The 115,343-nt window shown below is 37.8% G+C and carries 85 protein-coding genes, 2 tRNA genes, 2 pseudogenes and 1 riboswitch (2 of these 90 running past the window's edge); of the genes and pseudogenes, 18 read left to right on the top strand and 71 right to left on the bottom strand.

All coding sequences use genetic code 11. The features are described 5' to 3' along the window. The 3 genes in view from BV60_RS0108865 to BV60_RS0108855 are tightly spaced (at most 40 nt apart) and all read right to left on the bottom strand, a layout consistent with a single transcriptional unit that may run on beyond the window. On the bottom strand, positions 1 to 596 hold the 5' portion of the coding sequence (locus BV60_RS0108865; protein ID WP_029321032.1) for a DUF4956 domain-containing protein. Its footprint begins 76 nt before the window's first position; 596 of the gene's 672 nt are visible here — the first part of the coding sequence; the start codon lies at positions 594 to 596; its stop codon lies beyond the left edge, outside the window. Positions 597 to 636: 40 nt separating this feature from the next. Next, entirely contained in the window at positions 637 to 1,332 is a 696-nt protein-coding gene (locus BV60_RS0108860; protein ID WP_029321030.1) for a polyphosphate polymerase domain-containing protein, read from the bottom strand. A 13-nt stretch (positions 1,333 to 1,345) separates the two neighbouring features. Further along, positions 1,346 to 2,341 carry a glycosyltransferase family 2 protein gene (locus tag BV60_RS0108855; RefSeq protein WP_051656614.1) on the bottom strand — a complete coding sequence of 332 codons (996 nt, stop codon included), beginning with the start codon at positions 2,339 to 2,341 and terminating at the stop codon, positions 1,346 to 1,348. A gap of 270 nt (positions 2,342 to 2,611) precedes the next feature. Here BV60_RS0108855 and BV60_RS0108850 point away from each other — a divergent pair, with 270 nt between their 5' ends. After that, entirely contained in the window at positions 2,612 to 3,589 is a 978-nt protein-coding gene (locus tag BV60_RS0108850; RefSeq protein WP_029321026.1) for a glycosyltransferase family 2 protein, read from the top strand. A gap of 1 nt (position 3,590) precedes the next feature. Here the strand turns inward: BV60_RS0108850 and BV60_RS0108845 are convergent, their stop codons facing one another. Then, positions 3,591 to 4,631, bottom strand: coding sequence for a stealth family protein (locus tag BV60_RS0108845; protein ID WP_029321024.1), 1,041 nt, complete (start codon positions 4,629 to 4,631; stop codon positions 3,591 to 3,593). Between the two features lie 239 nt (positions 4,632 to 4,870). Between BV60_RS0108845 and BV60_RS24515 the strand changes: the two genes are divergently transcribed. Then, positions 4,871 to 5,095: a cellulase family glycosylhydrolase gene (locus BV60_RS24515; RefSeq protein ID WP_156036052.1), complete on the top strand. Its 225-nt coding sequence runs from the start codon at positions 4,871 to 4,873 to the stop codon at positions 5,093 to 5,095. Positions 5,096 to 5,394: 299 nt separating this feature from the next. Here BV60_RS24515 and BV60_RS0108840 read toward each other — a convergent pair whose 3' ends face one another. The 22 genes from BV60_RS0108840 to pssD all read right to left on the bottom strand — a co-directional run bounded on the left by BV60_RS0108840 (position 5,395) and on the right by pssD (position 31,074). After that, positions 5,395 to 6,891 (bottom strand): hypothetical protein, encoded by a 1,497-nt coding sequence (locus BV60_RS0108840; RefSeq protein ID WP_029321022.1) that lies wholly within the window; start codon positions 6,889 to 6,891, stop codon positions 5,395 to 5,397. A gap of 32 nt (positions 6,892 to 6,923) precedes the next feature. Beyond that, positions 6,924 to 8,459, bottom strand: a complete 1,536-nt coding sequence (locus BV60_RS0108835) for a glycosyltransferase family 39 protein (RefSeq protein ID WP_029321020.1) — start codon at positions 8,457 to 8,459, stop codon at positions 6,924 to 6,926. A 38-nt stretch (positions 8,460 to 8,497) separates the two neighbouring features. Further along, positions 8,498 to 10,000, bottom strand: coding sequence for a glycosyltransferase family 39 protein (locus tag BV60_RS0108830; protein ID WP_029321018.1), 1,503 nt, complete (start codon positions 9,998 to 10,000; stop codon positions 8,498 to 8,500). Positions 10,001 to 10,003: 3 nt separating this feature from the next. Then, positions 10,004 to 11,098, bottom strand: a complete 1,095-nt coding sequence (locus tag BV60_RS0108825) for an acyltransferase family protein (RefSeq protein WP_029321016.1) — start codon at positions 11,096 to 11,098, stop codon at positions 10,004 to 10,006. Positions 11,099 to 11,110: 12 nt separating this feature from the next. Continuing rightward, entirely contained in the window at positions 11,111 to 12,112 is a 1,002-nt protein-coding gene (locus BV60_RS21865; protein WP_051656613.1) for a glycosyltransferase family 2 protein, read from the bottom strand. A gap of 19 nt (positions 12,113 to 12,131) precedes the next feature. After that, positions 12,132 to 12,941 (bottom strand): sensor histidine kinase, encoded by an 810-nt coding sequence (locus BV60_RS0108815; RefSeq protein ID WP_029321013.1) that lies wholly within the window; start codon positions 12,939 to 12,941, stop codon positions 12,132 to 12,134. Positions 12,942 to 12,960: 19 nt separating this feature from the next. Continuing rightward, positions 12,961 to 13,743, bottom strand: a complete 783-nt coding sequence (locus BV60_RS0108810; protein ID WP_029321012.1) for a response regulator transcription factor — start codon at positions 13,741 to 13,743, stop codon at positions 12,961 to 12,963. A 367-nt stretch (positions 13,744 to 14,110) separates the two neighbouring features. Beyond that, positions 14,111 to 15,100, bottom strand: coding sequence for a glycosyltransferase family 2 protein (locus BV60_RS0108805; RefSeq protein ID WP_051656612.1), 990 nt, complete (start codon positions 15,098 to 15,100; stop codon positions 14,111 to 14,113). Positions 15,101 to 15,184: 84 nt separating this feature from the next. After that, entirely contained in the window at positions 15,185 to 17,200 is a 2,016-nt protein-coding gene (locus BV60_RS21860) for a glycosyltransferase (RefSeq protein WP_051656611.1), read from the bottom strand. Further along, positions 17,193 to 18,680, bottom strand: coding sequence for a lipopolysaccharide biosynthesis protein (locus BV60_RS0108790; protein WP_197029546.1), 1,488 nt, complete (start codon positions 18,678 to 18,680; stop codon positions 17,193 to 17,195). The genes BV60_RS21860 and BV60_RS0108790 overlap by 8 nt, the downstream gene beginning before the upstream one ends. 178 nt (positions 18,681 to 18,858) lie before the next feature. Continuing rightward, on the bottom strand, positions 18,859 to 21,294 hold the full coding sequence (locus tag BV60_RS0108785) for a CotH kinase family protein (protein WP_029321008.1): 2,436 nt from the start codon (positions 21,292 to 21,294) through the stop codon (positions 18,859 to 18,861). After that, the gene (locus BV60_RS24510; protein WP_442856313.1) at positions 21,291 to 21,689 is read right to left on the bottom strand and encodes a VanZ family protein; all 399 of its coding nucleotides are present in this window, start codon (positions 21,687 to 21,689) and stop codon (positions 21,291 to 21,293) included. Before BV60_RS24510 ends, BV60_RS0108785 begins: the two co-directional genes overlap by 4 nt. A gap of 181 nt (positions 21,690 to 21,870) precedes the next feature. Then, the gene (locus BV60_RS21850) at positions 21,871 to 22,773 is read right to left on the bottom strand and encodes a glycosyltransferase family 32 protein (protein ID WP_051656609.1); all 903 of its coding nucleotides are present in this window, start codon (positions 22,771 to 22,773) and stop codon (positions 21,871 to 21,873) included. Continuing rightward, the gene (locus BV60_RS0108770; RefSeq protein ID WP_029321002.1) at positions 22,745 to 23,692 is read right to left on the bottom strand and encodes a capsular polysaccharide synthesis protein; all 948 of its coding nucleotides are present in this window, start codon (positions 23,690 to 23,692) and stop codon (positions 22,745 to 22,747) included. Before BV60_RS0108770 ends, BV60_RS21850 begins: the two co-directional genes overlap by 29 nt. Beyond that, on the bottom strand, positions 23,686 to 25,056 hold the full coding sequence (locus BV60_RS0108765; protein WP_029321000.1) for a hypothetical protein: 1,371 nt from the start codon (positions 25,054 to 25,056) through the stop codon (positions 23,686 to 23,688). Before BV60_RS0108765 ends, BV60_RS0108770 begins: the two co-directional genes overlap by 7 nt. Before the next feature lie 9 nt (positions 25,057 to 25,065). After that, positions 25,066 to 25,998, bottom strand: a complete 933-nt coding sequence (locus BV60_RS0108760) for a glycosyltransferase (protein WP_029320998.1) — start codon at positions 25,996 to 25,998, stop codon at positions 25,066 to 25,068. Next, positions 25,995 to 26,993 (bottom strand): glycosyltransferase family 2 protein, encoded by a 999-nt coding sequence (locus BV60_RS0108755; protein WP_029320997.1) that lies wholly within the window; start codon positions 26,991 to 26,993, stop codon positions 25,995 to 25,997. The genes BV60_RS0108760 and BV60_RS0108755 overlap by 4 nt, the downstream gene beginning before the upstream one ends. Then, positions 26,902 to 28,377, bottom strand: a complete 1,476-nt coding sequence (locus tag BV60_RS21845) for a polysaccharide biosynthesis tyrosine autokinase (RefSeq protein WP_051656608.1) — start codon at positions 28,375 to 28,377, stop codon at positions 26,902 to 26,904. Before BV60_RS21845 ends, BV60_RS0108755 begins: the two co-directional genes overlap by 92 nt. A gap of 30 nt (positions 28,378 to 28,407) precedes the next feature. Beyond that, positions 28,408 to 28,677: a PqqD family peptide modification chaperone gene (locus BV60_RS0108745; RefSeq protein WP_029320993.1), complete on the bottom strand. Its 270-nt coding sequence runs from the start codon at positions 28,675 to 28,677 to the stop codon at positions 28,408 to 28,410. A 4-nt stretch (positions 28,678 to 28,681) separates the two neighbouring features. Next, a complete protein-coding gene (locus BV60_RS0108740) occupies positions 28,682 to 30,085 on the bottom strand; it encodes a sugar transferase (protein WP_029320992.1) in 1,404 nt (467 codons plus the stop codon). Positions 30,086 to 30,097: 12 nt separating this feature from the next. Next, positions 30,098 to 30,580, bottom strand: coding sequence for a PssE/Cps14G family polysaccharide biosynthesis glycosyltransferase (gene pssE, locus BV60_RS0108735; protein WP_029320989.1), 483 nt, complete (start codon positions 30,578 to 30,580; stop codon positions 30,098 to 30,100). A 26-nt stretch (positions 30,581 to 30,606) separates the two neighbouring features. Beyond that, the gene (gene pssD / locus BV60_RS0108730; protein ID WP_029320987.1) at positions 30,607 to 31,074 is read right to left on the bottom strand and encodes a PssD/Cps14F family polysaccharide biosynthesis glycosyltransferase; all 468 of its coding nucleotides are present in this window, start codon (positions 31,072 to 31,074) and stop codon (positions 30,607 to 30,609) included. A 397-nt stretch (positions 31,075 to 31,471) separates the two neighbouring features. Between pssD and BV60_RS0108725 the strand changes: the two genes are divergently transcribed. After that, positions 31,472 to 32,662, top strand: a complete 1,191-nt coding sequence (locus tag BV60_RS0108725; RefSeq protein ID WP_029320985.1) for an IS630 family transposase — start codon at positions 31,472 to 31,474, stop codon at positions 32,660 to 32,662. 498 nt (positions 32,663 to 33,160) lie between these two features. On the opposite strand, the gene BV60_RS0108720 is transcribed toward BV60_RS0108725, so the two are convergent. Next, positions 33,161 to 33,234: transfer RNA gene (locus tag BV60_RS0108720), tRNA-Met, on the bottom strand. Between the two features lie 191 nt (positions 33,235 to 33,425). Between BV60_RS0108720 and BV60_RS21840 the strand changes: the two genes are divergently transcribed. Together BV60_RS21840 and BV60_RS0108710 are read left to right on the top strand one after the other, a co-directional pair. Beyond that, complete coding sequence (locus tag BV60_RS21840) at positions 33,426 to 34,562, top strand: GGDEF domain-containing protein (protein WP_051656606.1); 1,137 nt, start codon at positions 33,426 to 33,428, stop codon at positions 34,560 to 34,562. Between the two features lie 122 nt (positions 34,563 to 34,684). Further along, entirely contained in the window at positions 34,685 to 35,722 is a 1,038-nt protein-coding gene (locus tag BV60_RS0108710) for a M42 family metallopeptidase (protein ID WP_029320981.1), read from the top strand. Between the two features lie 151 nt (positions 35,723 to 35,873). Here BV60_RS0108710 and BV60_RS0108705 read toward each other — a convergent pair whose 3' ends face one another. The 7 genes and pseudogenes from BV60_RS0108705 to BV60_RS0108675 form a co-directional block, all read right to left on the bottom strand. Next, positions 35,874 to 36,725 (bottom strand): Uma2 family endonuclease, encoded by an 852-nt coding sequence (locus BV60_RS0108705; protein WP_029320979.1) that lies wholly within the window; start codon positions 36,723 to 36,725, stop codon positions 35,874 to 35,876. Between the two features lie 323 nt (positions 36,726 to 37,048). Further along, positions 37,049 to 37,503, bottom strand: a pseudogene (tnpA, locus tag BV60_RS21020) (IS200/IS605 family transposase). Positions 37,504 to 37,696: 193 nt separating this feature from the next. Beyond that, positions 37,697 to 39,394 (bottom strand): hypothetical protein, encoded by a 1,698-nt coding sequence (locus BV60_RS0108695; protein WP_029320977.1) that lies wholly within the window; start codon positions 39,392 to 39,394, stop codon positions 37,697 to 37,699. A 102-nt stretch (positions 39,395 to 39,496) separates the two neighbouring features. Next, positions 39,497 to 41,266, bottom strand: a complete 1,770-nt coding sequence (gene argS / locus BV60_RS0108690) for an arginine--tRNA ligase (protein ID WP_029320975.1) — start codon at positions 41,264 to 41,266, stop codon at positions 39,497 to 39,499. Positions 41,267 to 41,521: 255 nt separating this feature from the next. After that, positions 41,522 to 42,517 (bottom strand): carbohydrate kinase family protein, encoded by a 996-nt coding sequence (locus BV60_RS0108685; RefSeq protein WP_051656605.1) that lies wholly within the window; start codon positions 42,515 to 42,517, stop codon positions 41,522 to 41,524. Between the two features lie 17 nt (positions 42,518 to 42,534). Then, on the bottom strand, positions 42,535 to 43,395 hold the full coding sequence (locus BV60_RS0108680) for an MBL fold metallo-hydrolase (protein WP_029320971.1): 861 nt from the start codon (positions 43,393 to 43,395) through the stop codon (positions 42,535 to 42,537). Positions 43,396 to 43,476: 81 nt separating this feature from the next. Next, complete coding sequence (locus BV60_RS0108675; RefSeq protein WP_029320969.1) at positions 43,477 to 44,154, bottom strand: epoxyqueuosine reductase QueH; 678 nt, start codon at positions 44,152 to 44,154, stop codon at positions 43,477 to 43,479. Positions 44,155 to 44,470: 316 nt separating this feature from the next. On the opposite strand from BV60_RS0108675, the gene BV60_RS0108670 reads away from it, so the two are divergent. Next, on the top strand, positions 44,471 to 44,941 hold the full coding sequence (locus BV60_RS0108670) for a GNAT family N-acetyltransferase (RefSeq protein ID WP_029320967.1): 471 nt from the start codon (positions 44,471 to 44,473) through the stop codon (positions 44,939 to 44,941). Here the strand turns inward: BV60_RS0108670 and BV60_RS0108665 are convergent. From BV60_RS0108665 to BV60_RS0108610, 10 genes are all read right to left on the bottom strand, one after another. Continuing rightward, positions 44,936 to 45,466 (bottom strand): NUDIX hydrolase, encoded by a 531-nt coding sequence (locus BV60_RS0108665; protein ID WP_029320966.1) that lies wholly within the window; start codon positions 45,464 to 45,466, stop codon positions 44,936 to 44,938. The two genes, BV60_RS0108670 and BV60_RS0108665, sit on opposite strands and share 6 nt — an antisense overlap. Positions 45,467 to 45,508: 42 nt before the next feature. Next, a complete protein-coding gene (locus BV60_RS0108660) occupies positions 45,509 to 46,597 on the bottom strand; it encodes a hypothetical protein (RefSeq protein WP_156036044.1) in 1,089 nt (362 codons plus the stop codon). Further along, positions 46,590 to 47,336, bottom strand: a complete 747-nt coding sequence (locus BV60_RS0108655; protein ID WP_242840964.1) for an RNA polymerase sigma factor — start codon at positions 47,334 to 47,336, stop codon at positions 46,590 to 46,592. Before BV60_RS0108655 ends, BV60_RS0108660 begins: the two co-directional genes overlap by 8 nt. Positions 47,337 to 47,756: 420 nt before the next feature. Beyond that, positions 47,757 to 50,978 (bottom strand): DegV family protein, encoded by a 3,222-nt coding sequence (locus tag BV60_RS0108645; RefSeq protein WP_051656604.1) that lies wholly within the window; start codon positions 50,976 to 50,978, stop codon positions 47,757 to 47,759. Beyond that, positions 50,975 to 53,053, bottom strand: a complete 2,079-nt coding sequence (locus BV60_RS0108640; protein ID WP_029320958.1) for a hybrid sensor histidine kinase/response regulator — start codon at positions 53,051 to 53,053, stop codon at positions 50,975 to 50,977. The genes BV60_RS0108645 and BV60_RS0108640 overlap by 4 nt, the downstream gene beginning before the upstream one ends. Before the next feature lie 218 nt (positions 53,054 to 53,271). After that, complete coding sequence (gene carB, locus BV60_RS0108635; protein WP_029320956.1) at positions 53,272 to 56,568, bottom strand: carbamoyl-phosphate synthase large subunit; 3,297 nt, start codon at positions 56,566 to 56,568, stop codon at positions 53,272 to 53,274. A 58-nt stretch (positions 56,569 to 56,626) separates the two neighbouring features. Beyond that, positions 56,627 to 57,832 (bottom strand): carbamoyl phosphate synthase small subunit, encoded by a 1,206-nt coding sequence (locus tag BV60_RS0108630; RefSeq protein ID WP_029320954.1) that lies wholly within the window; start codon positions 57,830 to 57,832, stop codon positions 56,627 to 56,629. 710 nt (positions 57,833 to 58,542) lie between these two features. Beyond that, positions 58,543 to 62,418, bottom strand: coding sequence for a phosphoribosylformylglycinamidine synthase (locus BV60_RS0108620; RefSeq protein ID WP_029320950.1), 3,876 nt, complete (start codon positions 62,416 to 62,418; stop codon positions 58,543 to 58,545). Positions 62,419 to 62,588: 170 nt separating this feature from the next. Beyond that, positions 62,589 to 63,179: a TetR/AcrR family transcriptional regulator gene (locus BV60_RS0108615; protein ID WP_029320948.1), complete on the bottom strand. Its 591-nt coding sequence runs from the start codon at positions 63,177 to 63,179 to the stop codon at positions 62,589 to 62,591. A gap of 38 nt (positions 63,180 to 63,217) precedes the next feature. Beyond that, the gene (locus tag BV60_RS0108610; RefSeq protein ID WP_029320946.1) at positions 63,218 to 63,685 is read right to left on the bottom strand and encodes a hypothetical protein; all 468 of its coding nucleotides are present in this window, start codon (positions 63,683 to 63,685) and stop codon (positions 63,218 to 63,220) included. A 239-nt stretch (positions 63,686 to 63,924) separates the two neighbouring features. Between BV60_RS0108610 and BV60_RS0108605 the strand changes: the two genes are divergently transcribed. Then, on the top strand, positions 63,925 to 64,443 hold the full coding sequence (locus tag BV60_RS0108605) for a VanZ family protein (protein WP_242840963.1): 519 nt from the start codon (positions 63,925 to 63,927) through the stop codon (positions 64,441 to 64,443). 189 nt (positions 64,444 to 64,632) lie between these two features. Here the strand turns inward: BV60_RS0108605 and BV60_RS0108600 are convergent. Beyond that, positions 64,633 to 64,704 (bottom strand) — tRNA-Trp (locus BV60_RS0108600). 141 nt (positions 64,705 to 64,845) lie between these two features. On the opposite strand from BV60_RS0108600, the gene BV60_RS0108595 reads away from it, so the two are divergent. Together BV60_RS0108595 and BV60_RS0108590 are read left to right on the top strand one after the other, a co-directional pair. Then, positions 64,846 to 66,480 (top strand): alpha-amylase family glycosyl hydrolase, encoded by a 1,635-nt coding sequence (locus BV60_RS0108595; RefSeq protein ID WP_051656603.1) that lies wholly within the window; start codon positions 64,846 to 64,848, stop codon positions 66,478 to 66,480. 56 nt (positions 66,481 to 66,536) lie between these two features. Then, positions 66,537 to 67,391: an HAD family hydrolase gene (locus BV60_RS0108590; RefSeq protein ID WP_051656602.1), complete on the top strand. Its 855-nt coding sequence runs from the start codon at positions 66,537 to 66,539 to the stop codon at positions 67,389 to 67,391. A 10-nt stretch (positions 67,392 to 67,401) separates the two neighbouring features. Here the strand turns inward: BV60_RS0108590 and amrS are convergent, their stop codons facing one another. Both amrS and amrA read right to left on the bottom strand, forming a co-directional pair. Further along, the gene (amrS, locus tag BV60_RS0108585; RefSeq protein WP_029320938.1) at positions 67,402 to 68,235 is read right to left on the bottom strand and encodes an AmmeMemoRadiSam system radical SAM enzyme; all 834 of its coding nucleotides are present in this window, start codon (positions 68,233 to 68,235) and stop codon (positions 67,402 to 67,404) included. 37 nt (positions 68,236 to 68,272) lie between these two features. Then, complete coding sequence (gene amrA / locus BV60_RS0108580; RefSeq protein WP_029320937.1) at positions 68,273 to 69,745, bottom strand: AmmeMemoRadiSam system protein A; 1,473 nt, start codon at positions 69,743 to 69,745, stop codon at positions 68,273 to 68,275. Between the two features lie 88 nt (positions 69,746 to 69,833). Between amrA and BV60_RS22710 the strand changes: the two genes are divergently transcribed. From BV60_RS22710 to BV60_RS24500, 3 genes and pseudogenes are all read left to right on the top strand, one after another. Then, positions 69,834 to 70,397: a DUF4234 domain-containing protein gene (locus BV60_RS22710; RefSeq protein WP_081846629.1), complete on the top strand. Its 564-nt coding sequence runs from the start codon at positions 69,834 to 69,836 to the stop codon at positions 70,395 to 70,397. A gap of 40 nt (positions 70,398 to 70,437) precedes the next feature. Beyond that, positions 70,438 to 70,935 (top strand): annotated as a pseudogene (locus BV60_RS24505) (macro domain-containing protein); the annotation flags it as partial. Between the two features lie 90 nt (positions 70,936 to 71,025). Then, on the top strand, positions 71,026 to 71,766 hold the full coding sequence (locus tag BV60_RS24500; RefSeq protein ID WP_242841014.1) for an NADAR family protein: 741 nt from the start codon (positions 71,026 to 71,028) through the stop codon (positions 71,764 to 71,766). Here BV60_RS24500 and BV60_RS0108565 read toward each other — a convergent pair. Next, complete coding sequence (locus tag BV60_RS0108565; RefSeq protein WP_029320928.1) at positions 71,755 to 72,201, bottom strand: hypothetical protein; 447 nt, start codon at positions 72,199 to 72,201, stop codon at positions 71,755 to 71,757. The two genes, BV60_RS24500 and BV60_RS0108565, sit on opposite strands and share 12 nt — an antisense overlap. Before the next feature lie 322 nt (positions 72,202 to 72,523). Here BV60_RS0108565 and hflX point away from each other — a divergent pair, with 322 nt between their 5' ends. Beyond that, on the top strand, positions 72,524 to 73,846 hold the full coding sequence (gene hflX, locus BV60_RS0108560; RefSeq protein WP_051656601.1) for a GTPase HflX: 1,323 nt from the start codon (positions 72,524 to 72,526) through the stop codon (positions 73,844 to 73,846). A 192-nt stretch (positions 73,847 to 74,038) separates the two neighbouring features. Here the strand turns inward: hflX and malQ are convergent, their stop codons facing one another. Both malQ and BV60_RS0108550 read right to left on the bottom strand, forming a co-directional pair. Then, complete coding sequence (gene malQ, locus BV60_RS0108555; protein ID WP_035777189.1) at positions 74,039 to 75,583, bottom strand: 4-alpha-glucanotransferase; 1,545 nt, start codon at positions 75,581 to 75,583, stop codon at positions 74,039 to 74,041. 166 nt (positions 75,584 to 75,749) lie between these two features. Further along, the gene (locus BV60_RS0108550; RefSeq protein ID WP_029320918.1) at positions 75,750 to 77,402 is read right to left on the bottom strand and encodes an aminoacyl-histidine dipeptidase; all 1,653 of its coding nucleotides are present in this window, start codon (positions 77,400 to 77,402) and stop codon (positions 75,750 to 75,752) included. Between the two features lie 257 nt (positions 77,403 to 77,659). Here BV60_RS0108550 and BV60_RS0108545 point away from each other — a divergent pair, with 257 nt between their 5' ends. Then, on the top strand, positions 77,660 to 79,126 hold the full coding sequence (locus BV60_RS0108545) for a methyl-accepting chemotaxis protein (RefSeq protein ID WP_029320917.1): 1,467 nt from the start codon (positions 77,660 to 77,662) through the stop codon (positions 79,124 to 79,126). Between the two features lie 125 nt (positions 79,127 to 79,251). Here BV60_RS0108545 and BV60_RS0108540 read toward each other — a convergent pair whose 3' ends face one another. From BV60_RS0108540 to BV60_RS0108465, 16 genes are all read right to left on the bottom strand, one after another. Beyond that, positions 79,252 to 79,893 carry a sortase gene (locus tag BV60_RS0108540; protein WP_081846626.1) on the bottom strand — a complete coding sequence of 214 codons (642 nt, stop codon included), beginning with the start codon at positions 79,891 to 79,893 and terminating at the stop codon, positions 79,252 to 79,254. Positions 79,894 to 79,993: 100 nt separating this feature from the next. Further along, positions 79,994 to 81,193: a Cna B-type domain-containing protein gene (locus BV60_RS0108535; RefSeq protein WP_029320915.1), complete on the bottom strand. Its 1,200-nt coding sequence runs from the start codon at positions 81,191 to 81,193 to the stop codon at positions 79,994 to 79,996. 7 nt (positions 81,194 to 81,200) lie between these two features. Further along, a complete protein-coding gene (locus tag BV60_RS0108530; RefSeq protein ID WP_029320914.1) occupies positions 81,201 to 82,073 on the bottom strand; it encodes a class C sortase in 873 nt (290 codons plus the stop codon). A gap of 205 nt (positions 82,074 to 82,278) precedes the next feature. Continuing rightward, entirely contained in the window at positions 82,279 to 83,865 is a 1,587-nt protein-coding gene (locus tag BV60_RS0108525) for a SpaH/EbpB family LPXTG-anchored major pilin (RefSeq protein ID WP_029320912.1), read from the bottom strand. Positions 83,866 to 84,012: 147 nt separating this feature from the next. Further along, on the bottom strand, positions 84,013 to 89,493 hold the full coding sequence (locus tag BV60_RS0108520; RefSeq protein WP_156036041.1) for a Cna B-type domain-containing protein: 5,481 nt from the start codon (positions 89,491 to 89,493) through the stop codon (positions 84,013 to 84,015). Between the two features lie 37 nt (positions 89,494 to 89,530). Further along, on the bottom strand, positions 89,531 to 90,217 hold the full coding sequence (gene lepB, locus BV60_RS0108515; protein WP_242840962.1) for a signal peptidase I: 687 nt from the start codon (positions 90,215 to 90,217) through the stop codon (positions 89,531 to 89,533). A 155-nt stretch (positions 90,218 to 90,372) separates the two neighbouring features. Continuing rightward, complete coding sequence (locus BV60_RS0108510) at positions 90,373 to 91,506, bottom strand: hypothetical protein (protein WP_029320904.1); 1,134 nt, start codon at positions 91,504 to 91,506, stop codon at positions 90,373 to 90,375. 128 nt (positions 91,507 to 91,634) lie between these two features. Next, positions 91,635 to 97,739, bottom strand: a complete 6,105-nt coding sequence (locus tag BV60_RS0108505; RefSeq protein ID WP_029320902.1) for a Cna B-type domain-containing protein — start codon at positions 97,737 to 97,739, stop codon at positions 91,635 to 91,637. Between the two features lie 120 nt (positions 97,740 to 97,859). Next, positions 97,860 to 97,939: riboswitch (cyclic di-GMP riboswitch) on the bottom strand. Positions 97,940 to 98,419: 480 nt separating this feature from the next. Further along, positions 98,420 to 98,776, bottom strand: coding sequence for a 50S ribosomal protein L20 (gene rplT / locus BV60_RS0108500; protein WP_022760515.1), 357 nt, complete (start codon positions 98,774 to 98,776; stop codon positions 98,420 to 98,422). A gap of 49 nt (positions 98,777 to 98,825) precedes the next feature. Beyond that, positions 98,826 to 99,026 carry a 50S ribosomal protein L35 gene (gene rpmI / locus BV60_RS0108495; protein WP_022760514.1) on the bottom strand — a complete coding sequence of 67 codons (201 nt, stop codon included), beginning with the start codon at positions 99,024 to 99,026 and terminating at the stop codon, positions 98,826 to 98,828. Between the two features lie 131 nt (positions 99,027 to 99,157). Continuing rightward, on the bottom strand, positions 99,158 to 99,697 hold the full coding sequence (gene infC / locus BV60_RS0108490; protein WP_156036039.1) for a translation initiation factor IF-3: 540 nt from the start codon (positions 99,695 to 99,697) through the stop codon (positions 99,158 to 99,160). 237 nt (positions 99,698 to 99,934) lie between these two features. Next, complete coding sequence (locus BV60_RS0108485) at positions 99,935 to 100,549, bottom strand: HAD family hydrolase (protein ID WP_029320899.1); 615 nt, start codon at positions 100,547 to 100,549, stop codon at positions 99,935 to 99,937. Next, a complete protein-coding gene (locus tag BV60_RS21835; protein WP_051656599.1) occupies positions 100,549 to 100,854 on the bottom strand; it encodes a hypothetical protein in 306 nt (101 codons plus the stop codon). The genes BV60_RS0108485 and BV60_RS21835 overlap by 1 nt, the downstream gene beginning before the upstream one ends. 152 nt (positions 100,855 to 101,006) lie before the next feature. Beyond that, positions 101,007 to 102,293, bottom strand: coding sequence for an adenylosuccinate synthase (locus tag BV60_RS0108475; RefSeq protein WP_029320895.1), 1,287 nt, complete (start codon positions 102,291 to 102,293; stop codon positions 101,007 to 101,009). 222 nt (positions 102,294 to 102,515) lie between these two features. Continuing rightward, positions 102,516 to 104,231 (bottom strand): alpha-amylase family glycosyl hydrolase, encoded by a 1,716-nt coding sequence (locus BV60_RS0108470; RefSeq protein WP_029320893.1) that lies wholly within the window; start codon positions 104,229 to 104,231, stop codon positions 102,516 to 102,518. 319 nt (positions 104,232 to 104,550) lie between these two features. After that, the gene (locus BV60_RS0108465; protein WP_330376233.1) at positions 104,551 to 105,525 is read right to left on the bottom strand and encodes a hypothetical protein; all 975 of its coding nucleotides are present in this window, start codon (positions 105,523 to 105,525) and stop codon (positions 104,551 to 104,553) included. Positions 105,526 to 105,704: 179 nt separating this feature from the next. On the opposite strand from BV60_RS0108465, the gene BV60_RS0108460 reads away from it, so the two are divergent. The 4 genes from BV60_RS0108460 (at position 105,705) to BV60_RS0108445 (ending at position 110,523) form a co-directional block, all read left to right on the top strand. After that, the gene (locus BV60_RS0108460; protein WP_029320890.1) at positions 105,705 to 106,718 is read left to right on the top strand and encodes a LacI family DNA-binding transcriptional regulator; all 1,014 of its coding nucleotides are present in this window, start codon (positions 105,705 to 105,707) and stop codon (positions 106,716 to 106,718) included. A 392-nt stretch (positions 106,719 to 107,110) separates the two neighbouring features. Then, entirely contained in the window at positions 107,111 to 108,478 is a 1,368-nt protein-coding gene (locus BV60_RS0108455; RefSeq protein WP_029320888.1) for an ABC transporter substrate-binding protein, read from the top strand. A gap of 123 nt (positions 108,479 to 108,601) precedes the next feature. Then, entirely contained in the window at positions 108,602 to 109,654 is a 1,053-nt protein-coding gene (locus BV60_RS0108450; RefSeq protein WP_029320886.1) for a carbohydrate ABC transporter permease, read from the top strand. Then, positions 109,654 to 110,523 (top strand): carbohydrate ABC transporter permease, encoded by an 870-nt coding sequence (locus BV60_RS0108445; protein ID WP_029320885.1) that lies wholly within the window; start codon positions 109,654 to 109,656, stop codon positions 110,521 to 110,523. Before BV60_RS0108450 ends, BV60_RS0108445 begins: the two co-directional genes overlap by 1 nt. 122 nt (positions 110,524 to 110,645) lie before the next feature. Here BV60_RS0108445 and BV60_RS0108440 read toward each other — a convergent pair whose 3' ends face one another. The 5 genes from BV60_RS0108440 to BV60_RS0108420 form a co-directional block, all read right to left on the bottom strand. Continuing rightward, positions 110,646 to 111,149 carry a GAF domain-containing protein gene (locus BV60_RS0108440; protein WP_035777185.1) on the bottom strand — a complete coding sequence of 168 codons (504 nt, stop codon included), beginning with the start codon at positions 111,147 to 111,149 and terminating at the stop codon, positions 110,646 to 110,648. A 205-nt stretch (positions 111,150 to 111,354) separates the two neighbouring features. Beyond that, positions 111,355 to 111,987: an Ig-like domain-containing protein gene (locus tag BV60_RS0108435; RefSeq protein WP_029320881.1), complete on the bottom strand. Its 633-nt coding sequence runs from the start codon at positions 111,985 to 111,987 to the stop codon at positions 111,355 to 111,357. A 45-nt stretch (positions 111,988 to 112,032) separates the two neighbouring features. After that, the gene (locus BV60_RS0108430; protein WP_029320879.1) at positions 112,033 to 112,656 is read right to left on the bottom strand and encodes an Ig-like domain-containing protein; all 624 of its coding nucleotides are present in this window, start codon (positions 112,654 to 112,656) and stop codon (positions 112,033 to 112,035) included. 95 nt (positions 112,657 to 112,751) lie between these two features. Next, the gene (locus BV60_RS0108425; RefSeq protein ID WP_029320876.1) at positions 112,752 to 113,612 is read right to left on the bottom strand and encodes an Ig-like domain-containing protein; all 861 of its coding nucleotides are present in this window, start codon (positions 113,610 to 113,612) and stop codon (positions 112,752 to 112,754) included. Between the two features lie 263 nt (positions 113,613 to 113,875). Further along, positions 113,876 to 115,343: the 3' portion of a glycoside hydrolase family 3 protein gene (locus BV60_RS0108420; RefSeq protein ID WP_029320875.1), read on the bottom strand. It continues 1,340 nt past the right edge of the window; 1,468 of the gene's 2,808 nt are visible here — the last part of the coding sequence; the start codon falls outside the window, past its right edge — the gene reads right to left on this strand; its stop codon occupies positions 113,876 to 113,878.

The following is a 115,343-nucleotide window of genomic DNA, read 5'->3' as shown; positions in this document are numbered from 1 at the left end:
ATTTCTGAATCCATTCCCTTTTTGATAGAAACTTCATAGGTAATATCAAGTCCTGATGGACATAAATTCTTCATCTTTAAGTTTGACTTATTACAAAGCCTTTCAATGATATCAGTAATAGTATCAGCATCAACATGCTCATTAGCATGTACAATTACAAGATATGTAGTTTCATCAAAAATACCCTTACTCAACAAAAAAAGTATAAATGCAATAATAAAACTTCCAAGAATTGCAATCATGTAAATACCTGACCCGCATGCTATACCAACCGCTATCGTCCAAAATATAAATGCGCTATCCTTTGTATCCTTAACGGCAGTTCTGAATCTGATTATGGAAAGTGCACCCACCATACCTAGAGAAAGAGCCAGGTTACTGCCTATTATCATCATTACCATCGTAGTAATGATAGTTACAAGCAATAATGTAACATTAAAGTTTTTGGAATACATTACTCCTGTATAAGTTTTCTTATATACAAAGCAAATAAAAAATGCCAAAATCACTGACATAATTAGCCCAATCGCAATCTCTTCAATTGAGATATTCGTGTTGTTTTCAAGCAAATAATAAAGCAATTCTCGTTTATTCATTCTTAAATCAAATTTCCTTTTATAATTATTTTAATTTTAGCTAAGCTAATGTATCTCTCACCATGCAATATTTACTTATTGCGGAATGCTGAATAATAGTTGTGCTGATAGCTTGCTTAATAAATTCAGGAAATACACTATCATATTTAACTTCCATAACAAAAAGGGGTTCTCTAATTACCGGAACCATGCCAATATTTCCATCAAACAGTCGATCAGAAAAAGCTCCTCTTATAAACTTATCAAAGGTCACTCTAACATTATGCTCAGGATAAACATAAGCCTCTCTATCATAATCAACAATTACTTTTGGCTTATATACCTGTCTCACCATGATGTTATGAGCTTTTACTGCAACGCTATCAGAATATCTTTCAAGACATAAATAATTCCCTTTTATGACCGATTGCGCATCTTCCTTAGTAATTGTTAATGATTCCTTTTCTATATAATCACCATGACGGTTCTTTATTTCAAACTTTACATCATTATCGGTAACATCATAAATACGAAGTCGCAACTTTTTTCTTTCATCAATTCCGGAAAGCTTTGAATAATAATCAACGTTATCAACAGAATCAAAATACAGGCTTCTTACATAATACTGTCCTTTATCTCCCATATGAGAATCTGGCTTCATCATAGTCTGGATAAGCTGTTTAACATGATAGTATTCCGTGATACTGATATAAAATTTCTTTTCATTCCTAAATACATAGCTCAATTTACTATTCATATCTTCAATGTATTTACCCAAAATTGCGTTTTGCAAATCTTTTTGAGTGTTTTCTCTGAAAAATTGTATACCCTTTCAAAGATAATCTGAAAAGCAAAAATCTGAGTTTGTTTTTCATGCTAACATATGGCATCAATTCCTTCGCAAATCCACAATATATCTTGTAAAGTCTTCGTATTTCATTTTGGGAATCTTCATCCTTTAGAACACAATTAAAATATATTATAGATCTTGTACCTACCCCAAATTTAAAAACAGCAATATCATAATATTTTTTTTTGAGCAAATACTTAATCACCTCAGAAATTCCACTTGCATGGAACAAATTTTTAAGCCCATATTTACTTCTGGTAATGCTGTGAGATGAGAATACCTGATTGTATACCACTTTATCAGTAAAGTAAATTCTCTCACACGCTTCAATAAGTGAAGGTAAAACAAACTGATCTTCACTTTTTATTATTTCATCAGGGAACCTAACACCATCCCATATTTTTTTTCTATAGAGCTTTCCCCAGTTAACAACAAGTACATGTGTAAACTCAGAATAAAATAATAACTCACAAGTCTCACGGTTTGTAAGCAGTTTATTACAATATTTTTCCGGTATTTTGAAGGTTTTATCATAACTGCCATCATCCAGATACTCAGAATAATTCCCCAATACAAGATCCGCATCATTTTCTATTTGAAGTTTCATCAAAGTGTACAGCGAATCCTCAGGAAGATAATCATCATCATCTATAAAAAAAACAAAATCACCCTTGACGTTATCAAGACCAGTATTTCTGGCGACGCTAAGACCAGCATTTTTTTCATGAATCACTCTAATATTGTCATATTTAGATGCATATTCGTCGCAAATTTGGGGAGATGAATCAGTACTTCCGTCATCAATAATAATAATTTCAAAATTTACATTTTTCTGGGCAAGAATGCTATCTATACATCTTGACAAATAATTTTCTCTATTATAGACAGTAAGAATCACTGAAATCAAATTATTCATAAATAACTAATTTAATTCTCCATTATCATTTTAATAAATGTGAAGTTTTATATACATATGTATTATAATATTTTTATTCTTTACATTGATAGAAGATTATATTATTATTTTCAAGATTTAACAATTGTTTTTGTAATTATTTTTGTTCTCACATAATAAATACAAAACAAGATGATTTTTAAACTATTTTTGAAGAATTCGTTTTATTATTTATAGCACATGGTTATAATCGTATTTTAAAGTTAATAGAACATAAAAAGGGATAAAAAAATGAGTGAATCAAGCAATATAATTTCTGTAATCATTCCAGTTTATAATAGGGAAAAGTACATAAATAATTGTATAGAAAGTGTACTAAATCAAAAAGATGTTACCACAGAAATAATACTTGTTGATGATGGCAGCACTGATAATTCTCCTATATTATGTGATAACTATGCCAGCAAATATCCAAACATCGTTGTTTTACATACTGAAAATAATGGTGTAAGTCATGCCAGAAATCAGGGATTAAACATTGCTACCGGGAATTACGTAATGTTTCTTGATAGTGATGATAGATTAGCTCCCAAAGCTCTTTCTTTACTTTTAACTTCTATCAAAGAACATGATGCAAATTATGTCATCGGAAATTTTGACATATACTCAGATGGTGGAGATTATCTAGGCAGACCATATATTCCAGACTATTATCTCAACAAAAAGTTAAATAAATATGAAGTTTTAAGCATGATGGCTGAAGCTGACTGCAGACTTGTTATACAAGTTACTGCTAAACTATATGATATGCATTTATGGAAAACTCTTCGATTTAGAGAAGATATTAGAATAGCTGAGGATGATTGTACTCTTCCCTATCTATTGGATCAATCGAAGTCAATATATGTTATCAGTGAACCAGTTTACTATTTTACATGTTCAGAAAAAAGCCTTATGCGTAGTAATCCTTCAATGAAATTACTTGACGCAACATCAGTGAATATTCTTATAACTAACTATTGCTTGTCATTAAAAAACTATAAGGCAAGTCTCTTTAGGTTTGGCTTTGGAACGAGACTTCTTCTAGAAGCAAAGGATGCCCTTAGAAATAAGGATGCAAAAATAATAATCAACAATCAATATAAAGATTATTGCAAAATTGCTAAAGCACTTTTACCTTATGTAAGTAAAAAAAACAAAATAAGATTATTATTATTTAGAATAAATCTTACATTATATGGTTCCATTAGAAATCTTATAAATAACTGATTTAATATTTTTCATATGAACTTTTTTCAGGAAGTATTCTCTCAAATGCATCAACAAGTCTCTTTTGACAACGAAAAAATAATTGTTCATCTGTGCCATCAATCGTATCATTGATAACCAAAATAGGTTTTTCTTTCCTTACTATCTTATTACATATTTCATCTAAAGATTTTTCGTTCTGAAAACCTAAGTATTCACCTATCAAAGAAGTATTAATAGGTGTAAAGTTTCCAGTAACTAAATTCCAATACTTCATTAACCACGTGCTTATATCCATTGCAGTTCTATACCTGTTCATGCAAACCCTGTCAAGGTTTTCATTCTCTAATTCCCAGATACTTTGAAATACACTCTTCTTATGTGGAATTGCAAGATGCTGATCCTTAAAGCCTGTTATTCTTTTAAATGCTAGTTTATTTAGATTAGACAACATTATTTTTCGTCCATAAATAGGGCTTACCCACTTAAGGACAGCTTTTAACGGTCTTCGTTGTTCTCCGAAATGTTTATTAATAATTCCAAGATTATTAAAGACAATATGTTCAAACACACTAGTCAAATCATAATTAAACAAAATCTCACACTGTGGCATATCACATGGAAGATTATTTTTATAAAACATATCTTCAGTAGTCTGTGATATTACAAACACATCATCATTGAACAATATAAAGTTTTCAGAAAGATCTTCTATCCTATGCAGATTTAATTCAATAACATTAGAATTGTAAGTTGGCAAGTACTTATCAGGAATATAATCTTTGTGTTTTATAATTACAAGCTTCTCATGATCAATATTAAGCCAATCCGGCACATGCCCCCATGTCACAAAAAATATCTTATTGATAAATGGCATATTTTTTTCTATACCGCGAAACCAATACCGCATCAATCCCCAATCTCTGTATCTTTGATTTGAATTTATGCTATCATCAAGAAAGGGCATTTTTTCATCATATAATCTTTTTTCAGAAAGCCATAACGGATCACTTCCATCTACCCAAGGAATTACAATATCAATTTTTGAATTCTTTTTTTTCATATCATAGTCTCACTTTCAAAGAAAATATTCTTGACTTATTAGCCATGAAATAAATTCAAAACTATAAAACATTCATCAAAATAACACATAAAATTAAGCGTGGCAAATTACTATTTTTAAATTTATATACCTTGTTACGTATTCCGCTGTTTTGCTCTTCCCCCTCGCTGCCACTAGATTTATTGAAACCATAAATACTGGTTTGAATCCAAGCAACTCTCTTTACACCTATTACGGGGATGCAACAGATTATAGTAATCTGTCACACACGTACTTACCGTGATGAAACAGGCATAATATACATTCATCACGATAGTGAACCCATCCAAGCCGAAGTGAAGGAAGATAACTTCATACAAATAAAAAATAATGCAGCATCTCTATGGACTGAAATCTCGAATAAATTTAAATCCTATGACAACCATTTATTATTTGCATCATATAACGAAGTTGACAATTGTTAAAAATATTGGATTTTTGGAAAAAAGCTGCATCACAGATGGATGAACTTAATCAGCTATTTGTTGATACAGTAAGAGGCACCAATATAAAAAATACCGATAGGATATTAATAGTGCCTATTCTGCAACTCCGGGAAATACATATAAGAATGAAGTAAAGAATGGTAATCTTGCTGTTATAAATAACTTTTACTAAGACATATAAATGATGTTATTTCCCAGTCCTGTCTCTTCTTACTAAGACATATCACTTTGAGTAGCGTTCACAACAACGAGCAAATCTAATCCAAATGAATTATGAATCATTTTTTTACTAAATAATAATAATTCTTCCCATCATCATACAATAACTCTGCTTTTGTTGATTTTACTATCTTATCTCTATCATCTTCAAGATTAACAGCTAGTATATAATCCTCTTTCTGTGCATTCAAAATCTTTTGAAAATCATCTTTATCAGCAAAAACATAGCTATCAGCATTCTGAAGTAATACAAAATCATACAGAATTTTCCAATTCAAATCCACACATACTACTACAGTTTTCCCTTCAGCATTACTAATTGCAACCATTTGTTCCAGATTATTGTAATCCATAGGTATATAAAAGTCTCTCTTTGCAATATTCGCAAATGCAATGACACAAAATATTGCAACAACTGCAATATCTGCCATTTTTTTATTTTTGACAAAAAGCTTTATGAGATTCCAAACTACAATGAAAGCACATAAAATAAATATCCATGCAATCGGCATAATATATCTTGTTGTAACTATAGGGCATATTTTACCGACAACCAACATATAGAATATTCCACATAAGAAAATACAAACAGTATAATCAAATTGTAATTTTTTATCTTTTACTAATAGCACTACGTAAACTATTACTAAAATACAAAATAGCAGTATTAGTCCAGAAAAAGCTTCATCATTCAAAATAGATGCCATTCCTACAAATCCAGATATCAATCCTCCAAAGCTTGTTGCTTTACTAATTGCCTCCGCACCCCTGTAGCCATTAAAGATATGCGCTAGTATATGATACCAAGTTATACCATATAGGATTCCCGCTATACCTAAAGAGATTATATAATTTCTTATATCTGTTTTGTTCTTTGCAAGTATCAGTCTAATTCCATATATGAGACACATAAAGAAAGCAACAAAAAGGAAATAATAATGTGTCAGCATACCAAAAAATAATGTGATTCCAAGCTTGATCAAAAAATGTTTTTCCGGCTTCTTGTCCCAATTCTTTTTAAACAAATACATAATTAGAACAACAAAAAAAGTAAACTGTGCATACATTCTGATAAGAAGCATTGTATCTAAAAATATAACAGATGTTGCATATGCTATGGCAATACCCAAAGATGCCGAGATGCTACCTATCATTTCTTTTGCAAGCATGTAGAGAAGGGGCAAAATCAAAATCATCCAGAACATATTAAGGCCTATTCCATACCACTTGCTAAATGATCCCTTAAATATAGAGCAGATCGTATGTATGAGAATGTAATAAAATGGCGGATGAACATCTTTTGCCTGGTTTTCCCAAACGTTAGCGTAGTTAAACGCTTCTCCATCCTGTACTATAGTAAAGCTTTCAAAAGGTCCCATTCTGGTGTATGTTTCGCCAATCTCAAATTCAGGATTGATTCCTCCTATATTATTTGAAAGTCCATAAGTCCATATTTCATCACAATGATAATTGACTTTTCTTACGCCAAAGAAAACAATCATCAATGATGTAACTGCTATTATTACGAATAATAAACTCTTTTCAATCTTACTCATTTTTCCTAAAATACCTTTCAATTCATCAATAATTATTTTCTTTTATAAAGTCTGACAACATGGTTGTACTCTTCGTAATAAAATGATTTTTCATCTATCATCTCATAGCCAAAATCATCAAAGGAGACAACTTCTTTTTCGGCATTGCCTTCATAACTTGCAGCAACAATATCATAATCAGAAGAGTCGCAAAGCATTTTCTCGGAAATAATAAAATCCGGCTCCTGCTTATTTATATATCCATTCTGAAGATTCTTTAATTCACTACCACCTTGATTTAACTGAACAAATGCTCTCCACTTTGGCATCTGCCCATCTGCAAAGTAGTAGCCCTCATCAAGCACCCCATAATACAGCATTGAATAATTATCAATACCATAGCTCTTCATCTCTGAAGAAAATGCATATTGAGGCATTTCTGACTTCTTCTTAAGAAGATCATGTGTGTGAAGGCAAAATACATAAGCCCCAATCATCGCACAAACAACAATAATAATATTGATCAAAAAATTTCCGGTAAGTTTTTTTGTGTTTAATAATCCAATTATTGGACAAAAACCCAATCCACAGAAAACGAACAGTGGCAGATTACTATATTTTTGTGCTATTCCTGAATTAAGAATAATAAATGCAAACAAAAATGAAGCCAACAATCCAATAAATAACTCATATTTTTTCTGCATCAGCATCCATACAGATCCCAAAATTATTAATATCAGAGAAAAAGCATTTCTTGCCTTTAGAAGCAGCGAAAGAGCAAGCTTCATGTTTCCCCAAAAGCCCATATAAATAGTATCATTTTTTCTGTACAGAAAGATATTATTGTAAAAGTAATCCATAAAAAGATCCATAAGTGATCCATTAATAGCAAAGAAAAAAATAATTGGAAATGATATGATTATGCACCCAAGCACAAAATAGATTATCTTCTTCCAGAAACTACTCATCTCATGTCGAATTATTGAGTGAACAAGCATTATAAGTAATAAAGCGATATACAATGCACATAATGTATATTTAGTCCAAAATAATAAACCAGCATAAATCCCTAAGAAAATCATTTCTTTTACACTTGGAAGTAAATCCTTGGAAATATATCTTACTGCCAAATATAACATAAAAGAAAATAATGCCAGCGACATTTCTTCAGGGCCGCCACCATGTCTGTTTACATATGAGCCATAAACAGATGCAGCAAGAATAGCTGCGATTCCTAGCTCATAGCTTTTTACGCTATAAAAAAGACCTGCTATTCTAATTGAAAAAAATAAAAAGGTTGCGGCACAAATTATCTCTATAATAAAAATCCCTATAAAGCTTGATTTAGAAACAAGCTCACCAAGTGCATATACAAAGAATATTGCAGGCCCCTTCTGTTCAGCCATATCCCGATAAGGAACCAATCCTACAAGAATTCCTCTTCCCTGAACATAGTAGCAACCTGCATCCCCCCAGTTATTTAAGGGATAGAGAAATGAGCATTTTGAACATATCGAAAGAATCAAAAACGCTACTAAACAGCATAACATATAAATCTTAATTTTTTCTTTTTGTGATATTTCTTTCATTTCTTTCTTCCTAACAAATCATTTGATTATTTCGATAATTATTTTTTGTGATATAGTTTTAGCATGCTCCCATCGTTTGAATTAATAACAGCCTCAGAATCGACTAATTCATAGCTCTCATCCAATATATCTTTTATAATGGGTTCTTTTGAGTCACTGTACACAATCCATGCTGACTTATTTACAGTGTATTCCTCCAATAGATAGTTCCTAAATGACTCACTGAATTCTGCCTGCCAGTCCTGCATGACAAAAAATCTGTTAGCAGGGGTTATGTCCATATCCAGATAAAACCAGGGATTTGTTCCATATCCCACTACCTGATTTCTTTCCTCTTTAGGAATCAGATCTACAAAATCTAGCAATTGCTTATAAGGTGCAATTGCCTCCTCAGATGGAGATGAAGAATACTTGTCATAATAATATCTTAGTTTATTCATCTCCTTTCCTGTTCGTATAGCAGCTATTCCACAAGTTCCAATCAATATAGTTATAGATAAATATTGTAACCACACTATTCCATTTTCTCTTCCTTCGTCGAATTTCTTTTTTAATTCATAAATTGCAACAGGAAAAAGTGGGAATGTTATCATGGAATAATGACCAAAGTTCATAATATTCATAAGCAAAAACTCTGTTCCAATGCCAAGAGCCATGTACATTATTCCGTTAAAATATTCTTTTTTAATCAAGCACACAATTCCTGCAGCAACCACTGCATAGCTACCTATCTGCCCCATCGCACCTCTGATAATTGTGCTTATTCCACCAGTCGAATTAGATGCATAAGAAATGTTATATAAAAAAGTTCCGTACCAAAACTCATAAGTACTATCCTTTGTAGCAAAATAAAGCATAAACGGAACAACCAATAGAGCTGTCCCAAGTATAAAAGCAACTGCATTTTTTAGCAGATTCTCCCATGCCTTATTTACACAAAGATACAGCACGATAAATAACACAGCTATACAAACTGCAACAGCATTTGTCAGCCTGGACATAAAGCAAAATCCAAATGTTATACCATAGAAAAAAGCATATAATGGATTGTGATTCGAATTTTTTTTACTCTTATTTTCCATCCATTCTGTGACAAAGAGCAAGCTTGTCAATAGAAATGGATTCGCATATTCTTCACATAGATTTCCAAACTCATAATTACAGGAAAAGGAAAAAATAATGCAAACAGCAAATATGGCTGCATATATGTCCTTAAAGGATCTGGCAAAAATCTTATAGATTATACAAATTGAAATTGTCATTAAAACAATTTGTATAGTAAACACCCCATACTGGTTACCTGTTATCAGATATCCAATCATTTCAATCAAGAATAGAGCCGGACCTTTTTGATCATACAATTGTTTATAGGGAACATATCCTTCTGACCATCCCTTACCGATAACCTGAAATAATCCTGAATCCCATCCCTTATAATTAGGATATATCGGACTTGTAGTAGCAGAACAGATAAGTACAAATAAGAATGCAACTATCGAAAAAGCAATATAGTATAGTGGATTAATTTTTTTGTTCTTCATTTCTTAATTACACTTTCTTATAACAAAATACTTACGCCATAATACCGCAATGGCTATAGATATACAAAAAGCACTAAACAAAACTATAGGATTCTTTTTAAATGCTTCACCTACAAACATCGTCGCTGTAAACATACATATTTTTATTACAAGTTGATGAACGATAAATGTATATGAGCTCAAATCTCCTAAGAACACCAAAAATTTATGTGTTAATATCTTTGAAAGCACTCCTTTATTCAAGGCAAAAATGTAAATAATCATACAAGTAGGTATAGTCCATATCGTTGTTTTTCCGAACTGGAGCTTGTTAATAATGCTCGTATTATATATTGCTGAACTACATAAAAACAAAAATACAGATAAAAACTCCATTCCTATATAAAATGATAATCTCTTACCATCTGAATGTTTTTTACTAATAAATATATATCCTAAATTGCATCCTATAATAAAATCAACCAATCTGGAAATCGGGAAGATATATGAAAACCAAACACTGAACTTCCAACCACCAGTGCTCTGATAGAATGGCAAATAAGGCGTCAATGCTGACAACATAGCTTGAACAGCAAACAGAATAACACTTATTGTAATTGGTTCCTTAACCCCTTTGTACTTCCTAATGCTTTTAATCAGCCACGGAAACATAAAATAATGAAAAGCACAGGTACTCAAATACCAAACAACTCCATTTAGCGAATACACTATGTCCATATTGGGAATCCATGATTGTAACAAAAAAGAATTCAATACCAAGTTCACAAGAGTCATAGGAAAAAAAAATGTTTCCGAATACAATATGCTCTCATAATATCTAATAGGAACAGCTATAATCATAGCAACAATATGAAGAGGATAAAGTTTTCTAATCTTATTCCATGAAAACATGAGCCTATCAATTATTGAAGAATCATTTTTTCCATCAGATTTATAATATGAATAAACCATCAGAAAACCTGACAAAACAAAAAATAATGATACTCCAAAGTTTCCAAGCCTTTCAAGCACAGCAATATTACAATGCGACAAAAAAATACAAATAAAAGCAATCGCCCTTAATCCTTGTAATGACTCAATTTTTGTTCTAGAATTCACAACTATCTTCCTCTACCTACTTCTTCCTAAATAACTATACATTAATAAGATGCCTAGTTTATTCCTAGTCAGAACAAGCAATCTTATCATTCGTTTTTTTCTATCTATTTGTGTATTCTGCAAAGCCTCTTTAAAACATCCATTATCAAGTATATATGATATTCTTTCCAGCTTTTCCTGAATAGAAAACTGTTCTCTACAGCTTATCTGCTTTAGATTTGTAGTCACCAACCTAATATATAAATTTGCAAACTTATCTTTTATAACCTTGTTATCTTTATATAAGCTGCAATAATCCATTGCATTATTATAAAATTTCGTAACTGAATCATAATATCCATCTACATATTTTGTCAGAAGGCTGCCGGAGCTTCTAAGATAGTAAACATAATACTTATTAGGATTAACAACAATTTTTTTTGCAAACTGAAGTATTTTTGAAGCAAAAATGATATCCTCATAAATCGGATATTCAGGAAGAAATCTCAAATTGTTTTTCCTCAAAAAACTGGTTTTATATAGTTTATTCCATGGAGCATTAAAAATTTCGTGATCAATAGTATCACTTAATTTATCATAAAAAAAACTATTATTATTTCCAGAAAAGAAGCCTTTATATTCATTTTCTGTTCTTACATTTGTATCAAGGTTGTGATACCAGAAGCTATAGAAAACCACATCAGCATCATTATCCATAGCTAATTTAACATTATCTTCAACCAGGGAAGGCATTATGTCATCATCAACATCCACATAAACAAGATAAGATCCCGTCGCCATTTCAGTTCCAGAATTTCTCGCGGCACTTAGACCTCCGTTTTCCTGATGAATAACCTTTATTCTTGAATCCTTCTCCAAATAACTATCACATAATTCAGCAGTTTTATCCGTACTTCCATCATCGACTAGGACAATTTCCAAATTAGAATATGTCTGCATTAAAAGATTTTTAATACAATTATCTATGTACTTTTCACCATTATATATTGGAACTACAATACTAACTTTTTTCATCTTGTCTATTTTTTTCCAGTCATCCTATTTTGGGTAAATAAATAAAAATTGTACTACCCTCACCCAATTTACTCTTACATTCAACTTTTCCTTTATGCTGTTCAACAATACTTTTTACAATTGAAAGCCCAAGTCCGCTGCTTGTTTCCTCTTCTGGTGTCCTTGAATCAGATTCTCTATATGTTCTGTCAAATATATGTGGTATTGCCTTTTCTGATATACCTTGACCATTATCTTTAACATAAATACATATGTCTTTATCAACCTGATATACTCCAAGCGTAATTGTACATCCTACAACAGAATATTTTCTTGAATTATTAAACAGATTATCCAAAACTCTGCTTAATTTTGCAATATCGATTGCTACTACCTCTTTCATGTCTTCAGGAACATCTAAAACAAGTTCATAATCAGCATACTTTTCATCTATTTCTGCAGCAAAATAATATTCCTCTAAAAACTGTGCTATAGGTACTTTTTTAAATTTAAACTTTTCACTACCACTCTCAATACATGTCAGATAATATAAATCCTGAACCAATACCTCTAATGTCCTTGTACGCATATCAAGAAGCTTTAAAAAAGTACTTAAGTCCTCATCTGTAATGTCTTCTACATCACTTCTATTCTTTAAAGTCAGATAATCTACTGTACTTCTTATGGCTGTTAATGGTGCCCTTAAATCGTGAGATATATTCTCAATCATACTCCTTCGTTCATATTCTGCATGTTTAAGTTCACGATTAGCCTCTAATAATCTATTTGATAATTCCTCTACAGTTTTTAAATCAACTATAGGTTGCTCAAACTTCTTCTTATTACTCATAACCCCTCGCAAAAATGCATTAATGCTTGATTCTGACTAGCTTATAACCTTTTGCCCAAACTGTTTCTATCAAATTATCAACACCTGTCTGACGTTCAATTTTTTTTCTAAGTCTTGACATATTGACCATTACATTTCTTCTGTCAGTTTCAAAATAAGTTCCCCACAATTTTTTCCCGATTTCTTCAAAAGTAATTTCTTTCCCAACATTCTGTGCAAGAAACAAAATCAAATCATATTCCTTATTTGATAATGCAATCACTTCATTCCCAAATAGTAATTTATGATTTTCTATATCCACATAAAAAGGATCTAAATCGATAATCATATTATTAGTTTTGGGTGCATCAACCTTAGCATGCCTACGAATATTCCCCTGTATTCTTGCATACAATTCCCTAAGGCTATATGGTTTTTCTATGTAGTCATCTCCGCCTGTCTCAAATCCTTCTATTTTGTCATCCTCAGAAACCTTCCCGGATAGAAATAGTATTGGACAATCTGATATCTTCCTTATTTCTCTGCAAAGTGAAAAACCATCCAAATCAGGCATCATTACATCAAGTAATATGCAGTCAGGTTTAAAAATCTTTGCAAACTGTAATCCTTTATACGCAAATTCTGCAACCTCGACCTTACAATCCTTTTCCTCAAAATACTTCTTATTGATATTTAAGACTTCGATATCATCATCAATCATCAGAATCTTGATCATACTGCTTTCCCCCATTTTCTTATCAACAATCTGAATCTCTCTGTCACAATACTCCAATACAAGCACGTCCGCATCATATCCATGCATGTACGATCATCTTGCCATTTTCATCTTCCTTACAGCCAAGATATAATGTTGAATCAATCCCCTTTTCTACCATAAGTCTTTAATCTGTAAGTACTCTCACCAGACATTTGCTCACCCATTTTGTTATACAGCAAACCTGATTAACAGGATATGAGACCTTCTTAGCAAATCTATATTCATCAATTGGTGCATCTCCGGAGAACTCCTCTCCTGCAATTCTCCACTTGCCCTACAGCTTTGCTGTATTTTCGTGTAGTATTTGGTATATAAAACTGGCTGAAGGCAACCATACTTTTAGAGTTATTACATTAAGCTCATTATATCTAATAAATCTATATATTCTTCTTATTATGCTCATAATCCGAACCTATTTATTAACCAACTGATAGTATACCGTAAAACAATATCTAGCCAAAAAAATCTTAATCATATCAAAATTACACTCACCTTTTATTTTCTTGATTAATTCATCATATGCTTTATTATATGTTTTCCTAATTTTTTGCTCGGACTCTTTTCCAAATTGTTTTTTACTTTTAGCACATAAATTAGCGATTTTAACTAAAGTATATAAACGTAATCTATTGGAATAATCGGCATTTGAATTTTCAAGAACTTTTAGCGTATATAAAAAAGACTCGGCAGCTTCATTATTTATATCCTTGTTTCCTTTTGAAGTAATGCTTCCATCCCTCAATCTATAGGCATAAGATCTATCATTCAACCAGACAGCTTTATTAATGCTTTTTGAAACTTCAGCATTAAAAACCAAATCTTCGTATATATATTTCTTATAACGTGTTGTATTTATAACAGCTGCCTTAAAAAGCTTATTCCAGCTCCATCCTATTGGTCCTGTGAAATCATCCATAAAATGTTCTATATATTCATCATGATTTTCTATAATAATAGTGCCCTTATCTTCTATCTTCAAAACTATTTTCTCTTCATCGCATCCATCTTGAAATGCTATTTCATGGCATAATACAACATCTGCATCTTGTTCAACCAAAGTGCAAAGTAATCTTTCTATAAATAGCTCATGCACAAAATCATCAGAATCTACAAAAGCAATAAAATCGCCATTGCATACATCAAGAGCCTTGTTTCTTGTGTCCTGTACACCAAGGTTATTATTATTGCAAAGGTAAAGAATTCTCTTATCCTTTTTTGCCCATTCTTGACATATTACTCCTGTATTATCTGTAGAGCAGTCATTTATCAATATTATTTCTAAATTCCTATAACTCTGATCAACAATAGATTTTATTGATTTATTAATATACTTTTCCACATTGTGCATAGGCACAATTACGCTAACTAATCCATTCATTTCTTTAATCATTCTTTTAATCAAAGATTTTCTCTCATATCACAGACAGAAAAAACAGCAGGTACAATCATTTCAAATAAAAGAACACAAATTATTATAATGAATCCCTTAATCAAAAATGCTATTAGCAATTACTTCTATATCCCCAGATAAATCCAGTTTTCTCTCATCAATCTTACATTTCATCATGTCATGAATTATAACATTTAGATTTTCCAATGATTTAACATATTTAATATAACTACATGAAGCAAAAGTTTTATAGGTTTCATAAACTTTATGGTGATTATTTCCAATCACAATACATGGTGTTTCTGTTATTATTGAAAAAATCATTCCATGTAGTCTATCCGTAATCACCAATTGTGATTTTCCAAAAAGCTTAAATTTTTTCTCCAGTATTGTAAATCTTATTTTTGATTCAAAATCATATTGAACACAAGTATCAGTAACAAATACATTGTCAGAACATTGCTCACATATAGCAAGAATACTTAATTTATCTTTTGTGCATAGTGTACTTTCTTTATCCGACCTCAAGCATACTATTATTCCTTCTCTATTTGTTGCACCATAATTAGTAGCATCATATAATGAAACAACATCGTGAAGTTGTTCTATTCTGCAATCAAAATACCCTTTCATTAACTCATAGGATTTTGCATCCCTGGCAAATATTGTGATATTATTACAAGCATTAATAGTCTTTATATCTGCAACTAATTCTTTTTTACCTTGCTCATCATTTGAATAGAACAATGTTTGTGGCATAATTATTATTCTATTGTTTCTAAATTCATTTAAAACCTTACGTCTAAAGACTTCAGCAAATTCATAAAGATTGCCAAAGTTCCCACCTCCTTGACATACTATAACATCTCCGGCACGTATGCATTTTTTCAGTGAGTTTATAGCCCTGTCTGTGCCCCATCCATCAATAATAAATAATTGGTAATCGCTATGTTCTTTGCATTTTGATTCAATTATGTTTTCTGTTGCATATGCTATGGCATGATCTCCCAAGTTATCAAAACAAGGAAGTTCAAAATATATTATTCTCTTTGTTTTCCCCTTCGCTAAAGTAAAATCAAAAATGTTATTATAATGACAAAACTTTTTGCGAATTTTTCTTATATTTTTAACACAATTCAAATAAGCATTTTTGCTCTTAAAATATATCTTATAGGCAGTCTCATCCAACAAATAAATATTAACTAACCCTTTATCTTTTTCAGAAATTAGCTTGTTATTATAAAATTCATTCGCATTATTTTTTAAATATAATTTTGTTTCCTTAATATCATCCTCTGCAGAAACTATATATCCACTTCTTATATCAGAATAAAGGTATGGTAAAAGTTTTGACATAGAAAGCTCATATAAATCTTCATATCCTTTAGTTTTAAAGTATGATGCCCTTTCCTCCTGTCCTATACATGTTGCATGGCATCCTTTATGCCATGTAGCAGTTGAAGAATTAAAGGAAATTCCACCGTCCCTTATTAGGTAAAAATATAAATAATCAGGTATTTTAACAATTCTCTCTACCTTATCAAAAAGATAATAAGTAGTAGCTATGTCCTCATAGTTTCTACCGTCAGGGTATCTAACACCCTCGAATAATTCCGCCTTATATAACTTACCCCAAGCATAATTTTTTACTTCTTCGTCTTCAACAAGTTTTATCAAAGCGGTATGACTATCCCATATTTTCACCTCATCATACACTCTATCCTTTATTAAAAGCTTATCTTTAAATTCTTCATAATGAGAGCATATAGAAATCTGTGCATTATCTTTAATTGCAGCTTCATATAGCCTCTTGATCATATCAGGGTGAACATAATCATCACTATCAATACAGGTAACCCAACTGCCAGTAATCATATCAAGTGCAGCATTCCTGGCACTTGAAAGTCCACCATTAGTCTTATGAATTACCTTTATTCTGTTATCTTTTTTTGCATATTCATCGCAAATTATGCCACATTTATCAGGCGATTCATCATCAATAAGAATGATTTCAAGATTCCGATATGTTTGATCAACAATAGATTTCAGACATTTCTCTATGTAATTTTCAACATTATATATTGGTACTATTACACTAATTAATTCATTCATTTTCAATTTGTTTTTTTTGCCATTTCCAGATATATGTCTTAGCCTTCTTTATTAGGTTTTGAGCTCCATCAGTTCTATAATAGGCTGCAATATATATTATTATATTAATCGCTCCAATCAAAATTGCTTTAATAATAAGCATAGTCCAATTATTAGGCTTGAAATTATCGCAAATTAATTTCCCAAAAAATATTGCAGCTATAGTAAGAAAAATATTAGCAAAAATCTGTTTATAATATTTAATTGCGCTCTGGTTAAAATACTCTCTATACAAAAGCTTTGGCTCATACCAGCAATATGTAGTCAATCTTGCTATTGCTGAAGCAAATATTACACCTGCTATTCCCAGAATTCGTCCCAGTATTACTGATAGCACAATATTTTCTATTGTAGCAAGTAGCATAATATACTTAGTTTTTTGATATAGTCCTGTAGCATCTCTATATAGCCAAAGTGGCTGCAATATACATGAAAAAAAGGTGTTCAGTGTCACAGCTATAACAAGTATTTGAGGTAATTGATAATCTTCGCCAAGCCATACTCTTACAAAATCATCTGCTAAAAGGGAATAGGATACTACTATTATTCCACATAGTATAAAACTAATAGATTGTATAGTCTGAAACACACTATACTTTTTTTCATAATTTTCTTTAGCAATTACATTACCTATGCTAGCTGTCATAGCTGAAAATACTATTTGCTCAATTAAGAGAAGCTTCTGGCTAAGCATAAGATAATTGGAATATAGACCAACTGCAGCAGTACTTACAACAATCGATATGATAATATTGTCTGTAGCACTAAATACCGTAGTTGAAATTTTATAAATAAATACAGATTTCATATTCTCTATGATTCTGCTTTTAAGTACTCCATCAACTTCTTTATCAGCTTTTACATGTTTAATAAATGGGTATTCCTTTTCAGCTTTTTTTGATGTAATCAAATTATTTGTTATACCAATTGCTGTTCCTATTCCAAGATATAATATATAATTTTTAAATATAATGAGGCTTAACATTTGCAGAACGACCTTAATAAAAATAGAAATCATCCTGATATTTACTACCATATAGTCTTTCTGATCGGCCGTCAGTAGAGTAGTCTTATAAACAAAAAGGTAAGATGTCACCACTCCTGCTAATGAAAATAAATAGTATATTTCTAAATTGGGAATATTTTTTTCAGTATTTACAATAAGCCTTAAAAATGGTATACAACAAAGTCCCAAAATCGCAACAGCTGCAGCAATGATATTATATACTTTGTTATAAAATGCAACTAATGAAGCTATTTTTTCTTCATCACGATCTGCAAGTGGCTTATAGAAACTGTATGCCATGGCTGTAGAAAATCCCAAATCAGCCAAAGATAACAAAGTAAGGACATCACCAAATATACCATTTAACCCCAGATATTCATTTCCTAGAGTTCTTATAAATACGGTTCTTGAAAAAAAACTAAGAATCATATTCATAATCTGATACAAAAAACCAGTACTAATATTCTGCAATGTTCTTTTAGACCTGCTAACTCCCATACTAAATTTCACCTATCACCTAAAACCAAGATTTAGTCTATGGTATATGTCCAGTATCCTATTCTTAGAAGTAGCCATTATAAGTTCCCATGAATATACCCTGACTATTTTAATATTACTCATTTGTTTCATCACCTTCTTGAATTTCTTCTCCATTTGGTTCAGCTAAATCCGGGGCATCTGCTTCTTCCGTAGCATTCTGCATTTCTTCAATATTTGCATTATTATTTGTAATTTGCATAGTTTCCCCCTCTGCAGATTCTCCTTCTGCATTTTCTTCATCCATGGCTACAGCATCTATTGTATTCTGATCCATATTATTCTCGATATTCTGAAATTCTTCACCCTCCTGAAGAGTTTCGTCTTCATCTCCCTGAAATTCTTCATTATCCTCAATAGTGGATTTTTCTGCTTTTTTCTTTCTTTCCATTTCTGCATGTAATTCTCTTGCCAACTGAAGATTTCCACCATTCGCCGTAAACTCGTCAGTATACTTTTTTATATATTCCGTGCGTTCCTCAAAAAAAGCTCTTATATTATCAACCAAAACTGTATAAACTTTATCTGATGAGCCTCCATAAAATCTCGAGTATGATGCCAATGCAGGTTTTTTTACAAGCTTAACAACTTCATCAATACTGGCTGTACACTTTTCCTCTGTAAATATTTCAGAAATTATCTTGCTCATTCTGTCATTAAATTGTTTGCAGAATTCTTCATTCATAAGTAGTGATTGTAATAAAATATCTCCCCGTATACCTGACTGCAAATATGAATTAATTGTCGGTGTTTGCTTTGATGAAAGATACATAGTATTAGACATATCGCCACATATAAATCGCCATTTCCCATCTGCTTTTCCAGTTCCATTGTTATCAGCTGTTCGCCAGGCCGTTCCACCATATGAGCTGAACTCAGAATTTCCCACATAAATATTTAAGCCTACAAAATCAATATAATTATCTATATCCATCAAAGACTTGATATTCTCATAGTTTTCTGCCATAGATAAATCGGTATTCGTTGCATATGTATAAAAATCCCAAAAGTCATCTGTGTATCCTTGCGCATTATGAAAAAGTATTTCCTTTCCAGCAACACCAAAATTACGTACTATATACTTTTCATCAACGTATGCAGTGAGGTTATATAATCCCCAATACTCTCCATCAATGAATAAGACACACGGTTGACTATCAATAGTACCAATTTCCATGTCCTTAACTATAGATTTGAAAATATGATTTCTCACTTTTAGAACATTGTCATCATAATTCTGTTGAAGCTTCATCTTTCCTAATGATGAAATATAATTGATAACGCCTGATCCCTCAAAGTCTGAATAATCATTTTCTCCAAGGTCGAATTCCAAACCTTTTTGCTTGTCGTAACAGGAGGAATCAGCTAAAATGCTCATGTCCAAGTCAGATTCAAAGCTTTTTCCTTTATTAGCCTCATAAAACTCCACTTTTGCTCTCTTTTTTTCGCCAGAGAGATAGTTTCCATAACTTCCTGCCTTCAAATCCTGAATCAGTGCATCTTCCCTAGCTTTTCCTGCAATATATATACCATCTTCATAATCAAAAAGATTTTCCGGGTCTATAGTAACGGATATTATAGGCAAATTAAAATAATCCGTATCTTTCGTTAATCCAATAAAATATGATTGGCTTGCTTCCTTTGTGACCTTTCCTGTACCATCGACTGCAATTGCCCTAACAATCATTCCTGCATCGACAGTTCTTGGAGAATAGCCACTACTTAATCTGTTATATAGCCCTTCCTTTGCATATACATAATTTGATCCTGATTTATTACTGATTTTTATTTCTGAATCATAGACATCAGATTTATTTGTTGGTCTCGTCCCATCTACCGTATAATAAATGATTTCACCTTCATCTGCTCCAAGCTCCAAAGAAAAGCTTTCATCATAGAATCCTCCCGGTGCAGAAAAAGAAATACCATTATATTGAACAAACTTAAGCTCTTTAGCACTATTTATTTTTCCCTTTGATGGCGCAATATAGCCCCATTTATTAGTTTCATCATCTGCTAATCCATAGCTTTGTTCAGGTGTAAGTTTGGGAATGATAGTAGATATCAATTGTTTACCATCTTTATTATATATAGACAATACATTAGAAGAATCGCTTCCCGGATTAACGCTTATATCTACCGCAAAATAGGCATCTTTTTTTAATTCTATATCATCTTCTACTTTAGCAACACTTCTACCAGATACAAATATTTCAATACCTGACAAATTGATTTTTTCAGTTCCGGCATTATGAAGTTCAACCCATTTTTCTCCGCTAACTTCAGTAATCTTCAGAAACTCATCAGCTCCACTATTTTTACCTACTAATAATTCTTCAGCAGTTATATCCCTGTTCTTTTTAAGTGCCTCTGATAATAATCTATCGCGGTTTCTTGAAATAAGAATTATTAATAGTAAAAGTATTAGAGATATTGCGCTAATTATAATAATTATTAAATCTTTTTTATCTATTTTTTTATTATCATTACTTCCTTCTTCTTTTAAACTCATTTTATTTTTCTCTCTCTTTTCAAAATAACAATAAGAATATAACCTAATGTAGCTCCAACAGTTGTTCCCAGAATATTCATGATAATATCAGTCACTTCAAAAGAGCCTGTTCTTGTAATGCGCTGTAAAATTTCAATAAAAAAACTGCTTAGAAATCCTGTGAGCGAAGTCATTATCACTATTCTAAAAAAAAATTCCCTTTTTCTATACAAGCTAAGAATAATTCCCCAAGGAACAAACAGTAGTATATTGAATATGCAATAAATTATCTGATTTTCTGAATAAATAGCACTCCTCGAAAAACCAAGATTTAAATGCGTATATATTCTTTCAGACTTCGAACCAGGTTCCCTTCTAAAAATCGTGAACAATAGCATAATGCATGCAAAAACCATCGTAAAATATATAAGCACAATTCTTTTATACGGTACAGACTTCTTAACATATAAAACATATCCCGGAACAAGTACTATAAGAGCACATGCAAAAAGTATGATTAAGAAATCACTTATATATATACCCGTAGATTGTTCAATAAAAAGCCAACTAATTCGCTGAATAATGTCATCAAACATTTTATAACTCCGGTAAGGGTGTTCCATTCTTTTGAGCAAGTGAATACTCGTAAAACGGTATGCGCTTTTTCAACTTATCGTATCTATTTCTTCTGACTAAAATTTGAACAAAATCAAATGCTTTTTGATTACTCTTCAAAGCTTTTTTTATTCTGTTCTTCATACTCTTCGAATCATCCGCTTTGATTCTCCACTCTCCAGCACACAAATGTACTGCATAATGTTTTCCAAAAAGAGACCCTATTTCAAAATATTCCTTAGGATAGATAACAAAATCTCCTAAATCTTGAAATTTATTATTCAAAATAAAACTAGGATAGTGCTTTAAAATATAATAAGTATAGTAATAATTACTTGTAGCATAACCATGAACGTAAAGTTTTTCATCCTTCCATTCAAATATTTTTTTCTTATCTATAGATTTTTCTTTAACTATTACAGTCCTGTCGTACATATCCAGAAGCCCCTTTATAAGAGGATTTCCTTTTTGACTTCCAATAATTGCAGAACCTACTGAGCAATCAAAAATAAAATTCAAAAATAATTTATGTTTTAGTAATTCATCAAAGCTCCTGTTCACCTTAACATCTGTATCTAGGTAAATCCCGCCATATTCGTAAACTGCCTTAAGTCTGTAATAATCTCCAATAAATCCCAACTGCCTGTCCTTATATGTATTTCTAACAAAATCATTTTCAGCAAAACTGCAATTAGATTCATCCCATCGCATTATGGTATATCCCTCAAGCCTTTCCCATGATTCAAGACATTTTCTTAAATCCTCCGGCAAAGTTTTACCTCCAAACCAGCAATAATGGATTATTTTGGGAATATTATTACCACTCTCAACTTCTATATTTTTAATAATACTGATATCAGAAGTTTCCCTGATTGATGATGACATCGTAAAAAGTTCCTTTCCTTCTAAGTCTTTCCTGATCAAATTTTATACTCAGTTTATGTATTCCTGTCTTACGTGTTAACATTTTATATTTATATGGATCATAGTTATCATATATATATGTAGCTAAAATGTGAGCATCCACCTGGCTTATTATGGGCATTGCCTCGCATTCTTCTTTATAATAATCATTTGCTATGCTTCCTAATATATGGAGGAGATAGTAATTAGAAATATAGTTATGCTCCTTCCAATATGCATACATAAGTTGTTGTAATAAACAAAGCAAATTATTATTGGAAGTACTATGCATAAACCAACTGTTATATTCCATAATCTCAGGATTAAATCCAAAATAATAAAAGCTAAACATAAACAATGGTAAATTATCTATCTCACTTATCAGTTCTCCATCAGTCATAAAAACTGAAGCATCAATCCAGTATCCTCCATACTTATTTAAGAGTTCTAAGCGAACTAAATCTGAAAACATTGCATTTGTAATAATGCCTTTCTCTCTCTTTTGAATTATATAATCCGGTAGTGTTACATAATCATAAATATTATTTTCATCTATAATGATAAATTTCTTTTGAGCCATTGCCTTTTTTTGGCTTTCAACACATTTCTTCACAATATCTGGCGCATTATTTAATCCCTGCAGCCACATAATCCAAACAGTATTACTGTTTTGCTTTTTTTCTTTTTTCTCCCATATCCTTTCTTGTATACATTGATTGAGATATTTGTTCTTATATCTTTTATATAAAATCATCCTATGTTTTTGCCCGACCATAACACTGTACAAAAAATGTGTCTTTTCATCGTTGTACTTTACTTTAAGCATAACCTGGTCATATATAGTTCCAAGAAGCATACCATCTTTAATTCTATTTATCAGTTTATTGTCACTTTTTACCATAGTATAGATTTCCTATTATTATAATATTTTCCTTTTTCAGATGGGATATAGGGCTTCTTATCACAGCAAATATATATCGCAAATAATATGTATAAGTATTTAAGTGTTTGTAAAGAATCCGCTATCGTTAGATGATAGCAATATGACACCATTCCAACAAACATTGCTCTGACAATTGCCGAACGTGTTTTAAAAATATCAATCACCATTTTTATTCCCATATAAGCCAAATAAAATTGATATGAATACATACCTGGGTAAGCATATCTTACATATTCTGCTATGTAGAAGTTATCTATAGAAGCAACAACTTTTCCATCTACAAGGCTTGTGAAACTTCTTTTTCTTCCTATACCGAGAATTGGATTAAGCCATTGTACTTTGAATATTCTTTTTAATAGTTCTCTATACGCTTTACTTTGGATAAGTTGCTGATAATTTGCTCCATATTTTATTGAATATTGTGTCTCAAAAATCGAATCTACAAGGCTAGTTAATTGAAGTAAAATATACTTGCCTAAAGGAGTTGTTTGTGTAGCAAAAGTAACTGCAAAAAAAACAATCAATGAAACAGTTGTAATCAGTAAATTATTTTTTAAATACTTACGATCCGATAGAAAAAGCATAAGTGCAAGTTCTACAAACATAATGCCCAAGCTTGACCTTGATCCAGTATTAAAAATATTTACTATTATTCCAATAAGCAACAATGGTCTTCTGAAAATATTAAATTCATTTTTTTCAACATCATATCCAGCAAAAGGCATCATAGTCATCAGCATAAGTCCATAGCCTAGTGAATGACCACAGTTACTCATAATACGGTAATGCCCACCTCTGATATACCTACCTGTATATATTCCATCAATTGTAACAAGATATGAAAACGGTGATTCCTGGGTAAAAGATTCAACGAAACCAAGAATAATGATTAAATAAACAAATGCTATTATCAGTTTTACAGTTTTATCAACTCCTACAGAATCCTTTATTACATATATCAGCAAATACATTTCAAGAATCTCTATCAACGGATTTAATAGTGCATTAAAATCAACTCGTAAAACCATCGTGTAAAAAATAACTATCAGATAGGGTAGTAATATAGCTGACATTTTTTCATTAAATATCATATCTATAAAGGCATGCAGCCTGCCATAATCCAAAGCAATAAAAATAAGCAATATAATAATGCTAATTCTTACAATCGTAAGATCAAATATCGGATTTGGAACCCCAAAGTACTGAGGCATTACATAGAGAATAAAGATGTAAAGTATAGAACATCTATAAAAAACAACTTGTTCTCTTGGAGCCTTAATATATTTACTTGAATATTCCAGTTCACTATTTTTTGATATCATTATCAATCCTTACTTAATTGCCATTACAAGTTCTACGGGTATAGATCTCTTTTTGTGATAACAGTCTGTGTACCCTAATAAAGCTAAAACATTATGCACTTTCCTATTTTTTATAAGTTCAATTCTCAAGTTGGTAGCAAAAATATGTTTTTTTAAGAGCTTTACTTTATAGCTTTCATTTTCAAATTTATCCATTACAAATCTAAGTGTTTGCTCATGACTTTTCTTTAATTCAGTTAAATACTTTAATCTTTGCTCTCTTTTATGTTCTTTATGGAGAGTCACATTATCAGAATGAAGTCTTCTCCTAAGCGTAATTGTATGCAAAAAATAAAGCCCTTCCATAGAGAGAGCCAATTTCCATACATATTCATCATGTGCCCAACCCTCATACCAATATTTATCTATCTTATCAAGAAAACTTCTTTTCATAGCCATGGTACAACCCTGACAACCAATAAAAAGATTCTCGGAATTAAATTCAAGTTTCTCAATGCTGCCATCATTTCTGAATTTTGCAAGTTCCCACCGTGGAACATCCGGTGCATCTTCAGAACATTTAAATGGTTCAAACTCAGATCCTATCATCAATGCTTCAGGAGTTCTTTCCAATGCACTAATCATTTTCTCAACCCGGTCATAGAACCATATATCATCCTGATCACAGAAAAAAACATAATCACCTTTAGTTTCTCTTAGTGCTCCAATAAAGTTGGAAGCATATCCAAGATTTTTATCATTAACCTTGAAATCTATAGTTTTCTCCAGCTTGTTTTCAACAATAAACTGCTCTATTATCTTAGCTGTTCCATCCGATGAAATATCATCCCGGATAATAATTTCATCAACCGGAAGACTCTGATTTATAATTGACCTAAGTTGATCTAGTATATACTTTTCACCGTTGTAAGTAGCCATTGCTACAGAAATTCTTGGTTTCATCCCACCATAACCTTTGATAATATCTTTGCGTATATTCCACAATCAAATCTATTTACTGATTTAATATATGCACCAATCTTTCCATTAAAATATTTATTTTCCCTATAATCAGGAAACGACTTCTCTACAAAGTTAAATGTCTTACCATACAATTCATGTCGCAAAAAAGTATTACTAACTCTACCAATCCTGCTTAAGTTGCTGCAAAATGCAATCTTTACACAGAAATACTCAAGTTCATCCTTATACATTTCAAATAAGTTCTTTTTCTTATAAAACTGTATAACATCCTCAAAAACGTTAAAAATATCTCCCACTTTTGAATTAGTATTAGATGTCATTGTTGAATTTTGTCTTACACTGTAATAAACGAGCTTCTCATCAAGATACGCATGTTTTTGTATAAAAGGAATCAATTTAATATAAAAAGATGTATCTTCATATATCATCTTCTCCGGAAAAAGGACTTCCCCATTTACCAAAACTTCTTTCTTATACAGCTTATTCCAGGGTGAAACCTGCGGATCTATAAAAAGTTCTTTGACGTCCTTATGGGATGATATCTTGCCTCTTGTACCTATTTCTTTATAAACCGGTTCACCATCTGCATCTATATCACCGGTTTCCAGCATGCTATGGTAGTGGCATTCAACAAGATCTGCATTTTCTTTTTTAGCCAGTTTTAACATTTTTTCGAACATCGATTTGTCAACATAATCATCAGAATCTGCAAAGCCAATATATTCACCGCTTGCCATTTCTATTCCGAGATTCCTTGCAGAAGCCTGACCACCATTTTCTTTTGAATAGATTTTTATTAGTTTTGGATACTTTTCTTTATACTCTTCAAGAATCTCCAATGACCTATCAGTTGATCCGTCATTAACTGCTATTATCTCAAATTCATTCTTTGGCAGTGTTTGATTTGTCAGTGCTTCCAGACTTCTTCTTAAATATTTTTCTGTGTTGTACACCGGCATTACTACGCTTACCATAATCCCCACCATTTACATAATCTCTATGATTATAATCTTCAGAATTAACTGAAATTCCGTTATAAACAAAACCGCAAACATCAGCATCTACTGCTTCGAGTTTTCGTATGATCAGTTCTTCTCTTTCAAATCTGGTTGCCTGTTCTCTGATTACTACAACAAATGAAGTTGCAACATTTACAACCTCAAGGCCGTCTGATACTACGCCAATCGACGGTGTATCAATAATTATTACTTCATATAATGATTTAGCTTCATTTACAAGTTCCTTCCAATTATCTCGAATCAAAAGTTCTGTTGGATTTGGCGGATATACTCCTGTTGTAAGAACATCAAGATTCTCAATAACATCTTTGTTGATATTTAGTTCTTTTAGTCCAGCCAAACATTCACTTAATCCGCTATCAGCCTGAATATTTAATGCATTTGCAATATTACCATTACGTAAATCCGCATCAATAAGTAGTGTCTTTTTGCCCATCATTGCAAATGCTTTTGCAATATTAATACTTGTAGTAGTTTTACCTTCATCATAATCCGCCCCGGTAATAGCATAGACAGGACATTTTTCTCCTTTTCCAAGAAATAACAAATTAGCTCGTAGGTCATTATAAGCCTCCTTTAGTACAAAAGGGCTATCCTGTCGCAATATTACATCAGGCTCATCCGCCTCATTCCTATCCTCTATTTCAGGTACTACCCCGATAATTGGAATGTTAAACATATCCTGAACTTCATATAACCTTCGATAACGTGTATCTAAAAAACCTTGTATAATAAAAAACATCAACGCAAGAAATCCACCTGCAAATACTCCAATAGCAATAAAAATCAGTAATCTTGTAGATTGATAAGGTTGTGTTGGAAGTGTAGCTTCATCAAGTATCTCTATACCACCTGACTTGACTATACTGATTATCTTTTGTGGGGCAAGCTTTCCGATAGTATTCGCAATCAACATTGCGTTATATGGGTTTGTATCAACCACATATACTTTAAATACCGCAGTTCCACCTACCGAAGCAGACGATATCTCATCCCTTAATACTTCTTCATCGTAAAGCATAGGATCAAGTTCAGCTTCTTCTAATACACTTTTTAAAAAGCTGTCACTCATTAATATCTGCATATAACTATTTAGCAAAGTACTTGCAGATATAATATCTGCCGAAGAAAGGTTTATACCGTTATCTGTAATATAATCAGGACTTGAATACACATACATAGATATTTGTGCCTTATATGTTTCCTTCCTAATAATAAATCCCACGGAACCTGAAATAACCCCGCATATAAGACCTATAAGTATCATATACTTCAGTTTTGTTTTCAATATCCAGAAAACTTTTTCCAAATGAAAATTCTGAATTATAATTTTAAACACCGATTTTCCTCCACCATGAGCTTCATGCTATTAAATAAACTCATATTCTTTAAGTTTCTCCAAAAACTCAAACACTGACTTCTCACATTCCTCTTCCGAAACCTCAAATTCATTCAAAAGATTCTGAATAATCTCATCAACCGTAATCTCATCCTGAATCATATCCCAGATATCATTTCCGGATCCTTTTATCATGAAATACTTTCCAGAGTCGAAATCTATCATTACCTTTTCTCCGGAGATATCAGTTACTTTTAGTCTCTTTTTTAGTGAAATTTTTTCTTTTCTATCAATCCTCATAGTTTTAATATGCTCCCCTCCTGCTAATTAAAACTTTTACTGTTTTAAGAATAATCTTAAAGTCGAGCATAAGACTCCAATTGTCTATGTACTCTAGGTCAAGCTCAACAACCTTTTCAAAGCTTGTTATGTCATTTCGACCACTGACCTGCCACATGCCTGTGATACCGGGCTTGATGCTGATTCGGCGCCACTGGCTTCTTCTGTATTGCGAGACTTCATCGAGCGTCGGCGGTCTCGTACCAACTATACTCATATCCCCTTTTATAACATTAAAAAACTGTGGAAGCTCATCAATGCTTGTCCTTCTTATGAACTTACCGACTTTGGTTACTCGCGGATCGTTCTTAATACTGAACATGACCTCATCCATTTCATTTTTATCCATAAGGTCTTTCTTCAAACTTTCAGCATTCTCACACATGCTTCTGAATTTATATATAGAAAAGTTTCTTCCGTTCTGTCCCACTCTAGTCTGCCTAAACAATATTGGCCCCGGAGATTCAAGTTTTATCGCTATTGCTGTAATAAGCATGATTGGCAATGTTACAATGATTCCAAACAGACTGATCAAAACATCTGCCAGTCTTTTAATAAACTGCTCATAAGTATTAAGCGTAATTGTATGATACGTAATAAGCGGATACGTACCGACCGAACTGACATAACTGTTAGGTCTGTTCATCAGACGGCTTCCGTGTACATTCATTATCACCTTTACCGTAACGCCCATTTCAAGGCATATATCAATATAATCCTGTATGTTAGCGAGATTATCATTTTCATGAATCATGAAAAATATATTATCAATCTCATAATTACGAAGAATTTTCTCCAAATCAGACAGATTTCCGAGAACATTGAAAACCTTCTTCTCAAGCTCTCCTGATTTAAGTATGTATCCTACATTATCCAATCTGACACTTGTTTTATTAAGGTAATAATTGAATTTCTCATACTCTTCAAAAACACCGACAAATGCAGATTTCGGAGCCCTGTAATTAGATGTTGCTATCTGAAAGAACCTGCTAAAAAGCATATTTAGGCAAATAGTGACATAAGCCAGCAAAAGATAATGCAAATGGAACTTTCTGGCACCCGCTCCGGGATTATAAATATACATGAAAACAATTGTAGTGATTGATGCTAGAAGCCAAGATTTACTAAGAAGTTTCCAAAACCGATCCATGTAAAAGAATAGAGTGACGTCATATAGTCTGGCTTCTTTGTTAGCCAGGATATAGACTACCCCAAAAACTATAACAAGTGCAAAGCACTTTAAATATGTTGCTTCCCTGAGATAATCTCCAAATAAAGCTTTTTCAAAAACATAGACCAAATACACTAAAGCAATGTCTACGATCATCTGGGCAACATTTGTGTTCGCCCCCCTGTTACTACGATTCATTTCCCCTCAACCTTAGTCAAACATTTCCATAAAGTGCAAGATTTTCTCCTCCACATTCTCTCCCTTAACCTCGTAGGGCTGAAAATTAAATAACCTTGCCTTTTCAATATAATCTGCAAGCTCTTCAATATCGTGACAGTAAAGCACAGAACCTTTTTCTGAAAAAGCCTCTGCAATCTGAGTCTGATGGTCATCAACATGCTCGCCGAATTTGGCAAGTCTTGGAACCACAACTACAGGTTTATCGGCTTTTATACCTGTAATAATCGTGCCCACTCCCGCATGTGTAATAAGCAGGCTGCACTTTCTGATATTATCCGCATATTCTTCAGAATCCATATAACCAATATGCTTACAATATTTAGGTTTATATGTAGATGATCCGGACTGTATTAAGAATTCTTCCTTTATTACTCCGCTACCTGCCAGATCATCTACTGCCTTGATCAATCTGTTCATTTGAAATTTCTGAGTTCCCAGTGTTACAAAGATCAAGTTATATGCCTCCTTGATACGAACCATCAGAACATTTCACCACCAAGCATGGATTTGGGATAGTTTTCAAGCATATCTTCCCACTGTACCATAAAAAGGTCTGCCATATTGTAGACAAGCCTTCCAGTTAATGAAGGATTATTGACTCTTGCAAAGGACTCAATATAGATGACCTTAAATCCCAATAATTTTCCAACAACGCAAAACGGATATGCTATAAGCGCTCCTGTCGTTATTACAAACTCAGGCTTTTCCTTTGCCAGTATATGAATTGCTCTCATGAACAGCCAAATAAACTTAGGAAAAAACAAAACCTGTTTTCTGTCCATCTTAGGTACATAGTACTTCTTATCACAGAAATCCTTGATTTCAAATCCGCTTTTCTCCGTTATAAGAAAGCTATCATACTTTTTCTCAATCCCCTTCAGTTTGGATATCTCCTCAAGATGCCCACCTGATGATGCAACAAATGCTACTTTGTTCGTACCTTTCATTCAGTTTTCCCCCATAAGATATTGTATAAATTTCTTTTTACTCTCTTTATAGAAAGTTTATAATTCTAACAATATTGTAATAAATATACACCTTTACCAATGTAAAAATCTATTACACTAAATAAAAATAATACTTTTTGTCCTTTTTGCACAATCAGGCAATCATTAAACTAGTGTATTTACACAAAAGTTACAAAAAACATCGATATAACAAAACAAAGCCGGAAACGCTGATATTACAAAGGTTTTCCGACTTTGTTGTTGTCCAACAAATAACTACATTTAATTGTGTAAATCCCAAAACACTTCTAAATACTAGTATAAATGTTTTTAAATAACTCGACTGTATTAATGCCCCATGATATAATCTTTATATAGCTATTTGGAGGTTAATATCATGGGTAGAAAAGCAGAAGCAATAACACTTACAGCAGAGGAACGAGAATACTTAGAACTGCAAACACGTTCCAGAACCATTCAGGCGCAAACCGTTGGAAGAGCCCGAATTCTATTGCTTCGTGCTGACGCAACACCAATTGATGTAATAGCAGATAAAGTAGGCATCAATAGATGCAGCGTTTTATTATGCTTGAAAAAATTCAAAGAAGGTGGTGTTGAAAATGCCCTCTTCGATGCTCCTGGCCGCGGCAGGAATGCAGAGATTACAGATGATGAAAAAGCATGGATCATCAATCTTGCATGCCAAAAGCCTGTTGATTTAGGCTATGCAGCCGAGGTATGGACCAGAGCGCTGCTGACCAAGCACATCAACAAATATGCTGAGCAGGCTGGACATTTAAGGCTATCTACAATCAGCCAATCCAAGGTTCGTACAATACTTGAAGAAGCAGATATTAAGCCTAATAAGATCACATATTACTGCGAGAATCGTGATCCTGATTTTGAAAGTAAGATGCATAATGTACTTCTTGTATATAAGCAGCTTTCACTGCAGTTCGACGAGGATGGTAAACTAAAGCCATTTTCTGAGGATGGACAAGTTGTACATGTGCTTTCATATGATGAAAAGCCAGGTATTCAGGCCATTGCTACTACTTCTGATGATCTTGCACCAGATGATAAGCACAAAACAATCAGCAGAGACTACGAGTATAAAAGGCTTGGCACAGTTTCTTTGCTTGCAGGAATAGACCTGCAAACTGGCGAAGCAATCCCGTTAGTAAGGGAATCCCATAACAGCAAGGATTACATCGAGTTCCTAAAGCAGTTGGATATGAAGTACCCAAAAGGAGATAAGATTCGGTTGGTACTTGATAATCTGAAGGTTCACTCTTCCGAGGAAACAAGAAAATATCTTGCTACTGTCCCTGGAAGATTTGAATTTGTATTCACTCCCAAACATGGTTCTTGGCTCAATCTTGTAGAGGGATTCTTCAGTAAGCTTACTCGCCAAGCTTTAAAAGGAATACGAGTAAAAACCAAAGAAGAACTTGTAGCGCGAATCTATAAATATTTTGATGAGATCAACGAAAACCCTGTTGTTTATCATTGGAAATATAAGCTTGAAGAGATTGATCCCAGTGAAGAGGTTATAGTTGACACTTTGCTAGTTAAACAGTCGAGTTAATTAATAACGGTTATACTAGCTTATACTTTATTCAATTTTATCAAATTGTTTTCCGAATGAATATTGGCAATTCTATCAAAATTGAAATATTATTTTTTATAAATTTGTCTTTTGTGTAATAAATATTCATACCAGAGCTCAGAATGTCCCTTAGGGCACTGCATCCTGACTTTTAGTATTATATTTATCCGTGTCCAACAAATGTCCAACAAATTCCAACAAAATTGTTAGAATTTTAAAAATGCGCTTTTTCGCGGTATCTATGTGTTCGAATCCGTCTTTCGATATAAAAAAAAGAACTTAGAAAATTTCTAAGTTCTATTCTTTAGTAGCGAGAGGGGGATTCGATCTACGCTCCGCTTCGGTCCGCGCTAAGCGGCGGTCCCCCGGACCGCCAGCGCCCTCTCCACCGCGGGGACCCGCAATCTCTATGAGTCCTAATCCGCTTTCCGATATAAAAAAATAGAACTTAGAAAAATCTAAGTTCTATTTTTTTAGTAGCGAGAGGGGGATTCGAACCCTCGACACCGCGGGTATGAACCGCGTGCTCTAGCCAACTGAGCTATCTCGCCATCTCTATTTATTTGTTATCGTCTCTCGCCGACGACTTGATTAGTATATCTCGACAATGAATTTATGTCAACAACTTTTTAAAAATTTTTTTTAATAATTTTTTATCTTTATTTGTTGACTTGTTAATTATGTGATTTTAACATTAATTTGTACAATAAATAAATGTTTAATCGTAAGGAATTATATAATTATGATAAATATCGTTTCAGTTTTGTCCTCAAATATAGTAGGCTTTCTGCTAATGACTGTACTACTCTTTAGCAGAGGCTGGCGTATACAGACCAAGAATTCCGAAAGTCACATTATTCTGGTCATGATCCTGGCAGATATATGTGGCTGCTTTGTAGACCCTATAGCATTTTACTCAGATGGCAAGCCGGGGAAACTCTACTATTTTCTTGTGCTCTTTTCAAACACAATTCTCTTTGCCCTGAACGTCATACTCGGTCCTGCCTATATTACGCTAATCGTACGCCATATACATGAAAAGCTTTCTCAAAAACAGTTATTGATAATAAAGGCTCTTTGTAGCTGTGAGGTTATAATTCTTATTATAAACATCTTCAAACCGATTGTTTTTTATGTAGATGAAACAAGTACTTACCACAGACTATCCTTATATTGGTTCTTTATTTTAGTTGAGCTGTTTTTCCTGCTTTATGGACTTTATGTTTACCTTGTTGCGAAAAGGAAAGGCCATTTTCTCAGGTTTTTCCCTGCCTGGCAGTTTCTCGTTCCAATATTTACAGGAATGACTATTCAATCAATATTTTATGGGACATCTCTTATATGGCCCTGTGTCGGTGTGGCAATCTGCTGTATTACCGTATCACTTCAAAATGAAAGCATCTATTGTGATAAATTGACGGGCGCATTTAATCGTTATTACTTATCAGAGGTCTACGATTCAATCCGTAGAAGCGGAGGAAAATTCGGCGCTCTGATGCTTGATATGAATGGTTTCAAACAGATAAATGATGATTTTTCCCATGCCGAAGGCGATAATGCTTTGATTGCAATTGCTGAAATAATCAATAATGTAGTTGGAAATAAGGGTGTCATCATACGTTTTGCAGGTGATGAATTTATCATCATACTTGATTCACCCTCTTCACAATTTGTTGATTTAATAAAGGATCAGATCACACATGCGATTAGTGACTACAATCAATCTTCCGTTATGCCTTTTGAACTCTCTGCTTCTATCGGAGGCACAACATTTGATTTAAAAACGGACACTGAAGACACCTTTATCAGAAAAATTGATCAGTTAATGTATGAAGATAAGTCAAAGTACTACGCTGAACACAATCGCAGACGATCATGAAATCGCCTTGCCATTATTCGTCATTTTCATTATGATTATTATCAGGCCAAAATGTCATGCATGTAATCGCAAGGCTTTTGGCCTTATTTAATAAAATGCTTATAAAAGCGAGGTAAACAATAATGAGCTACGAACTTAATGAAAAAAGATTTCTTGATGAGCTTGAAAAAGAATTGTCAATCGATTCAGTCACAGGACAATATCATGAACTTCAGGATTATCTTGTAAAAGAAATTGAAGGTCTTGGATTTAAAACCACTACCCTTCGTAAAGGTGGCATTATAGCTGATATAGGTGGCGAAGGCAATCCTCTTCTGATAACAGCACACGGCGACACAATCGGCATGATGGTTCGTCATATAAATGAAGACGGCACAATTAAGGTCTGCAACGTAGGCGGTCTTTACGCTTTTCATACAGAACGTGAAAATGTTCGTATCCACACTCGTTCCGGAAAAGTTATAACCGGATGTGTTCAAAGAAGGAATGCTTCTGTCCATGTAACTGAGGACGAGCTCCGCAAGGAAGTTGCAAGCTTTGATACAAATTCATTTGTAGTTCTTGACGAGGACGTTAAGAACGCTGATGATGTCAGAAAGCTTGGAATTGAAATCGGTGACTATATTGCCATTGAACCCAGATTTACTTATGCCAATGGCTTTATCAAATCCCATTATATTGATGATAAAGCTCTGGTTGCAGTTCTTATGGAGCTTCTTCACGATATTAAAGATGGAAAAATCGAATTAAACCGCAAGGTGTATATATACATCTCTTTTTATGAAGAAATCGGCCACGGTGGAGCAAATGTTCCGGAAGACGTTGAGGATTATCTTGCTTTGGATATTGCCTGCATCGGACCCGAACAGACAAGTTCAGAGCGCAAGGTTTCAGTATTCTGCAAGGACAGCCGCTTCCCTTATAACATTGATATGACTAGAGAACTTGAAGAAGCAGGCAAAAAAGCAGGTGCTGATTATGTTCCCGATATCTTTACTCCCCACTATGGAACCGATGCGGATCCCGCACTTGTTGCAGGCTTTGATATCAGACATGCTGCCATCGGCCCCGGCACCAGAGCCAGTCATGGCTATGAAAGAACTCATATCGATGGTTTAAAAAATACATATAAACTTATGGCTAAATATGTTGCAATGTAAGCACACACGCTATTGCACCTTTCCATTTTCAGAGTGGGAAGGTGTATTTTTTTGTATTCAGAAATATCCAGCATCAACATAATTTTAAAACATAGACTATCATTATTATAGATAAAGAAATTGGTCCGATTATTTAATCAATAATTACTGATTATTCAGGGCACACCTTATTCAAATATTTGTCTATCTCAGCAAAGTTGATTTCAAGTTTTCCCTCATATATACCCATTGGTACTTTATCTGAAAATCCATAAATTGTTACTTCATCATTATCTGATATATTGTCAAACAAATAAACAAGTATAGTCTTTTGCAACGGATCAACAATCCAATACTCTTTTACTCCGGCATCCTTATATTTTTTTGATTTTATATATCTGTCCTTTCTGCCTGTTGAAGAAGACAAAACTTCCACGACAAGGTCTGGCTGTCCAAATATTCTCATTCGATTTCTTTTCGTAGGATCACAGACTATAAAAAAATCAGGTTGCAATATCGTCTTATCATCTTTGTCAAGTTGAACATCTGTCGGTGCAAGGTACGGAATACAATCGCCTTTATTCTCATCAATATATTTTCTTACAGCATAATATATCTCTGATGCTATGAGCTGATGCTCAGCACTCGGCGCACTCATCAGATAAAAACGTCCATCAATCAATTCCACCCTTATATCATCCGGGAGGAGCATATAATCTTCTATTGTATATTCCCCCTGTTTTTTTTCATTAAAATACTCCAGATTAATAGGTTCTTTTCCGTTGTAAAATGCAAAAGATTTTTCCAGATAATTATCATTTACATTTGCTTTTCTTCTATACACGTCATCTGAATTGTCTTTTAATACAGCTTCAAGTTTCCTCAATGTATCAAATCGTGGGCTTTTAGTTTCTCCATTAAAAATCTTTTGTACTGTACCAAGCGGAACACCTGAAAACTCAGCCAATTGCTTGAAGGAATATCCCAGCTCCTTCTTTCTTTTTTTCATGTCTTCTAAATTCATAAGAATGCTCCTTTTCTATAATGTATTCCAAATATGATTATATACCTCGTTTTACCGCAAATCAACCGTATCACAACCGCGTATCAACCGTTTGTAATCCTAATTCAATCGTTCAATCGTAGCAATTAACGAATCGTAGCAATTTCTGATATATCAATAAATATATTATCCTATAAAATCAGCACCACCCGTCCAACGGGTGGTTTGCTCGCCCCTATAAGGGGCTGTTACCGGACAGCGCCTAAAGACGCTGGCTTTCACTTTGTTCAAGCCCTAACGCCTTTGACTCGTCGCAGCCCTTGAAAGGGCGCTTGTAATACCGGCTACCCCTTGAAGGGGTCCTCATACTCTTTCACACTCAGTTTATCCATTGCTATATCATGTTTCTCTTGATCCTGAATGTACTTCTTTATTGTTGCCTCATTGAGGCCTACTGTACTACATAGTATCCTTCAGCCCAGAAATGTCTATTTCCAAACTTATACTTTAGATTTGCGTGCTGATCAAAAATCATCAATGCACTCTTTCCTTTTAGATATCCCATAAACTGCGATACTCTAAGCTTTGGAGGAATACTGACCAACATATGTACCTGGTCTGGCATTAAATGTCCTTCTATAATCTCTACTCCTTTGTATGCGCATAATTGCTTCAATATATCTCTTATACTCGCCTTATATTGATTATAGATTATTTTTCTCCTATACTTAGGTGTGAACACAATGTGGTACTTACACATCCATTTTGTGTGTGCTAAACTATATGACTTGTTTGCCATTAAAATCACCTTTCCTTTCGTTATAATTTAGGCTTGAACAACCACATTATAACGGAAAGGTGATTTTTTTGTATAACAAACACCGCGCACCCGCATAGCGGGTGGTTGATATTTCGCACGCTTTGCGCGCTCAACTGGGTCACGACCCATAATAAAAAGCCATCACTTTCGTGATAGCTCTTTTCTTAACATATTATTCAGATTGATTTTTACGAACAAATTGCCATACAGGATTTTGATCAATCTCTCCTACTTGAACAACATCTATATCCTCTCCATAAAATTTATGCATATACCGCAAAATAAACTGACAGTCATTTGATACATAATATGTATGATTACGCTCCAATAAAGCCTTCATGGGATTATCTATACCTGCATCTGACAAATTATTAATAAAATACTTCTGCCCATAAGCCCAAGTAGAAGTATCTACATTATGATTTAAAAATTCTTCTGATGGCAGCACTCCCAATCCCATATAATAAAATGCAATTTGATCACCCCACTCTTCCCAAATATAAAAATCATCACCTATACAGGTCTTCAAATGACGTTCATCAATTTGATTTGTTCTCGCTGTTAATGCATTATTTCTAACATCATCTTTGTTAATATTAAAGCAACTAATTATGATACCAAAAAGAGTTAGCCCTAAAAACATAGTACAAAAGACATAATAGAGTCCTTCATTATTTTTTTCATTGTTAATCTTTGATATTTGCAAAACAAGAATGAAAAGGATTGCATAAATTACCGAATACCAAACACGTAAAAAGGCTCTTCCAAGAATTGTAAAGAATAATATTATTACAAATCCTCCCAATACAGCAAATATACTTTCTATTTTTCTTACCAATGGCAGTTCGCCAAACAATATCTTAAAAAACAATATAGCGACCAGTGCACATACAACCCACACAACTTTAGATTGATAATAAACAAACTTAAACATAATGGTAATAGCAGTAAAAATACCAAATATATTTATCGGATATCTTGTAGTCGCAGCAACATCAGCCATTTTCGTTAGAGTATCTGGATTAAGACGGTCAGTATCTACCATAAACCATCCCAAAGCTGCTTCATAATCTAATTCGTCAATTCCTTCTAATTCTTTTTCAATGTCTTTCCATTCGTATACCGGAAAATCCTGAAGTACTTGTATTGCTTTATCATGTCTTAAACCATCTACATGTTCCGCAGAGTTCTCCACATAATTCTGACTAATAATCAAGGCAATAAATATTGCCACAAATATACTGAACTTTACCCAAAAGTTTTTTGTAGTTTCAGTGATTTCTCTATTCTCATATATATATGCTAATAATTCCAAAATTATAAACGGAATAAAAATCAGCGCTGATTGAATACGCCACATTGTTCCAAAAACAATAAAAGCCCCCGCTATAATACTATATATACAACTTTTGGTCTTACGATCACGTCCCAAAAATAATGTCAGCCATCCTGTAAATACAAATGATGCTGCTTGTACAGTAAAGTTCATACTATACATTCTTAAAACTATAGTTCCAAAAAGCACAAAACTTCCGCAAACCATCTTATGTATTTTATCTTTTTCAGATGTCATTGATAGATATAATAACCATGCAGTTTGTATCCATATAAGAATATGCGTAAGAAATAAATAAGCATCAGCAGTAGGAAAAAACATTGATATTACTTTTATCATTACGCATAAAATTGGATGTAAATACAAACAAAAATTTTCACTATCATATAAACAATTAGTTACTAATGATATTGTATAATTATCAACATCCTCATACAAAGGGTTTAGCATCAAAGCCATAACCCAGCTTAAACTTGCTAATATAATAGGTGCAATAATAGTTAATTTTTTTCCCCCCACTCTTGATAATTCCATACCTTATTCCTCTTATTTATTACATCATATGTATCATTAAAATACAAAAATTGTTTTTTATCAAAACGCCTTCGCTGCTAATAGCAACAAAGGCGTATATAATTACATCCTATCCGGTGCACTGAATCCAAGCAAATCAATACCGGTCTCAAGAACCTTAAGTGTTACATTAAGGAGTGCGATATAGCCACTCTTCTTATCCTCATCGGGTTCTGAAAGGATTTTTGTTGAATGATAAAAGCTGTTAAGTGCGTTTGAAAGCTCGTAGATATATGCACAGACTCTGTTAGGCATAAGATCTCTTGCAGCGCTTTCAACTGCATCGGCAAATCTTGTAAGCAGAAGCATAAGGTTCTTTTCATCTGCTGACTCTGCATTTCTAAGAAGCGCTTCCTTTACATTTCCGCCTTCCTTCTCATATTTTGAAAGGATGGACTTGATACGTACCATTGTGTAAAGGATGTACGGACCTGTATCTCCTTCGAATGAAGTAAATTTGTCGATGTCGAAGATATAGTCCTTTGAAGGCTGGTTGGAAAGATCGCCGTACTTGATTGCTGCAAGCGCAACCTTGTGTGCTGTATCCCTTGCCTCAGAGTCATCTATATCCTGGTTGCCTTCCTTGATACGGCTGTACATCTGCTCATCAATCTCAGCGATAAGTTTCTCAAGACGCATAACGCCGCCCTCTCTTGTTTTGAAAGGCTTGCCGTCTTTGCCGTTCATTGTTCCAAAGCCAACGAAGTGGAGTTCTGTCTCGGGAAGAACAAGTTTTGTCTTTCTTGCGCAGCGGAAAACCTGTGTGAAGTAGAGCTCTTGGCGCTTATCAACAACGTAGATAAGTCCTTCCGGCTTAAACTCTTCCATTCTTTGCTGAATTGTCGCAAGATCTGTTGTATTGTAAAGTGAAGCTCCGTCTGACTTAAGGATCATGCAGGGCGGAATTTCCTTAGTGTCTGTTTCCTCAGCAACGTCAACTACCAAAGCTCCCTGGCTTTCATGAGCATAACCGTGCTGTTTCATGTAATCAACCATTCCGGGGATTACGTCATGGACGTCTGACTCACCTCTCCAAAGGTCGAAATCCACGTTAAGGTTCTTATAATTTTTCTTAAGGTCATTAACAGATACGTTAAGGATATGGTGCCAAAGTGCGCGATAGCCCTTATCACCGTCCTGGAGAAGCTTTGTTGCCTCCATAGCCTCAGCCTTAAACGCCTCGTCCTCCTTGGATTTTGCGCTTGCTGCAGGATAGATTTCCTCGAGTTCACTTATTGTAAAAGGTGCTTCCTTCGGATACTGTCCCTTATGGTCTTTATCAAAATAGGGAAGATCAGGCTGGCGCTTCTTGAGCTCAGTAATAATGAGTCCCATCTGAAGTCCCCAGTCACCAAGATGAATGTCACCTGTAACCTTGTAGCCTGCATATTTAAGGATACGCTTCAAGCTCTCTCCGATTACTGCTGAGCGAAGGTGTCCTACATGAAGAGGCTTTGCAACGTTCGGTCCGCCGTAATCTATCATGAAATTAGGCGCATGCATGGGCATTGTAAGTCCAAAGTGATGCTCATGAAGCATTTTTACAATATAGCTTCTTACAAAATCCTCGCTGACCTTAAGGTTAAGGAAACCGGGCTTAACAGATTCAACAGATGAAAACATCTCGCTTCCCTGAAGCTTTTCCGCAACCGCATCTGCGATCATGAAAGGCGCCTTACCGTATTTCTTAGCTCCTGCCATAGCGCCGTTACACTGATATTCGCAAAGGTCAGGTCTGTTTGAAAGTGTAACCCTTCCAAGCTCTGCATCATAGCCGGCTGCCTCAAATGCAGCGGAAACTTCTTTTGATATAACTTCTAAGATTTTTTCCAAATTTATCTTCCTCCTAATAAAAGCATTTTATATCTGACTAACTATTGTAAGATGTCCTTTTTGTAATCTCGTCCAAAACATGCTGGTTAAAAAAACTCCTATAAACCAAACATTCTTAAATTTTCTCAAAAAATCAGGAATTGTATTGAACTAACTAAAAGTAAAAATAGTTACATATTAATAAATCAAATAGCATTCTATCATATTTAGTCAATATATGCTCGGAAATAATTTTTCCATATTTATATAATTCCCTTATATTCGTTCGGGAAGACATAAATCATCACAGTTCTTATTATAACCAGCTTTCATTTTTTCAAAACGCTGCAAGGGTTCTTCCAAGGACTTCACGCCTTCCGCCCCGCCGATATTTTCAACAACACATGAGGCAACAGCGCATCCAAAGAGTCCGCAGTCTTTAAGTGAAAATTTTTCCGACAGTCCATATAAAAAGCCTGCTGCGAAGCTGTCACCTGCTCCGGTGGTATCTATCACTTTGCAGTCAGAATACGCAGGAATTTCATAAAAGGCATCTGCCGTTTTTATAATGCATCCCTTTGCACCAAGCTTTATGACCGCGCATCCGACTCCTTCCTTTATCAGAAGTTCTGCATTTTCCCGGGGAACACTTTCTCCTGTAAGCATTGAAATCTCATCATTGTTTGCAAGAAAATAATCTATATATGGAAGGCACGATCGCAAATCTTGCAGTTTTTCCCCATTCTTAGGCTTTGTCATATCTGTGAGGATAATCCTGCGTTTCTTTATTTGTCGAAACAATCGCCCCAAATTCTCCGGTTTAAGAGGCGGGGAAACAAATATGCTGGCAAAGCTTACTATGTCGGCCATTTCATCAGTGGATTTAGCGATGTCATCTTCGAAAAGCTTTCTCTGACTGCTTGCAGGATCCGTGAGGAAAAATCTTTCTCCCTTCTTGTCCACCAGAACAATATTGGTTGAGCTTGCATACTCATCTGTCATGATTGTTTTATCATGACTTACGCCATTCTCATCCAAAAAAGCGCAAATTCGATTTCCTACTTCATCGTTTCCAAGTCTTGTTATAAGCTCTGTTTTTTTTCCAAGTCTCGATAAAACAACCGCTTCATTAAGTGCATCGCCTCCAAAGGATGTCCTAATGTAGTCCATAGGCATTGACCCGGTTTCAAAGACCTCAGGTCCCGCCGCTCCTGCAAGAACATCCAGCACAGCTCCACCTATTATAGAAATTTTCACATTTTCTTTATTCATAAAATATTCTTATCCATTCAAAAATCTATTTCATCCCCGCAGTGTATATATTCTATCTGCTCTCCCATAATTTTCCTCATCTCTTCATAGGGTTCCTCGCCGGTACAATGCATGGTATAAAATTTCGTTTTAAACTTCTTAAGCTCCTCTGCAGTATTTCTGATATATTCAAGGTCATCATCAGAATAGCCATTCTTTCTAAGTGTATGGAAACCGCTGAAAACCGCATCCGGATAGTCACCATATATCTCAAAATATCTCTGAAGAATATTCGTCACACCATGGTGAGCACAGCCTGAAAAGACATATCTTTTACCATCCTGCTTTATGACAAGACACTGCTCATGAGCAAAATCATCATTTATCAACTCCCCATCTTTCTCCACAAAAAGAGTTTTATTTGTAAGAGGTGCCGGCTTTGAATTTCCTATATTTGAGAAAATCTCCAGTTCCTCATCCGGTTTGCCTTCTAAAGCATTGTCAGATATCGCATCGGAGAGAGGCTTTTGATCCAATATAATAACCTGCTTTAAATTCATTATCTCCGGATCAAGTCCTATGTATCTTGGCTCGCCGCTCCTTGTTGTCGAATAGCACTTTGAAAACGCAAGCGGATGTATAAAAATTTTTGCTGTCTGATTCATCTTAGAAAAAGGAAGGATTCCTCCGCCGTGATCGTAATGCCCGTGGCTTAAGATTACCGTGTCAACTTCAGAAAGCTCCACCCCAAGCTTTTTTGCATTTTCAATCAAAAGATCGGAAGCCCCGGTATCCATAAGTAGTTTATGCTTCTTCGTTTCTATATAAAAACAAAGACCGTGCTCCGCTCTGCAGCCTGCATTTCCTTCTGTGTTTTCTACAAGATTTACTACTCGCATTTTCCCCTCTTCCTTTTACCTAATACATCGTTCGTGAAATAACTAGCCAAATTCGAAGTATGTTTGCCCTAGAGTACAGTTTCAAAGACATTTTGATGCTTCCCTCTCCTGTCTTGAAAACTCGCAGCCACAAAAGTCCTGTCTGTACAATCCGAATTTATGAGACAGTTCAATGGAACGTTTATACCCTTCCTTTTTCTTGAAATCGGATGGAAGAAAACTCACATTATGATTTTCACCCATTTCCTGTCCAATCCTGTTTAATCTCTCAGCATCCTTAAGCGGCGATATTGTAAGGGTTGTTGTAAAAAATTCAAATCCATTCTTTGCGGCAACTTTAGCAGATTCTTCAAGGCGCAGTTCAAAGCATTTGGTGCATCTGTCTCCGCCTTCAGGGCAGCTCTCAAATCCCTTTATGGCTTTCAGATAATCGCTGACTATATAGTCGCCTTCCAGTATCTCTATTTTTCTTGCATTCTCATCGGAATTCATACCATCAAAGCAGTGTTCCTCAACCTGCCTGTTATACTCGGCAATAAGTCTTTTTTCCTCATCCACACGCTTTCTGTATTCTGTTTCATTCATAATATTCGGATTATAAAAAAACACCGTAATGGCAAAGTATTGCCTTAAATACTCCAGACAATATGAAGAACAGGGTGCACAGCACGCATGCAAAAGGAGCTTCGGATATCTGTTTTCTTCACGGAATTTTAGAATTTTCTTTTCCAGCTCTTTTGCGTAATTTACCTTATTCATAGTACTCTTTTCTTAATAAATTGTTATAGATTCATGTTTTTCCTCAGAAAAAAATTGAATCGTATCAGCCAGCTCCTTGCTTTTAAGGAACACAGAATTCTTACGTACACTTTCGATTTTGTACACCAGAAATCATACTTCAGCATTTTTATCGAAATTTTTTATAGCTCACTTGGAATTACAATCCATACTGAGATATAATTCTCATGTTATCTTTTTGACAACACTTATAAATCGAGTTTTTGATGTATCAGCACAATAGTGCTTATCACAAATTAACAACATAAATATACCACAATTTACAGGAGGCTTTCCCATGAAATTCAGACGTGCCCTAGAAAAAGACATTCCTCAGATACATGAGCTGCTAAGACAGGTCAACCTTGTTCATCATATCGGAAGACCGGATCTTTTCAAAAAGGCAAACAAATACACCGATGACGAACTCGCCGTGATTTTAAAGGATGATACCCGTCCTATCTTTGCTGCGGTTGATGAAAATGATGTCATGCTCGGCTATTCATTTTGCGTTCATCAGGAGCACCCTGCAGATGATAATCTTATGATGCCAATCAAAACTCTTTATATTGATGATCTCTGCGTAGATGAAAATGCCAGAGGTCAGCATGTAGGAAAACAGCTCTACAATTATGTACTATCATGGGCAAAGGAAAAGGGCTACTACAACGTAACCCTTAATGTCTGGACCTGTAATGAAAGTGCCATGAAGTTCTATGAATCAGTCGGCATGACTCCCTACAAGATTGGCATGGAGCAAATTTTATAAGCTTATTTTCACCCCATCAAGTATCGCTTCTGTCAATACATCACCCTCATAGGTTAATTTTAATGAAAAGAAGGGCTGCTCCGGACTACTTATAAGATCAAGAAATATCAGATCGCCTTTCCACAAATTAAGTTCGGACAGCCTGTTTTTCGGTACCCATTCCAAGGTACCTTCATCGCAGTCTGCAAGCTCACCCTCAAAATCATCAGAAGTAAAAAGACACATATAGTCTGTTACATCCTTGCTCCATGGATCCTTTTCTTCCTCTGTATAAAGACCTTCACGTTCATCTCTTATCGCCTTGGAATAAAAGGTAACAATTCCCCTGAACTTTGCAGACTTTAGCCTTAATCCTGTTTCTTCCAGCACTTCTCTTTGAACGCAGTCATCGGGACTTTCGCCGTTCTCGCAATGTCCGCCGGGGGCTATCCATTTACCTTCGTTAATATCATTCTTTTTCTTTATTCGATGAAGCATCAGATATTTATTATCCTTTTCTATGTAGCATAGAGTTGTAATTTCCATTGCCTGAATCTCTCTTTCTCTATTTTTTCAGCCGGCATATTATCAATCAGTAAATAAGACTTGTAGTTCCTTTGTACTAATATCATAGGTTACAGTAAGTCCATAAAAGCAGTTATCCGCATTCCACACAACCGTCTTTCTATTATCATAGTCTGTGTATACAGCGGCCTTTGTTCCGGCAATTTCTATATCTTCATCTGACTCATAAGTATCCGGCAATAGAGCCATATTGTTAACAAACTCAGCATTGTCCGCAATATAAAAATATGCGGAGCCGTCTTCAAAGAAATATCGTATTTCACCGCCATTATCATATATATAATAGTCAGCTTCGTCCGTCATTTTTGAAAGACTGGTTAATTCCTTAAAACTAAAACCAAGGCTCTTTACAAATTCGTCTTTTGTTTTAATATACTTTCCTGTTTTCTGAGGTTTTGTAGTCTTCTGAGTTCCTACTTTTTCACTATCTGATATTAGAGAATTATTATTTCCGGCAACTGCTGCCATATCCTGCTTTTCAGTTTCTGCAATATTCTGATCGTCGGTTGCTGCCATATCCAGCCCTTCAGTTGCAGCCATTTCCTCAGATTTTTTGGAAGCATTCCCAGCCATTTCAGATGTCTCCTCCGTCACTGCGTGCTCCTCTGCTTCAGCAGATTCTTCTGCCGCTTCTGTCTCTGCAGCCTCCTCTGTTTCAGTTGCTTCTTCATCGTCCATAGTACTCTCATAAGATTCCTCTGCCATTCCGTCATAATCGGATAAATCTTCCGGTGCCATTGCGCTCTCTGTAGACTCGGCAGCATATTCATATGAACTTGAAGTGGAATCGGATGCACTTTTATTTAAACCTACTGTCTTAATAACTCCATAGGTTCCTACAACTATCAAAGCAAATATAGCCACTTTTGAACCATACAAATATATAAACTTCAGTATCTTATCCGAATCGTTCGTTATTTCTGTTGACTTATCTGCATCGCTTTTTACTTCAGCCACCTTAGCAGTGTCCTTATTTACGTCATCTTTACCGGAGTCATCGCCGGAAAATTCCTTATCAATATTCTCAAGGATTCTGCTGCGCATCTCATCGGTAATGACTATGTTTTTCATAACTTCATTATATTTACTCAAAGTCATACACCTCCTTAAGAATAGTTTTAAGCTGCTGCCTTCCGCGATTTAGATCTGACCGGACCGTCGATTCATTTCTTTTCAGAATTTCAGCTATTTCTTTTGTAGAATATCCCTCCTCATAAAAAAGGTGAATCACTTCACGAAACTTCTCCGGCAATTGTTTAACAGCATCCCAGACGAATGCAAGGTCCTCCTTGTTTTCTGCAACAAGTTCCTCCGAAAGCTCATCCGCCCTTCTGATACCAAGATATTCTATTTTGTTTTTACTTAAATTTGCTGCAACGGTAAGGAGCCACGCTTTCTCATGATGGTCATTTTCAAATACCGGTACTTTTTTCATGTACTGAATAAGCGTGTCCTGGAGAATATCCTCAGCATCACTCATGTTATGAAGGTAGGAATAGGCGCATCTTAAAATGCTGTTACCATATTTATCAAGTAGCTCACCTGCTTTTACTGTGGGATTATAATCCAAACGTCCAGCTTCGTTCTGAGGAGAAGTATTTGTGCGAATCTCTTTTTTGTCAAAAGCTTCAGCAGATAAAATTTCATAAAGTAAGCTCTCCTTAAAAAGACCTTTCATGGCTTTATAAGAAAAACACCATCCTTCCATTCTATTTTCAAACCGGATTATCAGTTTTTTCCAAAATTCCCTGACTAACGCACCATAACTCCAAACGTAGGTCAGACAATTTTCATTTAATTCATTTTCCCCATACAGTGCTAAATTATACATAGTTCCCCTATTAACGCTCTCAAAACACGATTCAAACCGGCATTGCTTGCCTGTTCATTTAGCAATTGTTATAGTTTTTTCACACTTGATAAGTATATCACAGTTTTCTGAATTTCCTCAGAAATTAAGAAATCATGCATTATCATGTTTTATTATTCTACTTTATATACAGATAAAATCCTGATAATGTTGCACTTTTAGGCAAAACAAATTCTTCAATCAAATTTGTTATCTTTTCGAGTTTGCACACCATTCCGTTTAATGAAAAAACCATGTAGGCATTTCGCCGCCATGGTTTTTCATTCAAAAGTTAGCTAATACAAGTAGTGAACTGTAGCCGGGACCATTAAACAATAATTCTTCGCATTCCAAGATTTTGCTTACCTACAAATTAACTATCACCTACAAATTATCTATCACCTATATATTATCTATCACTTCCAGATTCTTCTTATACTGAATATAGTGATCCATTACTTTTCCATGATTTTCTCTGATATATTCGATATCTCCTGCTTTTCCGGCTTTTTCAAGTTCAAAGGCTTCATCCGCCAGTTCATCTGCACCAATCAGTCTTGATGAACCTTTCAGCGCATGGATCTTAATAGTGTAATCCTTCCAATTTTCAGAGTTAAAAAATCTGTCAAGTTCCTCTGATTTTGCAGGAATTCCGTCACGATATATTTTGAGTACCATAAGGAGCGAGTCCTCTGTTTCGCAGTGATCAATTGCAGCTGCGCCGTCTATACCCTCTATATTCTCGTACCATTTTGGCTCTTCTAAAGCCTTATCGGTTGGCAGATCAGCTTTTTCAGCATTGTCGGCAGTCCGTTCTTGTGTTTCAGCAGTATTATCAATTACTTCCTCTGTCGAATTATCATTAGAAGCCTCTTCACCTATAACATAATCCTCTGTATATTCAGGCTTATTTTTCTTAATAAAATAGTTGTCAAAGCTAAAGCTCTGCTCACCCCTCGTCATATACAAAATTCCTACCGTCCCGGGACCGCAGTTAAGTGAAATCGCAGCTGATGCCTTTTGGACAATGATGTTTTTAAAATCGTATTTGCTGCTTATAAGGTCTTTTATCCACTCAATAGTATCCTCCGGCACATCTACATAGGTTATGAAAATGAGATCAAGATTAGGATCAGCGTTCTTCGGGAGTGCATAATTTATGTAATCTCTATAGCATTTTTGCATATCACCCAGCCATAAATTATCAAGACAAAACATGCTGTTTTTTATCTTAAGAGACATTTTTAGCCCGGCTGTCTGCATAAGTCTGTTTGTCCATTTGCCCACAAATCCGTTTTTCGTCATAAAATCGGTTTCGGCAAGAATGAAGCTGCAGTGAATTCTGCTTTTCAGTTTTTCTATTTCTTCCGCAATCTTCGCTACCGGTTCATTCTGCTTTGCCATGCTGTAAGCAGCAAGAACCATAAGTCCAAGGGCACTTGATAGGTATCCCGAATCCACGACGGTAACATTGTCAAACAGGCTTGCCGCCCTGCATGCCCTGTCGTATTCATCACTCATCTTTGCCGAGAATGACAGATAAATGATCTGATGAGCTTTCTTTAATTCTTTCGCAAAGAAGTATTCGAATTCCTCTACGGTAGGAGGTTCCGATCTGAACTCTCTTCCGTCCTCGTTTATGTAACGAATGAGTTCGTCAGCATCAGCCTCTATGCAGTCATAATAAGTTTTACCCTGAGACCTTATACTTACAGGAATAGTATCGATCTGCAGATCTTTAAGAAGTTTTGTCGGAAGGTCACTGATTGTGTTAGTAGTAATGAGAACAGGAATCTTTTTGCTGTAACCTTTGGAAGTATTCAGCTCCTCTCTGTTCATGCTTCTCATTTCAGTAGCTTCTACCTTTGTTTCAGGTAAAAATCCAAGAAGCATCTCCTCAAGCTGACTTCCGGACACAGGCTTTACAAGATATCCGTCAAAGCCACAGGAATTATACAGCTTTCTGTTTTCACTTCCGGCATTTGCGGTAAGCACTATCACAGGAGTAAAGTTATTTAAACCACCCGTCTGTCTTCTTATTCTCTCAAGACATTCTATTCCGTCCATCTCAGGCATCATATGATCCATGAGTATGGCATCATAAAAATTTTTAAAGGTCATATCAAGTGCTTCTTTACCACTATGGGCAATATCTATTACCATCTTTGTTTCAGCGAGCAGCTTTTTTTCAACCTCAAGATTCATAGCATCATCATCTACAATAAGTATTCTTGCCTTTGGTGCCAGAAATCCGCTTTCGTACTTGTAGAGCTGTCCCGCTTCACCATTACTTATTATGCTGATATCTCCAACCGGTTCTTTATTGGTTATTTTTTGCCATAGTGAAACAGTAAACGTTGCGCCTTGAGTATACACACTGTTCACCGCTATTTTTCCGTCCATAAGGTCAACAAGCTGTTTTACGATTGACAGTCCCAGTCCTGTACCCTCAATCTTGCGGTTTTTCTCCTCATCTACTCTTTTAAAGACATCAAAAAGATACGGAAGCGCATCCTGCTTTATTCCGATTCCTGTGTCTGATACAGAGTACATGAGCAGTACCTGGTCTTCTTTTTCCTCCTGACGTTCCATATGGAGCGTGACAGATCCTTCATTTGTGTATTTAACCGCATTGTTCAGAAGGTTTATTAAAATCTGTTTTATTCTAACTTCATCTCCGAAAAGCTCACTCGGAATTGAAGGGTCTATATCAACGTTAAGTCTTAGGCCCTTTTCCTCAGCCCTTAGCCAAACCATGTTTACGATTTCGGCTACAGCTTCCGAAACCTTGTAATTGACAGGAACTATATCCATTTTCCCCGCTTCTATCTTACTGAAATCCAGGATGTCATTTACAAGAGCAAGCAGCATTTTACCGGCTCCCTGTATATTCAGGGAGTCCCTTCTTATTTCCTCCGAAGAGTTTTCCTGTCTTAAAATAATCTCATTAAGTCCCAGAATTGTGTTTATCGGTGTTCTGATCTCATGGCTCATTTTTGAAAAGAAATTATTCTGGGATTTATTTAATTCTTCAGATTTCCTGGTTTCCTGTTTTGCCTTATAATTCTCCTCTTTTGATACAAGGATCTGAAACCATGCCATCAGGTAACATACAAATCCCACCTGAATGACTCCTAAGAGAGAATCCATCCAAAACATTTCCCTTGTATGCGGTATAACAAGCTCAGGATAATAATAACTAAGCCCATACATCAAAATTACCAAAAGGGTCATGAGAACCAGCATTGATGCTCTCCATATCCCCGACAGGACAAGACCTATATACAGGTAGGTGAATATAAGCCAGGGAACAGCACCTCCCTCAGTACCTCCACCAAAGAAAAAGATAATAGGCATGAGTATAAATGCTACTCCTATAACGAGAAACCTCATGGCGAATCTTGCCCTTTGCTTTTTTACACCAAAGTACGTAATAAGCGGGCCAAAGATTACTATTCCTACCAGCGCAATGATCTCAACAATATTCTCACCGCAGATAATGTCACCGATAAGTGCGATTACGGCTACAGCCACTGCCGAAATAGTAAGAAGTATGAAAATCCTTTCCCTTATACTTCTGTCTGAATCTTTAATCAGTTTTAAAAAGAAGCCTTTTAATCTCATACATGACCTCCTTCGTAACTAATCATCGACTCGGGCAGAACTTTTTTCATCGTTCTCTCAAAATCCTGTATCTCGATTGGTTTAGTGATAAATCCGTCAAAACCCTCCCTAAGCAGCATTTCTCTTGCACCGCTTATGGCATTGGCAGTAAGGGCAATAACACGCATGTCTTTACCCTTATTGGAAGCCTCGTTTTTGATGATTTTCATAGCCTCAACACCATCCATTTCAGGCATCATGTGATCCATGAAAATAACATCATAGTCTGATCGTTTGAATTTCTCAATTGCCTCCTTACCGCTTGTTGCAGTATCAGTCTTCATTTTATAGTTTTCGAACAGGCCTGTTGCCACTATAAGATTCATAGGCTCATCATCAACTATAAGCGCCCTTACTCCTGTGTATACCGGTTTAATCTTCGAAACTTCTTCCTCCGTATTACCGAATCCTGTTTTTCCGTTTAAGGCCTGTACAAGCTCATAAGCATACAAGGGCTTTGGCACAACAACAACTCTGCTACCTGCAGACGTCTTAAAGCCGGGTTGCGCAGAGACTATAACCTCTATATCACGCTTACTTAAGGAGTCAAAATATGCAGTGTTTTCGGAATATTCATCGGCCCCTGTGAAAACATGGGTAAATCTTCTCTTCTCCACACTACGTTTAAATTCCTCGAAATTATTTGCAGAGTACATATTAACTCTGAGACCTTCTGCCATATTCATAGCCATGGAGGTAATATATTCCCTGACTTCCGGAACCTTATACTTTTCCGAATTGACGTAAAACAGTATATTTTTATCCCGAGAATTATCAACAGACAGGCATGGTCTGCTGTCCACTATCTCCTGTGGTATGCTTACACGGATAGCAGTACCGCTTCCTTTTTCACTTTCAATCGTAACAAAGCCATCCATTTTGTGAGCAAAACCAAACACAATTCCAAGACCAAGGCCTCCCCTTCCCGCACTTTGATTGCTGTTTTCAAGCATCTCATAGAAGCCTTTAGACGCATTTGCCATTTCTTTTCTTGTCATACCTATACCGGTATCCTTGACTTCAATGACAAGGTTTACTCCGTAATCCCTTTTGATCGTATAGATTTTTATATAAATTCCGCCTCTGTTTGTAAATGCGACCGCGTTATCAATAAGTAGTCTTATGATCTTTGCAATCTTTTTCACATCACCCTTCATGGTTGTCGGAACCGACGGCGCAAGGTCGATTACTATTTCAAGATTGTTTTTTTCATTTTGCCCCGAAATATTTATAAATCCCTCGTTTATAAGTGAGGTTATCATATATTTATCAACCTCAATACTTACAGACTTTCTCTCTATCTCGGTGTAGTCCTGTATATCCTCAATCTGTCTTGCAAGTCTTATACCCGCATTTCGTATGGCTGTTACATCATCTCTTTTTTCCTTTTTCAAAATCAGCGTAGAAATTCCCGTTACTACATTTACCGGTGTACGAAGTTCATGCGATATTCTGGACAAAAAATCATCCATACCCATAAGTGCCTGTTCTTTATCTACCTTTACATTTTCAATATTCCTGATAAAGGCAATTCTGTTTTTTATTGATCTTTTGCAAACATGATACAGGCATATCATTGCCGATACATGGAGTGCTATTCTCGAAATATTCAGGGAATTAAACTCGATAGTAGCTCTTGAAAACGCTACGGCAGTGTGGACTGCCATCAGTATCAGATATTCAACTAAAATAATCTTCAAAGAAATGATTGAATCTATCTGTGAAAAGGTCGCCATTAAAAGTGAAAAAATAACGACCATGTCAAAGAAGCTGCTCTCATGAACCCCATGAAAGAGCGCAGCCAGCATGGAAAAGACAAGAAAGAAATTATTTCTGAATCGGACATTTGCATATTGAGTGATATGTAAAAACCATATGGCAATAACACCACCTACGATAAGCGGCGGAACCCAGTATTCCCATCCTTCAGTTATGCTCTCAACTATAAGCCCAAAGCATGCGATCGTGATTACCACTATTATCGATAAATGAACTTTGGTTTCATCAAGCTGTATTCCATCTCTTTTGTCGTTCATCAGTTGCCCCCATAATGTATTTCACAAATTATTTGACACTGTAAAAACGATTTTTAATATTACGACAAATACTTGCCCAAATATAATTATAAACTTGATGAAGAAAATGATTCTTAAGAAAGAATGCATATATAATAAAATTTTTCTTATCATGAATCAGAAACAAAAATCAGACTCCTCAGAGTCTGATTTTCGTATTCTTATTATGAAAGATTGTTTTATATCTTCGCAATATCTACAAGTTCAAGTGTATCTTCCTTGTAAGCATCTTCAAGACTGGTCACAAGAGCTCTTGCTGTATCAAGAGCAGTTATAACATTAACACCGGTCTCTATTGCAGTACGGCGGATAAGGAAGCCGTCTCTGCTCTTATCACGGCCTTGAGTAGGTGTATCTATTACAAGGTCAATTCTGTGTCCGAGGATAAGGTCGATGACAGTAGGTGATTCCTGACTGATTCTATTTACCTTTCTCGCCTTAACTCCGTTTTCATTTAGTGTATCAGCTGTTGAACGTGTAGCATAGATTATATATCCAAGCTTTTCAAAACGTCTGGCAATATCGATCACTTCGCCCTTATCAGAATCCTTAACAGTGATTATCATCTGCTTATGCTTGGGAAGTCTGATACCTGCTCCGAGGAATGCCTTATAAAGTGCCTCACTGTAGGATTTACTTATTCCTAGACATTCACCCGTACTCTTCATCTCAGGTCCAAGGCTGATCTCAGCTCCTCTGATCTTTTCAAAGGAGAATACAGGCATCTTGATGGCAATATGCTCTGCTTCCGGCTGAAGTCCCGGTTTATAACCAAGATCTACCAGCTTCTTGCCCATCATTACCTGTGCTGCGAGGTCAACTATCGGTATACCTGTTACCTTACTGATGTAAGGTACTGTTCTTGATGATCTGGGGTTTGCTTCTATGATGTAAACCTCATCACCTACAGCTATAAACTGAACATTTATCAGTCCGATTACATGAAGGGCTTTAGCAAGTCTCTCAGTATAATCTGCAATGGTCTGCTTTACTTTATCCGAAAGTGACTGTGCCGGATAAACTGAGATTGAGTCACCTGAGTGGATACCGGATCTCTCAATATGCTCCATGATACCGGGAATTACGATGTTTTCTCCGTCGCAAACCGCATCTACTTCAGTCTCAACACCCTGGAGATATTTATCTACCAGAATAGGATGGTCCTGTGCAATTCTGTTTATTATGTTGATGAATTCCTCTATCTCCTGGTCTGACAAGGCAATCTGCATACCCTGTCCTCCAAGCACATAGGAAGGTCTTACAAGTACTGGATAGCCAAGTCTATTTGCAACTTCCTTTGCCTCCTCAGCTGTATAAACAGTTGCACCTTCAGCACGCTTTATTCCGGTCTCTTCAAGAATTCTGTCAAAGATTTCTCTATCCTCAGCAGCATCAACATCCTCTGCCTTGGTTCCGTAAATCTTTACGCCCATTTTCATAAGGTCCTGTGTAAGCTTGATCGCTGTCTGTCCGCCAAACTGAACTACAGCTCCGTCAGGTTTTTCAAGTCTTACAATGTTCTCAACATCCTCCGGAGTAAGTGGCTCGAAGTAAAGCTTGTCAGCAATATCGAAGTCTGTTGATACCGTCTCAGGGTTATTGTTGATGATTATCGTTTCGTAGCCTTCTTTTTCGAATGCCCATGTTGCATGCACCGAACAATAATCGAATTCAATACCCTGACCGATTCTAATGGGACCGGAGCCAAGTACAAGAATTTTCTTTTTCTTTTCGCCTGATGCTTCATCCTTTTCAAGTGCTTCATTCTCCTCATCCGCATCGCTGTAAACGGAGTAATAATACGGTGTTTCGGCAGCGAATTCCGCAGCGCAGGTATCTACGAGCTTGTAAGCAGCTTTTATTCCGTAGAAATCTCTCAAAGCCTTTATTGTATCAACCGAGAATCTTGTAAGTCTGCTGATCACCTTGTCAGGATACTCGAGTCTCTTAGCCTTAAGAAGTGTGTCATAGCTTATAAGCTTCTTAGCTTCTTCAATCTCAGGAACATTTTCCTCTGAAACCTTGTGACGGGCTATTGTGCTCTTCTCACCGATCCTAAGAAGCTTAAGCTCCATCTTGATCAGCGTGTGAATCTTATCTATAAACCAGTGGTCGATCATGGTGATCGCATGGATCTCATCATGGCTCATACCGCGGCGAAGTGCTTCGGCGATTACCCAGATTCTCTGGTCATCAACAACTTCAAGACGGCTCCTTAGTTCATCATCATCAAGCTCTGAAAAATCATAGCTTGTAAGGCAGTCAACATGTTGTTCAAGTGAACGTATGGCTTTCATCATTGCACCTTCGAAGTTGGTGCAGATACTCATAACTTCACCTGTGGCCTTCATCTGAGTTGTGAGTGTACGTTTTGCCGTAATAAATTTATCAAAAGGCAGTCTGGGGAATTTTACTACGCAGTAATCAAGTGTAGGTTCAAAGCTTGCGTAGGTTTTTCCCGTGATAGCATTTTTAATCTCATCAAGTGTGTATCCAAGCGCAATCTTGGCAGCAACCTTGGCAATGGGATAGCCTGTTGCCTTTGATGCAAGTGCTGAAGAGCGGCTTACTCTGGGGTTAACCTCGATTACACAATACTCAAAGCTTGTGGGATGAAGGGCGAACTGTACGTTACATCCACCTGTAATCTGAAGCTCATCTATTATGTTAAGAGCAGCACTTCTAAGCATCTGATATTCTTTATCAGTAAGTGTCTGTGAAGGAGCAACTACTATACTGTCACCTGTATGAACTCCGACGGGATCGATGTTCTCCATGTTGCAGACAGTTATACAGTTTCCTGCGCTGTCACGCATTACTTCGTACTCGATTTCCTTCCATCCGGCTATGCAGCGTTCAACAAGTACTTCGTTTGCTCTTGAAAGACGAAGTCCGTTTTCAAGAATTTCTTCACATTCAATTCTGTTATGAGCAATTCCGCCGCCGCTTCCGCCAAGAGTAAAAGCAGGACGAAGGACTACGGGATATCCGATTTTTTCAGCAAAGTCAACACCATCATCAACGTTGTGTACAACAAGAGAAGCTGCACAGGGCTCACCGATTTTTTCCATGGTGTCCTTGAATTCCTGACGGTCCTCTGCCTTCTTGATAGTCTCGGCTGTTGTTCCAAGGAGCTTTACTCCGTGAGAAGCAAGGAAGCCTGACTCTGCAAGCTCCATACCAAGGTTAAGACCTGCCTGTCCTCCAAGTGTGGGAAGAACACTGTCAGGTTTTTCCTTTTCAATGATCTGCTCAAGTACCTTAACTGTAAGAGGTTCAATATAAACCTGATCCGCAATATCTTTATCTGTCATGATGGTGGCAGGGTTTGAGTTAACAAGGATTACTTCTATTCCCTCCTCCTTGAGTGACCTGCAAGCCTGAGTACCTGCATAGTCGAACTCAGCAGCCTGACCGATTACAATCGGGCCGGAACCTATGACCAGAACTTTTTTCACATCTTTATTTTTTGGCATTTTTATTCCTTCCTTAGATCTATCCACAGTTTTCATAAACGATTTGAAACTATCGCTTTTACTTATTCGTGCGCATCATTCCAATAAATCTATCGAATAAATATCCGCTGTCCTGAGGGCCGCAGCAGGCCTCGGGATGGAACTGAACCGTAAATATGTTTTTACCTACATATTTTAATCCTTCGTTTGTTCCATCGTTTACATTTACAAATGCAGGTACAGCAACATTTGGATCAAGCTTATCCGTATCAACTACATAGCCGTGATTCTGTGATGAAATGTAAACTCTTCCTGTTTCAAGATCCTTAACCGGGTGATTTCCACCGCGGTGTCCGTACTTCATCTTGTACGTATCAGCTCCTGTAGCAAGCGCCATGAGCTGATGTCCCAGACAGATGGCAAAAATCGGCACATCCGATGCATAAAGCTTTTTGATTTCCTCAATAACTCCGGTGCATTCCTTCGGATCCCCGGGGCCGTTACTTAACATGATTCCATCCGGGTTATCCTTAAGCATTTCCTCAGCTGTGGTATCAAAAGGATAAACTGTTACATCACAACCTCTTGCAGCAAGTGATGCGGCGATGTTATCCTTTGCTCCCACATCAAGAAGAGCAACCTTTAGTCCTTTGCCGTTAAGCTCCTTTACAATTGAGGGACGCTTTTCTCTCTTAGACAGATCTCCTTTCAGAGATGCTTCATAATCATTTTTATTGAAAACCGCACTTCCTGAAATCGGTCCGTTGTCAGCAAGTTCTTTACTGCCTGCGATGTTTTTCTTTTCCTTACAGGATACCTTTTCAACAACTTTTCCTGTGGTATAAGCCTTAAGTTTCGGTATGATTTCATCGAGATTGTAATTTTCATTGGTAGTTATCATGCCGTTCATTGTTCCTTTTTCACGAAGGATTCGAACCAGCTTTCTGGTATCTATTCTTTCAATTCCGGGAATGTCATATTCTTCAAGAAATTCCTGGATAGTCATGTCACAGCGGAAGTTGGATGCTACATCCGAAAGCTCTCTGACAATGACTCCGTCAAGCCAGATACGTTCAGATTCCATATCATCTCTGCAAACACCGTAATTACCTATAAGCGGATAAGTCATGCATACTGCCTGTCCCGCATATGACGGATCGGTGAACACCTCGGTATAGCCTGCCATGGAAGTATTAAAAACTATCTCGCTTATTACTTCCCTATTGGCTCCGATGGCATTTCCCTTGAAAACGGTGCCATCTTCCAAAATCAAAAATGCTTTCATTCGCTCCTCCTGTATATTTACCCCTCATCCGGCACTTCGTGCCACCTTCCCCCCACAGGGGGGAAGGCTTTGTTAGGGTTACTCTTCTTCTACTACCACCGGGGAAGGTTTTGTTAGGGTTACCCTACTTCTACTACCACCGGGGAAGGTTTTGTTAGGGTTACCCTACTTCTCCTACCACCGGGGAAGGCTTTGTTAGGGTTACCCTACTTCTACTACCACCGGGGAAGGTTTTGTTAGGGTTACCCTACTTCTACTACCACCGGGGAAGGTTTTGTTAGGGTTACCCTACTTCTACTACCACCGGGGAAGGTTTTGTTAGGGTTACCCTACTTCTCCTACCACCGGGGAAGGTTTTGTTAGGGTTACCCTACTTCTACTACCACCGGGGAAGGTTTTGTTAGGGTTACCCTACTTCTCCTACCACCGGGGAAGGCTTTGTTTTTTGCCGTCTCCATTTTGAGAAACATAGCTTTTTTTGCCTTCCCCCTTTTAGGGGGAAGGTGTCAGACGCAGTCTGACGGATGAGGGCTTTCTTTTTCCTTTTGTCCTTCCATTTGCGGAAGGCTATGCTTTTCCCCTTTGTATTCCTATTGATGAAGGTTGTGCTTTTTCCCTTTGTATTCCTATTGATGAAGGTGTGCTTTTTCCCCTCATCCGGCACTTCGTGCCACCTTCCCCCCCACAGGGTGGGAAGGCTTTTTGGGGAATTACTTAAAGTAGCTCACTCCACTCTCAAATATCTTCATATCCTGCTCACCGAAGATATTAACCGCAACACCGTCGCCTCTTCTCTCTGAATGGCACATCTTACCAAGGCATCTGCCATCGGGTGATGTAATACCCTCAACTGCCATGTAAGAACCATTGATGTTCCAAAGATTATCAAGATGTACCTCTCCGTTTGGATCACAATACTGTGTAACAACCTGTCCGTTTTCAAACAGTGCTTTAAGTACATCCGTAGGTGCTACAAAACGTCCCTCTCCGTGGGATGCGGGATTTACATATGTTCCGCCGAGTGTAGCTTTCTGCATCCAGGGTGACTTGTTACTTACAACCTTAAGATACGCCATTGTAGATATGTGACGTCCGATTGTGTTGAAAGTCAGTGTGGGGCTCTCGGGTGTCTGTCCTGTAATCTGTCCGTTAGGAACAAGTCCAAGCTTTATCATAGCCTGGAAACCATTACAGATACCAAGTGCAAGTCCGTCTCTCTTCTGAAGAAGATCATTTACAGCTTCCTTGATGCTCTCGTTCTGGAAAGCAGTTGCAAAGAACTTTGCGCTTCCGTCAGGCTCATCACCTGCTGAAAATCCGCCGGGGAACATGATGATCTGTGCCTGTTCGATTGACTTTTTAAACTCTGCAACAGATTCCACGATATCCTGTGCATTTCTGTTTCTGAAAATCTTAACTATTGTATCAGCGCCTGCTCTCTCAAATGCCTGTGCTGAATCGTACTCACAGTTACTTCCGGGGAATACCGGAATGAAAACTGTGGGCTTAGCTGTCTTGTTTTTACAAACATATATATCAGAAGCTTTATATTCTTTTGTTAATGCGCCATCCTCAAAGATGCTCTTCTTATCAGCGCCCTCTGTATCCTCCTCAGATACCGGTGCAACTGAAGGGAATACCTTCTCAAGCTTATTCTTCCAATTCTGCAGGGCCTCTGCCTCATCGATAACAACATTTCCGATAGTGAATTTGCCATCGTCTGTAACAACACCGATCTCTCTGGCCTCTCTGAGAGCAAGTACATCACCTGCCTTATCTGCAGGTACCTCTAAGAGGATATTTCCGATTCTGTTTGTGAAAAGATCTTCATGCTTTACACAACCTGCAATCTTAACACCAAAACCGTTACCAAATGCCATTCTGCTGATTGCAGCAGCAACACCGTAGCAGTCAATTGCGTAAGCAGCACATACATAGCCTCTCTGCATAAGGTCATGGATTTCATCATAACGAGCCATTACCTTTTCATAATCCGGAAGTCCGTACTGATCTCTGTCAATAGGAAGCTCTATAAGCATATCTCCCGCATTCTTGAGTTCAGGTGTTACAACATCCTTACCTTCTGCAACATCAACTGCAAAGGATACAAGCGTCGGAGGTACATTGATCTCGCCCGATGCTCTCTTTTCATCACCTTCGTAGAAGAAAGAGCCTGACATTGAATCCTTACCGCCGATTGAAGCGATCCCGTATCTCATCTGAGCTTCGAAGGATCCGAGGAGTGCTGTAAGAGGCTGACTCCATCTTGTCTTGTCAGCTGTCATTCTCTGGAAGTATTCCTGGAATGTAAGGTGAAGCTTTTTGTAATCACCGCCAGTCGCAACTATTCTTGCGATTGACTCTGTTACCGCATAAGCAGCTCCGTGGTAAGGACTCCAGGATGAAAGGTAGGGATCAAAGCCGTAAGCCATCATTGTTACTGTATCTGTCTTGCCGCCAAGAACAGGAAGCTTTGCAACCATTGCCTGTGTCTCTGTGAGCTGATATTTTCCACCGTAAGGCATTGTTACAGTACCTGCGCCGATTGATGAGTCAAACATCTCAACAAGTCCCTTCTGAGAACATACGTTGAGGTCTGACATCTCGGAAAGCCATGCCTTCTTTATATCATTCTCAGCAAGTGCTTCTCCTGCAGCCTTACAAGCATATTTATCAAAATAATTGTCCTCTGCCACAGGAATCTGAACTTCTACTTCAGTTTCCTGGTGAGCACCGTTTGTATCAAGGAATGAACGCTTGATATCTACAATCTTTTTACCTCTCCACTTAAGGACAAGTCTTGGTTCTTCGGTTACTACAGCAACCTTTACAGCCTCAAGATTCTCCTCAGCTGCGTATTCAAGGAATTTGTCTACCTGTGAAGGATCAACAACAACTGCCATTCTCTCCTGTGACTCTGAAATTGCAAGCTCTGTACCGTCAAGACCTGCATACTTCTTCGGAACCTTATCAAGATCAACATCAAGGCCGTCCGCAAGCTCACCAATAGCAACGGATACACCGCCTGCACCAAAGTCGTTACACTTCTTTATCAGTTCTGAAACCTCAGGTCTTCTGAAAAGTCTCTGCAGCTTACGCTCTGTAGGTGCATTACCCTTCTGAACTTCTGCTCCGCAGGTGAGGATTGAATCTGCTGTATGTGCCTTTGATGAACCTGTTGCGCCGCCGCAGCCGTCACGTCCTGTTCTACCGCCGAGAAGTACAATGATATCTCCCGGATCTGAGCTTTCTCTTATTACATGTTCCTGAGGAGCAGCACCCATAACAGCGCCTATTTCCATACGCTTTGCAGCATAATCGGGATGATATACTTCTTTAACATAGCCTGTTGCAAGACCGATTTGGTTACCATAGCTTGAGTAACCTGAAGCAGCACCTCTTACAAGCTTTTTCTGTGAAAGCTTTCCTTTAAGTGTGTCAGATACGGGAACTGTAGGATCAGCTGCACCTGTCACACGCATAGCCTGATATACATAACCTCTTCCTGAAAGCGGATCTCTTATGGCACCGCCAAGGCAGGTTGCCGCTCCACCGAAGGGTTCAATTTCTGTAGGATGGTTATGAGTCTCATTCTTGAAAAATACGAGCCAGTTTTCTTTAACAGGGCCGTTGCCGTAATCAACATCAACCGGAACAACAACTGTACATGCGTTATTTTCCTCAGACTCTTCCATATCTGTAAGCTTACCGTCTTTTTTAAGCTTCTTCATACCCATGAGGGCAATGTCCATAAGAGAGATGAATTTTTCCTCTCTCTTCTTGGGATCAGCGTAAACATCTTCTCTCGCCTCAAGGTATTTATCATAGGAAGCCTTGATGGGAGCAGCATAAAAGCCATCACCAAAGCTCACATTCTTAAGCTCTGTGCCAAAGGTTGTATGACGGCAATGGTCAGACCAGTAGGTATCAAGAACACGGATTTCTGTCATTGAAGGATCGCGATTTTCATCATCGTGGAAATACTGCTGGATCCATTTGAAATCATTAAAGGTCATGGCAAGTCCAAATGACTCATAAAGCTTTTTAAGCTCATCCTCAGCCATGTCCTTGAAGCCGTCCAGTATTTTTACATCCTCCGGTTCATCAAAATTATCAACAAGTGTCTCAGGCTTGTCCTCATCAGCGATTCTTGAATCAACAGGGTTCATGGTATATTCCTGAATCCTCTTAAGTTCATCCTCCGTAACATCACCGATAAGCATATATGTCACAGCTGTTCTGATAACAGGTTCCTCGTCTCCCTTTATAAAACGAACACACTGCACAGCAGAGTCAGCTCTCTGGTCAAATTGTCCGGGGAGTGCTTCAACGCTGTAAACTACGGCACCTTCCGGAATCTCGATTTTTTCGTGATATAAAATATCTACGGGTGGCTCTGAAAATACTGTTGTGCAAGCCTTTTCAAAAACCTCGTCAGAAATGTTCTCCACATCATAGCGGATAAACTCTCTTACCTTTGACACACTCGTAATTCCAAGATAACTTTTTATCTCTTTTCTGAGTTCCTTTGCCTTTCCGGCATAGGGTGCCTTTTTCTCAACGTAGACTCGTCTGACTTTGCTCATTTTTTCCTCCTATATCATTGCCGGTTTATATCCGGCTTACTTGGTTTGGATTCGAATATCTGCCTTACCTGATGTTCTGATGTAATTGATATCCTTCTCCTTTTGCGTTTCCATGTATGTTCTCACACATGCGCAAAAAAAAATCAGCATCTTAATAGAAAGAACACTGATTACTCCTCAGGGGGCACTAAGCCCTCCAATATATATAGCAATTCGCGGTCAACCGCGGCCTCGCTAACACCAATAGTTTTAGCGGATACTTTAAGACCCTCAACCACATACATCAGGTTGCGGGCACATCCGTAAGGATCAGCACAGAAGAACTCTCCTGACTGAACACCGTTTTCAATTAACGCCTGAACAATTGTAACTGCTGTATCAAACTGCTTACGAAGCGGATTATCCTGAGCCGGAACATCCACTGTTGAAAAATATTCATAGCAGGCACGCACAAGACTATTCTTCTTACGAAGAATTTCTTTTTTCTGCTCTTTCAGGAAAAGAGCAAGCATATCACCTGCAGTAGCATCATTATTCAGTGCATTTGCAATAGCTTCATCGTCATCATCATCTGATGAATCGGATAATACGGCAAGGAAGATTTCTTCAGTGGATGAGAAATAGAGATAAAGCCCTCCACGACTGATGTCACAAGCTTCAACAACATCCTTCATGGTGACGTCCTTAAATCCCTTTTCTGCAAAAACCTCACGGGCTTTTTCCAGAATGTATTTTCTTTTCTGAGCAGACTTCTCACTCATTTAAAAAAACTCCTGCAGAAAAAATTTATAGTTTCAAGTTAATATGACATTGTTCCCCAGAAATGAATAAGGTCATCCATTTTGTAAACAAGCTGATAGAGAACTCCGGTATAAACACCCTCTGCCCATACAGTACCCTTGGTCTGACCCTCAAGGATGTATTTGGAAAGGATTCCGGCGAGATCGTCCATATCCTTTATCTCAGCATCATTTATAAAAATGAGTTCATCCTTGTAGTTCGCAATGTGATTCCTGGTGTAAACGTAGGTGTAATTGCGATTCATCATATTGGTCTGCTGAGCCTGTTTAACAAAGCTTAAAAGCGTTGAATCATAAACAGGAAATGGTATTGATTTTGATAGTTCACTGTTGGAATAGCTCTCAGCGACCTGCTGTTTGGTGTGTTCCTTAAGCCAGTCTAAATATGGTGCCAGACTTGCCACATCATCTTTATATCTTGAGATGATATCCTCTACACTGTTTTCGCCGTCTCTACCTTCAAACATATGACTGCCCCCTCGCATTCATAAAGAACAATTTATCTCAATGAATTATAACATAAGAAGAAAAAATGTATAGATGGCAATTTGTTCAAATAAAACTTTTGAGTTATACTTGTTGCTAAATGATTTGTACATATGCGGAAACAGGCTTTGTAAGTATTGTTTCCAAACAGTTTTATACATTTAAATAATTAAGGTTGGTGATCATTATGAAATATTTTCTTCTATATATAAAGCAAACTTTGAGATTCGTTTTAAAGCCCATGTCATTTCTGCCTGCTATAGTAATGATGTGTCTTATTTTCAATTTTTCGGGACAGGATGCCGATACCAGCTCTGAGCTCAGTTATAAAGTTGGTGTGGAGGTTCTTACTGTTACAAATGATGTTTTTGACAGAGGCTGGAGTGCTGCACATATTTCAGAACTCAGTACAGTTTATCAGTTTTATATAAGAAAGCTTGCGCATTTTACAGAGTATCTTATCCTTGCGATAACCGTTGCTTTTCCACTCTATGTCTACGGTCTTCGCGGATTCCCACTTGTGATTGTCGCAGGCATCATCTGCGTATCCTATGCATGCCTGGATGAGTACCATCAGTCCTTCATTTCAGGACGTACTCCCCAGAAGCGTGATGTCATAATTGACAGCTGTGGTGCCCTGGTTGGAATAATTATCACCAGAATAACAGGCTGGACAGGAAGGATGACGATTTTCAGACCGCTTGCAAATGAACCGAAAAAAAAGAAGGTTCATTCATAATATGATGACAGTTGCCCCCAATTCATGTGCTTTTATGAGAAGCATCAGAACTTGGGGGCAATTGATAATATAAGTAAGTAGTATTTATATATTCCGAATGTTTTGAGACTTTTACAATGAAATAATTTGTACCATAAAAAAATGAAGCTATGAAGAAATAAATTCTTCACAACCTCTCTTATAACCTAGCAGGGGAAGCAGGATTCGAACCCGCATGAACGGTTTTGGAGACCGCAATACTAGCCATTGTATGATTCCCCTATCCGTGACGCTCATCGTCGCCAACGAAAGAAATTATAGCACACAGAAAAAATAATGTAAACAGTTTTTTTCATTAAAAAAAATTAGTACAATTCATGGTGTATATATTCGTATTTTTGCGTTTATTGATGAGGAGAAAAAATGAAAAAAGCCGTTGTTTCCTGCTTTTTAGCAGCTTCTTTACTAAGCTCTGCTCTTACAGGATGTGCAGAGAAAAAAGTCGAAGTTCCAAAAATCGATGATTTCTATCGTACCACCTATGAAATTTTTGTTTATTCGTTTTATGACAGTGACGGTGACGGAATCGGTGACCTGAAAGGTGTGACAAAAAAACTTGATTACATAAATGATGGTGATGATAAAACCACTGACGATCTTGGTTGTAACCAGATCTGGCTCATGCCAATCTGTCCTTCCACTACATACCACAAATATGATGTTACAGATTACTGTAACGTTGATCCTGAATACGGAACTATCGACGATTATAAAGAACTCGTCAAAGAGGCTCACAAAAGAGGTATCCGTGTAATCAACGATACAGTTATAAATCATACCTCCTCTCAGCATCCCTGGTTTCTTGAGGCGAAGAAATATCTCCTTGGACTTCCTAAAGGAAAAGCACCGGACTCTACAGAATGTCCATATATTAATTACTATCACTTTACGGACAAAGCAGAAGAAGGTTATGAGAAGCTTGAAGGAACAGACTATTACTATGAATGCAGGTTTTGGTCCCAAATGCCGGACCTTAATCTTGATAATGCAGCTGTCCAAAAAGAAATGGCTGATATGGCAAAATTCTGGCTGGATTTAGGTTGCGATGGTTTCAGAATGGATGCCGTAACACAGTTCACATCAGGCAACGTTTCTGAGAGTACTAAGGAACTTGGCACTTTCGTAAAATCCGTTCATGATATGGATCCCGATGCCTACATTGTAGGAGAAGCCTGGACCTCATCCGGTGGATATGCGCCTTATTACGAAAGCGGTATAGATTCCCTCTTCGACTTTGATTTTTCAGGAAGCGAAGGGCTTGTTGCAAAATGTGCCAAAGGAAAAATGACCCCTGCAAGATATGTCCAGGCTCAGATTGATGAAGATAAACTTTACTCTTCCTATAATGAAAAATATGTAAATGCTCCTTTTTATACTAATCATGATATGGCAAGAAGTGCAGGCTACTACACCGGTAAAACAGCAAAAGACGGTGCAAAACTGTCAGGAGCTCTAAATCTCCTTATGAGCGGCAATGCTTTTATTTACTACGGTGAAGAACTTGGAATGAAGGGCTCCGGCAAGGATGAAAACAAACGTGCTCCCATGCAGTGGGCAGCCGAAGGCACTGAAGGAATGACTAAAGGCCCCGACGGTATGGATAAGCTCAATATGAGCTATGGTACTCTTGAAGATCAGAAGGATGATCCGGATTCAATCTATAATTACTATAAGAAGGCTATCGGTATAAGAAATGCATACCCTGCAATCGCAAGAGGAAAATGCAGTATAATCGACAGTCTGTCCGGAGACAGAAATGTAGTCTGGATAAAGGATGCGTCTGATAAACTTGATGAAAAAATCAAGAATTCCAAAGTACTTATCGCTTTAAATAATGGTAGTGAAAGCATTGTGATTGACCTTGGCAAAGATAAATCTGCTGACGGATTCAGAGTTCTCTCCTTTTCTCTGACTACAGGCGGTGAGGAAGCTGTTCTTGATGGCGATAAGCTTACTCTTCCGTCTAACGGAATTGCTGTTTTAACTGATAACGAATAATTATGATGATAGGGTCACCGGCAAAGCAGAAACCTCATAATATAAATTAAGAAAGTATGGCACGTAATATGAAAAAGAATTCAATAAAAATTTATAACACATATATCTTTGATCTTTACGGAACACTTCTCGATATAAAAACAGATGAAAATAAATCTGAATTGTGGCAGTATATGGCGGGAATTTATGCTGCTTTCGGTGCAGATTACACACCCAAAGAACTCCACTCTGCATACATCGAATTATGTAAGGAGGAAGATATTCACCTTCGCAAGATTCTAAAGATATGGCATCCGGAAATAGATTTAAAATACCCTGAGATACTTCTTGAAAGAGTATTTGCAAGGCTTCTTGTGGAGGCAAAAAATCTCCATGAAACAGCTGCAAGAATCAACGGGAATCCGGTTAAGCTCATGTCTGTTGATGATCTTGCCCAGAGCGAGTGGTGTCACATGATAAGCAATACCTTCAGAATTATTTCACGCGAGCGTTTAAAGTGCTATCCAAATACTATCAGCACGTTGAAAGCACTAAGGGAAAAAGGCTGCAAGCTCTATCTTCTATCCAATGCCCAGGAAATCTTTACAAGAACAGAGCTTGAAATGACAGGTATTGTCTCCTGCCTTGACGGAATCTATATTTCTTCCGATAAGCAAATAAAAAAGCCACAGCCCGAGTTCATGGAGTGGCTTTTACAAGAATATAATATCGACAGAAAATCCGCTGTAATGGTCGGAAATGAGATGATGTGCGATATGGGTATTGCTGCCGCATGCGGTCTTCCCGGCATTTTCCTAAACACCTTTGAATGGACTGATGAAAAAATAGCAGAAGAAATGAAAAATACAGGTGTCACCACCGATACGATACAAATAGTAAAAGACGGAGACATAAAGCATCTTCTTCCTTAAGAAGTGTAAATCAGCAATTACCGGTATATACATATTTAAGTTTTTGCCTCGCCGTATCAGCAAGTAAGTATATCAGCTCCACATCTGTAGCAGGTACATCCGTCATCCTGAACCTCGGAAAATATCTGGTAATGTGGAGCGTGATATCGCCAAGTTCGGACAGCCAGGCTGCAAGGTCAGAGATTTCTTCCGGTGTATCATTGTATCCGGGAACGATCAGAGTTGTTACCTCCATATGACATGACTTTGATGATTTCTCAATAAAATCCATAACCATCTTTCTGTCTCCCTTAAGAACCTCCGAATAATATTTATCGGTAAAGCCCTTAAGGTCAATGTTCATAGCATCTATAAAAGGAAGTATCTCGTCACATACCTCCCCTGTAACATTCCCATTTGAAACAAGAACATTTTTAAGCCCGTTTTCATGACTAAGCCTTGCCGTGTCTCTTACAAATTCAAATCCCACAAGAGGCTCATTGTATGTAAATGCTATTCCGATGTTCTTATATTTCGGATTTTTATATTCCAGGGCAATGTTTACAAGCTGCTGTGGAGTTGTAACATCATACCCTACCCCTTCATCGGCAAAGCCATATGAAATAGAATAATTCTGGCAAAAAGGGCATCGCAGATTACAGCCATAACTGCCCACGGAAACTATATTAGATCCGGGAAAAAATCTGCTAAGCGGTTTTTTCTCAATCGGATCTAAGGCTATGGATGTAACATGACCGTAATTTGCGCAGAATATCCTCCCGTCTTTGCAGGTTCTGGCATGGCAAAGCCCAAAGCTTCCTTCCGCTATATTGCATCTGTGATGACATACGTTACATGTTGGCATAGAGTCTCCTCGTCCATAAACACATGTTTATGTTTTCTTACAAGTGTCTTACAACCTCAAATCTCTCCAGACTGATTTCCTCTCCCTTTGGTATTCCTGCCTTCTGACAAGCTATGTTAATCTGCTGTATCACACTATCAACGCCATCAAGGTTAGGAAGAAGCAATCCCCGCTTATGCCCGGAAGTTACAATTACACCGTACCGCTTAACATCAAGCTCATCGGGTGATGAAATGGGTTCCGGTTTATCAAGAACGTCAACACTTATTTCAAGCCATTGGAGCTCATCAGCGGTTATCATGGGGAATCTTGGATCATTTGTTCCTGCACTTATGGCATTTTGCAATATCTCCTCCGCAACACAGTCGCAGGTCGGAAGTATTGTTCCGATGCATCCGCGCAAAGCTCCGTTTTTATGAATTGAAACAAAGGCACCTGCTGATTGTTTTAGCATTTCCTCAGGTAGATTTTCGAAATCAGTTCCTTTTAAATCTTTTACATGAAAAGTTTTTCCCGCAGTCACATAACTTTCAAGTGAAAACCTTGCAAGCTGTACATAAGGATCCTCATCCTCCTGTCTGCGCCTAAGTTCAGAGAGTTTCTCTTTTCGCCACTGATCAAGGAAATGCCTGTTTTCATCGGGGCCTCCCACCTCAAAGCTGCATATTCCGTACCCAACGCCAAAGGTTGCTTCATGGACAAGAGCATTTGCCTTTACGGAAAGTCCGTCCAAGGCACCTGCCATCATGACAAAGGATCTATGTCCGCACTCTGCGGCCTTTTCACAAAAATTCTCATCAAATTCAAACAATCTTTTAAATTCGCCTTTTCCGCAAACATCCATGATTCGTTCATCATACTGCGGTCCTTCGGGAACAAAGCCGTAAGGTCCATCCTCTTTCATCTTATGGGAAAGATCACCGCTTGCCACATATACAATACGTCTGCCTGTTTCTTCCACAGCCTTCTGAATTATCTGTCCCATCTGATAATGCACAGCAAGCGGAAGTCCGGACAAGCCTATCCTCACAAGTTTAAAATCCGTATATTTTTGGCATATAAAATAAAGCGGTATAATTGTCCCGTGATCAAGTCGCGGTTCACGTTCACCAAGAGTTCCCGCAGGAAATTCATGAAGAGAGAGTCCTCCCTGTCCTTCTTTCCCGGAGGCATTATCTTCATTATAAAAATCAGGCCCGCCTTTTTCCGCAATACTACAGATTGCTGAAACGAGTTCTTCATCATATTCTGCATCAAAGCTTACTTCCTCTGCCTGAAATTTACCCATATCTCCCTGGGCACTGTTCCCCGGTGATATATGAAAATAGTCAGCATACATTATGCTGTGCGGACTCGAAATAACTATTGTTTCAGGCTTTAGAGCAGCAATTACATCAGCCACCGTTTCATAAGCGGCTGTAACGTTACTAATCTTCTTTTCCTCACCCCGACCTACTTCAGGAAGAATTATAGGCGGATGCGGTACCATGAAAGCTCCAAGAATCGGCATAATATTTTCCCCCTTTGAGAATAATTATACACTAAATTATGATATAATCAGATATGTATCAATTTATTTATTATGGAGGAGATGAAAAATGATTTGTCCAAATTGCGGAGCAGAAAATCCGGATTCAACTAATTTCTGTACTAATTGCGGAACAAGACTTGTACAGGATAGCAATCAGGGGCAGGCACCTCAGGATGGTCCTGTTGGTTTTAATCCCAACAATGGAAATGCCTATGGTAACAATCAGAATTTTAATTATCAGAACGGAAATCCAGGTAATTTCCAGCAGCCGCCTTACTTAGCTGCTGCAGGTATTACAGGCAGAAGTATCGCACTTGCTATTATTTTAAGTATTGTTACCTGTGGTATTTACAATATTTATTGGTTCATCGTTCTTACGGATGAAACCAATGTTTTATGTAATCGTCAGCATGAGACCTCAGGCGTACTGGCGTTTCTTCTGACAATAGTAACCTGTGGAATCTACGGTTGGTTCTGGGCATACAAACTTGGTGAAAAGGTTGACCAGATAAGGGGCGAACAGAGTGCAAGCAATTCCATTCTTTTCATTATCCTGCAGATTATCGGTCTTGGCATCGTTGCAGAGGCAATTGCTCAGGATACGGTCAACAAGGCTGTTAGATTTCAGTAATTCTTTTTAAAAATTTCATTAGTCACATAAGGGGGACAACATGATTCGCGTGATTCAGGGTGACATAACCAAGGTTACAGGTTTCGATGCAATAGTTAATCCGGCTAACAACAGTCTGCTGGGAGGCGGCGGTCTCGATGGTATTATCCACCGTGCTGCCGGTCCACAGCTTAAAACTGAGTGCCGAAGATTAAACGGGTGTGAAACCGGCGATTCCAAGCTTACTCTTGGTTACAATCTGCCCGTAGAATATGTCATTCATTCTGTTGGCCCCATCTGGATGGGTGGTATGGCAGGCGAGGCACAGCTTCTCGCCTCCTGCTATACCAGTGCCCTAAAAATTGCATCAGAAAACTATATCAAAAAAATCGCTTTTTCTTCCATTTCAACACATGAATACGGTTATCCTTTAGATAAGGCTGCTCCGCTCGCTGTAGCAACAGTCTCTGCTTTTATTGCCGAACACCCGGATGCATTTACAGATATTTGCTGGGTCGTTCCGGACGCACTGAGTTTTGAGGTTTATTCAAATGCTGTAAAAAATGCTACCCCTGTACAAAAAGAAGAGCCAAAGAAAAAGACTGCAAGAAAAAGCAAGAAAGCCGAAAAATCTTCTTTAGATCAGGCCTTGGAAGCAGAAGCAGAAGCTTTAACAGGTTCCTCAGGCGAATCTGAGATATCAGATAATTTAGAAGCTGGAACCAAAACTGATTCCGACTCTTTTTCCTCTGCTATCTCTTCTCTCTCTTTGCCTGTAACACCGCCGGATTTTCCTTTGGCGCTATACAACAAGTATCATATCGACTGGCTGATTGATGAGATTTCAGAGGGTAAAGATCATACTTATGTATCTTTCTGGCTTGCTGAAAAGAGCAATGAATTCTGCCAGTTTTCATTGTGGTATCAGGGAGAACCTGTCTTCATAAACGGAAGGAATTACCTATCCGCAGAACAGTATGTTGTATCTGAGAAGGCTCTTCTCTTTAATGATTTTGAAACCTATGCAAAGATAATGAATGAACCTGACCCTGCCATTTGCCAAAAGCTTGGCGGTGAGATAAAAAATTTTGATGATGCTATTTGGAAAAAATGCTACCGTGAAGTTATATTTAACGGAAACGTAGGAAAATTCTTATCGGATAAAGCATTTGCTGATGCTCTGATGTCTACCGGTGACTCCGTAATAATTCAGGCAAGCCCCAATGATGATATCTTTGGAGCAGGTTTATCTAAAGATGACCTTATTTCTTCAGATGGCACACTGAAAACTCCGCCTCAGAAATGGCACAAAGCTGACTCCGATTTCCAGGCGAGAAATGAAGTTGGTTTTATTCTGATGGCTGTCAGAGATTTCTTCTCAGCCCGATAAACTGTCAAGGCCATCCTTCATGGCTTTGTTTACTTTGTCATCCATTTCGGAATTAACCTGATTTGTGAGCATGTCCATTATCCTGCTACTACCCTTTGAGAAGGTCATAGCGGAATGGGCATTTTTCACATTGGTGTTCTTATAATCATCCCTGTGATTCATATCATAGCTCTGTCTCATGGTTGCATCCAGCGTTCGCATTGCCTGCAGAGAATCATATACTTCGTCAAATTCTTTTCCGAATTTACCCTTAAGCTCTTTTCCCCTACTGAGTGAGCTTGTAACTTTATCCATAAGGTCCTTTCGGTTTCCGCCGCCAAGAGACACCGTTCCATAATTTCCTGCGTTTAGTCCTGTCTGCCTTGCGGAAAGTCCTGCCTTATCAAGATAAAGATCTGTCATTCTATTCATTGAAGAAGATAAATCGTAACTCATAAATTAGCCTCTTACTCCATCTTATCTATAAGTGGATTTTACATAACGTTTTGTTTCCACTTTCCTCTCATGCACTGACATGATTTGCATTCTTATTATAATTATAAAAAAGTGAATTTACTAAACTCCAATTATATTATCGTCTAAAAAAATAAATACCTTAACTACATGTTACTTTCCTCTTGAACTCAAAGGTGTAAAGTCCTTCAAAATACAGATTTTCTGCTCAGTTTCTTAGAATTTAAACTTTTGCAATTCCACTAAACGAAGAATACGTTTATAATAGCATTTGATGAGTAATTAAAAGGATTTAAGGTAAAACATGAACAATACCACATTTGAAACTAACGAATACACAGATACTCCCAAGGCAATTCTTGTGGGGCTTTCTTATGATGACCGCGATGAAAGGGCATTTGAACGATCCATGAGTGAGCTTACTGCGCTCACAAAGGCTTGTGACCTTGAGCCTGCCATGACAATAACTCAGACTCTTCCGCACCCTGACCATGCGACCTTTATCGGAAGCGGAAAAGTTGAGGAACTGAAGAATCTTATAAGTATGCTCGATGCCAATATTATCATTTTCGGTGACACGCTCTCTCCCATTCAGCTGAGAAACCTTGAGAGAATTCTTGATACTGAAGTAATCGACAGAACCGGTCTTATTTTACAGATATTTGCAAAACGCGCCAGAACAAGAGAGGCACGCATGCAGGTTGAATATGCGCAGCTACAGTTTATGCTGCCAAGGCTTGCGGGAATGAGAACAGAACTCAGCCGTCAGGGCGGCGGTAGCGGCAGGCTTTCCAATAAAGGAGCCGGTGAGAAAAAGCTTGAGCTGGACAGACGACGCATTGAACACAGATGTGCTGAGCTCAGAAGAGATCTTGAGGCAATTGAACATGAACGTGATACCCAGAGAGCAAAGCGTATGAGTTCAGATATTCCCCGCATTTCACTGGTGGGCTACACAAACGCAGGTAAATCTACTCTTCTTAACGCTTTTCTTGATGCGAGCCACATCGAAGAAAAAGAGAACAAAAAGGTAATGCAAAAGGATATGCTTTTTGCTACTCTGGACACGACCGTAAGAAGAATAGATCTGCCGGGACACAGACCCTTTCTCTTATCAGATACAGTAGGTTTTATTAATGAACTTCCTACTACTCTGGTAAAAGCATTCAGATCAACTTTGTCCGAAGCGGTTTATGCTGACCTTCTTCTTGAGGTTATCGATTTTTCAGATCCTGATTATATGACTCATATTGAGGTCACCGAAAAAACACTTCGAGACATCGGTGCATCCCAAATACCGATTATTTATGTTTTTAATAAAGCAGATCTCGTCATAGAAGGTTCTGAGCATTCTGCCATGAAGATCCCTCATTTAAGAGATGACAGAATCTACATGTCCGCAGAGAACAGCATTGGCCTTAACGAACTCTCTTCTCTGATTGAACGCACTCTTGAGGGTGAAAAGATCGACTGCGAATTTGTTATTCCATACTCTGACGGTGCGGCACTTCATGATATAACTTCACGTGCAGAGGTTTCCGAGACCGAATACACAGAAAGTGGCACTCATCTTATTTTAAAATGCAGCAAAAAGATGGTTCAGAAATACCAGGCCTACACAATATAAAATTTAAAAAATTAAAAAGAATATTTGGACATAAAAACCGACCCTCAATCGTTAGATTTTAGTTCTAACTTTTGGGAGTCGGTATTTTTATAGGTTCTGCCCACAGGTAGTCTTTTTTGTCGGACAATATTTTCTAAACGAATATTTTTATCAAGTCCTGTTTTTGATTAACTGTGGCGGATTAAAAGACTTTTATTTTTTGTCTTTATCATCATCTAATTTATCATCTGTACTTTCTTCTTTGACCGGAAGCGGAACTCTACTGTAAGTCTCGGTAAGAAGTCTTATGCTGTTTGCAAGATCATCTGAAAGATAATTGGGAGTAAGTCTCCACTGCCAGTTACCCTCAGCTGTACCGGGAGTATTGATTCTGGCTTCTTTTCCTTTACACAGATAATCCTGAAGCGGCACTATGCAAAGATTGGCAACAGACCTGTAAGCCTCCCTGATGATATCCCATACAAATGCACCATAATCCGTGTTCAGGGAATTAACATAACGTCTTGTGAAATCCCTTTCGCCCGGAGATATCTCCTGTGCCCAGGCAAAGGTAGGTGTGTTGTCGTGTGTACCGGTATAAACTACGCAGTTGTTAATGTGTCTGTGATTTACGTACATACTATCCCAGCTAGTAAAGCCGTATTGCAACACTTTCATGCCAGGAAACCCTGAATCTTCGAGAAGCTTCATATTTTCTTCGGTTGTATTGCCAAGATCTTCAGCAATCATATTCAGCTTACCAAGCTTTTTCTCCAAAGCTTTAAACAGATCCATACCGGGACCTTTCATCTGTTTTCCGTTTCTGGCATTTTCATCACCGTAAGGCACTTCATAATACTCTGCAAAACCATGGAAGTGATCTATACGTATAACGTCAAACCATTCATAATTACGTTCTATACGTTTAATCCACCAGGAATAGCCATCCTTCCTTAGAGCATCCCAATCATAGACAGGATTTCCCCAAAGCTGTCCGTCTGCGGAAAAAGCATCCGGAGGGCATCCTGCAACTGCCTTAGGCATAAGATCCTTATCCATCTGAAATGCTTCAGGATGCGACCAGCTGTCGGCACTGTCCATTGCAACATAAAACGGCAGATCGCCAATTATCTTTACCTTATGCTTAGCCGCATATTTATGCAGTTTTTTCCACTGCTCATCAAATTTAAACTGCTCAAAGGAAATAAATTCTATCTCATCCTTAAATTCCTTTTTTGCTTTCTCAATAGCCTTGGGTTCACGCTTTCTAAGGTCATCCGGCCATTCAAGCCAGGATTTTCCATCCTGATCGGCTTTTATTGAAACGTAAAGGGCATAATCTTCAAGCCAGTATTTCTGTTCCTTCTGATATTCCCTGAATTCCTTAAGCTCTCCTTTTTCCAGGAAATTAGCAAACGCTTTTTTAAGAACGTCAATCCTATTCTCGTAAAGCTTACCATAGTCAACTTTCTCGATGTCGTTTCCGAAATCAACGCTGTTTACATCATCCCAGGTAAGGAGCTCTTCTTCTATCAGTGTTTCAAGGGATATATAATAAGGATTGCCTGCGAATGCTGAAATCGGCTGATAGGGTGAATTGCCAAATCCGGTCGGACCGATCGGAAGAATCTGCCAGTATCCCTGATATGATTTATCAAGAAAGTCCACAAATTCAAAAGCTTCTTTTGAAAAACAACCAATTCCAAACTTAGATGCCAGTGAAAATACCGGCATAAGAATTCCACTTTCTCTGTGCATAATTATTCCTCCCCACAAAACTTATATAACAATTATATCTCGTAATAAAAATGAGCGCCACTATAAAAGTGACGCCCAAATAAACGTACCAGTTTCTTATTTTTTGGGAGCGCAGACTGCGTATCGCAAGCTACTTGCATGCATTTCCGATTTTGCAGGCAAGAACTCATAGCTCTTTAAGTACTTCACACAGATATTCCCAGGTTCTCTTTGTTGATGCTACGCTCAGTTTTTCTTTTGCTGAATGGATATCCTGCATATCAGGGCCAATTGAAACACAATCAACATCCGCTATCTTCTCAGAGAAGAGTCCGCATTCAAGACCTGCATGAATAGCCTCTATTTTAATATCCTTGTTATATAGCTTCTTATACACCGCTGCCATCTTTTCACGAAGAGGTGATTCTTCACGGTAAGCCCATCCTGGATATTCGCCTGTTACCTCATGGATGCCACCAAAGCTTTCAAGAATAATCTCCATTTTACGGATCAGAGCTTCCTTAGCGGGTGCTACGGAACTTCTTACAGAATAATCAAGAAGGAATGCCTCATCCATTGTTCCGGCACTCTGGCTTGCTGCACCTTGTCCCTCAATAGCTCCTGACTTACTGCTTACTATTTTCAAAATTCCAAGATTAAGTGAAGTCTCCACGAGGCCATCAATTGATGCGCTCATGGTCTGAACTCCGTAAGGCATAGCGCATATACATCTTGCAAGTTCAATAACCTCAGCACAAGGGATGATTCCGGAAACAATTTCACGCTTTTCAAGAACCTCAGTATAGGCATCAACACTGGAATCAAGATTAACGGAAGCCATATTTGATACGTCCGTGCTTTCAGGCGGAAGACTGTGTTCAACAACTTCTTCAACAACTATGGAAAGTCCGGGATCCCTTGAGCCAAGCTCTGCCTTGATATCAGCCTCTACCTTATAAGCAATGGATGATAACTTACCAAATAATGAGAAGAATGAAACATCAGGACCTGTTATGTTTCCGTGCATCTGAGAAGAAAGTCCCATAAGCAGAAGTTCAGCTTCACAGTCAGATGCTATAGCATTATCAGCCACCCCACCTTTAAGGCTTATTAGTCCGATTTCAAGCGCATCGGTAATTTCCAGAAGAAGTCTTCCCATGATCACATTGGCATTTCCTCTGCCCTTTACAATCATCTCACCGGAATGGCCACCCTGTAGTCCCGTTATATGAATCTTTACTTTTATTCCACTCTTGTTTTCTCTTGTAAGAGGAAGATAGCCGTGGAAACGAGCGCCGCCTGCGCAGCTTACGATCATTGCTCCTTCCTCTTCATTATCGATATTTATAAATTTCTTACCGGTAATGTCTGAACAATTAAGTGCGACCGCACCATTCATTCCGACTTCCTCATCTGTAGTGATGATTACTTCAAGAGGGGGATGCGGTATATCCTTACTGTCAAGAAGTGCCAGCGCATAAGCAACGGCTATTCCGTCATCACCACCAAGACTTGTCGCCTTCGCCCAAACAAACTCTCCGTCAGTAGTAACGTCAAGTCCTTCCTTTTCCATATTTATCTTAGCACCTTTTTCTTTAACAGCGACCATATCCATATGTCCCTGTAAGATAACAGGCTCATGGTCCTCATAACCCATTGTGCCTGGCTTTTTTATAACAACATTCAGGGCTTTATCCTGTCTGACGTAAAGGCTTCTCTCCTTAGCGAATTTCACAAGGAAATTGCTGATTTTTTTCACATTTCCCGATCCATGAGGAATAGTGCAGATTTCCTCAAACCACTTAAATACCTCTGCAGGTTGTAAATTTTCCAATGCCATCTTAATAACCTCTCGCTTCTAGAAATATTTTTTTCATTTGATCTTTTTAAAAATTTTCATCAATTGAATTATTGGCTAATGTTTATTTTATCATATATTCAATACATATGTGAAACCTCTGCTGCTTGATACTTTAATCATTTTTTTATTATTTTTTTAACAGTATTTCAGAGTTTCTACAAGTGTCACATGTTAAAATCAAATTAGCTTTTAGTCTTTCGAATTATGTGCATTTTTTAATGCGGAAAGGACGGATTATGAATCCTCAACAGTATAGACTTGCGAATAAAGTCAGTTTCCTAGTTTGCAGTATCATCATCGGCTGTGGTGTCATGCTCACAATAGGTGATATAACAAGCAGAGGAATTACTTTAGGTAATGCATCTATTATAATCAGCGCTATTGTCGGAATGTTGATGCTTGTTGCAGGAAATTTCAGATTTCCTGAAGTAAAGCTGGGTTCTGTCCTTATCATGGGCGGTGCTACTATATTCTATTTTGTTCTACTCATAGCACAGGACAATATGGTTTATTTTGCTTTTGGTCTCCCAATACTGATCTCAAGTATCATATATCTTAACGTGCGTCTCTGCCGTGCCGGTATCGGAGCAATCTGTATCTCCTTTATTATCACAGCAATAAAAAGTATTGTTATAAGCGGAGAGTTTGATATTTCGCTCGTACCTGCGTTCATAACACTTGGACTTGCATTTATTACAAGTATAAATGTTGTTAGCCTTCTTACCAGATTTAATGATGAAAATAATGCCAAGATTAGCAAGAATGCGGAGAAGTCACTTAAAACAGGAAACAAAATGGCAGATATTGCCAATACCATATCCGATCTTTTCAACAATTCACAGGATAATCTTCAATCACTTCAGCATATTATTGAATCACAGCATTCAGGAATGCAGGATATTGCATCAAGTATGGAAAGTACAGCAGATGCCATCACCAGACAGGCACAAAAGGTTCAGGAAATTCAGGATGAGACTCTTACAACCGATGCCCATACCAAGGAAATGTCAAAGGCATCCCAGCAGACTCAGGATACTGTTCACGAAGGCGTAAAAGTTATCGGAGAGCTTAAGGCTAAGTCACAGGATGTTGCCAACACCAGCCAGGTTACCGTTGAAGCAACTCAGGCTGTTATTAACAAGGTTGAAGAGGTTCAAAAGATTGTCGGAGCTATCATGTCTATTTCCAAACAGACAAACCTTCTTGCTCTCAATGCAAGTATTGAGGCTGCAAGAGCAGGCGAAGCCGGAAAAGGCTTTGCGGTTGTAGCTAACGACGTACGAGATCTCGCAGGCGAAACCAACAATGCGTCAACAGAAATCACCAGAATTATTAACGAACTGACTGAAGATGTACAGAAAGCCATGGCAAGTATTGATGATACCGTTTCCTGTGTTGCCGAACAAAATGATATGATTGAGACAGTTGGTAACAACTTCGACAGCATTAACGAAAACGTAGCCGACATGCTTAGCCGATTCAGTGATATTCAGCGTGGTATGGAAACAATCTCCTCTTCCACAACCGAAATCAACGATGGTATTTCCAACCTGTCCGCAACAAGCCAGGAGGTTGCAGCACTTTCAAATGACGGTGCACGTTCTGCCGAACAGGCAGTTGATGAATTCGAGGAATTCAAAAAAATCCTGCACAACATATTCCAGCAGGCAAATAAACTTAAGGATATGCAGACAGATGATTAAACATTTTGATTTTTCCCTGTAAACAAATATTCCCCGGCTTGTTCAAAAACAAGTCGGGGATTCGCTTTTAACACATTATTCAATATAGTTAAATTTTTCAATCGTTAGCTGCTCAAAACCGGAAATCAATTCTCGAATACAGCCTTTTCAATTTCCTCTGTAACCGATTCTCCGGAACCGGGAGCCTCAACCTTAACAAAATCACATCTTACGGTTACACGGCTTGCACCACCTATCGTACAGGTAAATACGGTGAAGTCCCAATCCCCTTCATCCATGGCATCAACGTCATAGGTCCCTATTTCTTCAAAATAAGTTACCTCATAATAGTACTCTCGTCCGTCAACGTCAGTTACAATTATTGTATCTCCTGCAACAAGATTTTTCAGATTACCAAAGTGTCTCTGATAATTGTGTCCTGCCACAATGAGGTTATTCTCATAAACAGAGCCCTTATATCTGCAGGGTGATGTTTTTGCATTTACAGATGACCATTCTGTCTGAATGGGAAGTCTTATGTCAATTGCAGGAATGGTTATTATTCCTATAAAAGACTGTCCATTTACATCTACGGATTTCATCTCTCCTGTCGGATTCATTTCAAACGGCGCATTGGTTATCTGAGCCTCAACTCCTTCGAGAAGTCCTGCTGCGCTTACACCGGCTGCAAGATCCTCTTCCTGGTTATGTACAACTATGTTAGCTGCAATTCCAAAACAGAGGAAGCCGATCAAAATCATAATCCGACCTTTAGTAATAATTTTCATATAAAGCCCACTTTCATTTCGTATGACTACATAAACTATCAGTAAGCCCCCAACCAATTCCCCAATATGAACACCGGTCTAAATCGGTAAAACTAAATTTTTATTTTCTGTGTTTCTCACTTCTAAAGCCTAATATTACAAGAAGAATTCCAAGAATTACAAGTATAGGCACAGGCCACCAAAGCTGTCCTGTCTGGGGAAGTCTTCTCGCACCGAGAACTTCAGGAAGTTCACCGATAAAATCTCTTATTGCTCCAAGTACACCGGGATTCTCATCAGGCTCTACCGAATTATCGGGTTCTTCCGGAGGGTTATCCGTCTTGTCAGGTGTCTTCGGATTATCATGCTTCTGGGGTTTTTCCGGCTTTTCAGGTTTTTTAGGCTGCTCTGGCTGCTCAGGTTTTTTTGTATTTACAACCGTAAATGAGTTGTCAGTTCTAGAAACTGTTGCTGTATATTTATCTGAGCTAAGATCCTCTTCTACAATAAAGTTATGACCTTTTTCATATTCCCATGAATACTGCCAGTTATTTCCATTTGAGAGTGCAATGCTTTCATATAAAGAACCATCACAGTAAATATTTATTGTAATTGATTCCGGTCTGTCTTTACCATCATCAATCCACTGTTTATGTACTACAAACTGTTCAGGATCATCTTCAATTCTTGATGCTTCACGTTTCGGAACTGCGATTACATCATACTGTGCATTTTTCCAGGTACCGTCCCAAGCACTGTTGCCAATATTTTCAGTAAGATTGTTTGGTCCGGGAACTACTGAAAGGAAATCCCAGTATTTATACTGAATACCTTCCTTTTTTACAGGATCACTAACACCATAGTACAATCCTTTTTCAACTTTACCAAGTTTTGTAAAGCCTTCTGAATCGGATGTTCCTGTATAGCTGGGCTGAATGTTATTAGCCGCAATGCATTTGCTGGCCTCTGCAATAATATTATTCCACTTATCCTGATCAGCTATGGAATACATATCCTTGATATCAAGTCCAAGTGTATCGTATGGAGAAAGAACTGTGAATTCACCCTTCTCAGAAATGGAAGCCAATTTGTATACCCTGGTATTAACGCCCTCCATCTTACCATATTCGGGGATATCGCCATGGCCATCAAAATAATAATATACGGAAAGAGTAGCATCCTTGTTCATATCAATGAACCCAAGTCCGTTATTATCATTCGACTCTGCTCTCACGGCAGCACCCGGAAACATCAGAAGTGCCGACATACTGACAGCAGCAGCTCCCATTATCAATTTTTTCAGCTTTTTAAACATCTTCATAAGCACCTCAATGACGAAGTAAATCCTCTTTTGTTACTTTCTTCTTTCTAAAACGGTCTGATGTACTGATCAAAAACCAAATAAACAAGATAAATATTATCGGTCCGGCTATAAATGGTGCAACCATCAGATTGTTAATCTTACTGGCATCTGCCGGAACTATAAGTCTCGATTCTTCATTATAATCAACACGCCTGCCCCTTACGAGCATTCTGTGAGTGTTAACACCATAAGGTGTACACGTTACCAGCGTGACATATTCTTTGTCAGGATAAATTGTCAGGCTCTGCGTCTCTTCAGGAAGAACAATTGAGATATTATCAACCTGATATGCAAAGGTCTGATTCATTATATGCAGTAGAAATGTATCTCCCTCTATCATCTGATCAAGCTCTGAAAAAAGCTTGGCGGACGGCAGTCCTCTGTGTCCGGATAAAATCGCATGTGTCCCGGTAGTTCCTGTCGGAAGCGATGATCCCGGTATGTGTCCGATGCCGACCTGTAAAACAGATTCTGTTACATCGTGGTAGATTGGCAAATCAACACCAATCTTCTCAATCTCTATATGTCCCATTACTCCGGTTCCGGTGGGATCAAGTACCGAGTGATACTCGTTTAGTTCCTCATCCGAGAGGTTAAAATTCATACCTCTGGAAACAAGTTTCTCATTATATTCTTTTGCCGTGTTCCACAGCTTTGTGTAATCTTCTTCAGTAAAAGAAGACATGGCTTCTTCGTAATTCGATACTGCTCTACTCTGGTTCTTGGAATTTATGTAATTACTTACTGACGGATACAAAAAAATCCCAAGTCCAACAATAAAAATTACTGCAAATATGAGGTTTGGTAATTGCTTTGCAAATCCCTTACTCTTCGCCATTACATTCCGTCCATGATTAAATAATTAAAATTCTTCAAAAAAACTTACTAAAAACATTTAACCGCAGCCCCGGGCAGGCAGATGAGTCTGCCCGGGCGCCACAGAATGTTTCTATATCATGTCTACAGAAACAAGATTCAATATTCTAGTAATTATTTTTATGTTTCCCTCTACCAATTAAGGTAAAAGTGTTGCTTATTGTAAATTATTCAGCATCGCCTCTTCTGCGTACTACGAAAAATACTACAGCAGCTACGATAAGAAGTCCACCGATGATGTAGAAGATTGTTGTACCGATACCACCGGTTGAAGGAAGTGTAACACCTGATTCATTTATTACTTTCTCTTCGCCAACATACTGTGAATCAAATTCTGTCTGACCTGCCTGAGCTACATTTTCTAATTCAGGAGTCTTCGCATCTGCATCTTTTCCTACTACAGAAACCTTCTGAGGGTTAGCAAGTCTGTTATATCCTGTAGGTGCTTCAAACTCAACAAGATAGTATGTGCCATCCTTAAGTCCCTTAAATGTTGCTGCACCATTCTTATCAGTCGATACTTTTGTAATTGTTGTGGCATCAGCAATCTTCTTTGCCATTTCATCTGTAACCGATGTTGTCTCATCTGCTATAGTCACATCAGCAACATCAACCCACTCAACCTTCTTTGTTGTATCATTGTAGAAATAGAACTTATTTGTTTCGCCAGCATTTTCAGCCTTCTTTACAAGTGCAAATTTTGCATTCTCAAGTTTTACACCACTATTATTCTGCTTTGAAATAACAACATTGGAAGAATATAACTCTTCTTCTTTAGACTCAGTTGTTTCAAAAGGATTACGACCATACTTAAGTGTAACCTTATTCTTCTGCTGAGGCTTCTCTACTGCTTTCTCGTTTACTGTAGCAGTATATGTTATTTTAATTTCAGTACCAATCTTTGCCTGATACTTCATTACAGGAATATCAGCATCAAAACCATTTAAATCCTTATTGTTTTCATCAGTTGTAGCTATAGCAGCATCGGCAATCTCAGCGTTATCGATATAAACCTTAACAGATTCTTTATTAAAAGTAAGACCTTCATCCATTCTATCAGAGAGAATATACTTATAGTCTTCATATGAAGCAGTATTAGGAACCTTACCTGTAAGAGTATAAGTTACTGTCTGTCCAATTTCAGCTGAAATTACATCATCTGTCTTTTCAATCTGAGGCTTTGAAGCCTTTACGTTTACTATTGCATTAGGAGCAGTTGAAGTAATTGAAGCAATAGAACCGCTACTAAATGTATTCTGATCAGCAACATTCTCGGGAACCATGATATAGTATCCAAGCTCATTAACCTCAACGTCTGTTCCATTAGCTGCATCAGTTGCATCAGCTGTAAAGGATGCTTCTACAGTCTTATCGCTTACTGTTGCATATTTTGTTGCTGTATTTGTGAACTCAACAACATTTGCTTCTGTGATGTTAATGTACTTAGTAACGCCATCAACATTTATGGGATTAAGCTTACCGTCTTCAGTATTTTTATCAACAATATATGCCTTACCATCACCATTAAAAAATGCTGTCCAGTCTTTATTTATTGTGTAGGAAACACTTGTATATTCACCACTGCCATTATCGCCTGTTCCCTTTAAATCAAATACTCTGTAAAAATTATACTTTGTTCCTTCTTCTGCATGATTTACAGAAATCTTACCTGCTGCAGCAGAAACATTCAGGCTAGCACCCATAATCATGGTTGCTGCAAGAATTCCGGTTAATACTTTCTTAAATCCTTTCATTAATCCTCTCTCCTTTGTTTTGAATCTTGTCTGTTTTTGACGTTTTTTGTTACTTTTTTCCATATATGAGGTGCAAATGAGCACCTTTGTTAAAATGCCTATGGCATCTTAAGCCTTTGATTTGCAGAATTCTTATCTGCGGAAAGATTACTCTTCCTCTTTTCTCCTAAATAAGTACATAGCTATCATTGAACCAATTGCCATGCATGCTCCAAGAAGAATGATCGGCATAGTTCCTACTCCACCGGTAGAAGGAAGTGCATATGCATTAAATGCCTGGTTTGTAATAACTACATTTCCATAGTCTCTACCATTAGCTTTCATTGAATATCCGGGATTATATACCTCTTCCCCATCTACTGTTGTTGTATTGTCAAATTCACACTTATGTGCTTCTCCGCCATTATATGAATATGAAACAAAATATGATTTAGCTGTTTCACTTGGCTCCCATACACAATATTCATATTCATTTCCGTCTTCATCAGACAGCGGAAGCTCATCAACCGTATAGCTCCAATTATTTGTCTTGGTCAGCGGTATTATCATTGGCTTTTCAGCAGAGGGATATGTTTTCCACTCACTATAAGTGCCGTCTGCCTTTGACTTAGTTCTCTGCCAGAGGTGTAAATCCAATTGTACTGAGTGATTCTCTGAATCATCTTTTTCCGCAGTATCAAGCCATTTCTTTGATACTGTGAGCTTACCAAGCAGTGTGTTATTAAATGCAACCTTTAATACACCATCTTTTTCAGTATAAGTAGCTATAAACTCATTATTCGTGTAATTAACCGTATCCGGATTAGTACCTAAATGTAACTCGCACTCTGCCAATACGTTTTTGAAATCTATATCACTTGCATAAGTTACATCTGCACCAAGATAATAGAAATCCTCATCCTTCTGTGTGTATACTTCATTCTCGCCATATCCGGAATATTTCTTTGAATATTTATTCGGATCAGGATGTGTCATATTCTTATACTTGTAATCCTTCGTGAAGGTTGTCTTTTTCTTGGAAACAACAACCTTTACATAGATTTCTGTATCGTCATATTGCACTCCGTCAATTGCGGTTGTATACGGATTACCGTCTTTATCCAACTCAGTTATCTTGTAGTAATATGTGCCTTCATATCTGAATGGTATTGACTCAAACGATGCTATAGCAGTATATTTTCCGGTCTTTTCATCATAAGTAGCATTTGCACCGGTCAATGTCACAGTATCAGCAATCTGGGTTGAACCATATTTCTGAGGCATTGGCTGGGAATTCAATGAAATTCCGGCTCCTTCAGATGTATAAGCTGAATAACCTGCTGGTTCAATTTTGAAGGTAAATGCCATATCAGGCTTCCATTCACCTCTGGTGAAGTTCTTTGTTACCTGCAACGGTCCGATCGGTATGCTGTAATAGTTACATACCTGAACTGTCTGAACTTTTCCACCAACAACTACATTATCCGGAGGTAAATCATAGTGATTAGGAATATCTATCGAGTAAACTTTTCTGTAGTTGTTTCCACCTGCTTTAAAATGCCACTCTCCAGACTCTTCATCATCAACAGTAACATCATATTTAGTTACACGTGACATATTAGTGGACTCTATAGCTGAGCTAGTATTTGAAGCCGCATCGTAACCAAATGTATATCCGTCCGCAACCTCGTCAACAGTATAGGTTCCTGCATCAAGTCCAGATATTGTCCACTGGGCACTTCCGTTATAAGTTACATCATATTTTTTGATTTCTTTATGATTTGAATCATATTCTGTAGCCCAATTCTTCTCAGTTCTGCAATCACCGGTAAATCCGTGGAATACTATATAATTCTTGGAAGAATTATTCGTTATGCGGAATGTAACCGTATCAAGCAAAGCTGTGCCGGTATTGTCTCTTACAAATTTTGAGCCAAAGTCATTTACCACCATCTTGTGGATTCTGAGCAAGCCTTGTCCTTTATTGTAAAAAGCAACATCCGATGCATCTGCAATCTTGTTATCAGCAGTCTTGGTCTTGTCAGAAACTATACCATTAAATACATCATTACCATTGCCTGATTCAATTTTCTTAATATAGCCTGCTTCTGTAGAATCCTCTTTATCATATCTGAAATAATAAACATTATTTACAGAATTACCATCAGCATTCAGATCCACTCTGGCTATAATATAGTTTTCATCTTTCTCAACAGTTAAAGAATCTTTTGTATCATTGGTTATAGCATTTTCTGTAATAACTAAATACAGACGCTTATTATTTCCTGAATCAATCACTACATAATTGCCATCATAATTAAATGAGTAACTGATATCCTTACCAACGTTAGTCAGATTATTCGTAAGTGTATCCAGATAATACTCTGTATTATTACCATTATTACGCTTTTTAAGAGCTCTAACTGTAAATGTGTATTTGTGCTCTCCCGGATCCTCATTATTCAGATACTTGAATAACTTGATTCCGGCACTTCCTGCTGTTGTTTTATTATCAAAGGTAGGAAGCTGCTCATTTATAGGCTGTGTACATCCATAATCATAATAATAGGAAGGAGCACTTACCTTGTAATATACAGAAGCAGTAAAGTCATTCTGTTTTACACATGTAACAGTAACTTTTGCAAAATAATATCTTGAATCAGCTGTATAAGAATTACCCTCGCTATCAGTTGTTCCCATGGATTCTTTAATTACGTAAATGAAATCCTTGCTATCTCCAACTCCTAATGAAACATACTGATAATTCTTATTTCCGGAATAAGTTGCATTGCCACCATAAGTAATTCCGTTGAATATTACATCATGCGGTGCAGACACATCATTTGAAACAGTCTGTATATCAGTCCAGCTTCCGGATTCTTCCTGCTTAGATAATGTAAATCTGAACCCTGATACAGTAGCATCCTTACCATCTATTGTCTTATATGCCTGGAACTGAGCAGTACCACTAATCTGCTGCACTTCATCATATGTGTTATGAAACTCTCCCGCACCAATAACTACATTAGGAAATGCTATCCAACCGGCTGAAGTAGTGTCATTATAAAATGTTGCATTATCTTTTCCGGCAATAAACACACCTACAACACCTGTTGAACTATGAACTTCCGTGGCATTAGTAAAGTTCCAAATAATGCTTCTGGAAATACTACTGTAGTTTTCGCCACCCTTTTTACCTGCTAAAGTATCTGAATCTACAAAATTCGCTCCATCTCTTGATACCGCGAACTTATGCATATTCACTGCTTTTGAAGAATTGATATTAAATACTAATGTCTGATCATCCCTCTTAAATATCTGGAGAGCCGCCGCTTCTCTAAATATCTTACCGAGATAATCATCATTAATATTTACATAATACGTACCTGCAGGTCTGTCTAACAGATAAATCTTCCAATGGAATCTATCATCACTACTTTGGAACGGCCAAACTATCTGTCCTTTTCCGGGCGCTGTAAGATCCTTTGAGGCCGCTCTGATATAAGTGAACATATCATCAATAGTGTTTCCTATATCAGTATAACTATATGATGTATCAATCTTCAGGTGAGATGCTCCGGCTGTATGCTTAACTTTATTTGCATTATTTTCCGGAATAATAAAATATGCATCGTAACCTTTAATATGAAATTCTCCGTCTATGCTTCCTGCCATGTATGTCTGCTCAGCAGGATTTGTCATATCATTACCTGACTGTAAGGTAACATGTGCATTTTTAACTGCAAAATTTGTCTCTGACTCACCAATTGTGAGTTCATTTGCAATTATTCCAAAATTAACCGCATCACCAAGAACTGACTTGAAGTCGTCTGTTCCGGGATCATGCTTCTGATAAGATATAACAGCAAAAATTGAGAAATTATCTTCTGTGAATTCAACCTTCTCGTTATTATCCTCACCATTATCTACTTCAGCAGTTGCCTCAGTTAATGTCTTAACCTCAACATCCTCTGCCTTTATTTCTGTAGCATCCTCGGTGTTCTCGATTTCAGCTGTCTTCTTTACTTCTTCTTTTATAGGAAGATGTACTACTGTGATGTCTTCCTTTTTCTCTGCTAAAAGCTCCTCGGAAAGCTTATTGTCCTTGAACTCAATGCTGATATTTACAGAGCCTTCCTTAGGCTGAATTTCTTTTCCTTCATATATAAAAGCAATATCATAAAGGACTGTATTGTACTCGTTGTACTGTGTTGTCTCCTCAAGTCCGGCATCCTTTGCAATACATTCTGCATTTTCATTGAGGGCATTCATGTATGCATCGTAATTGTAATTCTGAGTATCGGTTGTCACTTCAGTAACCTTGAGTTCAATTCCTTCAGGGAATACTCTATCTGAAGCTGTCTGAGCCTTTACAACTACCTTCTCATCGCTATACTCGAAGCTTGTCTCAGAAGTTGCCTTTGCATATGTAAGAACAATTTCAGTATCTTCCTCAACAGTTGCTGCCTCGTTATCGCCATTGAAAAGCTTATACTCCTTAACGGTTACTTTATTTTCACCATCGGCAGCTGCTTCACTATTCTCGGTAAATATAGGAGTAATTTTTGTAATCTTCTGGTCGATATAAGCAGCTCCAAGATAGAAATAACCATCTACAGTCAGCTGTGCATCTGTTGCAAGCTCTGTCTCAGCTGTAAAGCAAAGGTCCTGAGCATCTTTTATTACTGTCCCATCTTTATCTACATATTTAGCTGTAAGCTTTATACCGCCTTCAACTACCACATCACGTGCATATGTAAGGACAACTGTTTTATTTTCTTTAACAACTACTGTTGTGTCATCTTCTTTATTTACTTCGTAATACTTAAATCCGTTATCATCCTGCTTAGCGAAGATTTTGGTGATAACATTGCCGTCGATTGCAGCCTGCTTGAATTCGTAACCTTCCTGCTTAGGAGCTTCGGTTGCAAAATCAAGGCTTTCTGAAAGACTGATTTCCTTTTCTTCCGCAATCGCATTATTCTCTTCATCTACATAAGCAACCTTAAGAACAACGTTTTCTGTAAGAACTGTTTCAGCGCTATCCGCAAGCTTGATTGTTTCAACGCTCTCTTCTGTTTTCTCTGTACCGTTCACATCTGACTTGTTCTCTTCTGTAGAAGAACCTTCCTCAGATGAAGCATTGCCTTCTTCTGTTGTGGCACTTTCTTCGGAAGCGTTTGTGCTTTCTTCTGTTGAAGCAGCATTCTCTTCAGCGGAGGTATTATTTTCTTCTATTTTTTCAGTTTCGCCGTTTTCAGAGTTATTTGCTGTTTCTTCTGTATTCTGCTCAGTTCCTGTTGTCTCTGTGCCCTGACTCTCAGCTGTTGTGCTTTCTGTAGAAGCAGAATCATTCGCATTGTTTTCCGAAGCTTCAGTTCCCTCTGTATTTACTTCTTCTACGGTCTGATTTGTATCATTTTCAGCTGAAGCAGTTTCTACTTCCGTATTCTCACTTTCTTCAGATGAAATTACCATTCCCACATCTTCCGCTGTTTCTTCGGATACGGCTGATGCTGATTTATTAAGCGCATACATTGTGCCTGTTGTTACAAGAATTGCAATGACAAGCATCACCGATACCCATTTCTTTAAGAAAATGTGCTTTTTTACAAATCCCTCAATGCGATTGTTTTCCAATTTCCTCATTATCTTTCTTCCCTTAATAACCTGTTCTCCGCCCAAATTACTGCAAGTCCGGCTCGTCCATTATCTCCTCACCGGTACTGACTTTACTCTTGATCCCCCCAAAATCTTTAAAAGGGTAAAGTCTGAAAAAAACACCACCGATCAATTGCTCCGCAGACACGCACCCAACTGTTAATGATCTGCTGTCAATTGATACCGATCTGTGGTCTCCCAGTACAAAGTACCTCTTGTCAGGCACCTGATACGGGAATGTGATTTTATCTCCCTCACCGACTGCATCAGCATACTGACTCAAATCGGAAACGTACGGTTCGTCAAGGGCTACGCCATTAACTGATACCTTTCCACTCTCGTCGATATTGATCCAATCTCCGGGAGAGCCCACGACTCTTTTAACCAGAACCCTGTTGTTATAGTAGAAAGCAATTAGTTCTCCGGTCTTAAGCTCTGCATAGTTATTGGCTATAACTATCTGCCCTGTCTCAAGTGTAGGTGTCATGCTATCGCCCGTAACCTTAAGCACTGTGATAAAAAAGCTTGAAACCAGTACCGAAAATGCTGCTACAACTATGATGACCACTATGGTATTCCTGAGCGTTCTCTTGTAATCATGCTTTCTGTACTCACGCTTCAGTTCCGCTCTTAATTCTTCTAGCGAAGGCTTATTTAATTGTTCTTCTGGAGTTTCATCCATGAATGGAATATTCTTTTCTTCCGTATTCATAACACCCCTTATTTTTTCGCCCTTTCACATGTAAATTAAAGCTAAGAATAAAATCTACTGCGAGTAGCTTTCATATTATAATCGACAGGTTGTACTTAAGGTTCACGAAACATGCACAATTTGTTGCATAATTCGTACTTGACACAAGATATAGTTTATGCTTGTAAACTTAAATCTACTACCTTAGTTTCCTTTTCAGATTCTTTTGTCACTTTTCTGACTCTTTTTCTTGTTGTTTTCTTTACCTCGTCTGTGTCAGAATCAGCATCTGATTCATCTTCTACTGCTTTTTTTGCAGCTGTTTTTCTGTTTGTAGTTTTTCTTGTTCTTTTCTTTACAGTTTCTTTTTCATCCAGAATTACTGCAACATCATCCGCTCCGGTATCTTCAGAAGCAACAGGCTCTGTTGTCTGACCTGTAGTTTTTTCCTCCATCACCCATGCAGCATCAGTATTGGCAGTATCGTTCTGCGCTATTTCGGCGCTTTCAGACAGATCATTCTCCTCATCTTTCCAAATAACATCGGGAATCTCATGTTTTTCAGGAATTTCGGTCTCCTGATCCTTAAAAGCCGATTTTGTTTTTTTACCAATACCAAATAACTGCTTAATTCTTTTAAGTTCTTCGGCCTCTCCTTTCTCTTCAGGTTTAAAGCCTCTGTCAGCCTCAGCCTGCTTAAGGGCTTCAACCTTTTTTAAAGTCTCTTCATATTGAGTTGCTGCATTTTGAGCAACTTCAAAAATGCCATTGATTGAAAGCACCGCTTCCGCAAGCGTTCCGGCTTTCTCAATCTGCTGAAGCTTCTTCTCTGTTTCCTCTAAAAGGGCCTTTCTCTCTCTGTCAAGCCTCGCCTGAAAACCTTTAAATTCTCTGTCATGTCTTGCACGAAGACCAATAATATCTTTCTGAAAATGTGCCTCTGCTTTCGCCTTCTGCTCATTGAATTTCTTTCGCATCTCGGCTTTTTCTTCATTGAAGCTGTTTAAGAGCTCTGCTCTCTCAAGAGCCGCCTGTTTGATATATGCAGCTTTTTCTCTGGTAAATCTTGCCTGAAGTTCCTCCTTCTGCTCTGCAAACTTACTACGCATTTCAGCCTTTTCATCATCAAATTTTGCAAGCAGATCTGCTCTTTCATCAGCCATCTGCTGTAAAAGCTGCTCACGTTCTTTATCGAACTGTTCTCTTAACTCCTTCTCATGAATTCTGACAGTTTCAGTTTCCTCTGAAAACTCTACAAGCATTTGGAGCAGCTCTTTTCTATTTAGCTTTCTTAATTCTTTCTGTGCCATAACGGTTCCTCTGAAAAAATAATCGTAAAAAAGCAGCCTATATATTTTATGTATAGGCCACATTTTTGCAAAAATGTGCCTATATCATAAAACTTTTACCAAGCAAAATCAATGATTCATTTAATATTTCATTTGTCATATTCATCATGTACTTGTCTGTGTTTCCACATATATCCAAATACTGCATAAATAAGCGCAATACCTATTAGTCCAAGGCCTCCCAATGCAAACGGCGTTGTTCCGATTGAACCGGAATTAGGAAGCACATAAGTATCCCGATTATTTGTAACCGTCAAAATGCATACAGGATAATTATTTCCGGAAACCCATGCATCATCCCATTTGGTCAGCTCGCTCTTTGTCTTATCCTTGAAGCCTCTGTTCCAGTCAACATCAGCTGTTGTTCTTGAAACGTTTCCGGTATTTATGCTTCCATATGTTATTGACGCACTCTCAGGAAGATCATTTCCATCCTTGTCACACTCAACCATCATATATACATATTGATATACATGTGCCTGTCCGGGCGCATTATCCTGTTTCCTGTCGAGAGCAAATTCAGCAGACCAGTCATGAGCAGCATCAAGAGTAATAACTCCGTTGTTCGGATTCACCAGGTCTCTGTCACCCTTTGTCAAAAGATCGGCTCCAACCTGAACATAGGTCTTGTTGGCACGGTAATTTCTGTAAAGCTTTACATAGACAGGTCCAAATCCAAGCTGGTTTGCTTCTTCGTTTGATATAAGGCTTCCGCTTGCTTTCCAATACTTTCTCAGCTGTATATAAGGTGTATTGTGAAGCTTAACGTTTACATTTCCCTTGTCATCAGCTTTGCTTGTTACATCCTCAAGCTTAAATCCGTTAACAGTTGCTCCGTTTAGGGTAACCTTTTGTTCTGTAGTACCGGTTGTAATCTCAGCCTCACCGAGCATCGTGTCACCGTACCACTCCTGCACCTTATATTTGTAATTTGCACTCAGATTTTTAAATTCTTTGGGCTTTGACTGGTATGTCCACTTTTCTTCGTAATCACCCATGTCTTCGACACTAAAGTCACTACCCGATGTTGTCTGATAGATTCGCGGAGCTTTTATTGTCTCTTCACCGGCAATATCCCATGATGCTCCGTCTTTGGATTTAAGAAGTTTCACCTTTACATCAAAGATACTGTCAGCAACCATCTTTTCATTTTTTGCCTGTCCTACAAGTTCATCCCAGTATTTAACAACGCTGATTGTAATTTTTCCTGTTGAGCTGTTGTAGAAAGCCGCTTTCTTATCAGTAACCTCGTACTTGTCTGTAAAAATCTCCGTGTAAAATTCAGCTATTTTTCCGTAATCTTCTATTATGTATTTAGAAATACTCTTATTGTAATTCCATTCAGGTACCTTATCACTCTTTTCGGACTCATCGATGCGGTAATAGTTCACCTTAATATCACTGTCTGAGTTATACGCCACTCTGGCTATGACAATACCTTTATCTGTATAGTTGAATTCTGTTTTGGTATTGTTTTCAGGCTCATGAATTCGGAAATAATAGTTATGACCTACCTGCATATTCCAAAGTGCCGGATCTATATCGTAAACAATTGTTCCATCAGACTCATTATAGAGTGTTATATCCTGTGTTGAACCCGCTGTATACCAATTATTGCCGACGGTTTCGCCTGTAAGCCTAAACATGAACTTGTACTTATTGGTAGCAAGTTTATTGTCCTCGTACTTATATAAAGTAAGTCTAAGGGAATTGGCGGTATTTATAACCGTTGCTGTTCCTCTGCGTGTTGAGCCGGTTTCTTCATTTACGTAGTTCTCATTTACATATTTGATTTCAGCTCGTTTGGTATCTGCAGCACTACTTGAAAATCCGGTAGGAATTGACGTCTCTGCCACAGTGTACCTGATCTCATTGTGGCTGCTGTCATATCTTGGAAGCTTTGTCCACTTGTATAGCCAGGCTGTATGCGCATTTGCAACATCTGTAGCTACTCCCTCCGTTACAGTAACAGGATATTTTGCAGCATCAACCGGCACGCCATCAGCATAAAGTGTAAATGCAACCTTCTTGCCCTCTTCGTTACTATCCTTTGAAGGTATTACATCAGCATTTCTTCCGTTAAGCACCCATGCCTTAGTCACTTCAAGATCAACTGTTTCCCCTGATACGTTGAAAAATGCAACCGTGTTATGAAGCTTATCAGTGCCGTTACTGCTTATCCTGTGCTGATCATTATACTCATTTGTCCTTGGATAGTTAGACATAAGATCAAGCTCAGCCTGAGTTACTCTGTAATACAAAATTTCAGGTTCATTATAATACTTTATTTTGATAAGAATTCCGGTCTTATCTTTTTCAAATCCTTCACCGGATATATCATTCTCGGTAAGTCTGAAGAAATAAGTGTGTTCAAGCTGATTAGCATTGTCATTCTTATCAATGACTCCACCATATTGCATACCGATAAGTCCGGGATGTATTGTGTAAGAAATCTCAGATGCATGATCCTGATCATCTGCTTTTTTGGTGTTTGTGATCTGATCAGTCAGAGTTATCCAGCCTCTTATCTTCTGGGGATCAAGAAGCTGTAATGTAAATTTAAATCTGCCTTCAAGATCAGCGGTTGCAGGTGCATCATTCACATATTTCTCAGCATTTATAACAAGTGTATTATCATCGTTAGATGCAGTATTGGTGATAGTAACATTCATTTCAAAGCTCTTGTATCTAAGAAGTGTCATCTTATGAATTTCACCGGTTGTGTGATACAGGTTCTTTGCAATGATTGCACCGTAATGCATTCTTTCTTTAACAGTTGCCTTAGGAGCAATAAGTGTTCCTATTCCATTGGTAATTTCCAATGTACCGGTATAAGGTTCATATCTGTCACCGTTTTTCTGCACCGGATTGATAATTACTCTGCTGCAAAGCTCATTCCAATCAAACTGGTCGGTTGTCTTACCGTTGATAAAGAAACCGCGGTCTCCAAGCTTGTATTCTCTGTAATTTGTAAGATCAAGATTTATTACAAGAAGCTTAGAACCTTCGACATTAAGAGCTGTTTTAATAGCATCATTCTGATCCGCCGAGCTCCCCGATGCCATTTTAAAATCCTGAAAATAATCTCCGGTGGTTGACTTAATATTTGCAACCTCTATATCATCCGTACAGATAACTTCCGCAAGCTGAGAAGAAAGTGCTGCTACATCATTCAGCATACTCGATACGTTTATAGGGAAGGATCCTGCTATTTCTTTTCTGTCAATCTTACTCCCATGTCTGGTTGCCTTTATATATCCATTGCCACCATTTTTCAAATAAACAGAGCAATTTTCTTCAAGCTTTAAAGCAAGTTCACTATCAGAAACATCAGCTCCCCAGCCTGTCACAAAGTTACTTCCGAGTATAGACAGAAGATCATTACCCTTTTCATTACTTCCAAAGCTTGTCTCAGCATAAGAAACTGTATAGAGTTCCTCACCCTGTTGGAATTCCTCACCGTCTTTTACTTTCTTCCATTTTTTATTGCCCTGGGCGTCATAGACTTCATAAACCTCATATACATACTCATGAAGTCTTCCGTTAGCAATTTTGTCCAGTGAAAACTCACCAATATATGAGCCCTGGCCATCACTTTTTGTTTCTATAGGAATTACATGTGTTGGCTGTGATTCTTCGCTGTCATCACTAAAAAGTCCTACATTAAATGTACCCGCTTTATTGGATTTTTTAATGATCTTAACTTTATACAACTCACGGTCCGAATAATTTATCTCATTTTTGTAGTTATACAGTGTATAGTTGGCAATATCATAGAGATTATTAACCGCTAAATTTGACTCGTAATCAATATTTCCTCCGCCATTAAAGCTGTCGGCAACAATTCCGAAATATGCCGCGTCTCCGAGCTGATCAACGATCCAGGCAGGGTTATTGTTTTCATTTAAGCCTTTTCCAACCCATGAATTGGTGGTCGGTGCAGTAAAAGCAAATATGCAGAAGGACTCTGTGTCAAATTCTATCTTGTCTGCATCATTTCCAAGTTCAACGTTACTCTCCTTCATGACATCAACAGTTATGTCCGAGGAACTGATCTGTGTTGCTTCGCTTGTAGAATCAACACTCTGTCTGATTTCATCAGATACAGGCATATGAATTACTGTAACGTCCTCAGAATTCTGAACACCAAAGTCCTCTGAAATCTGTTTTTCATTCATTTTAAAGGAGATAGATACAGTACCTTCAGCAGGCTGGTACTCCACACCATCAAGAACAAATGCAATGTCGTAAAGCATTGTATTATTCTCGTCATAGGTCTGAGCTTCACCACCATTGGCCTCTGCAATACTTTCAGCATTTTCATTCATTGCCTGAAGATATGCATCATAGTTGTATCCTTCAGTCTTTGCAGTAACCTCAGAAACCTTAAGCATGATTCCCTCAGGAAGACATTCAGGCTTGGAAAGTACAGCTATAACAGTAAATTTCTCTCCGGCTAAGGTAAAGGATGTTTCTTTATTAGCTCTATGATAAATGTACTGAAGGTCCGCATCCTCAGTAAGCTCAATAGTTTCACCATCTGCTGTGATAAGTTCGTATGCAGCATAAGTATTGTCGCTGCCCTCTTCAATTTTTATGCTTCCGTCATCGCCTTCGGTAACGTTGACAGTACGTCCACTCTTCTGAGTATCGTTCTCATTAGATGAATCACTGTCACTTGCAGCTTCATCTGTTTCCTGTGATTCCTGTGCTTTCTCTTCTTTAGTCTCATCTGTTACATTTTCATCAGATGTTTCTTTGGCATCAGAGTCTTTTGTATTTCCCTTCTCAATTGCCTCTTTTACCTTATCTTCTGTTATTTCTTTTTCTACCGCCTTAATGGCAACTATCTTTTTATCTTCATATTGAACTTTACTGAAAAAGCAATTTTCAAGCTTTTCCACGTTTTCTGAACTTGTAAGATCAAGAGTATCCGTAGTAGATACTTCTTTACTTGGAACAATCTCAGTTCCGTCAATATACTGATAATGCGCAGTTATCTTAACGTCACTTACAATAACAGTTTTTGTTTTTGTTTCACCTTCTCCTGAGTAAACAAAATCGATGTTTTTATCTTCTTTTATATCAAGGGTATTTCCATCTTCAAGCGTTACTACATAATATTTATATGATGAAGCTGTTTCTGTACTATCTGATTCAGTACTTTCTGTTTCAGTACTTTCAGTTTCGGTTGTATCTGAGTCGGTATTATTTTGCTCTGATTCCTCTGAGATTTCAGAATCTGAGTTTTCAGTTGCTTCATCACTGCCATTTGATGAGATATTTGAAGCATCTTCAGTCTTTACTTCAATTTTTGTAATTATTTCGCCTTCGAGTTTTGCTGCCTTAAAGGTATATCCCTCTATCTCCTTTACTTCTGAGTTTTCGGCAGAAAGATTGATGCTATCCTCAAGGCTGATCTTCTTCTGCTCAGCAAGTGGCTGACCATCTCCGTCAACAATAAGCTCACCATCCTCATTAACATAAGATACGGTAAGTACTACATCCTGTATATTTAAATTTGTTCCAAGACCTGAAGTTTTCTCTTTCTTCGCCTTTACTTCTTTTCCTGTTTTATCAGCCTTATCTTCGTCCTCTGTGTCTTCCTCATCGTCAGTTTTGGAAGTACCGTCCGCTATAGTGCCCTCGCCATTAGTTTCATCCATAGCTTCGCTTTCATTCTGAGAACCATTTTCAGAACTGTTTTCAGATTCAGATGTATTCTCAGCATCCTGATTTTCCGAAGATTCATCAGAATTGTTTTCGCTGCCGTTATCTGTATCTTCAGCTTCAGAATTGGCTTCTTCCGTTACTTCCTCAGTATTAGTTTCTTCTGTTGTTTCTTCCGTAGTATCCTCAGATTCTGATGGTTCAACATAATCCAGGCCATCTTCAGAGGTATCGTTTTCGGAAGAACCTTCTTCCGCAGTTTCTTCGGAATTATCTGCATTCAATCCATAACTTGCAAAATCCGAGCTATCTTCACCATCACCGGAAGCATCACCACTTAATACCATTCCAACTTCCTCAGCACCTTCTTCGGTCACTGCGGATGCCGCCTTATTCATAGCATATAACGTTCCTGTCGTAATGAGTAACGCAATAACCAGCATTACCGATATCCATCGTCTAAGGAAAGAATGCCTCTTTAAGTATTCCTGCCCTTTCTCGAAACCTTTGTTTTTCTTATCCATACTAAAGATCCCTCTACATCAGGCTTTTAGTATGGTGAAAAACCATAATAAAAGCCCTGTTTGAAACTGTTTCAAACAAGGCAAATCATCACAAATAATCTGCACTTACCATACGTAAGCACAGGCAGCTGGCTATCTGCCACTTGACAGACCCTATAGCTTTGCGTCACTACCTTGCGATAGCTTTGCCCTGAATTATAACCGTATTAAAGTAATCTCAAAAAGTCAACCGTAAAGGTTCAACCTCTTGATCATATTTGTAATTATATTTCACATCTAATTCTAGTTTTATGATAAAACATTTGATTATAAAAATCAACAGTTTTTATCATTTTTTAAAAATAAATTTCAATTCAAATTGTTTTTGTGATTGTGTGGGTGAATAGATGCCTGTACCCATGAAGAAAAAGCCCCTTCTCCCTCTACTTTGTACTTTAGCTACAAATGTACTTTATTACAAGTACTTACACATTTTTTTAATCAAGAATTAAGAGTGCTTTATAAAGTTTATACGCAGATAATTAAACTTTCAAAAAAGATTTTCGTAATTACAAAAAAAATACTTCCATCTCATTCCCCTTCCCCTTGCGGGAAGGCGGTACACCGTACCTGATGAGTAGGAAGTATTAAGAATATTTTTTTCAATTTGCTCAGCATCTTCTGCTCAGTATTCAAATATCTTACGCGATCTTCTGCTTAGCGATTTCTGTAAGAGTCTTGAATCCTTCAGGATCATTTACAGCCATCTCTGCAAGCATCTTGCGGTTGATCTCAACCTCTGCAAGCTTAAGGCCATGCATAAGGTTTGAATATGACATACCGTTAAGACGAGCTGCTGCGTTGATACGTGTGATCCAAAGAGATCTCATATCTCTCTTCTTCTGCTTACGTCCAGCAAATGCTGATGTAAGTGCTCTCATAACTGACTGCTTAGCAACTCTGTACTGTTTTGATCTAGCGCCTCTATAGCCCTTAGCGAGCTTTAAAACTCTTTTATGCTTTTTCTTGGCGTTCATGCCACCTTTAATTCTTGCCATTTCGGTTTCCTCCTAAATAAATTTCGAATAACTGGTACTGCTCTTAAGATTAAACGTAAGGCAGAATCTTCTTCATTGTCTTAACATTAGTAGCATCAACTACTGCTGCCTGTCTAAGATTTCTCTTTCTCTTTGTAGACTTCTTTGTAAGAATGTGACGCTTATACGCCTTGTTACGGATCAGCTTACCTGTGCCTGTTACCTTGAAACGCTTGGCAGCAGATCTGTTTGTTTTCATCTTGTGCTGCATAACTATATCCTCCTATGCTGTAAATACTAAATGCTCTGCTAATAAAGCAGTGTAATCATCCATCTGAAAGTTGTTTGAACAATTACTATATATGTAACTCTTCCATTATTATCCGAAGAGAAACAAACTAATTATTTCTTCTCAGTAAGAAACATAGTCATACTACGTCCCTCAACCTTAGGCTGTTTATCAATTACAGCCACATCACTAAGTGCCTCTGCAAAATCTGTAAGAATGTGTACGCTGGCACCCATGTGAGCCATCTCACGACCTCTGAATCTAAGGGTTACCTTAACTCTGTTACCTTTTTCAAGGAACTTCTTAGCGGAATTAACCTTAGTGTTAAGATCATTTGTATCTATATTTGGAGACAAACGAATTTCTTTGATTTCAACAGTCTTCTGTTTTTTACGAGCTTCCTTCTCCTTACGAAGCTGCTCATACTTGAACTTACCATAGTCTACGATACGACATACCGGCGGCTTTGCGTTAGGAGCAATCTTAACCAGATCAACACCTGCTTCGTCAGCAAGTCTTCTTGCTTCCTGTATAGACATAACACCAAGCTGCTCATTATCGGCCCCAATTACACGAACCTCTTTGTCTCTGATCTGTTCATTGATGAATAAATCGTTGTTGCTAATTGTTTTGTACCTCCATTTTGTGAACAAAAATTAACGATAAAAAAGTGGATTCGCAAGAGAATCCACTTAACAATCATCTATGCTCTGTATCTATACAGAAAAATCCATCTATTCAGGATATGCATCGAAACTGTATTAACACCTGGAGCTTATGCCACAGGGTGAGAGTGGAACCTCTGCTTTGTTTTCATACTGTAATAAAATAACACTATTATTTATATGTGTCAATGTTTTTTTCAAAAGATTTTAAAATCAGATCATAACTCAAAAAGCTGCTTCTACACCCAGTTCAGAAAGTTCAGCATCCACCTGATCATAATTCTTGAATACAATCCCATAAAACCCAAGCTTTCTAGCGGCATTGACATTTCTTTCGATATCATCTATAAATACACACTCATTTGCAACAAGTCCATATCTCTCCAATATAAGGTTAAAGATTGCATCGTCAGGCTTTATCACTTTATCCTTATAACTTAAGATTCCACCGTCAACTTCATCCAGGAATTCATTCATAAAAGGATTGGTTTCAAGTGCCTGTTTAGAAAAATTGGAAAGCACAAGGACTTTATAACCCGCTTTCTTTAATGCTTTTATCCAGGGTATCGTGCGTTCTCTTTTGTTTAAGAGGCCTGTAAGATCTGAAAAAGCACTTCTAAGTTCATTTTCTATAGAAGGATCGTTTTTCACAAATCCGTCAATGATACCTTCCGTATCCAAAACTCCCCTGTCAAATTCATCCCATTCGGAAGTTCTAACGCTGGCATCTCCCATTCTCTGAACCATCTCTTCGCTGTAGCCTTTATTTCTCAAAAAGTCTTCCCAGCAAAAATCAACAAGTACACCTCCGATATCAAAGATAACTGTTTTAATACTCATTACTTATTATCTCCCTTATCTGTATCTACCACATTTCTTCCATAGGGATCAGCAGATGCTACTGTTGTTTTGCCTGTAAGTGCGGTGTAAACCCAAAGAATAAGCCATAAAATTATCGGAATGGCTATAGTTGATGCTGCACATGCGGCAAAAGCACTTCCCGGGCCTGTCTGGCCAAAGAGAGCCTGTATAAAGAACACTACATACACTCCAAGAAGCAGTACTATGCCCAGAATAGCAAGTACACGTTTAAACATCGGTGTTTTTGTATTTTCATTATTATTGGTATTGTTTTCGTTTGTCATCTTTTTCCCTTTAATATAATTGCCAACAAGCTCAAATATGAAACGGGATCATGCACAAGCCATAATCCCGCTCAGTAGTCTGATATTTTTTTGTAACAGCTTCAGCGATCATTCAATATCAAATGTCGGATAAATCTGCCGTTAAACACAAATTACAGATTGCTCTTTCTGTAAATGATATCTTCTCTTGCAGGTCCGTTTGAAACCATTGTAATCGGATATCCGATTTCCTTCTCAATGAACTCGATATACTTACGGCAGTTCTCAGGAAGATCTTCATAATTCTTAATTCCGCGAATGTCAGTCTTCCATCCGGGAAGAGTCTCATAAACAGGCTTAGCCTTCTCAAGAAGGTGTGTCACAGGGAAGTCCTTGGTAACTTCGCCGTCGATCTCATATCCGACACATACAGGAATCTCGTCAAGATATCCAAGTACATCAAGAACTGTGAAAGCAACATCTGTTGCACCCTGAAGTCTGCAACCGTATTTACTTGCAACACAGTCATACCAGCCCATACGACGGGGACGTCCTGTTGTTGCACCGTACTCACCGCCGTCGCCGCCACGTCTTCTGAGTTCGTCTGCCTCATCGCCGAAAATCTCGGAAGTGAAAGCGCCTGCTCCTACAGCTGATGAATAAGCCTTGTTAACTACAACGATCTGTTTGATCTCATAAGGTGCAATACCTGCTCCGATAGCACCGTATGCTGCAAGTGTTGAAGAAGATGTAACCATAGGATAAATACCGTGGTCAGGATCCTTCATAGTTCCAAGCTGTCCCTCAAGAAGAATTGTCTTGTTATCCTTAATTGCTTTCTCAAGGAAAAGTGCTGTATCCGCAACATAAGGCTTAACCATGTCTCTCCACTCGTGAAGTGTATCAAGAAGCTCTGCGGGGCTGATTTCCGGCTTGTGATAAAGCTCTTTTAAAAGAATGTTCTTGGTAACAAGAACTCTTTCTACCTTTTCTTTAAGAAGCTCTTCATCAAAAAGCTCATTTACCTGGAAACCGATTTTTGCATATTTATCTGAATAGAATGGTGCAATACCTGATTTAGTAGAACCAAAGGATTTTCCACCAAGTCTCTCCTCTTCGTACTGATCGAACAGAATGTGATAAGGCATTACAATCTGACAACGATCTGAAATAAGAAGATTGGGTGTCGGAACATTCTGATCTGTTACAGTCTTAAGTTCTCCGATAAGAACAGGAATATTAAGTGCGACACCGTTACCGATAATGTTGGTAATGTTCTGATGAAAAACTCCTGAAGGAAGTGTATGCAACGCAAACTTTCCATATTGGTTAACAATGGTATGGCCTGCGTTCGCGCCTCCCTGAAAACGTACAACCACATCAGCCTGATCGGCCATCATGTCAGTGATCTTACCTTTTCCCTCGTCTCCCCAGTTTGCTCCAACTACTGCTTTTACCATGTTTTTTCTCCATTCTCGTTACATGGTTATGGATATGAACATAACTAAACGTTCATATCCATAACTAGAATTTACTAATTAACCAAGTGATAATATACTACAGAATAGCTCATAAGTAAAACATATTTCTTTAAAAAAACAAATAGGCTTCTCTATCATTGTTTTACAGATAGAAAAGCCTATATTTACATCTTTATATCAATAATATAGTTCCCTAAAAAATTACTGCTCTATCTCGTACTCACAAGTAGCAAAGTCAGCCTTTAAGGCTACTCTGTTACCATCTTTTTCCCAAATAAATTTAAGTACAGAGCCGTCCTGCTCAAGTGTAAGCTTTGAATCAAAACCAAAAGCAGGATTAGTGTTGCGAAGTCTTAAAAGCTCAAGCTGCTTCTGCACAACAGGCTTCTTCATCATCCCAGCAATATCATCGTTTGTCAGGTTAGTGCGGTTGATTTCTTTATGTCCGCCTGCGCCTGCTCTCTTTACCGCTTCATAATCATTTTCGCCTGCAAACAGATCTAGATACCATACCTGAGGTTTTCCGGGCATGAACATCTGGACTGCTCTCGCAAAGAGCATCTTTTTATCCTCTGCCCCAAGTGCACTGTAATAAGTAGAGTTTACCTGATAATACATGTTCTTCTGTCCGTGCAGGTTCTTAACAAGTCCGCCGCGTCCCACTACTACCTCGATGAGCTTTTCAATCTCATCATCGGGAATGAATCCCTTAAGATCAAGTACCGGTATACCATCGTGACATCCGAGCATGTTTACAACACGGATATTCTTATCCATGAGTTCCTTAGCCCAACGTGCAAGTACCTCACCGTTTTTCTTCTCCATTGCATAAATAAGAAGCCCCGGAAGGAAGAAGTCATAGGTCATGTATCCTTTATCTGCAACCTTCTCATAGATTCCTGCGCCATAGCTGTCATGAATCTCAGGAAGGAGTCTTAAGCTGTTCTTATCGGCAATAGCCTTAACCTTTTCAAGGACATCCCATGTATCGGGTTCATTAAGGAAGTTCTTCTTGCCGGGTTCCTTAGGCGCATAGGCAAAAGCATCAAGTCTTACAATTGCAGCACCATATCCGGAAAGAGTCTTAAGTGTATTCTCATAATGGTCCCACACAAGCTCCGACTTTATGTTAAGGTCCATCTGGCCGAGATATTTTCTTCCGTTTGCAAGAAAATCAAGCACTGCCTCTTTATATTCTTCATATTTACCAAATTCAATTTCTTCGGGTTTCTTTCCCTCATCAAGGCCATCGCAGACACACTTGGCAATTCTCTCTGCAGTCATGTACTGCATTCTTCCGCCACCCTGTTCATCAGTATTTGAAACTGTGCCGTTCTTTTCCTTGAAATCCTCTACTGCGGATATGATATCCTGCGCATCGGGTCTTCTGTACTGAACTTCCTGATAAAAAGTATTCCAATAAGGAATCTCTTTTCCGTCAGGCATGCGGACCATGAGAGTGGGAAGTCCCGGCTTTCTGAAAAACATATCCTTTATATATTTCTCGTCAGGCTGGATATAGCCTTCGGGAGTCATCTCCCCACAGCCTTCCCAGAACTTATTCCAGTTGATGAAAAAGTCTGCATACTTTGACTTTTCACCGTTTTTCAAAAGATCCTGAAACTGAGGTGACAGAACTGATGCATGGTTCAAAATAAAATCAAGTTTAAGGTCAATTCCGAGTGCGCGAAGTCTGTCAAGATCCTCTTTTGATCCAAGTTCTCTGTTAATGCCGTAGTCAATTACCGAAAAGCCTCTGTCAAGATCAGTGTTGTATATACTCGGAAGAATGTAAAAAGAGCTGAATGTATCCTTGAACTCATCCTTTTCAAGCATTGTTACTATGTCACCGAGTGTACCGCCGCAGCTGTCCGGGTAGGCATTCAGCATAGGTCCGTTATCTACAAATTTACTCATTAAAAATCCTTTCTTAACCCCTCATCCGTCAGCTTCGCTGACACCTTCCCCCCAAGGGGAAGGCTTTTATTTTTTATTGAAAACTTTCTTTTCTTTCTTCCCCAAGGAAAGGCTTTTTATTCCATTATTGAAATCTTTCTTTTCTTTCCCAAGGAAAGGCTTTTTATTCCATTATTGAAATCTTTCTTTTCTTTCCCAAGGAAAGGCTTTTTATTCCATTATTGAAAGCTTTCTATTTTTTGCCTTCCCCCACGGGGGAAGGCTTTTTTCTCCTTTTCCCAAGGGGAAGGTTCCCAAAGGGCGGATGAGGGCCCTATATTTAAATATTCATTAGTTTCTTAAATTCATCGTAGCTTATGATCTCGCCCTGCTTGCTTACGATGATCTTCGCTTTATGTGCCTGAGCAACAAGCTTATTCTGCTCAAGTTCAAGAACCATCATTGTGAAAGGACTGTCGACCTTACCGTCACGTGCACGGCTTCTTCTGTGCTCAAGCGTCTCCTGCGGAGTGCTGTTAAGAAGAACCGGAATATCCACTTCCTTCATGCAGTCTGTGTTACCGTGTGTCCACTCGATGATGAGCACCTGTTTGTTTGACATGTCTACTTCATCGTACCAGAGAGTTGTCTCATCTCTTCCCATTCTCTTAAGCCAGAGCTTGTCCGCTCCGTTTTTGAATGCTGCAAGGATTGTATCAACCTCTGCAAAATCTGTTTCATTGGGAGTTCCAAGGTAAGCATCAAGTCCCTTCTTACCTGCATCAAGGTAAGATGCAAACCAGGGATACTCTTTTACATGCTCAGCGTTAGCATCATCATTCTGCTCCTGGAAGCCCTTGACGATCTTATAGTTTTCCTCATTCATGGCGCCGCCATCCACCATTCCTCTGATGCCTGACTGTCTGAAAGTGTGAAGCCTCTCAGCATCATTATACATAGGAATGCGATGAGGATAGTTATCACCGGACATTGTGTAGCTGCCGATTCCGGACTGCTCAAGCATATATGAAAGAAGTGAAGCTATTTCAGACTTACCAACGCCTGAGCCACCGCATACTGTGATTACGGCTCTTCCGTAAGGATTAGCAGATGTTACTTTAGAAAGCTCCTCCAATAATAGAGGGAAGATTGTCTTTGCCTTAGCAATATGACTGTCTCCTATCTCAATCTTATCTCCGGGCATGTCTCCATGCGGGATTTCTGCGGGAATCTGAATATCCTTTTCACCAAGTGTCTTAACCATGTCTGCGGTAACCGCATTCATCGGATTGATTTTGCCATAAACTGTGTTCATTTCCGGTTCCTTTCAAATTAAAAAATTAAAAATTTTTGTTGTTTTCAACTTTAACGCAAAAGTTTCTTATATTATGTGCATTTTCTAATTTTTGACAGCGCATTTTCGCTGTGATATTTTTACACTATAATCATTTTTGAACTTTTGTAAAGTTAAATTTTTATGACGACGGTTTTTTTATGATCACAATAAAAGAAATTGCAAAGCAACTTAATATGAGTACGACTACGGTTTCCAACGTTATTCACGGAAAAACGGGCGAGGTATCTCCCGCTACAATAAAAATTGTAGAAGATTACCTGAAAAAGGTAGATTACGTTCCAAATATCAACGCAAGAAACCTGGCGCAGAATGAATCCAAAATTATCGGAGTAGCTCTTAAGGCAAGAGCCGATAAGTATGAGAATCTACTCATGGATCCCTTCGTATCAGAACTGATCGGCGGTATTGAGGAATCAATCAGAAATGCCGGTTATTTCATGATGCTGTACATCTCAAGCGATACAGCTGAAATAATGCGTCATGTATCAACCTGGAATGTGGATGGTCTTCTTTTGTTCGGTATGATAGATAATGACGGAATCCGTGTCAGCGAAAGGTATAAAAAGCCGATTGTCTGCATCGACACCTACAGTATTGAAGGTCTTAAGCACTTCATAAATGTAGGACTCAATGACAGGCAGGGGTGCTTTGATATGGTCAACTATATGATAAAACAGGGCCACAAAAAGATTGCCTTCCTCTCAGATAATATGAAGGGCGTTGACTATGAACGCTTCTCAGGATATAAATACGCTCTTGAAGGAAACGGCATACACTATGAAGATGACTGGTTCCTAAAGCTACGTCCCAGAAGGGATGAGATTGACGATTCTCTGGCAGAAATCTGTAAAAGAGCGCCGGAGTTTGATGCCATAATGTGTGTATCTGATTTGTATGCGGTTCAGGTAATGTGCGCTCTTGAGGATTTCGGTATGAGCATTCCCGATGACATCTCAATAGCAGGCTTTGATGACACACTCCTTGGCCAGCTCCACCGCCCTGCACTTACGACCGTGCATCAGGATGTAAAGCAAAAAGGAGTCGTTGCAACAGATATTCTTCTTAAGAGGATCAAGGGTGAAAAGACTCCTAAGCAGGTTCAGCTTCCCACAGAGCTGATCATCCGGGACACTGTAAGATCACTTATATAATAATTTTTGATAACAATAATAGAGTATTTCCCCTACCATATTCGGTAGAGAAAAGATATAAACACCTGTAAATTGTGCCATAAGCAGTTTACAGGTGTTTTTGTATACAACCTACACAACGAAATCAGGGTATTCAGCGAAAACGTTTGAGCATTTTGTATAGCACTTTACCAAAACCTTTTATGAAAATTTAAGAAATTAAATTATGTTACACAAAGCCAGTAATAATCAGCTTTTACGCATAAGGTGTTGATAAATCAACAAAAAATTTAAATTTAACTATTGTATTTTACCGTTCTTCGTGATATTTTAATTTCAGCATAAAACTTATGCGCAAAAGTAACCGCTAATCAAATTGCTTGGTTAGCAAAGTGCACAATAAGGAGGGTAACATGAAAAAGAAAGTATTATCCATGCTTCTTGCTGGAACAATGGTTCTTAGCATGACAGCTTGCGGTGGTTCAAATGCAGACACTACTGCTGACACTGCTGCTGACACAGCAGAATCAACTGCTGAGGCTTCAACAGAGGAGACTGCTGCAGAAGAGACAACTGAAGAGACAGCTACTGAGGCGTCATCTGACACAACAGCTGCTGCAGGAGCTATTCGTCTTCTCAATGGTAAGCCTGAAATCAACGATCAGCTTTTAGAGCTTGCTGAGCTTTACAAGTCTGAAACAGGTAACGAAGTTTCTATCGAGACAATCGGTGGTGACACAAGTGCCGGTGATGAGCTTAAGAAAATGTACCAGGCTGACAACATGCCTGACATCTTCGTTATCGAAGCAAACCAGGCAGCTACATGGGACGGCATGCTTGCTGACCTTGCTGGCGAAGAATGGACAGATAAGACAGGATTCGAGCTCGTTGATGCTAACATGGGCACAATCGGATTCCCTTACACAGTAGAAGCTACTGCTCTTGGTTATAACGCAGACGTACTTAAGGCTGCAGGTGTTGATCCCGCTTCTCTTACAAGCCCTGATGCTTGGAAGACAGCTTGCGAGACACTTGATTCCAAGAAGGATGAGCTTGGCATCACAGCTGTATTTGGTTGGTGCGCTGAGCCTGCAAACCTTGGATGGTCTTCAGGTACACACGTATTTGGTCAGTATCTTGATGCAGGTCTTAAGGCTGACGATACAACTTACATCGACATGCTTAATGACGGTGGTAAGATTGACACAGACAGAATGACAAAGTTCGCTGAGTTCATCGGCATGATGAATCAGTACTCAGATCCTAACCTTCTTGTAGACGGTACATATGATAATCAGGTTGCCGGCTTCAAGGATGGCAAATATGCATTCATCACACAGGGTAACTGGTGTGTAACATCTCCTGAAGATGTAAACTTCGAAGTAGGCTTCGCTCCTTACGCTTTCGAAGATGGCATCAACACAATCATTGCAGGACCTCCGTCATACTGGGTAGCTTATAAGGATGGTAACGTTGACGCTGCTAAGGCATTCTTCAACTGGTGCGCAGGCGATTCTGCACAGGATATCCTTGTAAACAAGGCTGGTCTTGTATCTCCTTTCGATGATTGCCAGTACGAAGCAACAAATCCTTTCTACAAGAGCATGAAGAGCTACATCGATGCAGGCAACTACAGCGGATGGCACACAATGCTTAAGAAGGACGGTCTTCAGAATGAGACATGTCAGGTATTCGCTGACTATGCTAAGGGAACAATTGCAGACGCTGCAGAGTTCACAGACAAGATTTCTAAGGTTATTACAGGTTATTACAACAACTAATACTAAAAATTTCAACCGGGGCAGGGCTAAATGCTCTGCCCCAATTTTTCACTAAATTTGGAATATAGCAAATAATTTTGAGGCAAAAGCAAAGGCTTTCTTCAATCTAAAGGAGATTAAGTTATGAAAACACCATCTGCTAGTAAGCAAGTTATGTCAATCCTATTCCTGATTGCCGGTGTTGCACTTGTTATTTGGTCTTTGGCGATGGATATCATGGGTTCAGGTGTGTCGTATCGCGGAGCCACTTTAGTGCTTGGGGCTGTCGGCATCATTGCAGGACTTTACTTCTATCCTACTATTAAGCATCATCGTACGATTATCAATATCATTTTCCTGTTCCCGCTTCTTTTTGCTTTTGCGGTAACAGTAATCATTCCTCTCGTTCTTGGTATCGGTTATTCCTTTACTGACTGGGACGGAATCAGAGTAAAAAACGCAGTTGGCGTTGCAAATTATACCAGAATGTTCACACAGGCAAGTTTCCTGTGGTCAATATTCATCACATTCCTTTTCGTAGTATTTAACATGATCCTTGTTAATCTGGTTGCATTTTTACTTGCTCTTCTTTGCACCTCCAGAATCAAGGGACTTGGCTTCTTCAGAGCCGCTTATTTCCTTCCGAACCTTATCGGAGGTATCGTACTTGGTTATATTTGGAACTTCATTTTCAGTAATGTTGTAACAGAGCTTTTAAATACCCAGTACTCTATGCTTGCGGATACAAAAACAGCATTCCTTGCTATTATCATCGTATATATCTGGCAGTATGCAGGTTATATAATGCTCATCTATATTACCGGTCTTAATACTATCCCCGGTGACGTTCTTGAGGCATCTGCCATCGACGGAGCTAATCCTTTACAGACTCTTTTCGAAATAAAGATTCCTATGATTGCTCCTACAATTACAATTTGTACATTCCTTACACTTACAAGTGCATTCAAACAGTTCGATGTTAACCTTGCATTAACAAACGGTACAGGTTCAGTTGATATCCTTGGTAACTACCTTACAAACGGTACCGAAATGCTCGCTCTTAACATTTACAACACAGCAGTTATCAAGAACGAATACGCATTTGGCGAAGCTAAGGCCGTTCTGTTCTTCATAATTCTTGCATGTGTATCAATTTTACAGGTTCGTATATCTAATAAGAAGGAGGTTGAATTATAATGCATACAAAAGAAAAAACTTCAAGCGTTGTAATAAGACTTGCAATTGCAATTATTATAGCTGCATATGTTCTGTTTCCCTTCTTCCTGGTTGTTGTAAACTCATTTAAGCAGTCAGCAGACATCACTTCAAATCCCATCGGATTTAACGGTGTTTCATTTGCTCAGTTCTCACAGAACATGAATGATGTTATTAACAACAAGAGCTTTACCTTCTGGCAGACATTTGGTTATTCAGCTCTCATCACCATCCTGTCTCTTGTACTTCTTGCAGTACTTGGTTCCATGGCAGCATGGGTTATCTGCCGTAACAAGACAGTTTGGTCAAATGTTATTTACTTTACATTCATCGCATCAATGATCATTCCTTTCCAGGTAGTTATGCTTCCTCTTATCTCTACTTTCAGAGATGTAGGAAAATTTGTAGGAATCCCGATGCTTAAGTCCGTTCCCGGTATCGTATTTGCATACCTCGGATTCGGTGGTGCTATGACAGTATTCATTCTTGTTGGATTTATTAAGGGAATTCCTTTTGATCTTGAAGAAGCTGCATCAATTGACGGTTGCTCACCCGAGCAGGTATTCTTCAAAGTAATCTTCCCTCTTCTCTCACCCGTTATTACTACAGTAACAATTCTTAACGGTATGTGGATTTGGAACGATTACCTTCTCCCTTCAATGATGCTTGGTCAGAATGGTCCGGTTAAGACACTTCCTGTTGCAGTTCAGGCTTTCGTTGGTTCATACGTAAAGCAGTGGAACCTTATCCTGGCAGCTGCACTCCTTGCAATCCTGCCTATGGTTATTCTCTTCCTTATCGCTCAGAAACAGATTATGGAAGGTATGATCGAGGGTGCTGTAAAGGGATGATGATTTCAGCTTACTAAACCCATTTCCATATAAAAAGAACTTGGCAGTTCGCCTCTGCCAAGTTCTTTTTTTGTCTTATGTAAATGCTACTGTTTATTCATAGTTTATCTATGAATACAGATTCACTCCAATATTTTTGAAATAATTTCAGCGCACTTCTCAAGGTCTGCCGTTTCTTCGTTAGCCTCTGAAAATCTTCCGAGTGTATTACTGTCTATATCAAGTACACCTATCACTCTTCCATCTTCACTTCGAAGCGGAATAACTATCTCCGATCTTGCTTCGCTGTCACATGCAATATATCCTGCAAATTCAGATACATCGGGAACTATGAGTGTCTTATCTTCAGCTGCAGAAACTCCACATACCCCGCGTCCCAAAGCTATATGTGTACAGGCCACCTTTCCCTGAAAGGGTCCGAGTATAAGTTCATTTTTTTCACTGTTTTCTCTATCTGTGTCAAAAAGCTTTTCCTTATCTGTTTCGCCTTTTTTTGCCAAAAGATAAAATCCAACCCAGCTTACATCAGGGAGCTGATCCCATATACATGCCGCTACATTAGACAAATTTGTTATATACCAATCCTTATCGTCTATTACAGCTTCAACATAATTATAAATTGCCATTTTAAATCTACTCCTCCATATTATCGATTGCAAAACCATGCTTTTGCTCATTATTTTGATTGTTTATATACAATTAAATTAGCAAAAATATAATAACACATAAATATTACTTCGACTATTGCAAGTGTATTTTTTCTAATAACAAGACCGCATCCCGATAATTGGAATGCGGTCCTTTGTATCCTATATTAAATTTTCAATTACATTATTTGTATACATGTACTCTTATAGCTGCTACCTGCTTATCCTTTGTAGCATAAACTACAGTTTCACCCTCGGACTCGCCCTTGATCACGCCGCGGCTTACAGAAACAACAGAGTCATTATCACTGTACCACTGTACATTATCAATTGTTGCAACGCCGGAAGGCTTTGAGAATACTTTCAGCTGCATTGAAGCGCCAACCTTGATGGATACAGCAGAATCGTTAAGCCACAGCTTGGTTACTGTTTTACCTGAGCCTGAGCTTGAACCCTTAACTGTTACATTGATTACTGCTTCGTAGCCACTGCTCTTATCTGTAATAGTAATTTCTGCGTCTCCACCCTTTTTGGCCGTAATGAGACCTTTCTTACTAACTGTAGCTACCGACTTGTCATCAGAGCTGTATCTTACCTTTGTCTTTGAAAGGGTCTTGCTTCCCTTCTTAACTTTAATCTGGAGCTTTTGTCCCTTAGACATAGTTACATCTTTTTCAGTTCCATCTTCAGTTACTTTTACCGTAACCTTCTTGGTTGCTGCCTGGATCTGATATGACGGAACCGCCATAATGCAAAGCATTGCAACCATCAACATTGATAATGCAACTGATAAGATTCTTTTTACTCTACTTCCCATGATAACCACACCCTTTCTAAATGAAACAATAATGCGCACCGATTATTAGTTTACATTTACCATAATACAAGCATCTTTTCCGCCCTTTTGTGCATGAACCCGTACTGAACCATGGCCAACTGCTCTGATATTTCCGTTCTGGTCAACGGTTGCTATATCAGCGTTTTCACTTGTCCACACAACACTGCCTCCGGTGCCTGTTTCTTTTATGTAAACTCTTGCTGTATATCCTTCTCCAACTTCAAGTGTAATTGACGGTACATTCAGCCAGATCTTCTGAACTGATACCTTCTTACCACTGCCACTGTTTCCACCATTTACTTCGACAGAAACGGTTGCTGTATAATCACTATTTTTGTCCTTAATCTCTATTTCAGCATCTCCGCCTTTTTTAGCTGTAATAAGGCCGCTCTTTGAAACTGAAATTACAGATTTTCCGCTAACCTTATAGGTTACTTTTGTCTTTCCGAGAGTCTTGCTGCCCTTTTTTACAACAAGCTGAATCTTCTGGCCATTTGACATACTTATGTCTTTTTCTCCGCCATCTTCGGTCACCTTAACTGTTACTTTCTTCACAGCAGCCTGTGCAGGAATTGCTATAATACATAGCATAGCAGCCATTGTAACCGCCAACATTGTTGCAAGTATTCTTTTAAATTTGCATCCCATAATGAACACCCCCTTTAGTGTATTTATATACATGGCCGATTTTCAGTCACGGCCATTGCAACCGATTCCCTCTATATTCCGGTCACACCCGGTACTTATTTCCTTATGCCAAGGCTTCTGATACGACTTGAGCTATAACTGCTATAGCTTGATTTTGATCTGTTGCTACTATAACTGCTCGAACTGCTACTGCTTGAGCTTTTGTAGCTTGAGCTACTACTTGAGCTTTTGTAACTTGAGCTACTGCTTGAACTTCTGTAGCCTGAGCTACTACTTGAACTACTACTTGAGCTACTACTGCTCTTTTTTTCAGCACCCTTTACATAAACCATGATGCAGGCATCTCTGCCATCCTTATTGGCGTGTATCCTGACATTTCCTTCTTTAAGAGCTTTGATAAGTCCGCCATTTACTGTAGCTATCTTACTATCCTGACTATTCCACCTCACATTATTAACAGTTGCGCTGCGATCCGGCCTTGAAAAAACTTTACATTGATGTGTCTGACCAACAGAAAGCGTTACTGAAGGAGCATCTAACCAAAGCTTGGAGGAATTTGTAGTTGTATTTGAATTTCCTCCTGTTTTCTTTACATACACATAGATGGTTGCGATATAATCACTTTCCTTATCCTCAATTTCAATTTCGCATTCGCCACCTTTTTTAGCAGTAATAACACCTTTTTTTGAGACAGATGCTACTGAGCTTTTAGTCGAACTATAGAATGCAGATGTCTTTGAAACAGTTGTTCCTGCTTTTCTAAGCCTGATCTGAGCTTTCTCCCCTTTTCTTAAGTTAACTTCATTTTCTCCGCCTATCTCCGTAAGCTTTACTGTAACCTTTTTGGTTGCAGCCTGAGCACGATATGAAGGAACAGCTATAAAAACCAACATTGCCGTCATCACTATCGCAATTAGTGCTGCAATGGTTTTCTTCAGATATCCCTTTTCCCCCATTTAAACTTTCTCCTTTCGTTTGCTATCATATGCGTACTATTTTTGCTATGTTTCTTTTAGATTATTATTATCATGTTTCAATATATTAGTAAACGAGTTGACTTAAACATTAACCAACATTTAAGAATTCCTTTATAGTTCCTTAAAACAAGCGATTTTTTAGTATATTATTTTTATAAAAAATGCGCCAAAGCATTAAAATCATGCATATAATTTCAAAAAGTTCAGCATGATAAAACTACTTTAGCGCATTGTCATTCTAATTACAGTTCTGACGGGCCTCTTTTAAATACCTCGTCCAGATTCTTAACCATTTTTAATTTTACGGACTTGATTTCCAGACCGCCCTGAGCAAAATAGAATTTCAGATAGAAGTTACTGTTAAATATTTCATTCATACTTATCGTAACCGTTTTGAAATCCTTATCCATTCCGGTGAGCGTAACTGTCTTTATCAGATTCTTGTCCTGGAATACAGAAACGGGAAGCTGGGCTACATCAGGCTGATTATCAGCTCGCAGTACAAGCTCCAGTTCTGCCATACATTTATGCTTTGAATTTATGATAAATGCTGTGGTTTCGCCCTTCTCAACCTTGATCTTCGATACATCAAGTTCTACCTCATCACGGTCAAAGGAAGCCTTAACCATATCCTGCAATTTTGAATCCTCTGCAGATACTGCTGCAGCCAGCTCCTTATCAAGTGCAGATTCCTCACCCAGCATATGTCTGTAAGCAGGTGTTTTTAAAAGGAAGTTGCAGATGTTTATTGCACTTCTGACAAGTTCGGCTCTTGTTAATCTTCCTTGCTTTAAAGCAACAGGAAGATCGTCACCATTAGAATTGTCTCCGGCGTTACCGTTAACCATGTTAAGGTCATTCTGAGCACGAACCTGAGCGGACACATTCTGATAGTTACCGGGAGCACCGGCCTCATCATTGCCCATAGCCCACCAGTCTGTCATAACAATTCCGTCATATTCCCACTCACCTCTGAGAATGGTTGTTAAAAGGTCATAACTACTTGCAGTCCAGATTCCGTTTACCGGTCCGTAGGTACTCATGATAGCTCGGGCACCTCCTTCACGAACGGCAATCTCAAAGCCCTTCAGATAGATTTCACGAAGTGCTCTTTCGGAAACTACATTATCGACATTATGTCTCTTAAATTCCTGGGTGTTACCGGCGAAATGCTTTATAACTCCGGTAACATCATATTTATGCATCCCCTTAAGCTGTGCTGAAACAAGCTTACCTGTAAGCAGCGGATCCTCTGAAAAATACTCGAAATTTCTACCATTAAGCGGATTTCTGTGGATGTTCATTCCTGGGCCAAGTAGCGCATCGATTTTATTTTTTCTAAGGTCCAATGCTTCCCATGAAAAGAGCTCTTCATTTATCTCTTCATTGAATGTACATGCAAGGCAGGTTCCGTTAGGTAGCGAAAATGCGTGAGTTCCACAGTCCATTCTTATTCCGCTGGGGCCATCAGAACATCCTCCTATCGGAATTCCAAAATCCGAAAGCTTCTCGGTAACCCCGCCGAAAGCACCTGCAATACCCGCAGTTACTTTAGGAGAGCACATTCCTTCACCGCGCATCATGGCACAAAGATCACTATCGGAAAGCTGTGCTATAAAGCCCTCCATAGAGACATTTTTTTCCTCTACATCCTTTAACTTAAATCCCTTATCACCTGTATAAGGAAGTGCCTTTGGAAGTCTTTCTTTC

The sequence above is a fragment of the Butyrivibrio sp. AE3004 genome (assembly GCF_000703165.1).
Classification (GTDB): Bacteria; Bacillota; Clostridia; order Lachnospirales; family Lachnospiraceae; genus Butyrivibrio.
This window is presented reverse-complemented; position numbering and strand designations above follow the sequence as displayed.

Bases quoted from the DNA above. Each gene is read 5' to 3' on its own strand.
- BV60_RS0108860 (WP_029321030.1), bottom strand. From the start codon at position 1,332: ATGAATAGTAAATTGAGCTATGTATTTAGGAATGAAAAGAAATTTTAT.
- BV60_RS0108855 (WP_051656614.1), bottom strand. From the start codon at position 2,341: ATGAATAATTTGATTTCAGTGATTCTTACTGTCTATAATAGAGAAAAT.
- BV60_RS0108850 (WP_029321026.1), top strand. From the start codon at position 2,612: ATGAGTGAATCAAGCAATATAATTTCTGTAATCATTCCAGTTTATAAT.
- BV60_RS0108845 (WP_029321024.1), bottom strand. From the start codon at position 4,631: ATGAAAAAAAAGAATTCAAAAATTGATATTGTAATTCCTTGGGTAGAT.
- BV60_RS24515 (WP_156036052.1), top strand. From the start codon at position 4,871: ATGCAACAGATTATAGTAATCTGTCACACACGTACTTACCGTGATGAA.
- BV60_RS0108840 (WP_029321022.1), bottom strand. From the start codon at position 6,891: ATGAGTAAGATTGAAAAGAGTTTATTATTCGTAATAATAGCAGTTACA.
- BV60_RS0108835 (WP_029321020.1), bottom strand. From the start codon at position 8,459: ATGAAAGAAATATCACAAAAAGAAAAAATTAAGATTTATATGTTATGC.
- BV60_RS0108830 (WP_029321018.1), bottom strand. From the start codon at position 10,000: ATGAAGAACAAAAAAATTAATCCACTATACTATATTGCTTTTTCGATA.
- BV60_RS21865 (WP_051656613.1), bottom strand. From the start codon at position 12,112: ATGAAAAAAGTTAGTATTGTAGTTCCAATATATAATGGTGAAAAGTAC.
- BV60_RS0108815 (WP_029321013.1), bottom strand. From the start codon at position 12,941: ATGAGTAATAAGAAGAAGTTTGAGCAACCTATAGTTGATTTAAAAACT.
- BV60_RS0108810 (WP_029321012.1), bottom strand. From the start codon at position 13,743: ATGCATGGATATGATGCGGACGTGCTTGTATTGGAGTATTGTGACAGA.
- BV60_RS21860 (WP_051656611.1), bottom strand. From the start codon at position 17,200: ATGAATGAATTAATTAGTGTAATAGTACCAATATATAATGTTGAAAAT.
- BV60_RS0108790 (WP_197029546.1), bottom strand. From the start codon at position 18,680: ATGAATATGATTCTTAGTTTTTTTTCAAGAACCGTATTTATAAGAACT.
- BV60_RS0108785 (WP_029321008.1), bottom strand. From the start codon at position 21,294: ATGAGTTTAAAAGAAGAAGGAAGTAATGATAATAAAAAAATAGATAAA.
- BV60_RS24510 (WP_442856313.1), bottom strand. From the start codon at position 21,689: ATGGTTTTTGCATGCATTATGCTATTGTTCACGATTTTTAGAAGGGAA.
- BV60_RS21850 (WP_051656609.1), bottom strand. From the start codon at position 22,773: ATGTCATCATCAATCAGGGAAACTTCTGATATCAGTATTATTAAAAAT.
- BV60_RS0108770 (WP_029321002.1), bottom strand. From the start codon at position 23,692: ATGGTAAAAAGTGACAATAAACTGATAAATAGAATTAAAGATGGTATG.
- BV60_RS0108765 (WP_029321000.1), bottom strand. From the start codon at position 25,056: ATGATATCAAAAAATAGTGAACTGGAATATTCAAGTAAATATATTAAG.
- BV60_RS0108760 (WP_029320998.1), bottom strand. From the start codon at position 25,998: ATGAAACCAAGAATTTCTGTAGCAATGGCTACTTACAACGGTGAAAAG.
- BV60_RS0108755 (WP_029320997.1), bottom strand. From the start codon at position 26,993: ATGGTAAGCGTAGTAATGCCGGTGTACAACACAGAAAAATATTTAAGA.
- BV60_RS0108745 (WP_029320993.1), bottom strand. From the start codon at position 28,677: ATGAGGATTGATAGAAAAGAAAAAATTTCACTAAAAAAGAGACTAAAA.
- BV60_RS0108740 (WP_029320992.1), bottom strand. From the start codon at position 30,085: ATGAATCGTAGTAACAGGGGGGCGAACACAAATGTTGCCCAGATGATC.
- pssD (WP_029320987.1), bottom strand. From the start codon at position 31,074: ATGAAAGGTACGAACAAAGTAGCATTTGTTGCATCATCAGGTGGGCAT.
- BV60_RS0108725 (WP_029320985.1), top strand. From the start codon at position 31,472: ATGGGTAGAAAAGCAGAAGCAATAACACTTACAGCAGAGGAACGAGAA.
- BV60_RS21840 (WP_051656606.1), top strand. From the start codon at position 33,426: ATGATAAATATCGTTTCAGTTTTGTCCTCAAATATAGTAGGCTTTCTG.
- BV60_RS0108710 (WP_029320981.1), top strand. From the start codon at position 34,685: ATGAGCTACGAACTTAATGAAAAAAGATTTCTTGATGAGCTTGAAAAA.
- BV60_RS0108705 (WP_029320979.1), bottom strand. From the start codon at position 36,725: ATGAATTTAGAAGACATGAAAAAAAGAAAGAAGGAGCTGGGATATTCC.
- BV60_RS0108695 (WP_029320977.1), bottom strand. From the start codon at position 39,394: ATGGAATTATCAAGAGTGGGGGGAAAAAAATTAACTATTATTGCACCT.
- BV60_RS0108685 (WP_051656605.1), bottom strand. From the start codon at position 42,517: ATGAATAAAGAAAATGTGAAAATTTCTATAATAGGTGGAGCTGTGCTG.
- BV60_RS0108680 (WP_029320971.1), bottom strand. From the start codon at position 43,395: ATGCGAGTAGTAAATCTTGTAGAAAACACAGAAGGAAATGCAGGCTGC.
- BV60_RS0108675 (WP_029320969.1), bottom strand. From the start codon at position 44,154: ATGAATAAGGTAAATTACGCAAAAGAGCTGGAAAAGAAAATTCTAAAA.
- BV60_RS0108670 (WP_029320967.1), top strand. From the start codon at position 44,471: ATGAAATTCAGACGTGCCCTAGAAAAAGACATTCCTCAGATACATGAG.
- BV60_RS0108665 (WP_029320966.1), bottom strand. From the start codon at position 45,466: ATGGAAATTACAACTCTATGCTACATAGAAAAGGATAATAAATATCTG.
- BV60_RS0108655 (WP_242840964.1), bottom strand. From the start codon at position 47,336: ATGTATAATTTAGCACTGTATGGGGAAAATGAATTAAATGAAAATTGT.
- BV60_RS0108645 (WP_051656604.1), bottom strand. From the start codon at position 50,978: ATGAGATTAAAAGGCTTCTTTTTAAAACTGATTAAAGATTCAGACAGA.
- BV60_RS0108640 (WP_029320958.1), bottom strand. From the start codon at position 53,053: ATGAACGACAAAAGAGATGGAATACAGCTTGATGAAACCAAAGTTCAT.
- carB (WP_029320956.1), bottom strand. From the start codon at position 56,568: ATGCCAAAAAATAAAGATGTGAAAAAAGTTCTGGTCATAGGTTCCGGC.
- BV60_RS0108630 (WP_029320954.1), bottom strand. From the start codon at position 57,832: ATGAAAGCATTTTTGATTTTGGAAGATGGCACCGTTTTCAAGGGAAAT.
- BV60_RS0108620 (WP_029320950.1), bottom strand. From the start codon at position 62,418: ATGAGCAAAGTCAGACGAGTCTACGTTGAGAAAAAGGCACCCTATGCC.
- BV60_RS0108615 (WP_029320948.1), bottom strand. From the start codon at position 63,179: ATGAGTGAGAAGTCTGCTCAGAAAAGAAAATACATTCTGGAAAAAGCC.
- BV60_RS0108610 (WP_029320946.1), bottom strand. From the start codon at position 63,685: ATGTTTGAAGGTAGAGACGGCGAAAACAGTGTAGAGGATATCATCTCA.
- BV60_RS0108595 (WP_051656603.1), top strand. From the start codon at position 64,846: ATGAAAAAAGCCGTTGTTTCCTGCTTTTTAGCAGCTTCTTTACTAAGC.
- BV60_RS0108590 (WP_051656602.1), top strand. From the start codon at position 66,537: ATGGCACGTAATATGAAAAAGAATTCAATAAAAATTTATAACACATAT.
- amrS (WP_029320938.1), bottom strand. From the start codon at position 68,235: ATGCCAACATGTAACGTATGTCATCACAGATGCAATATAGCGGAAGGA.
- amrA (WP_029320937.1), bottom strand. From the start codon at position 69,745: ATGCCGATTCTTGGAGCTTTCATGGTACCGCATCCGCCTATAATTCTT.
- BV60_RS22710 (WP_081846629.1), top strand. From the start codon at position 69,834: ATGATTTGTCCAAATTGCGGAGCAGAAAATCCGGATTCAACTAATTTC.
- BV60_RS0108565 (WP_029320928.1), bottom strand. From the start codon at position 72,201: ATGAGTTACGATTTATCTTCTTCAATGAATAGAATGACAGATCTTTAT.
- hflX (WP_051656601.1), top strand. From the start codon at position 72,524: ATGAACAATACCACATTTGAAACTAACGAATACACAGATACTCCCAAG.
- malQ (WP_035777189.1), bottom strand. From the start codon at position 75,583: ATGCACAGAGAAAGTGGAATTCTTATGCCGGTATTTTCACTGGCATCT.
- BV60_RS0108550 (WP_029320918.1), bottom strand. From the start codon at position 77,402: ATGGCATTGGAAAATTTACAACCTGCAGAGGTATTTAAGTGGTTTGAG.
- BV60_RS0108545 (WP_029320917.1), top strand. From the start codon at position 77,660: ATGAATCCTCAACAGTATAGACTTGCGAATAAAGTCAGTTTCCTAGTT.
- BV60_RS0108540 (WP_081846626.1), bottom strand. From the start codon at position 79,893: ATGAAAATTATTACTAAAGGTCGGATTATGATTTTGATCGGCTTCCTC.
- BV60_RS0108535 (WP_029320915.1), bottom strand. From the start codon at position 81,193: ATGAAGATGTTTAAAAAGCTGAAAAAATTGATAATGGGAGCTGCTGCT.
- BV60_RS0108530 (WP_029320914.1), bottom strand. From the start codon at position 82,073: ATGGCGAAGAGTAAGGGATTTGCAAAGCAATTACCAAACCTCATATTT.
- BV60_RS0108525 (WP_029320912.1), bottom strand. From the start codon at position 83,865: ATGAAAGGATTTAAGAAAGTATTAACCGGAATTCTTGCAGCAACCATG.
- BV60_RS0108520 (WP_156036041.1), bottom strand. From the start codon at position 89,493: ATGAGGAAATTGGAAAACAATCGCATTGAGGGATTTGTAAAAAAGCAC.
- lepB (WP_242840962.1), bottom strand. From the start codon at position 90,217: ATGAATACGGAAGAAAAGAATATTCCATTCATGGATGAAACTCCAGAA.
- BV60_RS0108510 (WP_029320904.1), bottom strand. From the start codon at position 91,506: ATGGCACAGAAAGAATTAAGAAAGCTAAATAGAAAAGAGCTGCTCCAA.
- BV60_RS0108505 (WP_029320902.1), bottom strand. From the start codon at position 97,739: ATGGATAAGAAAAACAAAGGTTTCGAGAAAGGGCAGGAATACTTAAAG.
- rplT (WP_022760515.1), bottom strand. From the start codon at position 98,776: ATGGCAAGAATTAAAGGTGGCATGAACGCCAAGAAAAAGCATAAAAGA.
- rpmI (WP_022760514.1), bottom strand. From the start codon at position 99,026: ATGCAGCACAAGATGAAAACAAACAGATCTGCTGCCAAGCGTTTCAAG.
- BV60_RS0108485 (WP_029320899.1), bottom strand. From the start codon at position 100,549: ATGAGTATTAAAACAGTTATCTTTGATATCGGAGGTGTACTTGTTGAT.
- BV60_RS21835 (WP_051656599.1), bottom strand. From the start codon at position 100,854: ATGACAAACGAAAACAATACCAATAATAATGAAAATACAAAAACACCG.
- BV60_RS0108475 (WP_029320895.1), bottom strand. From the start codon at position 102,293: ATGGTAAAAGCAGTAGTTGGAGCAAACTGGGGAGACGAGGGAAAAGGT.
- BV60_RS0108470 (WP_029320893.1), bottom strand. From the start codon at position 104,231: ATGAGTAAATTTGTAGATAACGGACCTATGCTGAATGCCTACCCGGAC.
- BV60_RS0108465 (WP_330376233.1), bottom strand. From the start codon at position 105,525: ATGAACACAGTTTATGGCAAAATCAATCCGATGAATGCGGTTACCGCA.
- BV60_RS0108460 (WP_029320890.1), top strand. From the start codon at position 105,705: ATGATCACAATAAAAGAAATTGCAAAGCAACTTAATATGAGTACGACT.
- BV60_RS0108455 (WP_029320888.1), top strand. From the start codon at position 107,111: ATGAAAAAGAAAGTATTATCCATGCTTCTTGCTGGAACAATGGTTCTT.
- BV60_RS0108450 (WP_029320886.1), top strand. From the start codon at position 108,602: ATGAAAACACCATCTGCTAGTAAGCAAGTTATGTCAATCCTATTCCTG.
- BV60_RS0108445 (WP_029320885.1), top strand. From the start codon at position 109,654: ATGCATACAAAAGAAAAAACTTCAAGCGTTGTAATAAGACTTGCAATT.
- BV60_RS0108440 (WP_035777185.1), bottom strand. From the start codon at position 111,149: ATGGCAATTTATAATTATGTTGAAGCTGTAATAGACGATAAGGATTGG.
- BV60_RS0108435 (WP_029320881.1), bottom strand. From the start codon at position 111,987: ATGGGAAGTAGAGTAAAAAGAATCTTATCAGTTGCATTATCAATGTTG.
- BV60_RS0108430 (WP_029320879.1), bottom strand. From the start codon at position 112,656: ATGGGATGCAAATTTAAAAGAATACTTGCAACAATGTTGGCGGTTACA.
- BV60_RS0108425 (WP_029320876.1), bottom strand. From the start codon at position 113,612: ATGGGGGAAAAGGGATATCTGAAGAAAACCATTGCAGCACTAATTGCG.